Raw genomic sequence first — 115343 nt, forward strand, 5'->3', positions numbered from 1 at the left:
GGAGCCCGCATGCAGATGATCGTCGTGATGAAGTTGACCGCGCCCAGGATCGTGCCGAAACCCAAGAACGCCAGACCCATGATCCACATGTCCGCGCCGATACCCGGCGAACGCACCGCGTCCGACAACGGGCTGTACGCGAACCAACCGAAGTCCGCCGCACCCTGCGGCGTGAGGAAACCACCCACCGCGATCAGCGACCCGAACAGGTACAGCCAGTACGCGAACATGTTCAGCCGCGGGAACGCCACATCCGGCGCACCGATCTGCAACGGCATGATCCAGTTCGCGAACCCCGCGAACAACGGGGTGGCGAACATCAGCAGCATCACCGTCCCGTGCATCGTGAACGCCTGGTTGAACTGCTCGTTCGACATCAGCTGGGTGCCGGGACGGGCCAGCTCCGCGCGCATCAGCAGCGCCAGCACACCGCCGAAGCAGAAGAACGCGAACGACGTGACCAGATAGAGCGTGCCGATCGTCTTGTGGTCCGTCGTGATCAGCAGGCGGACGGCGGCGTGGCCCCGGCGCCGGGGTGCGGGCGGCGGCGCGAGGGCCGCGGTGACAGTGTTGCTCTCCATGCCCCGCCTGTGTCCGCGCGCGGCCCCGGGGTCACACTTGGACGCGGCGACAAACGTCACCGCATCCGGGTGTGACGATCGAGGACCTGCCGGACACGTACCGAACATGAGCAACGACGAGATCTTCGCCGCTGCCTATCGCGAGCACTACTGGGCGGTCAGCCGCTACGTTGCACGGCGACTGGACGGCGGGACGAGCGAGGTCGAGGAAGTGGTGGCGGAGGTCTTCACCGTCGCCTGGCGGCGCAGGTCCGACCTGCCCACGCCCCCGCTTCCCTGGCTGTACGGAGTGGCGCGCAACTGCCTCGCCAACGCCGTACGCGGCCACGGTCGCCGCCGGCGGCTCGTCGACCGGCTCGGCCACGACGAGACGGCGCACGGCAGGCAGATCGTGCACAGCCCCGACACCGAGCCGCCCGGCGCGTGGGTGCACGAGGCGCTGGCCCGGCTCTCCCCGGCCGACCAGGAGGTACTGCGGCTCACCAGCTGGGAGGAGCTCGGCGTCGACGAGGTCGCCGTGGCCCTCGGCTGCGGCAGCCGCGCCGCGGCGATGCGCCTGCACAGGGCCCGCCGCCGGCTCAGGGCCGAGATCGACCGCATGCGGACCACCGTGGCCCCCGGCGCCGGCGCGCCCCGCCGCGACACCCCGAAGGAGCAGGGCCATGGCTGACGAACTCGAACTGCTGCGCCGGGCCAACCCGGTGCCGTCCGCCGATCCCCGCTTCCGCGAGGGCCCGCTGCCTCCCGGTGCCGAGCGCCACCTCGACCTGCTCACGCGTCGGGCGGCCCCCGCGCCGAACCGCCCCGCCCGCCGGCCTCACGTTCCGCGCCCGCGGCGTGCGCACCTCGCGTGGGCGGTCGTGACGGCCGCCGTCGTCGCCGTGACGGCCCTGGCCCTCCTGCTCGCGGGGCCGGCCACTCCGTCGGCCGTGGCCGCGCCCCGCCCGCTGACCCCGGTCGCGGGATCGGCTCCCGTCTCCCTGGAGCGGTTGGCCGAGCGGGCGCGGACCGCCGCCGGGGAAGACGCCTCGCCGCGTCTGCGCCAGGGGACCCATGTGCAGTCGTGGAGCCTGAGCATGACCTCAGGACCGGACGCCCGGCGGCCCGTCACCCTCCCCGAGGAACGTGTCGTGCGCTGGCGGCCCGACGGAAGCCGCACCGAGCTCGTCGTCGCGACGGACCCGCGCAGGCCGGGGCAGCCGGTCGTCACCGACCCGGGCGGCGATCCGCGCACCGTGGACGACGGCCACGTCCTCAGCAGGGTCACCCTCCCGCCGAGCTGGAGCGACGCCCCGCCCTGGGCGCGGCCTCCACACGACGCCCGGGGCCTCCGCGCCTACCTCGACGAACTCGACCGTGCCGGTGGTCAGGACACGCCCCGGCTGCTCGACGCCGTGGCCGAACTGCTGGACCACTGGACCCTGGGGGGCCGGGAGTCGGCGGCGCTGGCACAGGTTCTCGCCGACGCCGGAGGACTGCGCCCCGCCGGTGGGGTCACGGACCGTCTCGGGCGCCCCGGGCAGGCGTACACCCACTCGGCTCCCGGCATCCGCCGCATGATCGTCCTCGCCCCCGACACCGGAGCCGTCCTCGGCCTGGAGACCACCTTCACCAAGGACCAGCCGGACCTCGCGGTGAAGGCCGGCGACGTCATGGCCTACCGCGCGTGGATGCGCTGACCGTCCGCCGGACGGCCGTTCCGCGCCGCCGTCCGCGCCCGGTCGGCGTCAGTGCCGGGCGCGCCGACGGTGTTCCCCCGCAAGGCGGTTGACGGTCCCCGACGGCCCCGCTGCCGTACGCGTGAAACGGCGTCCTCGGATGCCGGCGGGGCCGGGGAGCGCGGGGCGTGGGCACCGGGGGACCCGGGTGCGCGGGCCGGGTGTGTGATCCGCCACGTGGGGCGGCGGCGGTCGCCGAGGCGCTTCGGCGCCCGATGTGACTGGCGCCTCCCCCGGGTACGGCCCTCTCCGCTTGCCCTACCCCCAGTAACAAGATCAAAGTGGGAACCGAGCGACTCGGTCACCCATTCGAGCGTTCCTCCCCTTCGTGAGCCGCGCGGCATCCGTGCGGCCCCAGGCTTCCAGGACCAAGCATGCACCCCTCGCCCAATGCCCTCGACCAGGCACGTATGTCCTACGAGAACCATCTGGCCACGTGCCGCCAGTGCGCCGCGGACGGACTTCAGTGCGCCGTGGCGAAACTCCTCAGGCGTGAGTACAACAACCAGAACAGGGCCTCCCTCCGAGGCCTCGCGGACGCTCCCGCCGCCCAGGCCCGCTGACCCGCGGCGCCATGCGCCGCCCCTCTCCGAGCCGTCCTGCGCCCACCCGCCCACCGAGCGGGTGGGCTTCGGCGTTTCCGGGCCACGGCCCCGGACGGGCCGCGGTGTGCCGGACGTCACGTACGCCGCCGAGACCCGCGCGACGCGGACCGGTGCGATGACGCGCCAGGGCCCCGCGCTCCGAGGGGAGCGCGGGGCCCTGGCGCCTCACGTGCGGGCGTGGCGCGGGGAGTCGGTGGCGCCCTCCGGCACCGGGTGCCGGTGCCGGAGGGCTGTGGACCTGTCCTTCGCTCAGCGGTTCCTGCGGGCGGTGGACGCCCCGTTGGGGGTTCCGGAGATGGTGAACTGCGAGCCCGGTTCGATCAGTACGCTCCCTTCGGCCGAGTCGGTGATCGTGACGTCGGTCAGGGTCGCGCTGCCGCGTGCGCCGCTCATCGCGAGGATGCCGGAGCCGTTCCTCGACCCGTCGATGCGCACGCCGGTGATCTTCACTCCCGGCATCGCGCCGCCACCCGTCTTGAACTGGATGCCGTCGTACGTCGAGTCGAAGATCTCGGTGTCCCGGATGGTCACGCCCGGGATGTCCTGGCCCTGGGCGAAGAGGGTGATGGCCCCGAGCTCCTGGTCCTCGTTCCAGAACGCGCCGCCCGTCCGGTGCAGGGCGTTGCCCGCGATCAGGGTCTGCCCGGAGAACGGCAGCGGGTCGTGGTCGGTGGCCAGCATGATGCCGGGGTAGTTCATCGTGTCGGCGATGACGTTGTTCTCGATGGTGTTGCCGTAACCGCCGTACACCGCGATGCCGTTGGCCCGCCACGGCAGCTGGATCGTGTTGTTGCGGAAGTGGTTGTCGTGGCCGACGTCCACCGAGGTGTCCTTGACGTACTTGCTGGCCCAGACGGCGAGGGCGTCGTCACCCGTGTTGCGGAAGGACGAGTTGTAGACGGTGGAGTTGCGGGTGCCGTTGGCGAAGTTGATGCCGTCGGCGTACGTGTTGCGGATCCGTACGCCGCTGAACTCCAGCTCGTCGCCGGGTCCCCAGAGTTCGGGGATGTTGGAGTAGTCGCGGCCGGCCCAGACGCCCACGTTGGCGTGCTCGATCCAGACGTTGGTGATCTTGGTGCCCTTGCCGAAGCGGCCGTTGAGGCCGACGCCGCCCTCGTGGTTGCCGTCACCGCCGCGGATGGTGCCCGAGCCGAAGATGGCGATGTCGGAGATCTGCGTGTTGTGGTCGATGTCGAAGCCGAAGTTGCCCTCGTGCGGGTGGTTGATGCCGCCCGCCTGGTGGGGCGGGGTCAGCGTGTAGAGCTGGGAGTGCCACATGCCGGCGCCCCTGATGGTGACGTCCCGGATGCCGACCTGGTTGAACTGGCCCCGGTTCTGCGGGTCGTCGGTGAGGATCTTCTGCTCCTGGCGCCACTGCCCGGCCGGGATCCACACGCAGGCGATCTGGCCGTTCTGGTCGGCCGTGACCGCGCGCTGGAGGGCGTCGGTGTCGTCGAGTCCGTCGTTGGGGACGGCCCCGTACTCGGTGATCGAGGTGCAGTTCGCCGGCTTGGCGGCGGCGGGCGCCACCTGCTCCAGGTCGACGAGGTCGATGACGTAGAACGCGGCGGTGTCGCCCGCGTCCCGCTGGAGGCGGAACTTGGTGCCCACCGGGTAGGTCCGGGACAGCAGCGCGTGCGACTCGTCGAAGAGCCGCCGGGCGTCGCTGCCGGGCGTGTTGGTCAGGCCCTCGGGGTCGTCGGTGGTCCCGTACAGCCAGCTGTGCTTGGACGACAGGTTCAGCTTCCGCACGAAGGTGTCGTCGGCGTACAGGCTGATCGTGGCCTCCGCTCCGCCGCCGCTCGCGGCGTCCGGGACGGAGTTGCGCACCACGATCGAGTTGGACGGCGTCGTCGAGGTGAACTCGACGAACTGGCCGGTGGAGTTGAGCCTGACGGACTTGCGGCCCGAGGACTCGGTGGCGAAGTTGGTGTGCCCGAAGGTGCGCTTCGCGTCGGCGCTGAGCAGGGTGCCCTGGTAGCGCCCGTCCTCGGCCTCCAGTTCGGTGTAGGGGACGGCGGCGCCCCGGCCGGCGACGAGGGACTTGGTGAGCACGTTGTTGTTCTCGTTGGTCTCACCGACCACGCCGGTGGCGTCGGCGGTCGCGGTGAGGGTGGCCCCGCCGCTGGTGGCCGTCCAGGTCCCGCTGATCGCCACGTTGACCGTGGCGCCGGAGGCGATCTGGCCGGTCGTGCCGTTCAGGGTGGTGGAGCCGACCTGGAGCCTGGTCACGGAGCCGGCCGGGGCCGCGGAGGTTCCCCGGTTGTGCACGGTGACCGTGAAGGAGACGGACGAGCCGACGGCCGGGTTGGCCGGGCTGGTCGCGATGGCCCGCACTTCGAGGTCCGGGCCGGGGGCCTGGCCGACGACCAGCCGGTCGGCCGCCGTACGGCTGTTGTTGGTGTCGTCCAGCTCCGCGACCGTGCCGCGCGGGTCGACGACGGCGGAGACGGCGTAGTTGCCGGCCGGACGGGTGCCCGCGGCCACGGCGACGGTCGCGGAGGCGCCCGGGTCGAGCGCGGGCACGTTGCCGCTGCCGGCGACCGTCCCCTCCAGACTGGCCTCGACGGTAGTCGCCGCGGACCGCGCGGTGCCCGCGTTGCGGACGGTGGCGTTGACGGTCACGGCGTCCCGCTCGGAAGGGGCGGCCGGTGTCCAGGTCAGACCGGTGACGGTCAGGTCGGGTGCGGGTGCCGCGGTCCCGACGACCTGGAACTCGGCGACCTGTCCGCCGGGCGCCCCGGTGTTGGAGAAGAACCGGAGCCGGACGTCCGACCAGCGGCCGGTGACGGGAATGGTCACCGAGTTGTTGTCGCGGGAGGGGCTGAAGGCGTAGTCGGCGCGGTCGCGCAGCGAGGTGAAGCCGCTCGCCGAGCCCTGACGGCCCAGCACCTGGATGCTCTGCGTGCGGGCCGACCACACCTGGTCCGGGTTGAGTTTGACCACGACGGCGTCGATGTCGGCGTCGGCGCCGAGCTTGACCGTGAGGTCGGCGGGGTGGCCGGCCGCCTCCCAGTAGGTGGAGGTGGAGTCGTCGGTGGCGTTGGCCGCCACGAAGTTGTGGACCGACGACGTGGCCTCGACCGGCTTGTTGCGCGCGAGGTTGGTGCCGGTGGGGGGCGGAGTGGTGCCGCCGTCGTCCCCATGCACCTCGAGTTCGGAGAGCTGGGCGGCGTTCCAGCCGGTGTTGCCGGTGATGTGCACGCGGACGTAGCGCGCCTCCGAGGGGGAGGAGAGTTCGACCGGCACGGTGTTGGCCTGCGCGGGGTTGAAGGTCCGTCCGGTGGACGCCGAGAGCGTGCGGAAGGACGAGCCGTCGGTGCTGCCCTGGAGCGACAGGGTCTGGCTGCGGCTCTCCCAGGCGGCGGGCAGTTTGAGCACCACCCGGTCGACCGTGCGGGTCGCGCCCAGGTCGACCTGGACCCACTGCGGGAACGTGCCGGCCGGCCCTTCCCAGTACGACGCCTGGGCGCCGTCGGTGACGTTCCCCGCGGTGTAGGGCCCGTTGGCGCCGCCCGCCGTGGCGGGACGGCCGAGCGCGTGGTTGACGTCGGCGGCCGCGCCCGCCCGGTCGGTCTCCACGGGGGCGGTGGCGGCCCGGGCGGTCGAAGTGAAGGCCAGGGGGATCAGGCCGGTGGTCATGAGCGCGGCTATGACGGCACCGGTCAGTGACCGGCGGCCGAGGGGTCTCCATCTCATGGGGTCCTCTGTTCCGTGGGGGAGGCGGGGAGCGAGGCAGGCAGGCCGGGCACGCCGGGGCAGGCACGGGGGAGTCAGGGGAGGGAAGAGTGTCCGTCGAGGAGTGCACCGGCCTTGCACGCAAATTGAGCTGCTCAGTCGATTCTTTGCGGAAACTACGCCCACAGGTTTCTAGGCCGTCTCCGCTTTGTCAACGGTCCCGGTACTACCGGTAGTTGAGGTGGAAGCGGCTTGCGTCACTTGCGTTCCCACTTGCGTTTTTCGACAGCTCTCACGAAAGCCGCTGGCCCGCCGCCGCAGCAGGTGGGGACGGACCCGGAGTCCCGCGTTTCGGGCATGCTCACGCCATAGACGTACCGTCAGGTGTCTGCAACTCTCTGATCGATCGACGCAAAAGAGAGTGCGCTCCGCCGCACATTGAAGCGCGACGCACCGACCCCCACGGACACCCACCCACACAACCGCCCCGGTGCCGTCCACCTCCGGTCCGGGACGGAGATCGGGGACACATGAGACCGCAACGCCGGGGACGGCGGGGGGCAGCCGCCGTCCTCTCCGTCCTCCTGCTCCTGCTGGGCCTGCCGTCACTGACCGCAGCGTCGGCGGCCGAGGGCCCCAACCTCGCCGCCGGCCGGCCCGCCACCGCGGGCAGCGCCCACACCGAGTACCCCGCACGCAACGTCACCGACGGAAACCAGGGCACCTACTGGCAGAGCGCCGGGAGCAGCTTCCCCCAGTGGGTCCAGACAGACCTGGGCTCCTCGGTGCGGGTCGACGAAGTGGTGCTGAGGCTGCCGGCGGGCTGGGAGAGCCGCAACCAGACGCTGTCCGTGCAGGGCAGCGCCGACGGCACGAGCTTCTCGACGCTCAAGGCCTCCGCCTCCTACGCGTTCAGCCCCGGCAGCGGCAACACCGTCACGGTGGGCTTCCCCGCCACCCAGGCCCGGCACGTGCGGATCGAGATCACCGCCAACACCGGCTGGCAGGCGGCCCAGTTGTCCGAGCTGGAGGTCCGCGGGGCCGGTGAGTCCTCCGTCAACCTGGCCCGCGGCCGCACGCTGACCGCCTCCGGCCACAGCGAGTCCTACGTGCCGGCCAACGCCGCCGACGGCAACAAGGCCAGCTACTGGGAGAGCCGGAACAACGACCTGCCGCAGTGGATCCAGGCCGACCTCGGGTCCTCCGTGCGCGTCGACCGGGTGGTGCTGCGCCTGCCCGACGGATGGGGGGCCCGCACCCAGACCCTCAAGATCCAGGGAAGCGCCAACGGCACCGACTTCTCCGACCTGACCGCCTCCCGGGCCCACGCGTTCGCCCCGGCCGACGGCAACTCGGTGACGATCGCCTTCGACGCGACCACCACCCGGTACGTACGGGTCCTGATCACCGCCAACACCGGCCAACCGGCGGGCCAGTTGTCCGAGCTGGAGGTCTACGGCCCGGCGACCGGGGACACCCGGGCACCGAGCGCCCCCACGGACCTGGCGTTCACCGAGCCCGCCACCGGCCAGATCAGGCTCACCTGGAAGGCGTCCGACGACGACACCGGTGTGACCGGCTACGACGTCTACGCGGACAACGAACTGCTCACCACCGTCGCGGGCTCCGTCACCACCTACACGGACAACCGCCCCGCCGGTGCCACCGTCTCCTACTTCGTACGGGCCAGGGACGCGGCCGGAAACGTCTCCGGCGACAGCAACACCGTCACCCGCCGCGGCGAGAGCGGCGACACCCAGGCGCCCACGGCACCCGCGAACCTTGCGCTCACCGAACCGGCCGCCGGGCAGATCAGGCTCTCCTGGAACGCCTCGACGGACAACACCGGCGTCACCGGCTACCAGGTGTACGCCAACAACGTCCTGCTCACCACGGTCGCGGGCTCGGTCACCACCTATACCGACAACCGTTCCGCCGGTGCCACCGTCTCCTACTTCGTACGGGCCAGGGACGCGGCCGGAAACGTCTCCGGCGACAGCAACACCGTCACCCGCAACGGCAGTTCGGGACCGGGCTCCAACCTCGCGGTCGGCCGGCCCATCACCGCCTCCTCGACCGTGCACACCTTCGCCGCCGAGAACGCCAACGACAAGGGCACGTCCACCTACTGGGAGGGCTCCGGCCACCCGGCCACCCTCACCGTGAAGCTCGGAGCCAACGCCGACGTCACCTCGCTCGTCCTCAGACTGAACCCGGACAGCTCGTGGGGCGCCCGGACCCAGAACATCCAGGTCCTCGGCCGCGAACAGGACGCCACGGCGCACACCAGCCTCGTCGCCGCGAAGGACTACGCCTTCAGCCCGACGAGCGGCAACACCGTGACCGTGCCCGTCACCGCGCGCGTCGCCGACGTGCAGTTGCGCTTCACCTCCAACACCGGTGCACCGGCAGGCCAGTTGGCCGAGTTCCAGGTGATCGGGACCGCCGCGCCCAACCCCGACCTGGAAGTCACCGCACTGACCGCCTCGCCGGCCTCACCGGTCGAGTCCGACGAGATCACCCTCACCGCCACCGTCCGCAACGGCGGCGAGAGCGCCGCACCGGCCAGCAGCCTCGCACTGCGCCTGGGCGGCACCAAGGTCGCCACCGCGGCCGTCGGCTCCCTCGCCCCCGGGGCGCAGCGCACCGTCAGCGCCTCCGTCGGCGCCCGGGACGCCGGCACCTACCAGCTCAGCGCCGTCGCCGACGAGGCCGGCGAGGTCATCGAGCAGAACGAGACCAACAACACCTACACCAACCCCACTTCACTGGTCGTGCGACCGGTCAGCAGCTCGGATCTCGTACCGGTGCTCACCACCTCCCCGTCGGGACCGGCGGACGGCGACACGGTCACCTTCAAGGTCGCCGTGCGCAACCAGGGCTCCACCGCCTCGGCGGGCGGCGCGCACGGCATCACCGTCGCGCTGGTCGACTCCAAGGGCGCCACCGTGCGGACGCTGACCGGTTCGTACGAGGGCACGATCGCGGCCGGCGCCACGAGCGGGGCCGTCACGCTCGGCACCTGGACCGCCGCCAACGGCTCGTACACGGTCCGGACCACCGTCGCCGCCGACGCCGACGAACTCCCGGGCAAGCGGGAGAACAACACCGCGAGCCAGGCCCTGTTCGTCGGACGCGGCGCCAACATGCCCTACGACATGTACGAGGCGGAGGACGCCGCCACCGGCGGAGGTGCCGAGACCGTCGGGCCCAATCGGACCGTCGGCGACCTCGCGGGAGAGGCCTCGGGCCGCAAGGCCGTCACGCTCGACAGCACCGGCGAGTACGTCGAGTTCACCACCAAGGCGGCCACCAATACCCTGGTGACCCGCTTCTCCATCCCGGACTCCGCGGGCGGCGGCGGGATCGACGCCACCCTCAACGTCTACGTCGACGGCGCCTTCCGCAAGGCGCTGCCGCTCACCTCGAAGTACGCCTGGCTGTACGGGGCGGAAGCGGGCCCGGGGAACTCCCCGTCGGCCGGCGCTCCGCGCCACATCTACGACGAGGCGCACCTGATGCTGGGCGGGACCGTCCCGGCCGGCGCGAAGATCCGGTTGCAGAAGGACACGGCCAACACCTCCCGGTACGCGATCGACTTCGTCAGCCTCGAACAGGTCGCGCCGATCGCCAACCCCGACCCCGCCGCCTACGCCGTGCCCGCGGGCTTCGGCCACCAGGACGTGCAGAACGCCCTGGACCGGGTGCGCATGGACACCACCGGCAAGCTCACCGGCGTCTACCTGCCGCCGGGCGACTACCAGACGTCGAGCAAGTTCCAGGTGTACGGCAAGGCCGTGCAGGTGGTCGGAGCCGGGCCCTGGTACACGCAGTTCCACGCCCCGGCCGGCCAGGACAACACCGATGTCGGCTTCCGCGCCGAGAACTCCGCGAAGGGGTCCTCGTTCCGCAACTTCGCCTACTTCGGCAACTACACCTCCCGCATCGACGGGCCGGGCAAGGTGTTCGACTTCGCGAACGTGTCGGACATCGTCATCGACAACACCTGGACCGAACACATGGTGTGCCTCTACTGGGGCGCCAACACGGACCGGGTCACGATCAGCAACGCGCGCATCCGCAACACGTTCGCCGACGCCGTCAACATGACCAACGGCTCGACGGACAACCACGTGGTGAACAACGAGTCCCGGGCCTCCGGCGACGACAGCTTCGCGCTGTTCTCCGCGATCGACGCGGGCGGCGCCGACATGAAGGACAACGTCTACGAGAACCTGACCTCGATCCTCACCTGGCGGGCGGCCGGCATCGCCGTCTACGGCGGCTACGACAACACCTTCCGCAACATCCACATCGCGGACACCCTGGTCTACTCGGGCATCACGATCAGCTCGCTGGACTTCGGCTACCCGATGAACGGGTTCGGCACCGAACCGACGACCGTGGAGAACGTGTCGGTCGTCCGCTCCGGCGGCCACTTCTGGGGCGGTCAGACCTTCCCCGGAATCTGGCTGTTCTCCGCCTCGAAGGTGTTCCAGGGCATCCGCGTCAACGACGTGGACATCGTGGACCCGACCTACAGCGGGATCATGTTCCAGACCCAGTACGTGGGCGGGCAGCCGGTGAACCCGATCAAGGACACGGTCCTGACGGACATCTCGATCTCGGGAGCCCGCAGGAGCGGGGACGCCCACGACGCGAAGTCCGGCTTCGGACTGTGGGCCAACGAGCTTCCGGAACCCGGTCAGGGCCCGGCGGTCGGCGAGGTCACCTTCAACGGACTGCGCTTCGACGGCAACGCCGTCAACGTCCGCAACACCACCTCCACCTTCAAGATCAACATCAATCCCTGACCCGTACGCCGTAAGACACCCATCGGTTCCTGACGGATGACGAACGGAGGCACCAAGGCTGGCGCAAGCCGTTTGCACGGCTTGCGCTAGCCTTGCGCTCATGACGCGACGACTTGCTCAGGTAGCCAAGAAGGTAGGGGTCAGCGAGGCCACGGTCAGCCGGGTCCTCAACGGCAAGCCCGGAGTCTCGGACGCCACCCGGCAGTCCGTACTCACCGCGCTGGACGTCCTCGGCTACGAGCGTCCCACCCAGCTGCGCGGCGAGCGCGCGCGTCTGGTCGGCCTGGTCCTGCCCGAACTGCAGAACCCGATCTTCCCCCTGTTCGCCGAGGTCATCGGCGGAGCGCTGGCCCAGCAGGGGCTGACCCCGGTGCTGTGCACGCAGACCAAGGGCGGCGTGTCCGAGGCGGACTACGTCGAGCTGCTGCTCCAGCAGCACGTCTCCGGCGTCGTGTTCGCCGGCGGCCTGTTCGCCCAGGCCGACGCGCCGCACGACCACTACCGGCAGCTCGCCGAACGGCGCATCCCGGTCGTGCTGATCAACGCGCCCATCGCCGAGCTGGACTTCCCGTGCGTCTCCTGCGACGACGCCGTCGCGGTCGAGCAGGCGTGGCGCCACCTCACCCTCCTGGGACACGAGCGCATCGGCGTCGTCCTCGGCCCCGCCGACCACATCCCCTCCCGGCGCAAGCTGGCCGCCGCCCGGGCGGCGGCCGAGGCGGCGGGCGGGTCCCTGCCCGACGAGTACGTGGAGCGGTCGATGTTCTCCCTGGAGGGCGGCCAGGCGGCGACCACCCGGCTGCTGGCGCGCGGGGTCACCGGCATCATCTGCGCCAGCGACCCGCTCGCCCTCGGGGCCATCCGCTCGGCCCGCCGGCGCGGCCTCGCGGTCCCCGAGCAGGTCTCGGTCGTCGGCTTCGACGACTCGGCCTTCATGAACTGCACCGAACCCCCGCTGACCACGGTGCGCCAGCCCATCGAGGCCATGGGCAGGGCCGCCGTGGACCTGCTCTGCGCCCAGATCCAGGGCGCCGAAGTGCAGCCCGGAGAGCTTCTGTTCGAGCCGGAGCTGGTGGTCCGCGGCTCGACGACGCAGGCGCCCCGCGGCTAGCACGCGACGACCGGGGCGCCCCGGGACCCGTGCCCGGCGGTCCGGGCGCCCCGAACCCCCCTCCGGGCGCCCGCACTTGCCCGCGTCCCGGGGTACTCGCGCAGGTACCTCCCCGTGCCCGTCCGGGCCGCTGCGCGGCCCCTCACGGCACCCGCGCGGCCGTACCCCCGCCCCGGGAGTCCGTGTCCGCCGTCGGGTACCGGCGTGCGCGCATCCGGCGGACCCGCCGCGGGCCGGACGTCGTCGTCGGCGCGGACGCTTGCGCCGTCCCACCTCTCCGGACCCACTTGTATACGCCGGACTGTCAAACTTTTACGAAAGCTGCGCGAGATATTGCGGTGACTTGTTGGCGGTGGTTGAGTGTGCGGCGCCCCACATCGCACCGGCGATGAGGGCGCCTTCCACGTTCATGCCCGAAGGGGACCACCCATGAGAAGAGCTCGGTTCCGCCGTACCCGCCGCGCCGGCGCGGTCACCCTCGCCTCCGCGCTCACGCTGACGGCACTCGCCGCCTGCGGCACGAGCAGCAGCAGCGACGACGGCGACAACGGCTCCGGCAACAGCGCGAAAGCCGACCCCGCCGCACCGCTGGACCCGAAGACCAAGGTGTCCATCACCATCGACTGCATGCCCCCCGCGGCGAAGGCGGCCGAGCTCAAGCAGTGGAACGAGGACGTCAAGGAGTTCAACAAGAAGTACCCCAACGTCACCATCGACGGCCGCTCCACGCCCGGGCAGTGCCTCGAGCCCCCGCGCTTCACCGCGATGCTCAAGGCGAAGTCCCAACCCGACGTGTTCTACACGTACTTCACCGACCTGCCGCAGGTCCTCGACAACGACGGCGCCCAGGACATCACCGCGTACGTCAACGACAAGAGCGTCCCGCTGCTCAAGGACATCGACCCCGACGTCCTCGGCTCGCTGAAGAAGGACGGCAAGCTGTACGGCCTGCCCACCAGCAACTACCGCATGGGCCTGCTGATCAACCGCAAGCTCTTCACCGAGGCCGGACTCGACCCGGACGCTCCGCCGGAGACCTGGGAGGAGGTCCGTACTGCGGCCAAGAAGATCGCGGGCCTCGGGGGCGGCGTCGCCGGATTCGGCGAGTACAGCGCCGCCAACACGGGTGGCTGGCACTTCACCGCCCAGATGTACAGCCTCGGCGGTGACGTCGTCGACGCCTCCGGCAAGAAGGCCGCCTTCAACGACGAGACCGGCCGGAAGCTCGCCGAGAACCTGCACGCCATGCGCTGGGACGACGACTCCATGGGCAAGACCCAGCTCCTCAAGTGGGGCGACCTCCAGAAGCAGATCGCCACCGACAAGCTGGGCATGTTCCTCGCCGCGCCCGACGACGTCACGTACATGGTCCAGCAACTCGGCGCCAAGTACGAGAACTTCGGCATGGGCCCGATACCGGGCGGCCAGAACACCCTCGCCGGCGGCAACAACTACATGATCAAGCAGGGTATTTCGGCCGACAAGGTCAAGGCGGCCGTCGCCTGGCTGAACTTCAAGTTCACCACCGTCGGCAAGGGCCACTACGACTGGAAGCGCTCCAAGGCCGACGGACTGCCCGTCGGGCTGCCGCAGCCGAACCTGTGGCTGAACGGCTCCAAGACCGAGGACGACGCGGCCCGCAAGGAGTTCGCCACCATGCCGGTCGAGAACTTCAAGGCCTTCATGGACAACCCCGTCCCGGGCAAGGCCGAGCCGCCGAAGGCCCAGGAGATCTACAAGGTCCTCGACAACGTCATGTCCGGCATCCTCACCAACAAGGACGCCGACATCGACAAGCTCCTGTCCACCGCCGAGTCCCAGGTCAACAAGGTGCTCGCCAACCAGTGACCACGCGGGGGGCCGGGCGGCGTCACGACCGCCCGGCCCGCCCGCACGCCGCGCACCCGCACCCGGGGGTCCCGTACCCCCGAGCCGGTACACGCGGCGCGGACGAGAGCCAGACCTCCCACGGCATGTGCCCGGACCCGACGCGTCCGCCGGCACCGCAGCACGTCAAGGAGCGACGATGTCGGCCCCCACCCTCACCAAGGACAGGACGGTCAAGGACCGCCGTCCCCGCAGACCCCGTACCGGGCCCCCGCACCTTCACGACGGCGGGCTCGGCACCACCCTGCGGCGCAACATCACCGCCCACGGCTTCCTCATCGGCGCGGTGCTCTGCTTCGCCTTCTTCTCCTGGTACCCGATCGTCCGGGAGTTCCTCCTCGCCTTCCAGAAGACCGAGGACGGCCGTGTCAGTTGGGTGGGCTGGGAGAACTTCGTCACCGTCTGGAACGACCCGGCCTTCGGCCAGGCCTGGCGCAACACCCTGTGGTTCACCGTGCTCGCGCTGCTCCTCGGCTTCGTCGTCCCGTTCGTGGCCGCCCTCGTCATCAACGAGTTCCGGCACGGCCAGGGCTATCTGAGGCTGCTCGTCTATCTGCCCGTGATGCTCCCGCCGACCGCGTCGGTCCTGCTCTTCAAGTACCTGTACGACCCCGGGTACGGCATGTTCAACGAGATACTCGGCGTCTTCGGCGTCCCGGCCCAGCAGTGGCTCCAGGACCCGGACACCGCGATGCTCTCCGTGGTCGTCGCCTCCACCTGGATGAACATGGGGGGCGCCACTCTGATCTACCTCGCCGCCCTGCAGAGCGTGCCGGGGGAACTGTACGAGGCCGCGGAACTCGACGGCGCCGGGCTGCTCCGCAAGGTCTGGCACGTCACCGTGCCGCAGACCCGGCTCATCCTCCTGCTGATGCTCCTCATGCAGATCATCGCCACCATGCAGGTCTTCATCGAGCCGTTCCTGCTCACCGGCGGCGCGGGGCCCGAGGGGTCCACCACCACTGTCGTCTACCTGATCTACCAGTACGCCTTCAACTTCAACAACTACGGTGCCGCGGCGGCGCTCGGCCTGCTCCTGCTCGTGCTGCTGGCCGGCTTCTCGGCCGCGTACACCAGGCTCAACCGCGCCGAGCAGGACTAGGACCGGGGGAGACACGGACATGTCCACTCGCACGCTCATCTCACCCGCCCAACTGGCCCGCCCACGCGGCAAGGCCCTCTACTGGGTGTGCTTCGCGCTCGTCGTCGTCCTGTTCACGCTGGCCTTCCTCGGCCCGCTGTACTGGATGGTGTCCAGCGGGCTCAAGACCACCCAGGAAGCCGTCCAGACGCCGCCCACCTGGGTGCCCGGCTCCGTCCATCCGGAGAACTATCAGCGCGCCTGGGAGGTCATGGACCTCGCCAGACTCCTGCTCAACACCCTCTACTACGCGTTCGGCGCCCTCGCACTCCAACTCGTCCTGGACGTCGCGGCCGCCTACTCGCTGTCCAAACTGAGGCCCGTCCTCGGCAAGTTGATCCTCGGCATGATGCTCGCCACCCTGATGATCCCGGCGACCGTGCTCGTCGTACCGCAGTACCTCACCGCGCTCGACGTACCCATCGTCGAACGCAACCTGCTCAACTCGCCCTGGGCGATCTGGCTTCCGTCGGTCACCAACGCCTTCAACATCTTCCTGCTCAAGCGGTTCTTCGACTCGATACCCAGAGAACTCCTCGACGCGGCGTCGATGGACGGGGCCGGCCCCCTGCGCGTCCTGTGGTCCATCGTGCTGCCGGTCTCGCGGCCCATCCTCGGCGTGGTGTCCATCTTCGCCGTCGTCGGGGTCTGGAAGGACTTCCTCTGGCCGATGCTCGTCCTGCCCGACCCGCAGCAGCAGACCCTCGCCGTCGGCATCTACTCGCTCGCCACCAGCGTGCCCGAGAACGTACTGATCGCCGCGCTGTCCATCGCGTCCCTGCCCACGCTCCTCCTCTTCCTGCTCTTCCAGCGCAACATCATGAGCGGACTGACGGCGGGCGGCCTCAAGGGCTGACCCAGCACACGCCGTCCGGGCACCACCCGCAGCGAACACCACGCGGTGCCCCCACCGATCCTCCGCCGCCGCCCCGTTCCCGACGCCTCGCTGTCCGGGGCGGCGGCGGAGAACCACCCCTGCCCCGAAAGGACCGACACGTGGCAGCCCCTCAGCCCGGACCCACCCCCGGCCACACCGACGACTGGTGGCGCGGTGCCGCCATCTACCAGGTGTACCCGCGCAGCTTCGCCGACGGCGACGGCGACGGCACAGGGGACCTCGCGGGCGTACGGTCGAGATTGCCCTACCTCGCCGACCTGGGGGTTGACGCGATCTGGTTCACCCCCTGGTACCTGTCCCCGCTCGCCGACGGCGGCTACGACGTCGCCGACTACCGCGCCATCGACCCCGCCTTCGGCGACCTGCACGAGGCCGAGCGGCTCATCGCCGAGGCACGCGAACTCGGAATCCGCACCATCGTGGACATCGTCCCCAACCATGTCTCCGACCAGCACCGGTGGTTCCGGGCGGCGCTCGCCGCAGGACCCGGCAGCCCGGAGCGCAAGCTCTTCCACTTCCGCCCCGGCCGCGGCGAACACGGCGAACTCCCGCCCAACGACTGGCCGTCGCAGTTCTCCGGGCAGACCTGGACCCGCGTCGAGGACGGCGAGTGGTACCTGCACCTGTTCACCCCGCAGCAGCCGGACCTCAACTGGGCCCACCCCGCGGTGCGCGAGGAGCACGAGGAGGTGCTGCGGTTCTGGTTCGAGCGCGGAGTCGCGGGTGTACGGATCGACTCGGCGGCCCTGCCCGCCAAGGACCCCGACCTGCCCGACTTCGTCGAGGACCGCGACCCGCACCCGTACATCGACCGCGACGACCTGCACGAGATCTACCGCTCCTGGCGGCGGATCGCCGACGCGTACGACGCCATCTTCGTCGGCGAGGTGTGGCTGCCGGACTCCGAGCGCTTCGCCCGCTACCTGCGCCCCGACGAACTGCACACCGCGTTCAACTTCTCGTTCCTGTCGTGCCCCTGGGACGCCGACCGGCTGCGCGCCGCCATCGACGACACGCTCGCCGAGCACGCCCCGGTCGGCGCGCCGGCCACCTGGGTGCTGTGCAACCACGACGTCACCCGCACGGTCACCCGCTACGGACGCCAGGACACGGCCTTCGACTTCGCCACCAAGGCCTTCGGCACCCCCGCCGACCTGCGGCTCGGCACCCGCCGGGCCCGCGCCGCCGCCCTGCTCGCCCTCGCGCTGCCCGGCTCCGTCTACATCTACCAGGGCGAGGAACTCGGCCTGCCCGAGGCGGAGATCCCCCGGGACCGCATCCAGGACCCGATGCACTTCCGCTCCGGCGGCACCGATCCCGGCCGCGACGGCTGCCGCGTCCCGCTGCCGTGGACGGCCGACGCCCCGTACGCGGGCTTCGGCTCACGCACCGAACCCTGGCTGCCCCAGCCCGAGGGCTGGCCCGACTACGCCGCCGACCGCCAGGCCGCCGACCCCGACTCCATGCTGAACCTCTACCGCGCCGCACTGGGACTGCGCCGCGCCGACCCCGCCCTCGGTGACGGCCCCCTGCGGTGGCTGCCCTCCGCCGACGGCGTCCTCACCTTCCACCGCTCCCCGGACCTGGTCTGCGTGGCGAACCTCGCGGAGACCCCGGCCACCCTGCCCGACCACACGGAGATCCTGCTCTCCAGCGGACCGCTGGACGCCGACGGCAGGCTGCCCTCCGACACGGCGGTGTGGCTGCGGACCTGAGGCCGCGAGAGGGCCGGCCCCGCTCGGCGCACCGTCCGGACCCGGGCGCGCCGCCGAGCGGGGCCCGGCGACGGCCGCGGGGCGTGGCCGGCGCCACCGGACGCACGTCAGAAATGGGTGGCCACGCCGAAGGCCCGCCGCAGCCGCGCCATGTCGTGGCGGTCGTGTTCGGCGGGTTCGTACCCCTGGTGGAAGAAGACCTGCTGCTCGACCGACAGGCACGGGACAGGCGCACCCCCGATCGTGCCGTCGACGAAGCACGTCGCGGGATAGGGGAACGGGCGGTGCGGGTCCGGGGAGGCCTGCACCGCCGACCCGTCCGCCGCGAAGACCAGCGGATGCAGGTCGATCTCGCGTCCGCGCGCGTCCGCGACCACGAACCGTACGGGGCGCAGGTCGAGCGTCTCGGCGAACCCGGCACCGGCGAGCGCCGCGAGGACTGCCGGCTCCTGCTCCTGCCGGTGCATCAGGTCCAGGTCACGGTGGGGGCGTGTCTGCTCCCCGACCAGGGCGTCGACCCCCCACCCGCCGCCCACCCACACCTCGGTCCCGGCTCCCCGCAGCACGGCGAGGACGGTCAGCACGTCGTCGGCGGTCATCACGGTGGCACGGTAGCGGCGGGCCGACCGGGAGGGCGAGTGGATTCACCCCACCCGACCGCCCCGGTCACTCGACGACGGTGACGCCGTAGTGGCGGGCGAGCGCGTCGAGGCTGTGGTCGTAGCCCTGGCCGACCGCGCGCAGCCGCCAGAGCGGTCCGCGGCGGTACAACTCGGCAAGGAGCATGGTGCGTTCGGACGTGGCGGCGTCGAGGGTGGACTGGACGAGCGGCGCCGCGCCGGTGCCCGGTCCGGCGGCGATGTGGATCGCGCCGATGTCCCCGAAGGTGGGACTGCCGTCGATGGCCGCCGCGACCACGACCTTGCGGGCCGACGGCGGCAGCGAGGCGAGCCGCGTGGCGATCGTCTGCTCGCTGGGTCCGTCGCTGAGCAGGCGTACGGCCTCGCTCGGGTTCTCCGGAGCCCCGTAGAAGACGAAGTCCTCGTCGCACGCGACCTGTTCGTCCTCGTCCACGACGAAGGCCACCACGTCCACCTCGCACGCCGTGTTCTGCGCCCAGGCCGCGGTGACCGTCCAGGAGACGTCCTGAGCGGGGGAGTCGGGCAGCGGAAGGTCCACGACGCCGCCGCGGGGCAGCACGTTCACGACCGCGCGCCGGTCGCCGGAGGCCCGGGACCCGGTCACGTGGGGCGCGTCGAGCCAGGCGGGCGGGTGCGTGGGGACCTCGAGGGAGGTGATTCGGCTCATCCGGCGATCGGTCTCGCCGCCGTCGAGGAGTACGACATCGGTGACGCTCGCGGACAGGTTGATGGCCGCGGCCGCACCGAGGTCGACGATCCGCGCACGGGTCGCCGCGGCCCGGGGGTGCGTACCGCCGAGGACGAGCACGCGCCGCCCGGACAGGGGCCCGCGAGGAGAACGGCGCCGCCCGGCGGATGGCGCCCTGGTCCCCTGTCCGACGGGCTCGGTCCGGGCCGCGGGGACCGCCGCCGGTGTACCGGGTGCGCCGGGACCGAAGGACTCCGGTGTGTCCGGTGCCGTGACGTTGGTCCCGGACAGCTCCGGCTCGGCGGGCTCGGCCGGCACGGGAGCCGACGGCGGACGGGCCACGGGTGCCGCGGCGGGCGGTACGGCAGCGTCGGCGGCGGAGATGTCGTGCGGCACTCCGGCCCGCACATCGCCCAGCAGGCGCAGGAAGGTCCGCTCGTCGACGACAGGTACGCCCTCGGCCCGCGCGCGCCGCGCCTTGGCGGACCCGGAGCCGCCGTCGTCGGTGACCAGCACGCTGGTGTGGCGGCTGACGGAACTCATGACGTTCAGGCCCGCGGCGACGGCGCGTGCCACCAGCTCGGCGCGCGGGGTACGGGTCTCCCCGGTGACGGCGATCTTCATGCCCTGCCGCAGCGGTCCGCCGGGCGCCGGGCGGCCCGGGTTGCGGAAGGCGCAGGGGGTCTTCGCCGACCGGGGCGTGAACCGCGGGTCCTGCCGGGGCGGGCACGGAACGAGGGGCAGAGGCAGGTCGAGGAGGGCGGCTTCCCGTAGCGAGGAGCGCAGGATTCCGGCCAGGACCCGGGTGTCGTCGAGGGCGTCGTGCGCGTTCACCTGGGGGACGCCGTAGTGGGCGGCGAGCGTGCCCAGCCTGAGGTCGCTGGTCGGCGGGTCCACACGCCGGTTCAGTGCCAGCGTGCACAGCCGTCTGCCCACGGGCAGCGACTGCCCGGCGCGAGCGAACTCGTGCGCCAGGAAGTCGTAGTCGAACTGCGCGTTGTGCGCGACCATCACCCGGTCCTGGAGCATCGCGCCGATCCGCCCGGCCACCTGCGCGAACGTCGGAGCGCCGCGCAGCCGTTCCCTGGTCAGCCCGTGGACGTGGACCGGACCCGGATCGCAGCCGGGATCGAGCAGGGTCGAGAACTCGCCGGTCTGCCGGCCGTCGGGGCCGAGTGTCACGACGGCCACCGAGAGCACGCGATCGCGACGGGCCACCAGCCCGGAGGTCTCCACGTCCACCAGCGCCCAGTCGAAGGCGTAGTCACGCAGGTGGGACAGGTCGGCCAGGTCGGGAGCGGGATGCGCGAGGGGCATGAGGGCAACGATCGGCCGCCTGACCGGTGTCCTTCAAGCCGGATGCCGGTTGATCCGCATATGCCCTCACCGCAGGGTGGGACGGCTCCGACGGATGTGCGATTCCGAAGGGTTCCGGGGGACGAGCGGGTCCTGTTCACTGGGCCGACACTGCCCCCGCGGCCCGCAGCCGGGTCACCGCCTCCGCACGGCACCCGCGCCCCCGCCGAAGGACGAGCGGGGCCGCGGGGTGACGCGCGAGGCACGGAGAGGACGGAGGGGCGTACGGGGGCTGCGGGGGCCGCGGGGCGGACCCTACTTGCCGAGGGCCGCGACGCCCGCCCGGGCGTACTTCTCGTCGAGGTCGCCGGAGGGCGCGCCCGCCACGCCGATGCCCGCGACGGGCGCGTTCTTGGCGGTGACCGGCGCCCCGCCCGCGAGGAACAGGGTGCCGGGGATGTCCTTGAGGTTCGGCGCCTGCTTCAGGCGCTCGGCCAGCTCGGAGGTGGGCGCGTTCCACGACACCGCCGTGTACGCCTTCTTCTCGGCCGACTCGTACGACTGCGGGCCCGCGCCGTCACCGCGAAGGGTGACGATGGTGTTGCCGTTGCGGTCGACGACCGCGACGGTGACACGCTGGTTGTCCTTCCGCGCGGCGTCGAGCGCGGCCTGCGCGGCGCGGCCGGCCGCGTCCACGGTGAGGTGGGTGGACTGCGTCAGGTCCTTGTTCGAGGCGTCGGCCGCGACCGCCGCCCGGGCGGCGGGTGCCGGGGAGGAGGCGTTCGCCGAGTAGGCGCCGAAGCCGCCGAGGGCGACGGCGGCGACGAGGGCGCCACCGGTGACGGCACGGGTACGACGGGAGACCTTCTTGACGTGCTTCATGGCTGCCCATTCCTGGATGTCTGCGGATGGTGGTGGCGGGCTCCGGCCCCGGGGGCCTCCCGCTCTGCACTCCATCCTGGGTCCGCGACCGGTACCCGGCCGTCGGCGTTCCGGCTGGACGCGGCGCGCCGGACGGCCGACACGGGCATCAACCGATCGGTTGACCCACACGTGCCGGCCGCCGGGCAACAATGGAGGTGTCTGCCCAGTTCGAAGCCGGTTCGGGGCCCGGAACCATCGCCCGGTCCACGGCCGGTACCGGAGCAGGCTCCCGGCCCGGACGGAAGGCAGGGACCGAACCCGGACCGCTCCGGACGACTCCGCGCGGCTCTACGGCAGGAGGCACACGTGCGGCCCGATCCCAGCGGTTCGCCCCCGGAGGACACCGCGTCCGCCGCCGATCCGGACGAGCGCAGGCTCGCGACGGTCATGCACGTCGTCTTCTACGTACTGCTGGCCACCTGCCTCGTCCGGTTCCTCCAGCGCCACGCGGAGGAGCCCCGCGCGCCCTGGGTGATCGCCCTGACCCTCGTACTCGCCCTCCTCTACGCGATCGGCGGCGTTCCGAACGCCCGACCGCGCCCGGAGCGGGTGCGCGACACCTGGCCGCCGGCCCCGCGCCTGGCCCGCCTGGGTGCCGTCGTCGTCACCTGGGCGGTCCTCGTCGTGGTCGCGCCGAGCTTCGCGTGGGTTGCGGTGCCGCTGCTGTACGCCGCCCTCCGCACACTCCCGACAGCCGCCGCGTACGCCCTCGTCGCCTTTCTCACGCTGCTCGTCGTCCTCGCCCAACTCGCCCTGGCACCGCGGTTCAGCCTCGACCTGGTGATCGGCCCGGCGGCCGTCGCCACCCTCGCCACCGCGGTGTTCACGCACGCGCGACGGCAGGCGGACCGTCAGCGCGCACTCATCGACGACCTGATCCGCACCCGCAGGGAACTGGCCGCGACCGAGCGCCGCGAGGGCGTCCTCGCCGAGCGCCAGCGGCTGTCCATGGAGATCCACGACACCCTCGCCCAGGGGCTGTCCAGCCAGCAGATGCTGCTCCAGGCGGCGTTGAGGACCTGGGAGAACGATCCGGCCACGGCACGCGGGCACGTGCGTACCGCCACGTCCGTCACCGAGCACAACCTCGCCGAGGCCCGTCGCTTCGTGCACGACCTCGCACCCGCCGACCTCGCCAGGGGCGGCGGGCTCGAAGCGGCGCTCCGGCTGCTCGCGGCCCGCGAGTCCGGGGCCGACCTCACCGTCCGGGTCCACATCGACGGCGGCGGACGTACGATCCCGCTGTCCGACCGCGCGCAGTCCGCGCTGCTGCGGATCGCCCAGGGCGCCCTCGCCAACGTACGGGAGCACTCGGGTGCCGGAACCGCCGCGCTCACGCTCACCCGACTCGACGACCAGGTCGTCCTCGACGTCGCCGACGACGGCCGCGGCTTCGACCCCGCGGCCGACACCGGTGCCCCGTCCGACGGCCGCGGACACGGAATCCGGGCGATGCGGGCCCGGATGCGCCAGCTCGGCGGCACGCTGGCCATCGAGTCCGCACCGGGGGAGGGCGCCGTCCTGACCGCCGCCGTACCGGTCACCCAGCACACCGAGGAGACGCCGCGATGACCGACCTGCCCGCCGGACAGGAGCCTGCGCGCCCCGTGCGCCTCCTGGTGTGCGACGACCACGCCGTCGTACGCGCCGGACTGCTCGCCCTGCTCGGCAGTGAGCCCGGCATCGAGGTCGTCGGGCAGGCCGGAACCGGCGAGGAGGCGCTCGCGCTGGCCGCCCGGCTCACGCCCGACGTGGTCCTGATGGACCTCCAACTCGGCGCGGGCATCGACGGGGTGGAGACCACGCGCCGGCTGACGGCGTCCCACGGCGCTCCGCACGTCCTCGTCCTGACCACGTACGACACGGACGCCGACATCACCCGTGCCATCGAGGCCGGAGCGACCGGCTACCTGCTCAAGGCCGAGCGGCCGGAGGAACTGTTCGCCGCGATCCACGCCGCCGCGCAGGGGCGTACGACACTCTCGCCGCCGGTCGCCAGCCGGGTCATGGCCAACCTGCGCGCCCCGCGGCCCACGCTCACCGACCGCGAGCACGACATCCTCGCGCAGCTCGCCCGGGGACTGGGCAACCGCGACATCGCCCGGGCGCTGTTCATCAGCGAGGCGACCGTCAAGACCCACCTGGGCCGGATCTACGACAAGCTCGGCGTGGACACCAGGGCGGGAGCGGTCGCCGTGGCCAAGGAACGGCGGCTGCTGTCCTAGCGGCTGCTGTTCTGGCGGCGGCGGTCCGCGGGTCGCGCGGTTCGATCCGCGAGTCCAGCAGGAATGCCGTGGCGAGGTGGCGGGGCGCGTTGGCAGGATGGGGCCGATGCCCACTCGACCTCCCGACCTCGGCCCTTCCGACCCGCCTCCCGCAGACTCCCCTTCCTCGGACACCTCCTCCGGCGGCTCCCCTTCCTCCGACTCCCTTTCCCTCGACCACCGTTCGGCCGCCCGCGACTCCCTGCGCGGGCTCGCGGTGGGCGACGCCTTCGGCGCCCAGTTCTTCGTGCCGGACAACCTCCCGTGCCTCCGCGAACGCCGGCTGCCCGCCGCTCCGTGGCCGTGGACGGACGACACGGAGATGGCCTGTTCAGTCCTCGACGTACTGCGCGACCGCGGCAGCGTGGACCAGGACGATCTGGCCCAGGGCTTCGCCCGCAGGCACGACTTCGACCGCGGCTACGGTCCGGCGATGAACAGGCTGCTGCGTCTGGTCCGCGAGGGCGGGCGGTGGCGGGAGCTGGCCGCCGGACTGTTCGACGGCCAGGGCTCCTGGGGCAACGGGGCCGCGATGCGGGTGGCGCCCCTGGGTGCCTGGTTCGCCGTGGACCCGGCCGAGGCGGCCGCCCAGGCCGGCAGGTCGGCACGGGTGACGCACACCCACCCCGAGGCGGCGGCCGGGGCCGCCGCCGTTGCGGTGGCCGCCGCGTACGCGGCTCGCCGCGGCGAACAGCCCCTGACCGGGGCCCGGTTGCTGGCCGCAGTGGAAGAACTCACACCGCCGGGACGGGTGCGCTCGGGGGTGGCCGAGGCGCGTCGGCTGCTGGACCAACCGCACGCCGGGTACGCGGCACACCGGCTGGGCAACGGGCGGGAGGTGAGCGCGGTGGACACCGTGCCGTTCGCCCTGTGGTGCGCGGCCAGCCACTTGGACGACTTCGAGCGGGCACTGTGGGAGTGCGCGTCCGCGGGCGGCGACGTGGACACCACCTGCGCGATCGTCGGAGGGATCGTCGCCGCCCGGGTGGGTACGAAGGGCATCCCCGCCGAGTGGCGCGCCGCGTGCGAGCCGCTGCCCGAGTGGGTCGCGGAGGACGTGCCGGGTGAGGACCTCGGCCGCGCCGCACTCGGCCACGAGGTGACGCCGCCGCGGCGCCCGCAGCCCATTCCGCCGCCGGACCTGGAGTGGACCGCCGGCCAGTGGCAGCGCGTCCGGCACGGCATCCGCTCGCGGGACATGGACGAGAAGTGGGAGGCGTACCTGGAGGACGGGCAACTGCACCTGCACCGGAGCCGGTCCGGGTACGGCGTCTACCGGGTGACGGTGGCCGAGGGCCCGAACGGTCCCCGGCCGGTCGCCGCGTACGTCGAGTCCGACCCGGAGCGCCACCGCCGCCGGAGCGACGCGGCGGAGAGCGCATTCCTGGAACTCTTCCTGCGCGCTTGGTACATGGATGACACCCGCCCCGAACTGTGGGACCGCTACACCGAGTTGTGCCGGGCCGAGGAGTAGGGGCCTGTCAGGTCGGAGCGCTGCAGGGCGCCGGGCGGCCCCGGTCGTACGGCTCCTCGCCGCCCCGTGCGCCGAGCGCCGTATGAACCGTACGTCGCACGAACCGCAAGCCATGCGCACCGCGTGCTCGAGACGGTCCGGAGCAACGAATTCCCGTCCGCCACCTGCGCACTTCGAGCCTGCTCGCAGAGCCTGTGGGCGGCACGATCTCGGCTGTCACGATGACGGCGCTGCGGACCGTCATCGGGACGGTCCCGGACCTGGAGGTCTTGATGTACCGAGCCGTCACCACTCTTGTTGCCGGGCTGCTCGTCGTCGGTGGAGCCGCGTTCAACGCCTCACCGGCAGCGGCGGCCATCCCGACATGCAACTCCGCCAAGGCGGTGCCCGGCTACAACAACATCTACATGCGCGTTCCCGTGCACGCGGCGACCGGCTCCACCGTGTGCGCGCTCGCCCAGGGAAATGCGGGGGCTGGAGTACTTGAACTGCAGCGGGCGCTCAACAAGTGCTTCTACCAGGCCTACGGGTCCAGCAGGTCCTACTGGCCGCTCGTCGAGGACGGGGACTTCGGCCCCAACACCAAGAAGGCGCTGACCGAGGCGCAGGACCACCACACCGATGTCCCGGAGGACATCGACGGGGTCTACGGCCCCATCACCCGTGACCTGCTGCTCTGGCGCCTGGCCAGCGGCAACGGCTGCTGGTTCAACTGATCCGCCGTCACCCGCTGCCGCACCGATGAGAACGGACCCCGACTCCTCGTCGGTGCGCGGCCGGGCCCCGTTGCGTGGCGGGGCCCAACCGTCGCCCCATCGTGTGACAAGGTCCGAACGCCGCCCGTCGGACCCGGACAGCCGGGCGCGCCCCCGTCAGACGGTGGTCAGCCAGATCGTCACCCCCGCGGTGGCGACGAGCCCGACGTTGAGTGCGACCTGGCGGTCCTCGCCGGTCAGGTGGACGGCGATCGCGCCGATCTGCAGGAGCACGAACCCGGTGGCCGCGGCCGTCGCCAGCCAGGGGGCGACACCGGTCAGGGGCGGCAGGACCAGCCCGATCGCGCCGAGTACCTCCACCGCTCCCAATGCCCTGACGGCGGACAGGGGCATCCGGTCGACCCAGGCCATCATCGGACGGAGCTCCTCCCGGCTCCGGAAGACCTTCATCGCGCCCGAGTAGAGGTAGAACAAGGCGAGCAGTCCGGCGACGATCCAGTAGGCGATGTGCATGGTTCCCATCCGCGGCCACCGGTCGGGGTGGCCCGTCGATTCCAGGGCGGCCCCCTGGAGAGGGCCCGGGCCACTGCCTGAGTGGCCCGGAGGCTGACGGCCGCGAGCGACCGCCTTGCCGCCCCCGGGACCGCCGGTCACCGGCCACCGGTTCGACGGGGTCGTTGAGGTCGGCGGAGCCGGCCGACGACGTCGGAACTCGCTCGCGCATGCCCCGAGTGCACCGCCCCGGCCCTGCGACTGTCCAAGACCCGTTCCGCCGAACCGATACCTGTTGGGTATCGTCGCAGCGTGGAGCTACGTACCCTGCGCTACTTCGTGACGGTCGCCGAGGAACTCCACTTCGGCCGGGCCGCCACCCGCCTGCACATGAGCCAGCCACCGCTGAGCCGGGCGATCAAGCGGCTGGAGACCGAGGTCGGGGCCCCGCTCCTCGTCCGCTCGCCCGCCGGTGTCACGCTCACACCCGTGGGCGCCGTGCTGCTCGACGAGGCACGGTCACTGCTCGACCGGGCCGACCGCCTCCGCGTGCGGGTGGGCGCGGCGGCCGACGTCGCCACCATCACCGTCGGCATCCTGGGGGACAGCACGGACCGGGGAACGACCAGGCTGGCAGCGGCCTATCGACGGAGCCACCCCGGTGTGGACATCCGGGTCCGCGACACCGACCTCACCGACCCGACCTGCGGTCTGCGCGCCGGCCTGGTCGACGTGGCGCTGACCCGCGCGCCGTTCAACGAGGCCGCGCTGACCGTGCGCGACCTCCGAGCCGACCCGGTGGGCGCGGTCCTGCGCGCCGACGACCCACTGGCCCGCCGCGGACAGCTGTACCTGGCCGACCTGCGCGACCGCCGCTGGTTCCAGTTCCCGCACGGAACCGACCCGCTCTGGCAGGCGTACTGGAACGGCGGCGAGCCCCGCGAGGGCCCGGTGGTGCGCGCCGTCCAGGAGTGCCTGCAGGCCGTGCTGTGGAACGGGACGGTCGGCATGGCCCCGCTCGGGCACGACCTGCCCCCGGAACTGGCCGTGGTGCCGCTGGCCGACATGGCGCCGAGCCGGGTGGTCGTCGCGTGGAACGAGGGGGACGGCAACCCGCTGATCCGATCGTTCATCGAGACCGCGACAGCCGCGTACAGGGAGTGACTGCCCGCAGCGGGGCCACCAGGTGTGACAATTTCGAACATATTGCACAATTTCTTCATGCAAGCGTTGCCGGTCCCCTGCCCCGCCCACCTCGTCCCGGTCGCCAGCGGCACCAACGCCTTCCACAAGGCGTACCGGCAGGCCATGGCACACAAGGCCGTGTTCGTCGCCATCGAGTCCGAGGGCCCGCGGTGGACGGTGAAGGCGGACACGCTCACGGCAGGCCCCGGACACATGGTCGACAACGAGGTGAACGAGGCCCTCCGGAACGCGATCACCCGCCTCGTCGACAACCACGAGGTCGACATCGACGCCTACAGGGGACCGATCTACTTCATGATGCGCACCACGTCGAGCGAGGAGCGCGTCCGTGAGCTCGCCGCCGCGCTGCACGCGGCCCTGTACGGCGACCTGGACCCGCTGGACCGGGCGGTGCCTCCCACACCTTGACCAGGTGTTCTGAGCCCTGGCCGTGACCTGGGTACGGCGGGACCATGTGGGTCGTGGCCTGGGCGGACCCGGCAGCGGGTGGCCGCGAGTCAAACGGGGCGAGCAGGCGGGGTGCCCGGTGTGCGGGCGGGCGCCGGACGTCCTCGCGGACGGTCCGGCGCCGGTCGTGGGCGGAGTCGCCGTGCTTCCCCGCCCACGAGGGTGCCTATCGTCCGGCCTGCAGGGCTGTCCAGGTCTGCGGGCCGACGTCGCCGTCGACGCCGAGGCCGCGGGTGGTCTGGTAGTCGCGCACGGCTTGTTCGGTGTTGGGGCCGAAGTCCCCGTCGATGCCCACGGTGCGGCCGAGTGCCGCGGTCAGTGCCCGCTGCAGTCGGCTGACGTCCGCGCCGGTCGACCCGTTCTGAAGCGCCGGTGTCGAGCCGTACGACAACAGGGCCGTCCAGGTCCTGGGGCCGATGTCACCGTCGGCCGTGAGGCCCCGGGCGGACTGGAAGGCCGTCGTCGCCGATGCGGTGTTGGGCCCGAAGTCGCCGTCCGGTTCTCCCGGATTGTGTCCCGCGGCGATCAGCCGGCATTGCGCCGCCTTGACCAGACTGCTGTTGGAGCCCTGCTGGATGAGGGGGTACGCGGTGAAGTCGAGGTTGACGCCGCTGCAGGTGGGCGGTGGCGTGCCGCCGCAGTTGTTGCTGGTGACGTTCCGCCAGGTCCGGCCGTTGGCCTGGCCGTACTCGACGCCGTTGAACCAGGGGCGGATCCGTTCGGAGGTGGAGTTGCCCCAGGTGGCGGATCCGTTGTTGTCGGCGTCGTAGGCGAGCTCGAAGTGCAGGTGCGGGTGGTCGTTCGAGGTGGGCCCCGTCCTGCCGACCCGGCCGATCAGCTGGCCGCGCTGCACCGTCTGGCCCACGCTGACCTCGCGGCTCTGCAGGTGCAGGTAGGTCGTGAAGTAGCGCTGCCCGTGGTTGATCTGGATCACGTTGCCGGCGTTGGAGTGGTAGAAGGACTGCCGGACCGTGCCGGAGGCCGGAGCCAGCACCGGTGCTCCTTCGGTGCCGGCCTGGTTGGGCTCGCGGACCATGTCGAGCGCGGGTGCGTGCGCCCAACTGTCGAGTCTCCACTGCTGGCCGCAGGTGAACGGCAGTTGGAAGGCGATGGGCGGGGCCGCCGCGGCGGCGGGTGCCGCGGTCTGCCAGGGCAGGACGACGAGGGCGGCGACAACCACGAGCAGTCTGCCGAGCAGCGCCGGGGTGAGGGTGCGGATGAGGGATATCAACGTGCCTCCTTCTTTGGTGCCGGGTTCATGCGTGTCCGGGACGGGTTGTGCGCGCGGCGATGGGACGGCAGTTGCCCTTCCGCTGTGGCTGGGCGCTGCGGGACGGCCGCGTCCGGTCGCGGTGTGTCGCCCGCATGGCGGTCACGATGAGGGCCGAGGTGGCGGCAGCCGTGCACGGCCCTCATCGTGAGCTCGCCGGCGGGGGGAGCGACCGGTGCGCTGAGCGTGCACCGCGTCGGTATAGCGCGGGTATTTCCGCAGGTCACCCGGCCGTCCTGGGCGGTGGTGCCGGCCCCGGACCGCTTGCGGGGGAGCACACCGTGCCGGCGGCGTGCCCGGGTCAGGGCTGCGGGCAGAGCGCGCCGGTGTCCTGGCCGGGGAGGTGGCGGTCGAGTTGCGCCGCGGTGGGCGGGACGGCGGTGGCTCGGCAGATGCGCCGGATGGCTTCGGTCGCGGTCAGCGGCCAGTGGATGATGCGCTGGTCGGCGCCCGCGGACAGCAGGGTTCCGTCCGGGGTGAACGCCAGGCCCTGCACGTCTGCCGAGTGGCCGGTGAGGGTGGCGATGCGCCGGTGGGTCCGTACGTCCCGGACGACGATGGTGTGATCCTCGCCTGCCGAGGCGAGGAGGCGCCCGTCCCTGCTGAAGGCGAGCGTGCCGACCGCCGCGGTGTGGCCGGTCAGGGTGCCCCTGCTTTTCCATGTCCGGGTCGACCACAGGCGCACCGTGTGGTCCGAGCCGGCGGTGGCGATCAGATCGCCCGCCGGAGTGGCCGCGATGTCCTGCGTCGACCCCTGCGTGGCCGGGAAGGCCTTCACCAGCCGGTCGTCGGCGGTGCTCCACGCGGCGATGCCGCCGGCCGGTGTGCTCGCGACGAGGAGGCCGCCCCGGGCGGGGTAGGCCATGGCGGTCGAGGTGCGCGGGCCGGCCGGCGCCGGCAGTCGGCGGGGGTGTGCCGGGTCGCCGACCTTCCACCGGAACGTTCCTCCCAGCGACATCACGGTGACCGTGCTGCCGTCCGGGCTGAAGGCGACGTCCGTGCCGGTGCCTATTCCGGTGAAGGCGATGGTGGTGTGGCGCCGCCCGGTCGACGGGTTCCACAGAGTCAGGGTGTGGTCGCGCGTCACGGCCGCCAGTACCGTGGCGTCCGGGTTGAACGCGACTGCCTTGACATGGTCGGAGTGTCCGCCGAGCAGCCGTTCGGCGGCGCCGGAGGCATTCCAGATCCGTACGGACCTGTCGTCGCCGGCGGAGGCGACGAGCCGGCCGTCGGGGCTGACGTCCACGTCGTTCACGGCGCCGCCGTGACCGCTGAAGGGAAGGGCCGTACGGCGCACCACGATGGTGCGTCCCAGGCCGCCCGAGACCACCGTGCTCGCGTCCGGTGCCAGGTCCAGAGCCATGGTCTCCGAGCGGTAGCGGTCGGCGTGGCGGGCGATCTGCTCGCGGCGCCGGTAGTCCCAGACCGAGATCATGCCCTCTTCGTCGGCGATCGCGATCCGGTCACCGACCGGCGCGGAGATCATCCAGGGGAAGGCCGTCTGCACCGGGAGGTCGGCGAACTGGCGGGCCGAGCGGCCGGTGAGCCGCCAGAACCTGATGCCGTGTTCCTCGGAGGCCGTGGCCAGGACATCGGATGTGGAGCCGAACCGGGCCACTTGGGCGCCTTCGGTGGGCAACTCGAAGCGACGGCGACCGGTCTCGATGTCCCAGACGGCCACCGTCCCGTCGGTACGGGTGACGGCGAGCGAGCGCTGATCGCCGGCCAGGCTGAGTGCCGCGGGCATTCCGGTGGGCAGGAACGCGGCCTTGCCACCGCCCAGCGTGGCCACCCGTGTGCCCTTGCCGGTGCCGTAGGCCACGACCGTGCCGTCGGCGTTGAAGGCCAGACCGTTGCTGAGGTCGCCGGACACGACCTGCTTGAACAGCACCTTCCTCGACCGGACGTCCCGCACGACGACCGAGCCTCCGGTCGGCTGCTTCGGATTGTTCGACCGGGCCAGGGACGCCAGCCGGGTACCGTCGGCGTTGAAGGCCACCCTCAGCGCGAAGAACCCCTGGGGGAGCGGCTTGACGACATGCTCGGTGAAGGAGGCCAGCCTCCTGTGTCGCTTCGGATCCCACAGCTCCACGGTGCCGTCGCTGGTGGCCGCGGCCACCAGCGAGCCGTGAGGGGACAGGGCCAGGCCGAACGACGCGGGCCCGTTCGTGTTGAGTGCGACGCTGGGCTGCGCGGACGCCGACGTACTGATCACCGCGCCCAGGGTGTCGGCGTCGGGATGCAGCCGATGGGCGGCCAGGGCGAGCGCCCGGGCGACGTCCGGGTCGGTGGCGACCAGCGAGCGCGACGTGAGCGCCGCCTGATGGGCCAGGACGGTCAGGTGCTCGCGCTGTGCCACCTGCCGCTGCTGCCAGGCGGCACCGCCCCCGGCCACGGTCGCCACCAGCAGCACCGCCAGCACCATCGCCAGGACCCTCAACCGGCGGACCCGGCGCCGCGACGCAGCGAGTTCGGACTCGGCCAGTTCCTCGCTGGCGTCGAGGAACTCACGCTCCAGTAGGTTCGACTCCGGGCGGTGCGGGCGCGCGTCGGCCAGCCCCGAGCCCCGATAGAGCCCTCCGGTGTCCCGCCCCGACTGCTGCCAGACTCGGGCAGCGGCAGTGAGCCGCTGCCGTACGACCAGGCGCCGGCGGTCCTCGCTGAGCCAGGTCCGCAGCCTGGGCCACGCCACGATGAGCGCCTCATGGGCGATCTCCACCCGGTCCTCGTCCACGACCACCAGGCGCGCCGCCACCAGCTCGTCGACCACATCCGCGAGCGCGGCGACCGGGCCCATCCCGTCGAGTTCGGTTTGCGGGACCCGTCGACGACTGTCCCGCACCCCGTCCTCGTCCAGGCTGATCAACCGCTGCATGAGCCGGCGCACCAGGTCCTGCTCGGCGGGTTCGAACTCGGAGTAGACGTGTTCGGCGGTCTGGGCGATCGCACCGTGCATCCCGCCCCCCGCCTGGTACGCCGCGAGAGTCAGGGTGCGGCCGGCCCGCTTGCGCCAGGTCTCCCGCAGCGCGTGGGACACCAAGGGGAGTGCGGCGGCGGCGCCGGACGCCTCCGCCACCACGGTGGCCAGGAGATCGGCGTCGACCGAGCAGCCCTCAAGATCCGCCGGCCGGACGATCAGCTCCCGCAGCTCCGCGGCCGACGGCGGACCGACCAGCAGCTGCGCCTTGCTCATCAGCGCCGGCGCCAGCTCGCTCAGCCCGGTCATCTGGACGAAGAAGTCCGCACGGACACTGAGTACGACCCTCGTTCCGGCATGGGACGCCGCCAACAGCCCGGCGACGAATTCCTCCCGTACCGCGGGATCGGAGCACAGGGTGAACAGTTCCTCGAACTGATCGACCACCAGCAGCAGTTGACCGGCGGGCCGGTCGTGCTCCGCGAGCGAGGCCGCCAGTTGCTTCACCGGCTGGTCGGTCGGTGTCATCATGACCGGCTGCCATCGAGCGGTCGTGTCCCGCCGGATCCGGCCCAGCAGGCCCGCCGCCAGCAGCGAGGTCTTCCCCGATCCCGACGCGCCGAACACCACGACCACCGGGAAGCGTTCCACGCGCTCCCACAGGAGCCCGCACAGCCGGTCGCGGCCGAAGAACCGGTCGTGATCCGAGGAGGTGAACGCCGGCAGGCCCCGGTAGGGGTTGGCCCCGACCGGCACCAGTGCCGCGACGGGGACCGGAGCGGGCATGAGGTCCTCATCGCCGCGGAGCATCGCCTGGTGCAGGCGCTGCAGCCCCGGGCCGGGCTCGACGCCCAGTTCGGTCCCGTACAGCGCATGGGTCCGCCGGTAGAGCCCGAACGCCTCGGCCTGCCTGCCCGAGCGATACAGGGCCGTCATGAGCTGGCCGCGGAGCGACTCGCGAAAGGGATGCCGGTGCAGCAGCTCCGTCAGCTCCACGACCACCTCGGCATGCCTGCCGAGGGCCAGACCGCAATCGGCCCACCGCTCATGCACGGCGAGACGCAACTCCTCCAGCCGGGCCGCCCGGGTCGCGACGGCTTCGGTGTCCAGGAACTCCGCCAACGCAGGCCCGTTCCAGCACCGCAGCGCCTCACCGTGCAATTCGTGCGCGCCCGCCGTCTCACCCTTGCGCAGGGCCTCCTCCGCCTGGAGGGCCAGCCGTTCGAACCGCGTGGCGTCCAGCGCGTCACCCGCCACCACGCGATAGCCGTCGCCCTGCCGTTCGACGCGTTCCGGGCCCAGTGCCTTGCGCAGTTGATGGACGTACAGCTGCAGGTTCTTGCGCGCCGAGCGCGGCGGTCGCTCGCCCCACAGTGCGCTCATCAGGAGCTCCGAAGGCACGGGCCGGTCGGGCCTGCTCAGCAGGACCGCGAGCAGCAGACGCGCCTTGGGCGATCCGATGTCCACCGGCAAGCCCTCGCGACGGACCGACAGATCCCCCAGAATCCCCAACTCCACTTGGCCGCCCCCAAGGCTGCATGGATCAACGCCGGCGGCCCGAAGGTACACCAGCCTTTCCGACTCGGACCCGCGCCTGCCCGCCCGAGCCACGCATGACGCCTCACTGACGCGGATCAGCGGATTGCCGCGCGGCGCGGCCTCCCGGGCCGGCAACCCCTTGCCGCATGCCCCAAGGTCCGCGACGCGCGGTAGGCGGAAGCCACGCCCGACGACCTCCGCACGCGTTCCCATCAGGACTTATACGGCCCCTATACCGCGTCTCACAACGATCGCTTCCCGTACCCGGCCCACCGCCTCCTCGGCCCTTCCCTTCAAGGAAGGAACGGGTGCGCCCATCCAGAACGACGCCGACCAGTCCAACAGGCGCCCCCGGCCGTGGAGATGACGTCGGAGTCGCGGAGAACGCGAAAGGGCACAGCGTGAAGCTCGGGTTCAGCTCCGGAAGCGATCAGAACACCCATCAGCGAACCACCGGGAAGGCAGGACAGCACATGCGTACAAAGCTCGCGGCAGTCGCAGGAGTGGCCGTCATGACCGCCACGCTCGCACTGGTCGGCGCGTCCCCCTCGGCCGCCGGCCCCAACTGCGGCGAAGGCAACCACTGCGTCTTCTACACCGACATCAACTCCGCACGGCAGTCCTTCTTCAACTCCGATCCGGACTTCTCCAACGACACCTTCGACGAGTACAACGTGAGCGGGAACGGTCTCAACCGCCCGGTCAACAACAACGTGTACTCGGCCAGCAATTCAAGCACCGGGAACTACGAGAGCCACTACTGGGACAACACCAACGGAACGGGCTTCCTGTTCTGCCTGAACCCCGGTCACTACGTCAACTCCGCCTCCACCGTCGACCAGGCGGGCAAGCAGAGCGGCGATCCGCTCCCCTCCGGCCTCCGGGACCGGGCCAGCCGGCTGACGCTCCCGGGCCGGACGTCGACCGACTGCTTCTGACCTCGGCGAACGTGCGGGCCCGGCGCGAACCGGGCCCGCACGTTCCGGACCCCGACAGGATTCACATGGCACTGAGCTTCCACGGCACTCGCCGATACGTCGCCGCCTGCGTCCTGACCGCCACGGTGGGAGCAACGACCTGGGCGCTCGCCGACGCGAGGGCCCGGAACCCCGAACCCCGGCCCCATCGTCCGCCGTCCCCGGCCGCACTGGCCGAACAGGGCCTGCGTCCGCCGATCTACGCCCAGCTCTACGCCTGGACCCGGAGCGGCGAACAGATCGCGACCGCCCAGCAACAGGTTCTCGTCTCCTGCATGGCCGAGCGCGGATTCACCATCGAGCCCGCTCCGGTGGCGAAGGCGGGCGACGCGGCCGTGTCCCGCCCGACGCCGTTCGGTCTCGAGACCCTCGAAGAAATCGGCGCGGACAGTCAGAGGCAGGCCCCACCCGAGCAGCCCCAAGGAGAGGCCTTCAACCGCGCCCTCTACGGCAGACCCGGACACGAGATCTCCGTCAAGGGCAAGCTGCTCAAGGTGAGCATGCCGGCGGGAGGCTGCCAGGCCGAGGCGGAGAAGCACATGCTGGGCGACGGCCGGGTGCGGTGGACGGAACTGCGGATGCAGCTCAACGAAGGGGAGCAGACGGCGTTCAGGTGGCTCAAGCGCGACTCCCACTTCCGCGAGGCGAACGAGGGCTGGCGGCAGTGCATGCTCACCAACCGCGTCCAGGCCAAGGACCCCCTCGACCTGATCAGAGCCTTGCCGCCCGACACGGACATCCGCACCCACCCCGCGACCAAGGCGGACGTCCACTGCAAGCAGGAAACCGGATACCTGCGCACCGCCTACGCCAGACTCGCCGTGATGCAGCAGCGCTGGCTCGACGATCACCCCGACGTGCTCAAGGACCGCACCGCGCTGCGGGACAGGCAGCTGACAATCGCCCGACAGGTCCTCCGGGGACGGATTGGCTGAGCACCCGGCGCACCCGGTCTGCCCCGGCCCGGCTGCACCGGGTGCTCACGGCTGGGTTCGGTAGCGGAGGTAGACCACGCCGCTGGTTAGCCGGCGTTCGTCCAGGAGCTCCAAGTGGAGCCGGGCCCCGTCGGGGAGGAAGGGCTTGCCGCCGCCCATCACGGCGGGGCCGACGAACAGGTGGTACTCGTCCACCAGCCCTGCGGCGATCGCGTCGGCGGCGAGGGCGGCCCCGCCGACGGTGAGGTCGCGTTCGGAAGATGCCTTCAGCCGCCGAACCGCCTCGGGGTCGAAGTCGCCTTCGATCCGGGTCCGGGTGGTGGAGGCCGAGTCCAGCGTCCTGGAGTACACGACCTTGTCGGCCGCCTGCCAGATCTCCGCGAACTCCCGCGCCCCGGGCGACCGGCCCGCGATGGACGGGTCGGTCTCCCAGACGGCCATCATGTCGTACAGCCGGCGCCCGTACAGGTAGGTCCCGACCGGCCGCAGCACGTCGTTGATGAAGGAGTAGTACTCCTCGTCCGGTACCGCCCAGTCGAAATTGCCGTCCGCGTCGGCGATGTAGCCGTCCAAGGACACATTGAACATGTAGATCAACTTGGCCATGCGAGCCTTCTCCCAGGTCGGGGCCACTTGTACGTCCCGCAGCACACTAGCCCGCGCCTGTGACAATGCCCGGCGACCGCACGGCCGTCGCTGCGAAGGGCTGCGTCCGGGACTGCCGCGGCTCCGGCCGTTCCGCCCGGCCCGTTCGCGGACCCGGCCGCGCAGCCGGTGGTGCGGCTCGGTGCCCCACGCGCCGGCGCGCCCGGCGGATCCGCACGGCCCGGACCTCGGGGAAGTCCGCGAGCGGTTCGGCAACGTGAGCCGGGAACCCCGCCTTGCCCCACCGGCCGCGGGGCCCTCTAGGCTGAGCCGTCGTCCGCACTGCCTGGGAGCGTCATGGCCAGTAGGTTCACCGAGTTGGTTGTCGACTGCCACGATCCGGAGCGCCTCGCTCAGTTCTGGTGCGCGGTCCTGGACTTCGAGGTGATCGACCGGGGCGAGGGCAAGGTCGAGATCGGTTCCTGGGAACCGACCGTCGAGGAGGTCCGGGCGCGTCAGATGCCGCCCACAGTGGTGTTCATCCGGGTGCCCGAGGGCAAGACCGCGAAGAATCGGCTCCACCTCGACGTCAGCCCCATCGACCGCGGTACCGACGACGAGGTGGCCAGGCTGCTGAGCCTCGGCGCCACCAGGGTGGACGTGGGGCAGGGGCCAGGCCGGAGTTGGGTGGTCATGGCCGATCCCGAGGGCAACGAGTTCGACGTGCTGCGCAGCCTGGCACCGCACTCCGGGACCGGCCCCACGGGGTGATGCCCGGCCCAACGGGGCGCCGGTGCCGCGGTCTTCCTCGGTGACGAGTGCGGGCGGGAGCCGGCGGGACCCGGACCACCCCCGCCACGACGGCTGGGGGATGGGCGGGTCCCGTCGGCTCCCGGAGTCGCGACCGCGCTAGCCCTTGGCGACCAGGGCCTTGAGGGCGGTGTTCAACTCCAGTACGTTGACGCGGGGTTCGCCCATGAAGCCGAGCATGCGGCCCTCGGTGTGGTCGGCGACCAGTTTCTCGACCTGTCCGACGCCGAGGTCGTTCCGCTCGGCGACGCGGTGGACCTGGAGTTCGGCGTACGCCGGGGAGATGTGCGGGTCGAGGCCGGAGCCCGATGAGGTGACGGCGTCGGCCGGCACGTCCCGCGGCGCGACCTTGTAGGACTTCGTCGTGTTGTCCGCGACGACCGCGGCCTTGGCGTCCTGGACCAGCTTCACCAGGTCCGGGTTGTCGGCGGCCTTGTTGGTGGCTCCCGAGAGGATCAGCGCGTACTGGGTGTTCACGCTGTTGGAGCCGAGACCGTTGGAGGGGCGCGGCTGGAACCACTTGAGGTCCGGCTTCGCGGCCTCGTCAGGGTCGTCGGGGTTCCGCTCGGGGAGGTTGTAGGTCTGCCCGATCAGGGACGAGCCGACGGTCCGGCCGTCTTCGTCCTTGATCTCGGAGCCGTTGGCCCTGGCGGGGAAGACGGCCTGGGCGACGCCGGTGACGGCGAGGGGGTAGAGGACACCGCACAGGACGGTCAGGACGATGAGGGCGCGCAGCCCGGCACCGAGGAGTCGGGCGGTGTTGGACACCGAGTTGTTCATGCGGATCATCCAATGCCGGGGATGAGGGAGATGACGAGGTCGATGAGCTTGATGCCGATGAACGGGGCCACGAGACCGCCGAGTCCGTAGACGGCGAGGTTGCGGCGGAGCATCGTGTCCGCGCTGGTGGGCCTGTACCGGACGCCCTTGAGGGCGAGCGGGACGAGGGCGATGATGACCAGCGCGTTGAAGACGACGGCCGAGAGGATCGCCGACTGCGGGGAGTGCAGGCCCATGATGTTCAGCCTGTCGAGGCCGGGGTGGGCCACGGCGAACATGGCCGGGATGATCGCGAAGTACTTCGCGACGTCGTTGGCGATCGAGAACGTCGTCAACGCTCCCCGGGTGATGAGGAGTTGCTTGCCGATCTCGACGATCTCGATGAGCTTGGTCGGGTTGGAGTCCAGGTCCACCATGTTCCCGGCCTCCTTGGCGGCCGAGGTCCCGGTGTTCATGGCCACGCCCACGTCGGCCTGGGCGAGGGCCGGCGCGTCGTTGGTGCCGTCGCCGGTCATGGCGACGAGCTTGCCGCCCGCCTGCTCCCGCTTGATGAGGGCCATCTTGTCCTCGGGGGTGGCCTCGGCGAGGAAGTCGTCGACACCGGCCTCCTCGGCTATCGCCTTGGCCGTCAGCGGGTTGTCGCCCGTGATCATGACCGTCCTGATGCCCATGCGGCGCAGTTCCTCGAACCGCTCGCGCATGCCGTCCTTGACGACGTCCTTGAGGTGGACGACACCCAGGATCCGTGCGCCCCGGCCGTCCTCGACGGCGACCAGGAGCGGGGTGCCGCCGGCTTCGGAGATGCGGCGCGTGAGGAGTTCCGCGTCCTCGGCGACGTGTCCGCCGCGCTCGCGCACCCAGGCGGTGACCGAACCGGCGGCGCCCTTGCGGGTCTTCCTGCCGTCCACGTCGACGCCCGACATGCGGGTCTGCGCGGTGAAGCCGATCCATTCGGCCTGCGCGAGTTCGCCCTGGTGGCGTTCGCGGAGCCCGTACTTCTCCTTGGCGAGGACCACGATCGAGCGGCCCTCCGGCGTCTCGTCGGCGAGCGACGAGAGCTGTGCGGCGTCGGCCAGTTCGGCCTCGGTGACGCCCTCGGCGGGCACGAACTCGGAGGCCTGGCGGTTGCCGAGGGTGATGGTGCCGGTCTTGTCGAGGAGCAGCGTGGAGACGTCACCCGCGGCCTCCACCGCCCGCCCGGACATGGCCAGTACGTTGCGCTGGACCAGGCGGTCCATGCCGGCGATGCCGATGGCGGAGAGCAGGGCCCCGATGGTGGTCGGGATCAGGCAGACCAGCAGGGCGGCCAGCACGATCATCGACTGCTCGGCGCCGGCGTAGATCGCGAACGGCTGGAGGGTGACCACGGCCAGCAGGAACACGATCGTCAGCGAGGCGAGCAGGATGTTCAGGGCGATCTCGTTGGGCGTCTTCTGCCGGGCCGCGCCCTCCACGAGCGCGATCATGCGGTCGATGAACGTCTCGCCGGGCTTGGTGGTGATCTTCACGACGATCCGGTCGGACAGCACCTTGGTGCCACCGGTGACCGCGCTGCGGTCGCCGCCCGACTCCCGGATGACCGGGGCCGATTCGCCCGTGATGGCGGACTCGTCGACGGAGGCGACGCCCTCGACGACGTCACCGTCGCCGGGGATCACGTCCCCCGCCTCGCAGACCACCAGGTCGCCGATCCTGAGGTCGGTGCCGGGGACCTGCTCCTCGCCGGTGCCGTCCTTGGTGAGGCGGCGGGCGACGGAGTCGGTCTTGGCCTTGCGCAGGGTGTCGGCCTGGGCCTTTCCGCGCCCCTCCGCGACGGCCTCGGCGAGGTTCGCGAAGATCGTCGTCAGCCACAGCCAGGCGGTGATCGCCCAGCCGAACCAGTCCGTCGGGTCCTTCAGTGCCAGCAGCGTCGTGACGACGGATCCGACGAGGACGACGAACATGACCGGGGACTTGACCATGACGCGGGGGTCGAGCTTCCGCAACGCGTCGGGCAGGGACCTGACCAGCGCGCCGGGGTCGAAGAGACCCCCGCCGACACGGTCGGCCGGCTTGTGTCCCGTGGGCAGGTCACCGTGCGGGGCACGGGGTGGGGTGATGGTGCTCATGACGCGAGCCCTTCGGCGAGCGGCCCCAGCGCGAGGGCGGGGAAGTAGGTGAGACCGGTGATGATGACGATCGTGCCGACGAGCAGCCCGGCGTAGAGCGGCTTGTCCGTGCGCAGGGTGCCCGCGGTGGCGGGTACCGGACGCTGTTCGGCGAGCGAGCCGGCGAGCGCGAGGACGAACACGATCGGCAGGAAGCGGCCCAGCAGCATGGCGATGCCGATGGTGCTGTTGAACCACTGGGTGTCCGCGCTCAGACCCGCGAAGGCCGAGCCGTTGTTGTTGGCACCCGAGGTGTACGCGTAGAGGATCTCCGAGAAGCCGTGCGCGCCCGGGTTGGACATCGAGTCGCCCGGTGTGGGCAGGGCCATCGCCGCCGCGGTGAAGCAGAGCACCAGCGCCGGGGTGATCAGGATGTAGCAGGCCGCGAGCTTGATCTCGCGTGTGCCGATCTTCTTGCCCAGGTACTCGGGGGTGCGGCCGACCATCAGACCCGCGATGAACACCGCGATGATCGCCATGATCAGCATGCCGTAGAGGCCGGAGCCGACACCGCCGGGCGCGATCTCGCCGAGCTGCATGCCCAGCAGCGTGATGCCGCCGCCGAGGCCGGTGTACGAGGAGTGGAAGGAGTTCACGGCACCCGTCGACGTGAGGGTGGTCGCCACCGCGAAGATCGACGAACCCGCGATCCCGAAGCGGGTCTCCTTGCCCTCCATGGCGCCACCCGCGGCCTGGAGCGCGGGTCCGTGGTGCGCGAACTCGGTCCACATCATCAGACCGGTGAAGGCGACCCAGATGATGCCCATCGTGGCGAGGATCGCGTAGCCCTGGCGCAGGTTGCCGACCATGCGGCCGAAGGTCCGGGTGAGGGCGAACGGGATGACCAGGATCAGGAAGACCTCGAAGAGGTTCGAGAGCGGGGTGGGGTTCTCGAAGGGGTGCGCGCTGTTGGCGTTGAAGTAGCCGCCGCCGTTCGTGCCCAGCTCCTTGATCGCCTCCTGGGAGGCGACCGCGCCGCCGTTCCACTGCTGGGTGCCGCCCGTGAACTGGCCGACCTCGTGGATGCCGGCGAAGTTCTGGATCGCACCGCACGCGACGAGGACCAGCGCCCCGACCACGGCGATGGGCAGCAGGATGCGTACGGTGCCGCGCACCAGGTCCGACCAGAAGTTGCCCAGTTCACCCGTGCGGGACCGGGCGAAGCCGCGTACGAGCGCCACCGCGACGGCCATGCCCACGGCGGCCGACACGAAGTTCTGCACCGCAAGCCCGCCGGTCTGCACGACGTGGCCCATGGCCTGCTCGCCGTAGTACGACTGCCAGTTGGTGTTCGCCACGAACGACGCGGCCGTGTTGAAGGCCTGGTCGGGGTCGATCGACGCGAAGCCGAGCGAGCCGGGCAGGCTGCCCTGCAGCCGCTGGAGGCCGTAGAGGAACACCACGCCGACCGCGGAGAAGGCGAGGACGCCACGCAGGTAGGCGGGCCAGCGCATCTGCGTCGACGGGTCGGCGCCGATCGCCTTGTAGATCCACTTCTCCGGCTTCCAGTGCTTCTCGGAGGAGTAGACGCGTGCCATGTAGTCGCCCAGCGGGCGGTAGGCGAGCGCGAGCGCAGCCGTCAGGGCGAGGAGCTGGAGTACACCAGCGATCTCGGGGCTCATTTCGGTGCTCAGAACCTCTCCGGATACAGAAGGGCGAGGACGAGATAGCCCAAGAGGGAGACGGCCACGACCAGGCCGACGACGTTTTCGACGGTCACAGCTTGGCCACCCCTCGGGCGACGAGAGCCACCAGCGCGAACACCGCGATCGTGGTGACGACGAAGGCCAGATCGGCCATCGTGAGCTCCTGGATGAAGTGATGAGACGGAATCGGCCGGATGGCCGATGTACAGCAAACCGCCAGGTCGGCACGGTGGTGCGCCCTCTTGACGGGCTCCATACGGGCGCGGTCGCGCTCTTGACGTGTCGCTGACGCCACTGCTGACGGCGACACACCGGTCACGATGAGTCGCCGTGTACGCCCGAGCCGGCGGCCGTGCCGCCCCGGTGGGGCGCCTCCCGTCCGCTGGTCCGCCGGGATGCGGGGGCGTCACGTCCGCGGGTCCCCCCCCATTACCGTCTTCGTAGCCCCGCAACGGGGCGCCCGGCCTTCGGAGTTGGCATGGCTTTCTCCCCCTGTCGATCGCATGTCTTGGGGGGTGGTGTCACCAACTCCGGAGGCATCGACAGACCGCTGATTAGGGGCATGACCACTGGCTTCTTCGCAGGCCGGGAGGCTCTTCGCAATGTGGATGTGGCGATCGGTGCCGTGGGACGGCCGGGCGAGGACGACCGAAGGACGCACGTGATCGACGTCAGTGACATCGGCGCCTTCCTCGGCCTGGACGTCGGCAAGGGCGAACACCACGCCACCGCCGTCACCTCGGTCGGGAAGAAAGCCTTCGACAAACGGCTGCCCAACAGCGAACCCAAGCTCCGCGAAGTGTTCGGCAAACTGCAAGCCAAACACGGGACCGTGCTCGTGGTGGTCGACCAGCCGGCCTCCATCGGGGCCCTGCCGCTGGCGGTGGCCAGGGACATGGGCTGCCCGGTCGCCTATCTGCCCGGCCTGACGATGCGGCGGATCGCCGACCTGTATCCCGGCGAGGCCAAGACCGATGCCCGCGACGCGTTCGTCATCGCGGACGCGGCCCGCGTCATGCCGCACACCCTCCGCTCCGTCGACCTCCAGGACGAGACCATCGCCGAGCTGGAGATGATCGTCGGCTTCGACGACGACCTGGCCGGCGAAGCAACCCGCATCAGCAACCGCCTGCGGGGCCTGCTGACGCAGATCCACCCGTCGCTGGAACGGGTCCTTGGCCCGCGCGTCCAGCACCCGGCCGTGCTCAAGCTTCTCGACCAGTTCGGCTCCCCGGCCCAGATCCGCAAAGCCGGACGCCGGCGGCTCATTGCGTTGATACGTCCGAAGGCACCGCGGATGGCTGAACGGCTCATCGAAGACGTCTTCAGCGCACTGGACGAACAGACCGTCGTCGTCCCGGGCACCGACGCGGCCGCTCTGATCGTCCCCAGCCTCGCGGGCTCCCTCCGAGCGGCGCTCGACCAGCGGAAACTCCTGGCCACCCGGATCGAGGAACTGCTGGAGAACCACCCTCTTTCGAAGGTCCTGACGTCCATGCCGGGGATCGGTGTCAGGACCGGAGCCCGCATCCTCATCGACGTCGGCGACGGCAGTTCGTTCCCGACCGCCGCCCACCTCGCCGCCTACGCCGGCCTCGCCCCCACGACCCGCAGTTCAGGCTCCTCGATCCGCGGCGAACAACCGTCCCGCCGCGGAAACAAGCAGCTCAAACGAGCCTTCTTCCTGTCTGCGTTCGCGGCTCTGGCCGACCCGGTCTCCCGGACCTACTACGACAAGAAGATCAGCCAGGGAAAGCACCACACCCAAGCGCTCCTCTGCCTCGCGAGACGACGAGCGGATGTGCTCTTCGCGATGCTCCGCGACGGCACCTTCTACGAACCCCAGCCCGCCCCATCAGCTTGACGAAACCCATAGGGGCACCCCCCCCGCGTCACGACACCGCGTCCTCCTTGTACTGCCCCAGGTACCGGAACCTTTCGTCGGTGGCCCGGAACACGAACATCGCGTCGTGGTTGTAGCCGAACCCGGTCTCGTACTTGAGCGTGCGGGTGATGCCGGAGTACGTGACCTCGGGCATCCTGCGGGCGATCGCGCCCCGTTCCGCCAACGCGGTGCCGTCCTTGGCGCAGGCCCGGGCCAGGAACATCACGGCGTCGTGGGCCTCGGCCGCGTACCAGCCGGGGGCGGTGCCGAAGCGGGCACGGTAGGCCGTGGTGAACGCGCGGACGGAGGCGCGGCCCGTCGGGTCGGTGAAGCCGGTGACGAAGACCCAGCCCTTCGCGGCGGCGCCCGCCGTGGAGAGGAACCGCGGGTCGAGGGCGCGTTCCGTCGCCATCCGGGTGCCGGTGAACCGCGCGGCGCTCAGGGCCGACGCGAGGCCGGCGGCCCGGGGCGCGTCCCCGGTGAACACGACCGCGTCGGCGCGGGTGGCCCGCACTTCCGCGGTGAGCGACGCGTAGTCGATCCTCCCCGCGGCCACCCGCGTCACGGTGGCCTTCCGGCCGCTGCCCCGCAGCGCCTTCTCGGCCTGGTCGCAGATGGCCCAGGAGAAGTCCTTCTGCGCCCGGTCGTCCACGAGGAGCACACGGCGGGCGTCCACGTGGTTGCCGAGGTAGCGGACGCACGGGGTGGCGAGCAGCTCGTACGTGACCCGCAGCGCCGCATGGCAGTGGAAGACGCTCATGCCGAACGTCGAACTCTGCGTACTGGTGCCCACCGAGACGGACACGAAGGGCATCACCGCCTCGGTGTACGTCCTCTCCGTGGCGCTGAAGCAGGCGTCGCTCGTGGGGCCGAGCACGGCGAGCACCTTCGCGTCCTCGGCCAGCCGGGCGGCCAGTTCGCGGGCGCGCCCGGTGTCGCCGCCGTCGTCGTGCGCCCGCAGCCTCAACCGGAAGGGCCGGTCCTTCCGCGCGTTGAACTGTTCGACCGCCAGCCGGGCCCCGTTGAGCTGGGACCGCCCGATCGCCCTGTCGGCGCCGGTCAGATCGCCGTGGAACGCGACGACCAGTTCGGGGCGCGGACGACCGGTCCCCGGCGGTTTCGGTGTTCCCGGCTCGGTCCGGGTGCTCCACCACCAGGCCCCGCCGCCCGCCGCGAGGAGTCCCGCCGTCGAGCCGAGGCGCAGGAAGCCGCGTCGGGCGAGTGCGCGGGGAACGGAGTCCGCTGCCGTCGTCGCGGCGTCCGACGACACCGTGTTCGCCGCCCTCGACCCACTCGTCGTGCGGGGCGGCGCGGACGGCGTGTCCGCGGGCACCCGGGTCGGCTCGATCGCGCCGATGGACAGCACGGCCGCGGACCTGTCGTTGATCAGCCGGGTGACCGGCGCCGGCAGCCATCCGGAGGGTTCGGCGGGGCCGGCTGCCGCCGTCTCGGCGCTGGCGGAGCCGGCTGCCGCCGCCGTCTCCACGAGCTGGGCGCGCAGTACGGCGGGGCTCGGGCGGCGGGCGGGATCCTTGCGCAGGCACTCGCCGAGCAGGTCTGCCAGCGCGTCCGGGAGCGCCGCCGGATCGGGCTCCTCGTACACCGTGCGCAACAGCACCCCGGCCACGGCGCCGCCGCCGAACGGCCGTACCCCGGTCGCGGCGAACGCCAGCACGCACCCCAGTGAGAACACGTCGCTGGGCGGGCCGGTCCCGCCGCCCCGCGCACGCGCCTGCTCGGGCGACAGGAAGCCGGGCGAACCGACGATCACGCCACTGGAGGTGAGAGCGGTGGCCTCCGAGGAGCGGGCGATGCCGAAGTCGATGAGCCGGGGCCCGTCCGGAGCCAGCAGGACGTTGCCCGGCTTCACGTCGCGGTGCACGAGGCCGGCCCCGTGCACCGCCTCGAGCGCCTCGGCGAGCCGTACGCCCAGCACCCGCACGGAGGCGAGCGACAGCGGCCCGAAGGCGTCCACCGCCTCGCCGAGCGAGGGCCCCGGTACGTACGAGGTCGCCAGCCACGGTGTCCCGGCTTCGGCGTCCGCGTCCAGCAGCGGGACCACCCAGCGGCTGTCGACGTGCCGGGCGGCCTCGACCTCGCGCCGGAACCGGGCCCGGAAGCCGCTCTCGTCGGCGTACGAGGACCGTACGGTCTTCACCGCGGCGATCGCCCCGCCGGGCGCCCGGGCCAGGAAGACCACGCCCATGCCGCCGGCGCCCAGTCGCCGCAGCAGGCGGTAGGGGCCGATACGGGAAGGGTCGCCGACCCGCAGAGGCTCCATCAGACGGTCAGCGGCGCGGGGCCGTCGTACACGAAGCGCCCCTGATCCACGCGCCAGAGGAAGCCGCCGGTGCCGTCGAGGACCATCATCCCGTTCTTCTCGAAGGCGAACGTCTTGGTGATGCCCTCGTACTTCCCCGTCCGTACGGCCGTGAGCAGGCCCTGCCGGGTGCGGCCCTTCGACGGCAGCCCGGCCAGGGCGTCGAGCAGCATCCCGGTCACGTCGTAGGCCTCCGCCGCGTACACGGGCGGCGCCTCCTTGAAGTGCTCGCGGTAGGCGGCGGCGAACTTCCGTGCCTCGGGTTTGCGGGTCGCGTCGACTACCGGGGCCACCATCACCCAGCCCTCGGCGCCCTCCTGGGCGAGCGTCAGGAACTGATCGTCCAGCAGCGCGGGGCCGGAGATCCGTACGCCCTCGAAGGCGCGTTCCCGCAGGGTCGTTGCGATGAGCGCGCCCCGGTCGGGCAGGCCGGCGAAGAACACGGAGTCGGCACCGGCGGAGAGCACCGAGTCCACCGCGCCGCCGAAGTCGCGGCGCATGGCACTGACGACTTCCGGCACCGAGGGGTACTGGACGCTGTTGAGCACGTTGCTGAGGGAACTGGCCAGATTCGTGCCGTAGTTGCCGGCAGGGCGGTCGACGACGATGCCGACCTTGCTCGTCCGCGCGCTGCCGCGCAGGTAGTTGCTCACGTAGATGGGCAGCACCGCGTCGGGCATCCGCGCGAGCAGGAACGAGCGAAACCCCTGGATGGACAGGGCGGTCGTGCCGGGGGACACGCCGACGACCGGCAGCAGTCCGGCGTCGTACGTCGCGAGCGCCGCCTGCCCGGTGTCGTCGGTGGTCGGGCCGACCACGGCCAATACCGCCGGATCGTCGGTGAGTTGCGCCGCGACACGGGCCGAGGCCGCCGGGTCGCCCCCGTCGTCGACGGCCCTGACCTTAACGGTGAAGGGGATGTCCCGACGGGCGTTGAACTCCGCGACGGCGACGCGCAGTCCGCGCTCCTGGGCCCGTCCGATCCGACGCTGCGGGCCGCTGAGGTCTCCGTGCAGGGCGACGGTGTGCACCGGCCGGCGCGAGGACGCCGCGCCTGCGCCCGCGCCCCCCGAGCCGCCGTCGCGGGCCGCCGCCCACCAGGCGCCGCCCCCGCCGGCCGCCAGCGCCACGGCCCCGCCCGCCAGCAGCAGGAAACGGCGCCGGCCGGGCGGCCGGGAGTCCTGCGGCTCGGCCGCCCCGGACGTCTCACGTGTGTCGGGCTCCGCCGGGCCGGATGCGGACGGCGTGTCGGACGGCGCCAGCGTGTGCTCGATGTCCGGCAGGGCGAGCGCGGCGGCCGAGCGTTCGGCGATCAGTCGAGTCACCGGCTCGGGAAGCCACCCGGACGCCTCGTCGTCCCGCGGTGCGGCCGCGTCGGACACCTCGCCGTGGCGGGGTGCGGCCTCAGGCTCCTCGCCGTCCCGATCGCCACCGTCCGCCGTCAGTTCCCGCACCAGCTCAGCGGCGTCCGGCCGCCGGGCGGGATCCTTGTCCAGGCAGCGGTCCAGCAGTTGGAGCAGCCCCGCCGGCACCGCGTCGAGGTCCGCCGGGTCGTGGACGGCCCGGTACAGCAGGGCGTCGACCTCTCCGCCGCCGAACGGTGCCCGTCCCGTCGCCGCGAACGCCAGGACGCAGCCGAGGGAGAACACGTCGCTCGCCGGCCCGATGCCGTCCCCGTCCCGCCCACCGGCCTGCTCGGGGGACAGGTAGCCGGGTGTGCCGACGACCATCCCGGTCGCCGTGAGCGTCAGGTCGTCCGGAGCGCGGGCGATGCCGAAGTCGATGAGCCGCGGACCGTCGTGGGCGATCAGCACATTGCCCGGCTTCAGGTCCCGGTGGACCAGCCCGGCCCGGTGCACCTCGCCCAGCGCCTCGGCCAGCCGGGCGCCGAGCAGCCGTACACCCCGCTCGGACAGCGGCCCGTACGCGGACACGGCCTCGGCCAGCGACGGTCCGGGCACGAACGCCGTCGCCAGCCACGGCGCCCCGGCCTCCGGGTCCGCGTCCACGAGCGCCACCGCCCAGCGGCTGTCGACCCGCCGGGCGACCTCGACCTCGCGGCGGAACCGCTCCCTGAAGTCCGGCTCCTCGGCGTACTCGGAGAGCAGCACCTTCAGCGCCACCAGCGCGCCGCCCGGGGTGCGTGCCAGGTACACCACGCCCATGCCTCCGGCACCGAGCCGCCCCAGCAGGCGATGGTCAGCGATGCGCGCGGGATCCGACGAACGCAGGGGCTCCATCAGCTGTCTCCTCCGAGCTCGGACTGCACGCGGTTGAGCATCGTGACGTTCGCGTGCGACGTGTACTTGTTCAACTCGTCGTCCGAGTAGCCCTTGGCGCCCTTCACCGACACCGCCAGGGTCACCGTGCCGAGCCGTGTGACGTACCAGCGGTAGGCCCGCTCGCTCCCCCCGGTGAGGTACTTGCCCATCTCCACCACCTGGTCGTCGGCGAAGGTGTTGTTGCCCTGGCCGTAAGGAGTGGCCACCGACATGAGCTCGGTGATCCGCTCGTCTGCACGGACCTGCTGCCGGCGGCAGCGCAACGGCTCCTCCAGGGTGGCGGCCAGCCGCTCGTCGGCGTCGCGCACCGTCGCGTGCACGGTGACCGAGGCGGTCACCTTGAGTTCGCCCCTGCCGTCGGCCGCGGGGATCTCGTTGTAGCGGGACGCGGAGGCCAGCACGCCCCGGGGGAGCGGCCGCCGCTCCCACCGGCACCGCTCGTTCAGCACCGCGACGGTGCCCGGGGTGCTCGCGGCCGGCCGCTGCGCCCGGAAGTCGGGCCCCCACCCTCTCGGTCTCAGCACGACGGCGGTTGCGAGCGCCTCGGCCCGGCTCCTGGTCGTCGGCACCTTGGCGGGGTCCGGCCGGAACGGCGTCAGCGGCGACGCGTCACCGCTCGGCGCGGACGGGGACGCCTCGGCCGCGGACCTCGAAGGTGCCGAGGGGCTCGGCGCGGCCGCCTTGCCGTCGCCCCCGGAACCGCAGCCGCCGAGCACGACGGCCGCCGCACCGACCGACGCGGCGAGCCGCCATGGCCAAGTACGCACGCGCACAACGACGTTGTCCCCGTCCATCCCCGCCCCCCTCGCTCCGTGAGACCCCGCTCACGTGCGGTGATCGTACCGACGGGCACGGGGAGTGGGCGGGTGATTACGTGAAGAGGCCATGGGCGCCGACGAGGCGGGTGGCGGATCGACGAGACCCGCGTGCTGCGGCGGGAGGTCGCGCGGGCCTGATCTCCAGTCAGAGTTCGTAGGGGTAGAGAGCGATCCTGTCGCACCGGACGAGGATCTCGACCCATGTGCCGTCGACGCCGTCGGGCAGCGGTTCGGCGAAATCCAGCAGGACGGTCACGTCGTGCAGGTCCAGCAGGCCGACGCCGTCTTCCTCCAGGCGCAGACGTCCCCGCAGGACAGAGCGGTGCCCGCTGCGGCGGATCCCGTGCCCGTGCGCGGTTGCCGGCCCGGCGTTCCGTCCCCACGTGATGTCATCGTCGACCGTCCACTCGACGTGGTACTCGCCCGGCTCGGCGGCCGGGTCCCCGCACCAGCGCACCGAGGTGTCGCCGATGCGCGTTCTCACCCGAGCGAGCAGTGGGCCCCCGGGGAGTTTCGCGATGTTCACCACCTCGACCAGCATCGTCCGATCATGCATCAGGGCGGGCATTCTGGTCGATGCGCTTCTGCGGCCCCGACGACGCGAGGAGGGGCGGTCAGCATCTGACGGCCTGATCGCCGGCGGTCATCGGTGGGGCCTGCGATGCGTTCTGGTCCGCTCAACCGGTGTGGAGGGTTGTCGGGGGTGCGGCGGTCGCCGTATGCCCGCGCGTCAGCTCGCCGGATTCCCTCCCGTCGATGCCGCCCCTTGTCCTGCGGACGGGTCCAACGGGGCAAGGCCGTCCCGGGGAGGGGATGTCTTGCCCGACCCCACTTGCCGGCCAGCGCGCTGCCGAGCCCGTCCGCCCGACATGGGACCGGTCTGCTCGTGCACGGCGAAGCAGCACCATGAGTGGCCGCCCAGTGCTGCTTCCGCCGGGCCCTCGGGTGGCCGGGACCTGGTCGGCGAAGTGGTTCCGTCCAGCGGGCGAACTCGGCGGAAGCCGGGATGCGGCGGTCGCTGTGAGCAACGACAGTGGCCTCATGGCGATCGTTGTGATGCGCGAGCTGCGCGAGGAACTCTCCGAAGACTCCGGCCAGGGCGATGCGGCGTCGCGTATCAAGGCGGTGCATGCGGCACCGACCGATTCCGGCCCCCACGCGCTTCCGGGAGAGCAGACGTTCTGCGGCCGGCCGACGGACGACATGGAGCGGATGGACTACGAGCCCTCGGGACCGCAGGAGTGGGTGCCGCCCGACATGGAGAGCTGGGCCTGCTCCGAGTGCGCCACCGCGATCCGATCGGCCTAGCGCTCCGACGAGGCCACCGGCCGAGCGGCGTGCGGGGGACTGCTTCACGCATTCGGGTTGTCGTCGTCGCGTCCGGGACCGGTGCTCGCGGTCGGCGCCGCGGCCTCGTCGACCGGGATGCCTCCGGTGGGGTCCGGTCCGCCGTAGGTTGGTGTCGTGGCGGGTGACTGGAGGACGGACCGGATCGGCAGTGCTCTCCGAGGTGAGAACCCGACCGTGCTGCGGCGCCTGGAGTCGGGGTTCGCGGTGATCGGCGACGTTCAGTTCCTGCCGGGCTACTCGGTCCTCCTCGTGGACGAACCAGGTGTTCAGCGGCTGTCCGATCTGCCGAGGGCGAGGCGGCTGTCGTTCCTGTCCGACATGGACCGGCTGGGAGAAGCCGTTGAGCGTGCCTGCCGACGCGCGGACCCCGCGTTCCGCCGGGTGAACCTGGAGATCCTGGGGAACACCGACCCGTTCCTGCACGCCCACGTCTGGCCACGGTTCGAGTGGGAGCCGGCCGGGCTGGTGGGCAGGCCCGTGTGGCTGTACCCGGCCGACCGGTGGAGTGACGAGGGGTCCGTGCTGGGGCCGCAGCACGACGTGCTGAGGAACGGGATCGCGAGCGAACTGGATCGGCTGCGTCCGTTGGGCTGACGGCATGAGCCGGTCGGCCGTCGGTCCGGAGGGCTCGGTGACAACTGACGGTCAAGGGGGGCCACCCGGTCCGTCGCAGCGGAACGAACGGGACGGACTGGGAGACAGGCCGGTTCTGGCACCATCAGTGCTCCGCCCGGCCCGCACTCCCGGGGCCACGACCTTCCTCGTGTCCTCGCCGCGCGCCGTGCGTGGAGTGGGAGGACGAAGAGACATGGACGTGTACGAAGCCGTGGACAGTCGCCGGGCCGTGCGGGCGTTCAGTGACCGGCCGGTCCCCAGAAGCGTGCTCGAACGGGTGCTGACAGCGGCGACGCGCGCTCCGTCGAGCGGGAACCTCCAGCCGTGGCGTGTGTACGTCGTGACCGGTGAGCCCTTGGCCGGGCTGAAGGGCCGTGCCACGGCCAGAGCCCTGGCGGGAGACCCGGGTGACCGGCGGGAGTATCCGATGTACCCGGCCGAACTGGGCCCGCCGTATCGGGAGCGCTTCTCCGCCGCGGCGGCCCAGCGCTACGAGGCCCTGGGAATCGACCGGGACGACCCGCACCGGCCCACGAGGATCGCCGCCCTCAACTCCGGGGCGTTCGGGGCGCCGGTCGTACTGTTCTGCTACCTCGACCGGACGATGGGGCCAGGGCAGTGGGCCGACGCGGGGATGTACCTGCAGACGGTCATGCTGCTGCTGAGGGCGGAAGGGCTGCACAGCTGCCCCCAGGTGATGTGGACGATGTTCCGCAGGACCGTCAGCGAGACAGTGGGAGCCGATGAAGGGCTGACACTGTTCTGCGGTGTCTCGGTGGGATTCGAGGCGGAAGACACGCCCCGACTGCGCACCGGGCGGGCCGACATGACGGAGACCGTGAGCTTCATCGGGGTGTGATGTGCCTGCCGGTGGCGGACACAAGAACACATCGTCCGTGGGGCCGAACAGTGTGCAATGACCTCCCTGGGCACCTGTGTACCGTGCAGGAGTTGCTGCGCGGCCTTCCGCCACTCACCGAACGGTGGGCCACTCGCCGTGTTCCGGCTCTCGCCGAGGACCTGGTGGCCGGGATCGACGCAGATCTCGATATTGGCGCACCACCGCCGCGTACTCGCGGGCGACCCGAACCGCGGTCGATCACGAAGTCCGCGCCCGGGTGAGCGGGGACCGCATGCCGAGCCACTGCTCGGCCCCCCAGGCCTCGAACCGCTCCACCTCGGAGAAGCCCAGCCTCGCCGCGAGGCGCATCGAGCGGACGTTGGCGCTCTGGGTGGTGAGCACCACCGGCTCGCCGGGAAGCGCGCCGAAGAGCCAGCCGAGTGCCGCCGCGCACGCTTCGGCGGCGTACCCGGATCCCCACGCCCGGGGCATGAACAGGTAGCCGAGATCGAGCTTCCCCACGGCAACCGGGCGGCTGTGCCCGGTTGCTCGTCTGAGCAGGACTTGGCCGATCATCGACCCGTCGAGATCGACGGCGAAGCTCCCGGGCCACCGCTCGGGCGCGGCGGACAGCCCGCGCTCGAGTTCGTCACGCGGTCGGGGACCGCCCAGATAGGTGTGCACCTCGGGCGAGGCGAGCAATTCGATGAACGCCGCACGATCCCGGGGCTCGGGCTCACGGAGCACGAGCCGCCCGGTTCTGATCGGGTCTGGTGGCCAGGCGACGTCTCCGAGATCGGTCATACCGGCCAGCCAATCAGCGGGCTCCGCAGCGATCAAGGTCCGCGGGCAACTCCTCGAGTCCGCCACCACCGCTCCACCGTGGTGCGGCAGCCGCGGACGGAACTTCACTCGCACCTCTGCCCCGCTGGTCACCGGGTCTCCGGGGCGGGGAAACCGCGTGGCCTGCGAGTCCGCGGTGCCGGTATCGTCCGGGCTCCCGGCCCGCCGTACCAGCGGGCCACGCGGAGAGAGCCATGCGGATGACCAGCCGGCAGACAACGACGACCCTGTGGCGCCCGACCGGCCCCAAGGAGCTCGATCTGGTGAGGGAGTCGAACTGGCGTGCCTGGCCGCCCCGCCTGCCCGAGCAGCCGATCTTCTACCCGGTCATGAACGAGGACTACGCGATCAGGATCGCCCGGGACTGGAACGTGAAGCACGTGCGCCACGAGGCGCTGCATAACCGAGTGGGGGTGTAAGACCCCCGCCTTCCGGCGGTCGCAGCCGACCGGAAGAAGCTGAGGACAGTCCGAACCGGGGAACGCCGGCAAGGGCAGGAGCAGTCCTGACAAAGCCCGGACGCGCCAGAACTACCAGATGGTGCGGGTCGGGCAAGCGAGGTCAGAAGGTGTAACGAGAGTGAACCGGCATTCGAAGCCCCGTAACAGTTCCAGCGGCTCAAATCTGGTGGATATGGGCCGTGATGCAGTGCGTGCCACCTCTTTGTTTTCGGAGGGGGCAACTCTGAAGCCGACTGTGTTTATCGGCGAGGAGGCCGTGCCGAATGTCTGCGGCGTAGGTACGGCGATGCTGCCGGGGTATAGCCGGACGCCTAACTGGCCAATCGGTTATGTGGTGAACGTGGGAACCACCTGCGGCTACCCTCTGCTCCGGGCATCCATCCCGGATGGCGGGAAGGTCCGTTGCCGACTGACGGCCGCAGTGTGGGACGGAGGCCCCGTAGTAGTCCGAGCGTGCGAGAGGCACGTGCATGGCGAAGGGGGCCAGCAAGTCAGCAGTAAGGATGCTGGAATGCCAGGAGGACGACGGTGAATACCGACGAACTGGAATGGGCGGTCACCAAGGCCGAACGCCGGGTACTGGAGATCCAGGCCAAGCTGCACTGTTGGGCAAACGACGATCAACATCGCAGGTTCGACGACCTGTTCAACCTCGTGGCTGATCCTGCCTTCCTTTTGGTGGCGTGGTATCGGGTACGAGGAAACAAGGGGGCGCGCACGGCCGGAGTGGACGGAAAGACGGTCCGCTCCATCGAGGCCGGACAGGGCGTCGAGGGGTTCCTCGACAAACTGCGCTCTCAACTCAGAGAGCTGACGTTCCGGCCGGTTCCGGTGCGGGAAAGGATGATCCCCAAGGCGGGCGGAAAGCAGCGCCGCCTGGGCATCCCTACCGTGGCGGACCGGGTGGTTCAGGCTTCTTTGAAGCTGGTGCTGGAGCCGATCTTCGAGGCGGATTTCCTCCCGTGTTCCTACGGGTTCCGCCCCAATCGCCGGGCCCACGACGCAATCGCCGAGACTCGCCTGATGACATCCAAGAATTATGAGTGGGTGGTAGAGGGCGACATCAAGGCATGCTTTGACGAGATCTCGCACCCGGCCCTGATGGGCCGAGTGCGGGGCAGGATCAAGGACAGGCGCGTCCTGGACCTGGTGAAGGCATTCCTCAAGTCAGGCATCCTTTCCAAGGACGGCCAGGCACGGGAAACCCACACCGGCACCCCGCAAGGAGGAATCCTTTCACCGTTGTTGGCGAACATCGCCCTCTCCGTGCTGGACGAGTACGTGGCCAGTATGGACGGTGGGCCGAACTCGACCTCCTACGCGCGCAGAAAGCGCAGGCGCCAGGGACTCGGAAACTACCGGCTCGTCCGGTATGCGGACGACTTCCTGATTCTTGTGTGGGGCACCCGCGACGACGCGGGGGCCGTGCGCGATGAGGTCGCCTCGGTGCTCGCACCGATGGGGCTCACCCTGTCGGAGGAGAAGACGTTCATCACGCACATCGATGAAGGGTTTGACTTCCTCGGATGGCACATCCAGCGCCATCTCAAGCGGGGCACGGACAGGCGGTATGTCTACAACTACCCCTCCAAGAAGGCGCTCAACGCCGTCAAGGAGAAGGTGAAGAAGATCTGCCGGAGCAGTACGAACCTTCCCTTCACCGCCCTGTTGCACCAGCTCAACCCGGCGCTCTTCGGGTGGTGTAACTACTTCCGCCCCGGAGTGTCCAAGGTGACGTTCCAGTACCTCAACCACTACACGTGGAAGAGGGTGTTCATCTGGGCGTGCCGTAAACACAAAGGAATGCGGCTGAGTGGATTCCGCCGAGTTTATTGCGACGGCGGATGGGAGCCCGTCACGGAGAGCGGAAAGCTGTTCCAGCCGGGTCGGATGTCTACTACCCGATACCGGTTCCGTGGATACAGCATCCCTACACCGTGGACGGTGACTGCATGAGATCACAGAATGCCCGAACGGGACTTGTGGAGAGCCCGGTGCTCGGAGACGGGCACGCCGGGTTCGGAAGGCGGTCCGGGGAAACCCACCAGCGGCAACGCTGGCAGGGCGCCCCGGGCCGACCTTACGACGGCGCCGGTTTCGTCACCCGTTTCGAGGTGGAGTCGGAGTTCCTGAGCCGCTATCCCGTCCAGCAGGCCGGCGGGCGGACGATCCTGGAGCTCTGGGTTCCGGCCGAGGACCTCGACGACTTCAACGCCCACATCGTCGGCGAGATCCAGGTGGTCCACGAGTTCCGCTGAGGCGGGTCCGCCATGCGGTACGTGCGGGTGGCTGCCCCTGGCGGACCCACAGGCCGTGCCCGTGCCGGTGTCAGGGCGGCGCAATGATCCGTCCCCGCGGCGCAAGCGGTGCGTCAAGGGGACGGTGCCGGTCCTGCCCCGTGCGCTTCGCTGGCCGCCCGTGCCCGTGCCTGGGCGCGGACGGACCGCGAGGAGTGAGTCACCGATGGACATGGGCGAGCGGCGGGTCATCGCCGGAGTGAGCGGGTCGCCGGGGAGTCTGGCGGCTCTGCGCCGGGCCGCGCTGGAGGCCCGCGACACGGATGCCGAGTTGATCGCCGTACTCGCCTGGGAACCGCCGGGCGGTGAACTCGCCCACCGCGGTGCGCTGTTCCCGCTCGCAGACGCCGAGTTGCGCAAGTACGCGGCCCTGCGACTGCTCAGCACCCTCGGGACGGCCTTCGGAACCGCGGGGCCGGGGGTGTCCTGGCAGGGCCTCATCGTGCGGGGCACTCCGGGGAGGGCGCTGGTGGAGACCGCCGACCGTCCCGACGACATCCTGGTCGTCGGTACGGCGTGCGGTTCGAGTCTGCGGCGCGCCCTGTTCCCGTCGGTCGCCCGCTACTGCCTCGCGCACGCCGCCTGCCCGGTGCTGGCGGTACCGCCCTCGCCCCTGCGCGGCGAACTCGCCGAGGTCCGCCGCCGGATCCGCCTGGGGCTGCCGCTCGACGCGCGGGAACTCACGGAGGGCGGGGGCTGAAGTGTGCCCCGGCACCGCCTCATGACGCCGCGGGCCCCGGGACCGGCGGGCGAGGCATCCCGGGTCCGGCAGTCCAGGTGCCCACCCGGCGTCAGGGCGGCGTCATGGCTCCCGGCCTCCGCGTCAAGCAACCGTCAGCGGGCGGCCGGCTCCGGCGGCGGCGGGCATAGCGTCGGGGAGCGCCCTGCCGAACCGGCGGGGCCACCTCCTTCGACCACCAGGAGCGACCTGATGTCTGCGACCCATGGTTCCGAGGACGAACCGGAACCTCCCGATCCCTATCCCGCCCCCGCCGGCGCCGATCCCTCCGACGCCGATCCCCCTGAGCACGGCCCCTCGGGTCCGGAGCCCTCCGCCCCCGGTGCCGCCGAGTCACTTCCGGTCGGGCTTCTCCACGTCCCGGTCAGGACGGGTCCGGCCGGCGGGCGTACGGTCCGCTTCTTCCGGACCCCGCTCGGGGACCGCACCGCCGTCGGATTCACCTCGCCCGCCGGGCTCGCCGGGACCCTGGGCGCGTACCAGGAGAGCGTTCGGCTGTCCGAACCCGCGCTGCGCGCCCTCGCCGGACCGCTGGGTGTGCGCTCCCTGATCGTCGACCCGCGCTTCTCCGCCCCTCCGGCCCGCCTGCGGGGGAGCGGTCGCGTCGCCCCCGCCGACGCACGCGGCGCCCACCCGGCCGCCGACGACGCACGCAGAGCCTGCCCGGCCGCCGCCGACGCACGCGGCGCCCACCCGGCCGCCGACGGCCGCACCGGCACGGACACCGGTCACGAGCCTCGTGCACGCACCGCCGCGGGCGTCGAGCACGAGCCCCCTGCGCGAAGTGCCGCGGACACAGGGCACGAGCCCCGTACGCGAACCGCCGGTGTCCCCGCGAGCCCGGAAGCGGCGGTGGCCCCCGGAGCTCCCGGTACCGCCGCCGCGGTCGCGCACCCGAACCCGACGATCGGCTGAGGAGACATCGCCATGACCCTTTCCCCCGCGCCCGCGTTCCCTCCGGCCGCGCCGCGCGTCCCCTCCCCGGATGCCCGGCGTCCGGCCCAACTCCCCGCCGAGCAGGACCTGTCGGTGTGGCCCCGGTCCGCCCGGCCGGAGCCGGACGGTGACGTCACCGTCGGCGGAGTCTCCCTCGCCGAGGCCGCCGACCGCTTCGGCACCCCGGTGTACGTGCTCGACGAGCAGGAGGTCCGCGACCGCTGCCGGGCCTATCGCGACGCGTTCCCCGAGGCCGACATCGTCTACGCGGCCAAGGCGTTCCTGTGCCGTGCCGTCGCGCACTGGGTGCGGGAGGAGGGACTCGGCCTCGACGTCTGCTCCGCCGGTGAACTGGCCCTCGCCGTGACCACCGGCTTCCCTCCCGAGAGGATCGTGCTGCACGGCAACGCCAAGAGCCCCGAGGACCTGAGTACCGCGCTGCGCCTGCGGGTCGGAAGGGTCGTCGTCGACAGTGCTTCGGAGATCGCGCGGCTGGCCGCCCTCGCTCCGACGGACGCCAGGCAACGGGTCATGGTCCGGGTCGTGCCGGGCATCGCGGCAGGCGGGCACCTCAAAGTGCGCACGGGCACCGACGACCAGAAGTTCGGCCTGTCGATCACGGACGGTTCCGCACAGCACGCGGTGGCCCGGCTGCTGGACCAACCGCACCTCGAACTCGTGGGCCTGCACTGCCACATAGGCTCGCAGATCGACTCCGTGAAGCCGTACGTGGCCGCGGTGCGTCGCACGGTGGGCCTGATGGCCCGCATCCGGGACCAGCACGGCATCGTGCTCCCCGAGTTGAACATCGGGGGAGGGCACGCCATCGCCTGCCGTCCCGGTGAACGCAGCCTCGATCCGGGCGTGCTGGCCGTCAGGGTCCGCGCCGAACTGGCGGAGGGCTGCCCCCGGGCGGGTCTGCCCGTGCCCCGGCTGACCCTCGAACCGGGCCGCGCGATCGTCGGACCCGCCGGGGTCGCCGTCTACCGGGTGCTGGCCGTCAAGGAGACCGCGGGGCGCACGTTCGTCGCCGTGGACGGCGGCATGAGCGACAACCCCAGGCCCGCGCTGTACGGCGTGCGGTACGCGCCCCGGCTCATCGGCCGGCCCGCGACGGCGGCGCCCCGCCGGGTCACCGTGGTCGGACGGCACTGCGAGGCGGGCGACATCATCGCGGACGGGGTGGCCCTGCCGGGGGACGTACGACCCGGAGACCTCCTCGCCGTCCCGGCCTCCGGCGCCTACCACCTGTCCATGGCCTCCGGCTACAACCTGGTCGGCCGTCCACCCGTCGTCGCGGTCGCGGACGGCGGCGCGCGCGTCCTCGTACGGCGTGAGTCACTGGACGACATGAACCGACGGGACGTCGGTCTGTAGACACGCGGGCTGCGGGAGTCACGGTCCCGCAGCCCGCAGCCCGCAGCCCGCAGCCCGCAGCCCGCAGCCCGCAGCCCGCAGTCGTACCCGGCCGTCCCGTCGTTCCGAGGGCGCGTGCGGCCCCGGCGGTGCCGTCACACGGTCGCGAGGGCGATCTCGGTCGACTTGATCAGCGCCACGACGGGGGTACCGGCGGCCAGTGCGAGGTCGCTGACGGCGTCGGCGGTGATCGCCGCCGTCAACTCGCCCCCGGCGACGGTGACTTTGACGGACGCCATCGCGGCACCCGCGGTGACGTCCGCGACCGTTCCGGGGAGCTGGTTGCGGATCGACACGCCCTCGACCGCGGCGGTGGCGAGCGAGACCTCCGTGGACTTGACCAGTGCGCGCACCGGAGTGCCCACGGCCAGGCCGAGTTCCTCGACCGACTCCCGTGTGATCGCCGCGGTGACGACCTGGCCGCCGTCGAGGCGGACCCCGACGGTCGCCATCGCGGTGCCGCCGGTGACGGCGGTGACAGTGCCGGGGAGTCGGTTGCGGATGCTCAGGCTCATGACGGAACGCCTCACAGTACGAAGGGTGCGGTTTGCGGCTGTTCGACCGGTTCTCAGTCGTGGACTCCACCGTAGTGAGGGCGGCTGCCGCCGGTCGGCGACCCGCCGTGTCCCGTCCCCTCCGGACATCCACGGCTTCCGCCCGACCTCCGCCGTCCCGCCGGGGCGGACGGTTGCGCCCGCGTCACATCCCGGCGGGGATGTCGTCGGTGCGGGCGACGAAGCGTGGCGCCCCCCGTTCCATCCGGAACAGGAACGTGCCGCCGTCCTCGTTGGTCTGGAGGAACTGCGAGGTCGGCTCGTAGCTGAACCGGCGGGTGATGCCACGCCAGGGGCGGCGCAGCAACTCGGAGCGGAGGGTGGACCGGCCGTCGTCGCCCGCGGCGGACAGGCCCTGGGCCGCGTACCGTACGGCGTCGTACGCCTCGGCGGACCAGAACCCCGGGGCATCGCCGTACCGGGCGCGGTGGGCCGCGGCGAATGCCCTGGTACGGGAGTCGGCGTTCGGGTCGGTGTGTCCGGTGCCGACCATCCAGTCCGTGCCGTCGGTCAGGAACCGTCCGCCCAGCACGTGTTCACCGGCGACCCGCGGGCCCCGGTGCCCCGCTTCCCGCAGGGCGCGGGCGCAGGCGGCGGCGCGGGAGGGCGTGACGCCCCCGAACAAGACCGCGTCCTCGGGCCGCGCGCCGACGCGCCGGGCGAGCTGCGCGAAGTCCCCGTCGGACGCGACCTCCTCGACGACGGTGCCACCGTCGAGATGGCCGTGGACCGTGGTGATGCGCACGGTCTGCAGGCTCTCCACCGCGTCGGCGAGGTCGTGCACGACCACGGTGCGCTCGGGCTTCGCGACCCGGTTCAGATAGCGGATTCCGGCGATCGGCCCGAGGGTGAGGGTGGGGCGCAGGACCAGCGTGGTGGTCGTGTTGACGTTGTCGACGGCCGCGCTGTCGGCACGGGTGATCAACAGGGTCAACCGGCCCTCGTCGCAAGGGGACATGGCGGCAGGGGCGGTCCGGCTGGGGCCGGCGGCGATCAGTACGGACACGTCGGGGTCGGCGGCCAGCCGCTCCGCCGCCCCGGCGGCTCCGGCGGCCGTGCCCCGGTCGTGGGCGACCCGCAGGACGAGGTCGACGGTCCGCCGGGCGTCACGGTTGTGCCGCGTGACGGCGAGGCGCGCGCCGCGTTCCTGGGCGGTGAAGGCGGCGTCCTTCTCGTCCCCGAGCAGGGCGACCACATGCCGGGGCCGCCGTGCGGACTCCGCCCGCGCGGAGGTGTCGGGCCGTCCCCACAGCCACCAGCCGCCCGCGCCGGCCGCGGAGACGCCGAGCGCCGCCCCCGCGGAGAGCAGTCGGCGCCGGGCGGGCCCGGGTGACGCGTCCCGCACGGGCTCGGCGGAGGGTACGGCGACGACGGTGGGTTCGGGCACCGGCAGGTCGAGAACGCGCCCCGCACGGGCGGCGACCAGGGCGGGGAGCCCTTCGGGAAGCCATCCGTCCGCGTCGAACGCACCGAATTCGGAACGCAGTTCACGGACCGTCGGGCGCTCACGCGGGTCCTTGGCCAGACAACGCCGCACGATTCCGGCGAGGTTGTCCGGCAGCCCGGTCAGGTCCGGCTCCTCGTGCACGGTCCTGTACAGCACCCCCGCGGCGCCGCCCCGCCCGAACACCGGCCGGCCCAGGGCCACATGGGCGAGGACGCAGCCGAGGGAGAAGACGTCGGACGGCGGGCCCACACTGTGTCCGCGGGCCTGCTCGGGCGAGAGGTAGCCGGGCGAGCCCACGACGGACCCGTCCGCGGTGAGCGCGGTCGCCCCGACCGCCCGGGCGATCCCGAAGTCGATCAGGCGCGGCCCGTCGGCGGCCAGGAGGACGTTGGCGGGCTTGACGTCCCGGTGGACGAGCCCGGCCGTGTGCACCTCGTCCAGCGCCTCGGCCAGGGCCGCGGTCAGCGATCCGATCCGGTCCGGCGGCCAGGGGCCGTGCAGTTCGACGGCCTCGGCGAGCGAGGGTCCGGGAACGTACGCCGTCGCGAGCCAGGGCGAGCGGGCCTCGGCGTCGGCCGCGACGACCGGCACGGTCCACCGCCCCGTGAGGCGTGCGGCGAGGTCCGCCTCGCGGTGGAAACGGGCGCGGAAGCCGGGGTCGGCCGCGTACTCGGCGCGGATCACCTTCAGCGCGCACCAGGCGCCGTGCGGCGAGCGGGCCAGGTAGACGACGCCCATGCCGCCCTCGCCGAGCCGCCCGGCGAGACGGTGGCCGCCGATCAGGGACGGATCGGCGGGCCGTAGCCGTTCCACGTCGGTCAGTCCCCGCCCTGCTCGCCCCGCCCGGCACGCTCCAGTCCGCTGAGCGTGCCGAGTTGCCGGAACCGCCCGTCGCGGACCTCGTGCACGTACGTGGCGTCGGCCCAGCCGCGGGAGGACGCGTCGTAACCGTGGTACTGGCCGAAGGCGTAGGTCCGGCCGATGCCCTTGTACTCGGCCTTGGCCAGGCGAGTCGCGAGCGCGCCCCGGGCCGGTCGCCCGCGCGCCCCCGCCGGGACCGTGCGGGCGAACTCCGCAAGGAGCATGCGCACGGTGTCGTAGGCCTCGGCGGCGTAGGGCTCCGGGGCCGTGCCGTACCGGTCGCGCCACGCGCGCGTGAAGTCCTTGGCCGGCTTCGTGTCCATCGCGGCGGCGTCGACGGCGGCCGTCACCGCGTACCACCCCTCGCCCGCGGCGCCCGCCCGGCGCGGGAAGTCCGAGCCGTACAGCTGATGCGACATCCAGCGCGGTCCGGTGAAGCCGGCCTCGGCCAGGTCGCGGGCCGCGCGGACCGTCGCGTCCAACGGGCCCAGGTAGGCGAAGGAGTCGACGCCGTCGGCGAGCAGGGAGCGCACCGCGGCCCGGCCGTCGTCGGTGCCCTCCGCGACGACACGGGGTACGACCTCGCCGCCGAGGGTGTCGCGCCACTGGGCGACCAGCAGACTGCCCTGGTCCTGGACCGGTGTCCTCCCCGCCCGGTCGATGACGACGCCGATACGGCCCAGCCTCTTGGTGACCTGGGCGTGCAGCCCTATGTAGCCGCCCAGGGCCAGGTGGGGGGAGGCCGTCTGGAACGAGGACTTCGGCGACAGCACGAAGTAGTCGTTCTGCCCCGTGGTGCTGGACACGTGGGTCAGCCCGGCCTCCCCGTACACGACCGAGGCCGTCCGCATCGGGATCTCGCCGACCGGACCGAGTACGGCGACCACGTCCCGGTCGGCGGTGAGGCTCCGGGCCGCCTCGCGGGCCGCCTCGGCCTCGCCCCGGTCGTCGACGACCCGGACCTTCAGGTCGTAGGCGCGGCGCCGGTCGGCGTTGTGCTCGGCGATGGCGAGGGCGGCCGCGCGCTCGCAGACCCGGCCGAACCGGGCGTCGTCCCCGGTGCGCGTGGTGTGCACCCCCAGGACGTGGACGGGGCGTTCGCCGCCCGCGTCGTCCTTCCCGCCGTCGCCCCTCGCCCAGACGGCGGCTCCGGTGCCGCCGGCGGCCAGCAGCAGCGCCCCGCCGGCCAGCAGCAGCCGGCGCCTCCCCGGGCGCGGTCCCGTGTCGTCCTCGGCGGCGGGCCCGCTCACGGCGGTCGGCTCGATGTCGGGCAGGGCGAGGCTCTCCGCGGAACGTGCGGCGATCATGCGCGCGACGGGGTCGGGCAGCCAGTCCGCGGCGGACCCGGGCACGTCCTCGGCCAGCAGGTCCCTGACCTCCCCGGTGGTGGGCCGCGCCGCGGGATCCTTGGCCAGACAGCGGGCCACCACGGGCCGCAGGTCGTCGTCCACCGCGTCGAGAGCGGGCTCGTCGTGCACCGTGCGGTACAGCAGCGCGTCCGGGGCGCCGGTTCCGAAGGGCGGGCGGCCGGTGAGCGCGTGGGCGAGGACGCAGCCGAGCGCGAAGACGTCGCTCGCGGACGACGCCGGTTCGCCCCGGGCCTGCTCCGGGGCGAGGAAGCCGGGCGTGCCGACCACCAGCCCCGACGCGGTGAGAGCCGTGTCGTCGGCGTCCCGGGCGATCCCGAAGTCGATCAGGCGCGGCCCGTCCAGGGCCAGGAGTACGTTGCCCGGCTTGACGTCCCGATGGACGAGCCCGGCCTCGTGCACGCTCTCCAGCGCGGCGGCCAGCAGCCCGCCGAGGACACGGACGGCACGCGCGGGCAGCGCGCCGTGCGCGGCCACCGCCTCGGCGATCGAGGGTCCGGGGACGAACGAGGTGGCCAGCCACGGTTCGCGCGCCTCGGCGTCCGAGTCCAGGACGGGCACCACCCAGGGGCCGTCGACGCGGCGCGCCAGTTCCGCCTCGCGGGCGAAACGGGCCCGGAAGCCCTCCTCCGCCGCGCTCTCGGCCCGGATCACCTTGACGGCCGCGAGACCTCCGGAGTCCGAGCGTCCCAGGTAGACGACACCCATGCCTCCGGCGCCGAGCCGTCGCAGCAGACGGAAGCCCGCGATCCGGGACGGGTCCGAGGACTCCAGCGGCTCGCTCATCGCCCTGCCCCCGTCGGACGGGCGGCGGCGCTGGCGCCAGGGGGCCCGGAGGCCGGGGCGAAGGAGGCTCCTGTGGTCCCGCCGGCGCCACCGGTACCAGCGGTCCCGGCAGTCCCGGTCGAAAGGGCGGTGCGGCCCGTGCTGTCGGTGCGGCCGGCCCGATTCCCCTGTTCCGTCGGCTCGTTCCCCTCCGCCTGGTCCTTCCCTTCCGCGTCGGCGTCGGACTCGCCGCTGCGGTCGACCTCCGCGGAGACGAAGCTGACCCCCTTGGCCACGTCGAGCGTCACGTCGTTCTCCTCCGCCTCACTGCGGCCTCCACCGAGGCGCGCGGTCGCGGCGACGGTGACCGGCCCGACGCGCTCCTTGAACCAGTTGAAGGTGCGGGCCTTCTTCGACCCGTCGACGAGGTACTCCCCGAGCTCGATCAGGTCGTCCTCGGACACGACGGACCGCTGTTCCGTGTACGGGTCGGCCCGGGAGGTCAGTCCGCGCACCCGCTCCGTGGCGCTCAGGCGCTGGTCGGGGCAGCGCAGCGCCTCCTCCAGCGACACGGCCATGTCGCGGCGGGCCTCGGTCGCCGAGGCGTGCACGGTCACCGTCACGGAGACGCGCACCGCGCCCCTGCCGTCCGACGCGGGCAGCACGAGGCGCCGGGTGAGGCTTGCCAGCACGGACTTCGGCAGCGGCTCGCGCTGCCAGACGCAGTCCTCGTCCAGCACCGCCCAGCCCCCGGGATCGGTCTCGTACGGGACGCGCTTGCGGTAGCCGGCGCCGAAGTGGTCGGGCCGTACGGGCAGTTCGCGCACGAACGCGACGGCTTCGGCCCGCGTCCGCGGCGCCCGGTCCTCGGCGAGCGTGTAGGGCTCCCCGACGCCCGGCGCGGAGGCCGAGGGCGAGCCGCTCGGAGCCGGCCCGCCGCCCTCACCCGCCCGCTTCGACGGCGGCCTCTCGGTCCCGGTCGCCGGTCCGTCGTCCGTACCGCCGGTGCACCCCGCCAGAAGCAGCGCGCAGGATGCCGCGGACAGTGCTGGTCTCCACCCGGTCATACGGCGAATGCTAGTGCCTCGGAGGGCTCAACTCCTCATGTGCAGAAGGGTACTTGGCGAATTCTCAACAACTCGCGGTCCGTCGCGGCGATTCGCCGGGGTACGCGGCCGCGAAGCGAGGGTCGCCGCGGCCGACGGCCTACTGGTACGCGTCCCACCGGGGGGCCGTACGAGCCCAATCGGCGTGCCACCGCGCGAGGTTGCGCCGTTCGAGGCAGCGGCCCGCGTACCGGTACACCGCGGCGGCGACGAGGGGGACGGCCAGCGCGGCGGCGAGTGCGGTGCCCATCGTGCGGCTGCGGATCTGGTCGCCGTTCATGGGCGGATCGGTGAGGCGCCCGTCCGCTCCGGTCCAGACGGACACGGTGCTGCCGGCGGGCAGACCGGGCAGGACGTCCGCACGGCCGGTGCGGGTGCGGTCCTGAGCGTCGCTGTAGCGGACGTCGACCGGATAGCGGGTCTGCCGCGCCTCCTCCGAGCCGGGTTCGGGATGGCGGGGCGCGTCGTGGACGAGGACGGCCGTGGTGGAGTGGCGGGTGGCCGCCTCGTGGCGTGCGGTCCGCAGATGGTGGCGGTAGGCGGCGTCACCGGCCAGGAACATGGCGGCCGGCACCGCCGCGAGCACCGCCAGGAACAGTCCGAGAGCGATCCATGCCTGCACGAGGTCGGAGCGGCGGCGCAGGGGATTGCGCCGCCAGCGCCACAGGAGCAGGCGGGGGAGGTCGTCGGGCGGTGGCTGAGCCGGGTGGGTCCCCGGGTCCACGGTGTCTCCTTCCTTGCGGACCCGCCCCTGGACGGGTCCCTCCGTGCCGGACGTGCCCTGGCGCGATCGGGGCTGACGCGGCTGTCGGCGGCCGTCGTCCGGCGGGGTTCCCGAACCGCGCGGGTGCCCACGGCGGGCGTGCGCACCGACGGCGGGGCGCCCCCCGGGTTGTTCGGGTGTGGCGCCCGGCTTCGGTCCTGTGCTTCGGCCGACGTGCGCTGCACCGGGTGGCGGCCGCCGGGTGTCGTACGCCGGGTCGGGATGCGGTGCCGGTCGCCGGGCGGCACCCGGCACCCCCTACCCGCCAGGCACCCGCGGCCGCCCGCCGACACGCACCCGGAGGGCCACGGACGGCGGGCGACGGGTGCCGCACGCAGGTCGCAGGTCTCCGGGCTCGGTGGCCCGACTCGGCCGCCCGGCTCGCGCGGGTGGTTTCGGTCCGCCGGGCCCGCACGGCCCGCTCAGTGCGCGTGGGCCGATTCGGCGGTCCCGGCGTGCGACGGATGGGTGTGCGCGGCCTCCAGCAGCAGCGCCGCACCGCGCACGGCGGCGAGATGCGGCGCGGGAGCGGGCCGTACGGGGGAGTCCAGCCGCCCCGCGAGGGGATAGGTGATGTCGGGACGCAGCGCGCCTCCGCCGGCCAGCAGCACCCCCCGGCGCAGCGCGTCGACTGTCTGGACGGTGCGGTCCTGCTCCAGGATCGCCGTGACCATGGTGACGATCGCGTCGGTGATCCGTACGGGCGGCGTGTCGCCGTCCAGGTCGCCGGTGCCCAGAGCGGTCCGGCGGGCATCGGTGACGGTGCCGTCGGCCAGCAGCACGACCTCGGTGATGTGGGCACCGATGTCCACCACGAGCAGCGGCGCGACCGGGTCGGCGTCGGCCGCCGCCGCGACGGCCCGCGCGGCCGGCACCGTCAGCACCGCGCTCGGCATCAGGGACTCGACGGCGACGCGGGCCTCGGCACGGAAGGCGACCCCGCCCAGCACCGGCGCCGTGAGGATCAGCAGGGGCCGGCTGTGACGGGGCACGCGGGGACCGAGCAGCCGCTCGACCATCCGCGCGGTGCCCGGCGTGTCGACGATGGTGCCGCGCTGGACGGGGTGGACCGGGTGCACGGTGCCGTCGCCGGGGAAGGTCGCCGTCGGCACGTCGAAGATCACGCCTCGGCCGGACATCCAGGCCCTGGTACGGGAGCTGCCCAGGTCCAGGGCGATGCCGCAGCACCTGCGGCACCAGGGCCACGGCCGGTGCCGGACGGGAGGCCGGATCGGGTCCGCGGTCATCGTCCGGCCTCCCTGACCTGCTGGCAGCGCCCGCAGTACCGCGCCTGCGGCACGATCGTCAGCCGCTCCCGGTCGATGGGCCTGCGGCACAACTGGCAGGCGCCGTAACGGCCCTCGTCCATCCGGGCGAGAGCCGCCTCCACGTCGGCGAGGACCATGCGCGCGGAAGCGGCGAGCTTGACGCAGACCTCCGTCCGGGAGGCGGTCTGCCGGTCGAGCAGTGACTCGCCACGGGTCGTGACGGCGGCCGCTGTCTGCTGCAACTGCTCCTGACGGAACAGCCGCTGCTCGTGCAGGCTCTCGCGCAGGGCGGCGAGGTCCTCGGCGGACAGGGTCGTACGGCGGTCGCCGATGATCTGATCATTCACCACTTCACCCCTCGGGCAGGGCGGGAATCCGACGGAGAGGGAGGTATCAGACGGCGTCGCGCAGGCAGGGGACGCAGAACCGCGTGTAGGGCAGGATCTCCAGGCGCTCGACCGGGATCGGCTTGGGACAGCCCTGGCACACGCCGTAGGTGCCGTCCTCGATCCGGCCGAAGGCGGCGTCGATCTCGGTGAGCACCCGCCTGATCGTGTCTTTCTGCGCCGCCATCACCTGCTGCTCGGCGTTCTGTCCGCCCTCCTCGACCGCGTGCAGCTGCGTGAGCCGGGAGTTGCGCTCGTGCTCGAGGCGCTGCCTGGCCTCGTGGGGTGTCAGAAGTTCGGAACGGCGGGGCTCCGTCCGGGGAGTGTCGAGCGACATGGCGAGTCCTTCCTTCGGCACGGCGGTGCCCGCGGCACGGCCGTGACAAGGGCGGTGCACCCGTGCCGGGCGAGGTGCCTGGCAGCGGGTGAGTGTGTGATGCCTCCACCGTGGACGATGCGCGAGGGGAATCCCATCGGGCGCAATACCCATCTGTGTCGGCCCGGGGCCGTCACGGCGTGGCCCGCCCCGCGGCGGGGAAATGGGCACTGGACCCCATCGACGGGCGATGCCCGTCCGGGCAGGCTGGAGGGCAGCCGGCCGGCCGGAGCAGAGGGCCGCGGCTCAAGCTGTGGGTGCGCGGCGACCGACAGTGGAGGGAAGGCCGTGTCACATGAGGAAGGCTTCGTCCCTTGACCCTGTTCTGGCGGATCTTCGCGCTGAACGCGGTGGTGCTGGGAAGCGCCACCGCGCTGCTGCTGTGGGCTCCGGTGACGGTGTCGGTCCCCGTGGTGCTGACCGAGGCGGTGATCCTCGTGGGCGGCCTGGCCGTGATGCTGGTCGCCAACGCGGCCCTGCTGCGCATCGGTCTGGCACCCCTGGACCGGCTGACGAGGCTGATGACCACGGTGGACCTGCTGCGCCCCGGCCAGCGGCTGACCGAGTCCGGACGCGGCGAGGTCGCCGACCTGGTCCGCACGTTCAACGCCATGCTCGAACGGCTGGAGCACGAACGCGCCGCGAGCAGCGGCCGTGTCCTGCTCGCCCAGGAGGCCGAACGGCGCCGTATCGCCCAGGAGCTGCACGACGAGGTCGGCCAGACCATGACCGCGGTCCTGCTGTCCCTGAAACGGGCGGCGGACGAGGCGGGCGAACCACTGCGCGGCGAACTGCAGCACGCCCAGGAGATCACACGGGGGAGCCTGGACGAGGTGCGCCGCCTGGTGCGGCGCCTGCGACCCGGCGTGCTGGAGGACCTCGGCCTGGTCAGCGCCCTGACGTCCTTGACCACCGAGTTCGCCACCCACACGGGGCTGCGGGTGCAGCGCCGTTTCGACACGGGCCTGCCCCCACTGGACCAGCAGACCGAACTGGTCCTCTACCGCGTGGTCCAGGAGGCGCTGACCAACGCCGCCCGGCACGCCGAGGCCGGCCGGGTCGAGGTGAGCCTCGACCGCGGCGAGGGCGAGGTGGTGCTCGCGGTCACGGACGACGGCCGCGGGTCCGGCATCGCCCGGGAGGGCGCCGGAATCCGCGGGATGCGCGAACGCGCCCTGCTCATCGGCGCCACCCTCGACATCCGTTCCTCGCAGTCCGGTACCCAGGTCCGGCTGACCGTGCCCGACTCCGTGCCCGACGCCAGGAAGCAGTCATGACGACGCCCGACAGCCCGGTGATCCGCATCCTCCTCGCCGACGACCACGCGCTGGTGAGGCGCGGGGTGCGGCTCATCCTCGACCAGGAGCCGGACCTGGAGGTCGTCGCCGAGGCCGGGGACGGCGCCGAGGCCATCGCCCTGGCCCGCAGCCACGAGGTCGACCTGGTCGTGCTGGACATCGCCATGCCCCGCATGACCGGTCTGCAGGCGGCCCGCGAACTCCTCGTGCTGAAGCCGGGCGTACGGGTCCTGATGCTGACGATGCACGACAACGAGCAGTACTTCTTCCAGGCGCTGAAGGCCGGTGCCAGCGGATACGTGCTCAAGTCCGTGGCCGACCGCGACCTGGTGGCCGCGTGCCGCGCGGCCATGCGGGACGAGCCCTTCCTCTATCCCGGCGCGGTCACGGCCCTGGTCCGCAACTACCTGGACCGCGTCCGGGACGGCGAGGAACCCCCGGAGCGGGTACTGACACCCCGTGAGGAGGAGGTGCTCAAGCTCGTGGCGGAGGGCCACTCCTCGAAGGAGATCGCCGAGATGCTCTTCATCAGCATCAAGACCGTCCACCGGCACCGGGCCAACCTCCTGCAAAAACTCGGTCTGCGCGACCGCCTGGAGCTGACCCGGTACGCCATCCGGGCCGGCCTCATCGAGCCCTGACCGCCCGTTCCCACCGAGCCGGCCGAGGGCCGCCCCTGCCCCTGCCCGCCCCCGCACATGCCGTCGACCACCCCCCCGAAACTCCCCGTCCCCGCCCCGCTCCTGATCACCCCGCCCCGAAGTCCCCCGTCCCCTGAAGTACCCGCCTCCCGGGCGGCACCCGTCCCTCCCGAACCCCCGGGCTCCGGCCGCCCACTCCCCGGCCGGGGCTCCGGGTCGCACCCGGAGCCCACCTCCCGGCCGGGCCGGGAGCCGACCGATCACCGGCCACAGCCGACCAGCCACCGCGACACGACGAAGGGGGCGCCGCATGCCACGCCCGTCCCGCGTCGTCCCACGCGCCGGCACCACCACGCGCCGGTCACCGGTGGTCACCGCCCTGCTGTCCCTCCTGCTGGCCCTCGCCGTCACCTCGGTGGGCCTCCCCGCCGACGCCGCCACGAGCCCCGGCACAGCCGCAACCGCGGGCACGGCCGCGGGCACCGGCCCGGCGACCCCCACCGCCACCGCGACCGCAGCCGACGACGGCCCGTCCGCCGGCAACGCCCTGGTCCGTGGCCCGCGCGACGTGACGGGGGAGCGTCCGACCCCGCCGTCCGCCGCGCCGGCCTCCCCGGACCGCCGTGCGGCGCAACCGCCGCGCGGCGCCACCGTGCTGCCCCGGCCGGCCTCGCCTCCCGCCCCCACCGGGGCGGCGGACTGCCGCAGGGAGAGAGCCCCGCCTCCGGCCCGGAGCGCCCCGGACACCCCCGCGACCCCGCCCCTCACCGGGCGTCCGGCCGGACGTGACCGCGCCGCTCCCCGCCCCGCCTCGTCGCCCACCACCCCCTTCTCGCCTTTCCGCTCATTCCGTTGACCGCGGTCGATCCACCGGCCGCCGTCCGTCGGCCGGAGGCCCGCCTTGACCCGCGCCATGCGCATCCGAGGGCTGCTCGCGCTCGCCGCAGTCGCCCTGTCGCTCTACATCGCCGTGACCGTGCCCCTCCAACTCGGACTCGATCTGCGCGGCGGCACGCAGATCGTGCTGGAGACCCGCCCCGCCTCACCCGCAGACGACGCCGGGGACGCGGTGGACCGCACCGTTGAGGTCCTCCGCGGGCGTGTCGACGCGCTCGGCGTCGCCGAACCCACCATCGCCCGCTCGGGCGACGACCGGATCGTGGTCGAACTCCCTGGCGTCCAGGACCCCGCCGAGGCGGCGGCCGTCCTCGGCCGCACCGCCCAGCTCACCATCCACCCGGTGCTCGGTACCGCGTCGGGAGCCGACGACACGGCTCCGGCACTGCCGAAGCGGCCCCGGCAGGTCGTACTGCCCGACGAGTCCGGCCAGTACCTGCGCCTGGAGGCCGCGGAGCTGACCGGAGAGGACGTCGACGAGGCCGCGGCACGCCTCGACCAACAGGGCGGCGCCGGATGGCACGTGACCGTCGACTTCAAGGGCTCGGGCCGTGACGGATGGGCCCGCCTCACCGGCGAGGCGGCCTGCCACCCGGCCGGGGACCCGTCCCGCCGGGTCGCCGTCGTCCTGGACGACACGATCATCTCGTCACCGCAGGTCGACCCCTCCGTCGCCTGCGGCGCGGGAATCACCGGCGGCTCCACCATGATCACCGGATCGTTCACCGACGACGAGGCCCGAGAGCTGGCGCTGCTGATCAACGGCGGGGCCCTGCCCGTACCGGTCGAGACCGTCGAACAGCGCGTCGTCGGCCCCACCCTCGGAGCGGACGCGATCAGGGCAAGCGCCCTGGCCGCGGGCATCGGCACGGCCCTCACGGCGCTCTTCGTCATCGCCGTCTACCGGCTGATGGGCGCCGTGGCCACCCTGGCGCTCGCCTGCTACGGCCTGATGTCCTACGCGGCCCTGGCCGCCGTCGGCGCCACCCTCACGCTTCCCGGACTCGCCGGCTTCGTCCTGGCCATCGGCATGGCGGTCGACGCCAATGTGCTGGTCTTCGAACGCGCCCGCGAGGAGTACGCCTCGAGGCTGCGCCCCACCCCGCGCTCGTCGCTGACCGCGGGCTTCCGCGGTGCCATCAGCGCGATCGCCGACTCCAACATCACCACGCTCATCGCGGCCGGCCTGCTCTTCTTCCTCGCCTCCGGGCCCGTACGCGGCTTCGGCGTGACGCTGGGCATCGGAGTGCTGGCCTCCATGGTCAGCGCGCTGCTCATCACCCGTGTGCTCGCGGACCACGTGGCCGCGCTGCCACGGGTACGGCGACGCCCCCGGATCACCGGCATCGCCCACACCGGCGGGGTCCGCGACCGCCTCACCCGCCGGAACCCCGACCTGATGCGGGCACCCCGCCGCTGGCTGGCGGCCTCCGCCGCGGTCCTCGTCCTGGCGGGCTCCGGCATCGCGGTGCGCGGCCTCGACCTGGGCGTCGAGTTCACGGGAGGCCGCCTCATCGAGTACGCCACCTCCACGGCCGTCGACCCGGACCGGGCACGCGCCGCCCTCGCCGACGCGGGGTTCCCGCGTGCCGTCGTGCAGACCTCGGGCGAGGACCGGCTCACGGTCCGTACCGACCGGCTGACCAACGCCGAGGCGGCGACGATCACCGAGGCGGTGGGCGCTCTGACCCCGCGGGCGGACACGCTGCGCGACGAGACCATCGGCCCCAGCCTGGGCAAGGAGCTGCGCCAGGGTGCTCTGATCGCCCTCGGGGTCGCCCTCGGCGCCCAGCTCCTCTATCTGGCCGCACGCTTCCGATGGCTGCTGGGCACCGCGGCGGTGGTGGCTCTGGCCCATGACGTGGTGATCGTCGTCGGTGTCTTCGCCTGGCTCGGCAAACCGATCGACGGCGTCTTCGTCGCCGCCCTCCTCACCGTGGTCGGCTACTCCGTCAACGACTCGGTGGTCGTGTTCGACCGGGTCAGGGAACTCCACCGGCTCGACCGCGCGGGTCCCTTCCCGCGCACGGCGAACCGGGCCCTCCTGCAGACCCTGCCGCGCACCGTCAACACCGGCCTGGGCGCGGCCTTCATCCTGACCGCGCTCGCGGTGTTCGGCGGCGACACCCTCGCCGACTTCGCCCTCGCCCTGCTCGTCGGACTCGTGGTCGGCACGTACTCCTCGATGTTCACCGCGACACCTCTGGCCATCGAACTGGACAGGCGTGTCGGCCCCGCGCCCCGGCGGTTCCGTACCCCGGACCCGGCCCGGGCCGGCTGACGGACCGACCGGCTGACCGGCCGACGGAAGGGACCGTACGGATCGCCTCGCACGGGCCGTGCCAAGAGGAAGGAGGGCCGGCCCCGGGAGGCGGTCCGTGCGGGTTCCCCCTGCGTTTGCGGACGCGTGTACGGCGCGTTTCAGTGGGAGGAACCCTCCGGTATCAGGAGCTTCCCATGTCGATGGCGTACGGTTCCCCGTTCGGTTCGTCCGATCCCTTCAGCGACCTGCTGAACAGATTCTTCGGAATGTCGCCGGGATCGTCGCCACCGGCCGTGCAGCGCGTACCGATCGGGCGGCTGCTCACCGAGCCGTCGCACGAGCTCCTCAACACGGCCGCGCGCCGGGCCGCGGAGGACGGGACGGCCGACCTCGACACCGAGCACCTCCTGTGGGCGGCGACCCAGGTCGAACCGACGCGCCGGGTGCTCGCGCAGGCCGGGGTCGACCCCGAGGCGCTCGGGGCCCGGATCGGCGGGGTGCTGCCGCGGGAGTCCGTCCAGCCGTCGGCGGAACCCGGACTCACCCCGGCGGCCAAGCGCACGCTGGCCGCCGCCTACGCCCGCTCGCAGGAGGCGGGGGTGTCGTACATCGGCCCCGAGCACATCCTCGAAGCGCTCCTCGGCGACTCCGACTCGGGCGCCGGGCGGTTCCTGCGCGCCGAGGACGTCGACCAGCAGAAGCTGCGCGGCCTCACGGACCGGCCGTCGGGCGCGGAGGCCGGCGGCGCGACGGGCCGACAGCAGCAGCCCGCGACGACCCTGGACGAGTTCGGCAGGGACCTGACCGAGGAGGCCAGGGCGGGCAGGCTGGACCCCGTGGTCGGCCGGTCCGAGGAGATCGAGCAGACCGTCGAGATCCTCTCGCGGCGGTCCAAGAACAACCCCGTACTGATCGGTGAGCCCGGAGTCGGCAAGACGGCCATCGTCGAGGGGCTGGCCCAGCGCATCGTGGCGGGCGAGGTGCCCGACACGCTGAAGGGCAAGAGGGTCGTCTCGCTGGACCTGTCCGGGATGGTGGCCGGCGCGCAGTACCGAGGGCAGTTCGAGGAACGCCTGAAGAAGGTCATCGAGGACGTCCAGGCGGCCGAGGGCGACATCGTCCTGTTCATCGACGAACTGCACACGGTCGTCGGCGCGGGCGCGACGGGCGAGGGCTCGATGGACGCGGGCAACATGCTCAAGCCCGCGCTGGCCCGCGGCGAGCTGCACGTGGTGGGCGCGACGACCATCGACGAGTACCGGCGGCACATCGAGAAGGACGCCGCCCTCGAACGCCGCTTCCAGCCCGTCCTGATCCCGGAGCCGACGGTCGAGCAGACCGTGCTGATCCTGGAGGGACTGCGCGACGCGTACGAGGCGCACCACCAGGTCCGCTTCGACGACGGGGCCCTGGCGGCGGCGGCCGAGCTGTCCGACCGGTACGTCAGCGACCGGTTCCTGCCCGACAAGGCCATCGACCTGATGGACCAGGCCGGTGCCCGGGTGCGGCTGCGCAGCGCGATTCGCTCCACCGAGGTCGTCAGCCGGGAGGACCGCCTCGCGAAGCTGCGGCGCGAGAAGGACCAGGCCGTCGCGGGCGAGGAGTTCGAGCGGGCGTCGGGCCTGAAGTCCGAGATCGCCGGGGTGGAGGCCGAACTCGCGGGCATCGAGGAGCGGCGCGAAGGAGTCGTCTCGGTGACGGCGTCCGACATCGCCGACATCGTCTCCCGCCGCACGGGCATCCCGGTGTCCCAGCTGACGGAGAGCGAGAAGGAGAGGCTCCTCAAGCTGGAGGAGGAGATGCACGACCGGATCGTCGGTCAGGACGAGGCGGTCACGGCGGTCTCCCAGGCCGTGCGCCGCAACCGTGCCGGCATGGGCGACCCGAACCGCCCGGTCGGGTCGTTCCTGTTCCTCGGGCCCACGGGCGTCGGCAAGACGGAACTCGCCAAGACGCTCGCCGAGCTGCTGTTCGGCGACGAGAGCCGCATGATCCGCTTCGACATGAGCGAGTTCCAGGAGAAGCACACGGTGGCCCGGCTCGTCGGCGCGCCCCCCGGATACGTCGGCTACGAGGAGGCCGGCCAGCTCACCGAGAAGGTCCGCCGCCAGCCGTACAGCGTCGTCCTCTTCGACGAGGTCGAGAAGGCCCACCCCGACGTCTTCAACACGCTGCTCCAGATCCTCGACGACGGCCGTCTCACGGACGGACAGGGCCGCACGGTCGACTTCCGGCACTGCGTCGTCATCATGACGTCCAACATCGGCGCCCATCGCATCCTCGCCCACGAGGGCGACGCGGCCGAGCTGAAGGACGAGTTGATGGGGGATCTGCGGGGCCGGTTCCTGCCCGAGTTCCTGAACCGCATCGACGACATCATCGTCTTCCACAGCCTCACCGAGGCCGACCTGTCGGACATCGTCGAGCACCTGCTGGACCGCAGCAAGCACCGGGTCGCGGCGCAGGGGATGCGGCTGGAGGTCACCGAGGCGGCGAAGAGACTGCTGGTCGCGCACGGCTACCAGCCGGAGTTCGGGGCCCGCCCGCTGCGCCGCACGATCCAGACGGAACTCGACAACCGGGTCGCCTCGCTGCTGCTCGGCGGCGAGGCCGGGCCGGGGGACACGATCGTGGCCGATGTGGAGAAGGACTCGCTCCACTGCTCGGTCCGCGCAGGGGTTCCGGGCGCCGACGCGGAACCGGCCGACGCGCCCTCGTAACCCGCCGGCCGCTCTCCTGCGGGGTGCCGGCCGCGCAGTACGCGCGGCCGGCACNNNCCCCACTTCCGTGCTCCGGGCTCCGGTGGCCCGGTTCATCCGCGGTCCTGGGCCCGGCGGAGCCTCAGGCGGCGGGACCGATGGTGACCTTGACGTGCTTCATGATCGGCTGGTCGCTCTGGGTGCTGTAGTCGCCGAGCGCGCACAGCACGTTCATCTCGGGCATGTACCCGGCCGCGCAGCCGCGCGGGATGTCGTACGGGACGGCCACGTACCCCTTGACCGAACGCGTGCTGCCGTCCTTCGCGGTGCTCGTGATGTCGACGTGCCCGAGGTCGGCGATACCGCGTTCGCGCATGTCGGCCCGGTTCATGAAGACGAGCGTGCGCAGGTTCTTGATGCCCCGGTAGCGGTCGTTGTCGGAGTAGATGGTGGTGTTCCACTGGTCGTGGGACCGCATCGTGCCGAGGGCCAGGGTGCCGGGGGCCGGGACGACGTCGGGCAGGGCGGCCGAGGAGAACTCGGCGCGTCCCGTGGGGGTCAGGAAGACCAGTTCACGGGCGGGCTGCTTGATGCGGAAGCCCAGGGGCAGCCGCACCCGGCGGTTGAAGTCCTCGAACCCGTCCAGGGCCTGCGCCATGGTGTCGCGGATCCGGTCGTAGTCCTCGATGTACCACTCCCAGGGCGTGGAGCTGTCGGGCAGCGCCGCGCGGGCCATTCCGGCGACGATGGCCGGCTCGGACAGCAGGTCCCCCGAGGCGGGCCGCTTCATGCCGACCGACAGGTGGACCATGCTCATCGAGTCCTCGACGGACGTGCTCTGGACGCCCCGGCGCTGGTGGTCCTTCTCGGTCCGGCCGAGGCACGGCAGGATCAGGGCCCGGCGGCCGTGGACGACATGACTGCGGTTCAGCTTCGTGCTCACCTGGACGGTGAGGTCGCACCGGCGCAGCGCGTCACAGGTGTACGGGGTGTCCGGCGCGGCGAGGGCGAAGTTGCCGCCCATGGCGATGAAGACCTCGATGTCGCCGCTGTGCATCGCCTTGATCGTGCCGACCGTGTCCAGGCCGTGCTCGCGCGGCGGTTCGATCCCGCACGCCTGCTCCAGCCGGTCGAGGAACTCGTCGGTGGGGCGGTGGTCGATGCCGCAGGTGCGGTTGCCCTGCACGTTGCTGTGCCCGCGCACGGGCGAGGGCCCCGCTCCCTCCCGGCCCAGGTTGCCGCGGAGCAGCAGCAGGTTGACGATCTCGCGGACGGTGTCGACGCCGTGCTCGTGCTGGGTGAGCCCCAGACACCAGCTGACGATGCTGCGGTCGGCCTCGGCGTAGACGCGCGCCGCCTCCAGGACGTCGGCGCGGCTCAGTCCGGACTGGTGCTCGATCTCCTCCCACGGCGTGGCCTCGCACAGCGCGCGGTACTCCTCGAAGCCGGCGGTGTGCCGCTCGATGAACTCCCGGTCGAGTGCCTTGGGGTCGGACGCGGACCGCTCCAGGATCGCCTTCGACATGCCGCGCAGGAGCGCCATGTCGCCGCCGATCCGGGGCTGCAGGTTCAGGGTGCTGGTCCGGGTCGACTTGAACAGGGCCATGTCCATGAAGTCGTGCGGGACGATGGTCCGGGTGGCGGCCGCCTCGACGAGCGGGTTGACGTGCACGATCTGTGCGCCGCGGTGGTAGGCCTCGGCGAGCGCGGTGAGCATCCGGGGCGCGTTCGAGGCGGCGTTGACCCCGAGGATGAAGAGCGCGTCGGCGGAGTCCCAGTCCTGGAGGTCGACGGTCCCCTTGCCCGTGCCCAGGGACGCCTGGAGGGCCCGGCCGCTCGCCTCGTGGCACATGTTGGAGCAGTCGGGCAGGTTGTTCGTGCCCAGCTCGCGGGCCATCAGCTGGTAGAGGAACGTGGCCTCGTTGCCCAGCCGGCCGGAGGTGTAGTACGAGGCCCGGTTCGGGTCGTCCAGCGCGCGCAGGGTGCTCCCGACCAGCTCGAACGCGTCCTTCCAGGTGATCGGGACGTAGTGGTCCGTGTCCGGGTCGTAGACCATCGGCTCGGTCAGCCGGCCCTGGTTCTCCAGGTCGTAGTCGCTCCACCCGGCCAGCTCGGTCACCGAGTGGGCGGCGAAGAACTCGCGCCCCACCCGTTTGCGGGTCATCTCCCAGGTGACGTGCTTGATCCCGTTCTCGCAGATGTCGAGGTGCAGCCCTTTGGTGTCGTCGGGCCACGCGCATCCGGGGCAGTCGAACCCGGTGTTCTCGTGGTTCATCCGCATGATCGCCCGCGGCCCGTCGACCAGCGCGCGCTCGCGCACCAGGAAGCCGGTGACGCTCTTGGCCGCACCCCAGCCGGCGGCCGGGTGGTGGTACGGGTGGAACTCGGGCGGCGCGTCGGGGGCGGGCCCCGCGGCGGGCTCCCGGGGCTCCTGCTCGTCAGTGTTGGCGCTCACGGTTCTCAACCTTCCACCACAGGGTGACAAATCGGCCTTGATAGGTGCTTTCGGGCAGGCTATGCCGGGCGGTACCCGCCTGCCATTCCGCCCCGGACGGGCCGCCCGGCCGCGCGAGGGGCGCCACGGCCTCCGCTCCCGGCCCGGCCGAGGCCGCGCGCTCCCGCGTGGGCCGGGCCGCCGAGCGACCGGCTCGCGCGGCTGCGTCGGTATCCGCGCACGGATACGCTTGCTTAGTCCTAATTATGACGATTGATGCTGAATGCTGAACCCATTCGTCAAGCTTCGACGGGAGTCGCATGGCCGAGCCCCAGTCCGTCGTCATCCCGCCCTCCAGAGCGGCGGTCTTCCTGGTGGCCACCATGTCCCCCGGGGGCGAGGACACCGTCCGCGAGACGCTCCAGGACCTGGCGGGGCTGACCCGCTCGGTGTCCTTCCGCTCCCCCGAGGACCGGCTCACCTGCGTCGCCGGCATCGGCTCCGAGGCCTGGGACCGGCTCGCCGGCGGACCCAGGCCCCGCGACCTGCACCCCTTCCGGCCCCTTGAGGGCCCCCGGCACCGGGCCCCGGCCACACCGGGCGATCTCCTCGTCCACCTGCGCGCCCGCACCATGGACCTGTGCTTCGAACTGGCCAGGCTGATCGTCGACCGGCTGGGCGACGCCGTGACGGTCGTCGACGAGGTGCACGGCTTCAAGTACTTCGACGAGCGCGACCTGCTCGGGTTCGTCGACGGCAGCGAGAACCCCGAGGGCCGGCCGGCGGCCGAGGCCGTGTTCATCGGCGACGAGGACCCGGACTTCCGCGACGGCAGCTACGTGATCGTGCAGAAGTACGTGCACGACATGGCGGCCTGGACGAGCCTGACCGTCGAACAGCAGGAACGGGTCATCGGACGCTCCAAGGCGGCCAACGTCGAGATGCCCGACGACGTCAAGCCCGCGGACTCGCACGTCGCGCTCAACACGATCGAGGACGACGGCGTCGAACGGAAGATCGTGCGCGAGAACATGCCGTTCGGCCGGGTCGGCAGCGGAGAGTTCGGCACCTACTTCATCGGCTACGCGCGCACCCCCGACGTGACCGAGCGGATGCTGCGCAACATGTTCATCGGCGATCCGCCCGGCACCACGGACCGCATCCTCGACTTCTCCACGGCGGTGACCGGCGGCCTCTTCTTCGTGCCGAGCGCCGACCTCCTCGACGACTTCCCCGCCCCCTCGGACACCGGTGCCGCCGCCCGCGGAGGCGACCTCCCGGCCCCGCACCCCGACGCCGCCCGCCTCGGGGACTCCCTGGGCATCGGCAGCCTGAAAGGAGCCCGACAGCCATGACGACCCCAGCGGTGAACAACCTGCACCGCGAACTCGCCCCGATCACCCCCGCAGCCTGGGCCGAGATCGAGGAGGAGGCCCGCCGCACCTTCCGGCGCCATGTCGCGGGACGCCGTGTCGTCGACGTGCCCGACCCCGCCGGGCCGCAGCTCGCGGCCGTCGACACCGGGCACCTCTCCTCGATCACGCCCTCCGCGCCGGGCGTCACGGCACGCCTGCGCGAGGCGAGGCCGATCGTCGAACTCCGGGTGCCGTTCACCGTCGACAGGGCCGCCGTCGACGACGTCGAACGCGGCTCCAAGGACTCCGACTGGCAACCGGTGAAGGACGCGGCGCGCACCATCGCGTACGCCGAGGACCGGATGATCTTCGACGGGTACGCGGCCGCCGGCGTCGACGGCCTGCGTACGCGCTCCTCGAACCCGGTGCTCGCCCTGCCCGCCGAACCGCGCGACTACCCCGACGCCGTCAGCCGGGCACTGACCGCGCTGCGCCTGGCGGGCGTCGACGGCCCGTACGCGCTGCTGCTCGGAGCCGAGGAGTACCGGGCGGTCAGCGAGACCTCCGACCACGGCTATCCGATCGCGGCCCACCTGGGCCGGATGCTGGACGCGGACCCGATCTGGGCGCCCGCCCTCAGCGGCGGCTTCGTGCTCTCCACCCGCGGCGGCGACTTCGAACTGGTCCTCGGCCAGGACGTGGCGATCGGCTACACGACCCACGACGAGACCAGCGTCGAGCTGTACTTCCAGGAGACGCTGACCTTCCTCGCCTACACGGACGAGGCCGTGGTCGTCCTGGAGACGTGAGCCCTTCTCCCAGCGAACGAGGCGGTTGCCCGTGAAGCCCATGAACACGTGGCTGGTGCCCGCCGTGCCCCGGCTCGCCACCGCGGCCGCGGCCGGCGCGGCGATCGGCGCGCTCGTCGCCGTGCTGACCAACACCCCGCTCGGAGTCCTCTCCGGAATCGCCGCCGCGCTGACACTCTTCGTCGTCGCGGGCTGGATCGTCCTGTGGCCGATGGACGCCGAAGCCACCCACCACAACGCCCGCCGCGAGGAGTTCAGGCCCGTCGCCGAGGAACTCGTCGTCGTCGCGGCCGCCCTGTGCGGACTGGTCGGCATCGTCGTGCTGCTCCTGATCGGAGACTCGGACCTGAGCCACGCGGCGGCAGCCACGGCGCTCTGCGGTGTCTTCATGGCCTGGGCGGCACTCCACCTGATGTACGCCGCCCGGTACGCGTACATCTACTACCAGCCGCCCGAGGGCGGCATCGACTTCAACTCCGACGACCACCCCAGGTACAGCGACTTCCTGTACTTCAGCTACAACCTCGGGATGACCTACCAGGTCTCCGACACCGACGTCTCCAGCTCCACCGTCCGCGCCATCGCGCTGCGGCACTGCCTGCTCTCGTACCTCTTCGGCGTCAGCATCCTGGCCACCACCATCAACCTCGTCACCGGCATCGTCACCGGGTGACCGGGCGGCGTCCCGCGGGACGCCGCCCGGTGCCGGGAACGCCCGGTCAGACGAACCGCCACAGGTGGTCGTCGGTGCCGTTGTCCTCGAACTGGACGACGTGGGCGCTGTTCTGGGTGGACATGCCGTCCACCCCGAGCACCTTGCCGCTGTGCCGGTTGCGGATCAGGAACCAGCCGTCCGCCGCGTCGACGAACTGCCACAGGTGGTCGTCGGTGCCGTTGTCCTCGAACTGGACGACGTGGGCGCTGTTCTGGGTGGACATGCCGTCCACCCCGAGCACCTTGCCGCTGTGCCCGTTGCGGATCAGCGACCAGCCCTCGCCCCGGTCCACCACCTGCCAGGCGTGGTCCCCGGTCCCCGAGTTGTCGAACTGCACCACGTGCGCGCTGTTCTGGGTGGACATCCCGTCGACGGCGAGCACCTTGCCGCTGTGCTTGTTCCGGATGCGCCGGTACGGCGGCTCGGGCTCCCAGGGCGTGCCGTCCGGCGAGGCGGTCGGGAAGGAGGCGATGCGCAGTCTGGCCGCGCCCATCGGGATCAGGGTGACCTGCTCCACCGCACCCGACGAGCGGGCCGGGCTCCGCTGCAGAGGGGCGACGACGTGCTCGTCGTCCGCGACCCACTCCGGGAGCCGGCGCGCCTGCGCGGTGATCGAGACCGGCGCCGTCGCCTGCGTGAACGGGTTGGCGGCCACCGGCCCGGCGGCCCGGCGCACGTCCAGCCGCCCGCCGGGCACCAGCCCGTAGTTCCAGGGACTCGTGGCGTGCACCTCGTACTCGGGGAACACGGAGTCGCCGCCGTAGCGGACGTACCGCTCGCCGATCCGCAGCGCGTACCGGAGGGGGCCGTGGCTCACACTCACCGAGTCCCCGTTCCCCGACCAGGTGCGCACGTCCGTGCGCTGGGGCAGGCGCAGGCTGACCCGGTCGCCGTCGGACCAGGTCCGGTCCACCCGGACGAAGGCCGGTCCGCCGCTCGCGGCCGTGGCACGCCCGTTGACCTGGAGCCGTGGCGCCGCGCACCAGCCGGGGACCCTCAGCAGCAGCGGGAAGCGCACGGGCCGGGGTACGGAGACGACGAGCTCGACGCTCTCGCCGAACGGGTAGTCCGTCTCCTCGGTGACGGTGACGGTGGTACCGCCCGCCACCTGCGCCGTGACCTGGCTGGGCGCGTACATCGCCGCCGCCAGGCCGCCGTCCGGTGTCCCGAGCCACAGCTCCTCGGCGAAGTAGGGCCAGCCCATGCCGTAGTTGTGCGGACAGCAGCGGTACTGGTCGATGCCGGGCTGGAACGACTGCATGGCGAAGCCGTTCTGGAACTGCCCCTGTGTCTTGCGGGCGTTGTCGAGGTCGACACTGTTGGCGCTCGTCACGTAGTGCACGGCTCTGCCGTCCGGGTCCAGCGAGGCGGGCAGCATGTTGAACGCCAGGTCCTCGCAGCGGTCGGCCCACACGGGATCGCCGGTGACGCGGGTGAGCAGCTCGTGGCTGGCCATGAACTCGACGACACCGCAGGTCTCGAAGCCCTGCCGGGGATCGCCGAAACCGGGCCGGATGTTCTCGTCGCCCGCGAAGCCGCCACCGGGGAACTGGCCGTAGGCCTCCAGGAGTTCGGAGTACGTGCGGTAGCTGGCGCGTGTGTGGTCGGCCGAGCCGGAGAGTTGGGCGTACTGGGCGGGCTCGCGGAAACCCTGCGCGATGTTGACGTTGTGGGCGTTGGGCAGCGCCCCGGTCCAGTCGGCGCCCCAGGCGTGCATCTTGTCGACGAGGTCCAGGAGGAAGGGCTCCGGGGTCCGCCGGTACAGCCACACGGCGACGTCCATGCAGTCGCCCCACCGCTGCGACACCCAACTGGTGTCGAAGGCGCCCTTGCCCTGCGCGTTCATGTAGCGCAGGAACCGGGTGAGGAAGGGCACGATCCGGGTGTCGCCGGTGAACTCCTCGAAGGTGCGCAGTGCTTGGAGGAGGGGGAGGAAGGGCCAGAAGTCGGGACCCCCGTTGAGCGCGGTGCGCAGGGCGCGCGGGCCGAAGAAGCCGTCGCCCTGCTGGGTGGCGAGGACGGCGTCGATCCAGCGCCGGGCCCGGTCGAGCGCCGCGGCGTCCCGCGTGGCGACGGCCAGCGGCACGTAACCCCGCAGCCAGTAGGGCAGTTCCTCCCACGCGCTGTTCTCGGGGTGGACCCAGCCGCTCGTGGCGAAGTCCAGGAAGTGGGACTTCTCCGTGAGGCGGCCGCACAGCCCGTCGAGCTGCAGTCGCAGCTGACCGGCGAGCCAGCCGCGCGGGACGATGCTTCCGGGCTTCAGGCGGAGGAGGGCGTCGGCGGCCGGCTGGGCAGCCGACGCCGCGGCCGCGGCGGGTCCGGCGTTCACCAGGGGCACGCCGGCGCCCAGTACGAGGCCGCTGGTCTGCAGCAGGTGGCGTCTGTTGATCGGCATCTCACTGCTTCCTGTCGGGGGAGGAAGTGACCGCCGACGGCTGCCGTGGAGGGGGTCCGGCGGCTGCCGTGCGCGGCGGAGGGGAGGCGATTCTTACAACGTTGGAAATTCGGCTTGCGGCATCACAGCACGACGTACGGCGGCTGTCCAGAGAAATGACAAGGACATGCCCGCTCCGCCCTGCGGGGAGGCCCCGGACGTCGTATGGTTGACGCGCCTGTTGTGACGTGTGGACTGCGGTCTCGGCAGCGCCGAGCCTCCTGCCACCGGCCGACCGATATCCCCGGGAGAGTCCATGGGTAGCCAGTTCGAGGCGACAGTCGACATCGACCGTCCGATCGGAGAGGTCTTCGCCTTTCTGTCGGACGGCACGAACGACCCGAAGTTCAGTCCGCGTGTGCAGCGGATCGACAAGAAGCCCGACGGGCCGACAGCCGTCGGCACCGTCTTCAACAGCACGGTCAAGGACGCCGGCATGACCACCCGGCGCGAGTTCGAGATCACCGAACTCGTCTCGCCCAGCCGCATCCGCTGGAGCGAGCGGTCGAAGAACCTGGTCACCGCCGCCGAGGGCGGCTACGACCTGGAGCCCACCGCGAGCGGCGGCACGCGCGTCCGCATCCACAACGTCCTGGAGGGCCACGGCATCGGCAAGCTGCTGCTGCCCATCGCGGGCAGCGCGGCGCGCAAGGACGCCCCCGCCTTCGGGCAGCGCATCAAGGCGGCCGTGGAGGCTTCCTGACCTGAGCCGGCCGGTGCCGTTCGCGCCGTCGGGGAGGCGTGTTCCCCGGCGGCCGAGGGTGCGGGCGGCGGTGCTCGTTCGCCGCCGCCGTACGCCTGCCGGTCCGTCGCGGGGCCGTCGCCGGGGCGGGGGCGGGTTCCGCGCCGCCCCGCGCTTCAACCCCGGTCGGTGGGGGCGCCCGCGTACGTGTCCGTGTCGGGGAACCGGGTGCGCCGCCCCAGGTAGGTCTTCAGCGGGATCAGCCCGAGCCAGGCCCACATGACCCCGGGCCCGAACACCAGCGCCGCCGGGACGCTGAGCAGGAAGACGACCGCCGTGCTGCCCAGGTCGGCGGCGAACCACACGCCCTCGGGCATGGGTTCCTCGGTGCGCAGCCAGGGCCGCCTCCGCAGTACGACGAGCAGTCCCAGGTGCGCCGTGCTCAGGGCCGCGACGGCCGCGGAGTAGATGGCCACGGAGGCGGGGTCGCGGCCGTACTCGGAGACCAGCGTGGTGGGGAACGGCAGCAGCGCCGTGACCCCCAGGCCGAACATGCACAGCGTGACCACCGTCGAGTCGATCTGCCGGACGATGCGGAAGATCCGGTGGTGGTCCCGCCAGAAGCCCACGAGGACCACGAAACTGAGTGCGTACGCGCCCAGATTGGGCACGAGCCCGCGCAGCGCCGTGTGGAACCCCGCGTCGTCCAGGTCCGGGGGGACCGAGACGTCGAGCACGAGCAGGGTCATCGCGATGGCGTACACGCCGTCGGAGAACGTCGTGAGGCGTTCGGGACCGCCGGCCGGTCTGGGTCTGCGCATCCCGCCACGGTAGGCAGCGCGCGCCGTCCCCGCGGGACCACACGCCTGGCCTCCCCGCGGCACGGGTCGGCCGCGCGGCCGGACGGGGGAACGCGGATGGGGCACGAGACGCACGTGGTCCCGGCATCATTTCCGTTGTGCAAGAGGACGAGAAGGGACTCGGAAGCGCGCTCTACGCGCTGACCGAGACGGAGCACGGTCATGTCTGGGGCGTCTGCGCCGAAGTGGAGGGGCTGTTCGGAGAGCCCCGGCGCGGTACGTACGAGCTGTTCGGCTGGGTTCCGGAGGGATCCGGGGTGCCCGCCTGGGCCGGCAGCAGGGTGTGGCTGGTGCCTGAGGAAGAGGCGTTCGAGGCCTGGCTGCTGGAGGACGCGGAGAGTTTGGGGCAGCCCTCCGGGACGGACAGTCTGGTGCTCACCGGCCTGGACGACCACGAGGGTCCGCCCGAGGGGTACCGAGGCCCCGTTCGCGTGCACGACGGGCATCGCCGGCTGGGCTCCTGCCGGGAATTCACCCGCATCCTGCCGCCTGACCGGATGCCTGCACCCATCGTCCTGCGAGGGCTCGCGCAGAGTGATCAGCTCAGAGCGGCCTTGGCGGAGGGCACCCGGCGGGCGCTGGACCTGGACGAGGCCGCGCTGGAGATACGGGACGGCCGGGGCGAACCGCTCACCGATCGGCTGCTGCAGGCCACGATCAGCGGCTGGCGCCCATCCTCCTACGGGGCGGACCTGATCGACCTTGAGCTCGACGGAGGCCGCTTCACACCGGTCCCCGAATACGCTCGGCCGATCTGGGAGAGGTGGCTCGCCGGGCCACCGACCGCCGTGAACGCCTGGGCCGACCTCGACACCCGCCGCCGCGGGGCCTGGCACGACCTTGTGAGAGACCGGGCCTTTCGGCGAACCCGCCGTGACCGGCCGGCCGGCCACGTCCACGAACTCGACGGCCGGTACATCACCGACGAACCGGCTCTCCATCTGGCGATCGGCGAGGCGGTCAACGGACCCGGCGGCTACTTCGGCGGCTGCCTCTCCGCCGTCACCGACTGCCTGCGGGGCAACTTCGGCTACACCGCCCCCGGCGCCCTTTTCTGGCGGGACGCCGCGACCGCGCGCGAGCACCTGTCCCGCACCCTTACTCCGGACGGCCGGCCCTACGACCTGTTCACCGCAGTCCTTGAAACCCTGGCCGAGGGTGGCATGGACGTCACCCTGGCATGAGCCGCTGTCCGATCGGTACCTTCGCCCTGCCCTTCCCCTACGCCCCCTGGGGCCTGTTCCGCGAAGGCCGCCGGTTCGCGGACTCCGTGGTGCCCAACTGGGCGCAGAGCGCGGCTCAGTCGGCCCGGAGTTCATCTCCGACTGCCTGGATCCACGGATCAGGCGCGGTCGCGCGTCATGCCGAAGCGAAATGCGCAGGCGGCGACTGAGTGCTCCAGTTGGCGAACGGCGCCAACTGGAGCGCTCGGTCGCATCCGAAATGGCGCGCCGCCGATCGCCGCACCGCAGTGCCCGATGACCGCGACCGACCGCTCCCTCAGGGGCCCGCCGTGCAGAAGACCGTCCTCGTTCCCTACGCCCACCTGACCCAAGAGCACCACGACCGCCACGTCCTGACCAGTACCGTCGATGTCTTCGGCGCCGCCCACTGGCTGCCTGCCGAACGCGCTCCCCGGTCCGGCGGCCGTATCCGGGTGGGGCACATCGACGAGCACCCGGTGGGAATCCGCTGCTGGAGCGGATTCCCAGCGTTGGAAGGCTTCACGGCGGCTCGGGCATCGATCGGCTGGAGATCCGCGAGCCCGCAGCAACCGGCTTCGCCCGCTTCGGAGTGGAGCCGTCGGATGGCGGACACGGCCGCGGTGACGCTTGCGGTGAGGCCGAGCGGCTTCGGCATCGGTCATGCCCTTGACCGTGGTGAACGCCGGCCGGACTCCAGCCCCGTTCGGTCGCTGCCGGGACGGTCGGGGCGCTTGGGACGGTACGGGGGGACGGGTGTCCGCGGCGGTGCCGGGCGTAGGCTCCTTCCGTACGTACCCGTGCAGCCCGCGGTCGCCCCCCGCGGCAGGCCTTGGAGTCGAGAAGTGCCCATGTCCAGGCGGCCCGTGGCCGTGTCCGCGCCGGCGCTCGCGGCGTGCTCCCGCCGGTCCCACGAGGGCCCGGCATCCGCACCGGCGGAACAGGCGGTGGGGGCGTGACGGCCGGGACGCGGACCCGGACCCGGCACCGTGTCCTCGCGGTCCGCAACGCCGCGCGCAGCGGGCCCGGCCGCCTGCCCGCGTGGCTCGGGGCCGAGGGCATCGACGTGCTGGAGGTCGCGGGAGCCGACGCGCCGGACCGCGCGGACGGCTTCGCCGGGGTGCTCCTCCTCGGCGGCGGGCTCCTCCCGGACGACGACACCAGTGCCCCCTGGCTGCCGTCCCAGCGGGCCCTGGCTCTGCGGGCCGTCGAGGACGCCGTACCGCTGCTCGGCATCTGCCTGGGCGCGCAGGTGCTGGCGCTCGCGGCAGGCGGCTCGGTACGGGGTGCCCACGGAGAGCCCGAGCGGGGCAGTTGCACGGTAGACCTGCGGGCCGAGGCCGCGACCGACCCTCTCTTCCGGGACCTGCCCAGCCGCTTTCCCGTGATCCAGAACCACCGGGACCAGATCACGGCGCTGCCGCCCGGCGCCGTCCATCTGGCGGGGAGCGACGCGTGCCCCGTCCAGGCGTTCCGGCTGGGCGCCCGTGCCTGGGGCGTCCAGTTCCACCCCGAGGCGGGTGCGGAACGGCTGAGCCGCTGGGACGAGGCCGCTCTCGCAGACGAGGGCGTCGACCTGGCGGGGCTCAGGGCCCGCGCCGAGGCCGTGGAGCCCGAGTCGGCCCGCGCCGCCCGGCGCCTGGTGGCGGGGTTCGCCGCGGTGGTCCGCGAGCGTGCCGCATCCCGCGCGGTGCCCGCCGTGCGCCCCTGACCCGCATACCGGCCCGGGTGCCGACCGCCGACGATGCCGGGCCGCCCGTCGTCCCGCGCCCACGCGGACCGCGCGGCGACCGTCGCGTCGCGCCGGCGGACGGCAGGGGTGCGCCGGGTGGTCCGGCAGCCAGGCCGGCTCCCGACGCCGACCGGGGGCGACACGGTGAGGCGGCCCGATGGGGACGCCGTGAGGCGCGTTCGAAACGCGGTGGAGTCGGGCCCGCCCGGCTGGTTATGGTCGCCGGATGAGCACTCGTACCTTCCGTATCACCGTCCGTGGTGTCTTCCACGGCCTCGGTGCCGATCAGCGGGCCGCGCTGCTGGCCGACGCCGCCGAGCACGACGTCCTGCGCGCCGCCTTCACGCCCGAGGGGCACCTCAGCTACGACATCGCGGCACGGCCCGCCTTCACCTTCCGGTTCCTGGACTCCGGGGACGCGGAGGAGGACATCCTCGACGCCGCCGAGCGCGCCGAGGAGGCGGCCAGGGCCTGGCTGACGGAGCGCGGGTACGGCTTCAAGAACCTCCGGTCCACGGCGGAGGACCTCTCGCAGGCGCCCCTGGGCAAGCGCGGGCGGCGCGAGGCGGCCCGGAAGTTCGACTGACGGGCCGCGCGGCCGGCTCCGGCCCGGTTCAGCAGGGCTGCCTGCCGAGCGTGCGCGCGAGTTCCGTCGTGGCGTGCGCGATCTCGGTGTCGTCCTCCGACATCAGGACGTCGATCGCGTCCTGGCGGGCGTGGACGGCCTCGCGGGCCGCGCGCTCCCAGGCGGCGGGGTTCTCACGGTGGTTGAGCAGCTTCGGGTACGCGTCCGCGATGCTCTCCCACTGCCGGGTGTCGGCGATGTTCTTGAGCAGCAGCAGGATCTGCGGACGGCAGGTCACCTGGGGCAGCTGCGCCAGCTCCCAGAGGAACGGGACCGTGGCGGCGGTCGCCTGCTCCACGACGAAGCCGTACTGGCAGATACGTTCACGCAGGTCCTTCAGAGCCGTCGCCGCCGTCTCCGCGCTGCCCCAGGCCACGCTGCTCAGAAGCAGCGGGATGGCGGTCGCGGAACCGGTGGAGTCGCGCATCTCGCTCCAGGAGACACGGCCCATCGCGGTGAGCGGCGTGATCGTCGCCATCCCCGTCGAGGGCTCCTGACGCCCTCGGTGCCCGGCCCTCGGCTGTTCCGGCGGAACGCTATGCATGGCGTGATGCCCTTCCGGCGTGTCGTATCGGTTGGACGGCGGGACCGCCCCGGTGGTCCGCGTGGTCGTCCCCTCCCGTGCGTCCGGTCCGGCTCGCACCGGACGGATCATGTGCGGACGGATCGCGGCGTGCCGGAGGCGACGAGGCCGGAAGCGACCGGACCGTGCCGGTCCGGGCCGCGATGCCGGTGAAGCCGTCCCGGTCACCCTTCGGCGGTGCCGCTGCCCGCGGCGAGGAGAGTTCCGGACGCGCAGGTGACAACACGTCATCTCCCTGATGTGGCGTCAGGACGCGATGCCCTGGCTGGGGTTGTCGGCGCTGGAGTTAGTATCCACGCTGAACGCCGCCGCGTGCAATTGCACGGGAAATTGCGTGAAGTTTGGCTGAAGCGGGTAGGGCGGACACAGCGTCGCGAGTCTGCGCGGCACCGAGTTCACGGTGCGGCGCACGGTGAGGACGGGAACAGTGAGGAGAACGCGGTGCCACAGGTGGAGAACGGGATCCAGGCCAGTTCGCTGCGCGCCAGCTGGATCAAGAGCAGGCACAGCACGGCCGAGGGGAACTGTGTGGAGGTCGCCCGGATCGCCGGCGGCATAGCCGTGCGCAACTCCCGCGACCCGGAGGGGCCGGCGCTCGTCTACACGTCCGCGGAGCTGGCGGCGTTCCTGGCGGGGGCGAAGGACGGTGAGTTCGACCACCTGCTGTGACGTGGGGCCCAACTCCCCATCCACAGAGGGGGGATGCGGTGCGGCGCTGTCCGGTGCGATACTGTTGCCGTCCTTGTGCCGGACCGCGGGGGAGTCGAAGATGGTCGCCGAGTCGCCTCGCGTCGCACGGCTCGAATCCTATCTGGAGCGGTCCGAGCCGGCCCCGACCCTGCTGAAGATGCTGGTCGGCGTCCAGCTGTCGGGGTTCCGCGAGGACGCCGGCCTCTCCCAGGACCAGGCCGCGCGCTCGCTCGGGTTCAGCGGCGCCAAGCTGTCGCGCATCGAGTCGGGCAAGGGCCGCAAGCCTCCGACCGAGACCGACGTACGCGCGCTGCTGGAGCTGTACGACACCGACGCGTACGAGGGCTCGGTGCTCCTCAAACTCCTCCAGCGGGCCAACGAGCCAGGCTGGTGGCAGCGTTACGACAAGCGCCTGATGCCCGAGTGGTTCGAGCGGCTGGTCGGACTCCAGGAAGCGGCCGCCGCGATCCGGACCTTCGAGATCCAGTACGTGCCGGGTCTCCTGCAGACGGCTGCCTACACCAGGGCCGTCGTGGAGCGCGGCCTGCCGAACGCGCCGTCCAACGAGGTGCAGCGCCGGGTTGAACTACGGCTGCGCCGAGCCCAGTTGCTGAACCGGGCGGACTCCCCGCAACTGTGGGCCGTCATCGACGAGTCCGTCCTGCTGAGGGTGCTGGGCAGCAAGGAGGCGATGCGCGAACAGCTCGCCCACCTGGTCGACATGGCCGAGCGGCCGCACGTGATCCTCCAGATCGTGCCCCTGGACGTCACCAACGCCTCGGCGCCCGCCATACCGATCACGTATCTGCGCTTCGGCGGACTCGACCTCCCGGACATCGTCTACCTGGAGCACATCAGGAGCGCCCACTTCCTGGAGGACCGCGACGAGACCGAGGAGTACCGGCACACACTCGACCGGCTGGCCGACGAGGCCCTCAAGCCGCGTGACTCCCTGGAACTCCTGCGGAGCACGATGGAGCAGCGTTACCCGGCCGTGTGATCACGCGACGCGGTCGTGATCTCCGCGGGGTGCGCAACGAACACGCTCAGCCGGCGGACGGTCGGGTGCGACAGGCGTCCGCAGAACGTGTCGATCCGGACAAGCTCCTTGTCGTACGGCTCGTTCCCGGCGCGCAGGTCGCGGAGGCGGGCGTGGAACTCCGACTCGTCGCGAGTCTCGAACACCACTGCCCAATAACCCTTGTCCGGAGCGGTGCGAGCGGCAGCGCGCGCCCGTGCGTCCCGCTGCTTGCGCTTCCTCTTCCCCTGTCCCGGCATCGGACCAGCATCACCGTCCCGACCTGCCGGGGCAAGGCCGTATCTCCCGGTCGGTGGACTCGGGAGACGCTCGCCTGACGGACGGGCCCGGACGGGGTGCCGCCCGGACCGACGGCACACTGTCGAGCCCGCGCCCGACAGTGGCGACCGATCTCAGCGAAGCCGGCCGAGACCGCCGAACTCGATCCACTCCTGGGTGAGTTGGCGGGTGTGGACCTCGGTGTCGGGGCGCCAGGTGGAGACCTCCACCAGTCCCGGCTCGATGATCTCCATACCGGCGAACAGCTCCGCGACGTCCTTCTCCTGCCGCACACGGCCCCAGTGCCCCTGGGTCGCCCGGTCCATGAAGTCGGTGACGAACTCACGGACTTCGGGGTCCTCGCTGACCAGTTGGCAGATCACCATGAAGCTGCCGGGCGCGAGCCGCTCGGACACGCGCCGGATCACGGCCTGCGGGCCGTCGGTCTCGCTGTCGGGGATGCAGTGGAAGACCGAGTTGAAGAGGGCGGCGACCGGCTGCGAGAAGTCGATCAGGCGCTCGGTGTCGGGGTGGGAGAAGATCGCGTCGGTGTCCCGCAGATCCGCGTGGATGACCGCCGTACGCTCGTTCTGTTCGAGCAGTGCCCGGCCGTGGACCAGCACCATGGGGTCGTTGTCGGCGTAGATGACGCGCGAGTCGGGGTCGATGGCCTGGGCGACCTGGTGCACGTTGTTCTGTGTCGGCAGGCCGGATCCGTGGTCGAGGAACTGCCGGATGCCGTAGTCCGTCGCCAGGGTCCCGACGACCCGCTGGAGGAAGCGCCGGTTGTTGAGCGCCAGGCGGCGGGTGCTCGGGACGACCTTGTCGAGCTCCTCGCAGGCCGCACGGTCCGCCGCGTAGTTGTCCTTGCCGCCGAGGTAGTGGTCGTACATGCGGGCGGCGGTCGGCACGGTGGCGTCGATCTTCTTGGACAGAGGCCTGTCGGTGTGCATGGTTCCCCCAGCTCGATCGGCGCCTACTGCGTGCTTAACGGGAACTACATCTTAGGGAGTTGGCGTTTGCGCCTGCCAGCCCGTCAGGAAACCGGCCCTTTCGAATGAACCGGAGGACCCCCCGACCGGACCCGCGTCCGGGAGGGCCCGCGGCTCCGGGTGCCGCGGGGGCCGCAGGGTCCTTCGGGTCCCGGCACCCGTGATCCGGCCGTCCGGGACCGCATCCGGACCGCCCTGACGGCATCGCCCGGTCCCGCCCGGTGGGGCGCCGGGCGGAAAACTGGTTCGACACGGGTCGAACGTAGCGTAGAGTTCGGACTACCGACGCGGGGTGGAGCAGCTCGGTAGCTCGCTGGGCTCATAACCCAGAGGTCGTAGGTTCAAATCCTGCCCCCGCTACTCGAAGGAACATCGGGCCCGGCGCCATCGCGCCGGGCCCGGTGCCGTTCCGTGGGGCCGCCGCTCCCGGCGCGGTCCCCGCACGGCTCCCGGTCCCGCCCGCCCGGCCCCGGTCGGATCTCCCCGTCGCACCCCGTCCCGGTCCGGCCGGCCCGCGCTCCGGGGCGACCGGAATCGGGCGAACGAAACCGGCCGAGACCGGACGCAATCCGACCGGACGGGTGGGCTCAGACGAGGGGGCGAGCAGCCGGGTCTCCCTCCGGCCCGCGGGTGCCCGGGGCGCTGGTTCCGGCCGCGTGGAGACTCGCCTCCAGGTCGTCCAGGGACCGCCTCACCACGGCGATCCGGGCCCTCAGGTCCTGCTGCCCGGGATCGGCCGACGGTTCCCCCGGACCCGGCGGGGCCAGTTGCGCGGACTGCTCGCGTTCCAGTTCGCGCGCCTCGTCGAGCGAGCTGATCACGACGCCGATCAGCACGTTGACCAGTACGAACGAGGCGAAGAGGACGTACGAGGCGTAGTAGACGATGCTCCAGCGGGAGATCTCCAGGCCCGCGCGCACCGCGTCGCCGAGGCCGTCCAGGGTCATCAGCAGGAACAGGGTGAGCACGGCGCGGCCGAGCGAGCCGAAGTGCTCGGGGTCCGCCTCGGCGAAGAAGACCCAGCCGACCATGGCGTACACGTACAGCAGGAGCGCCCCGACGACCAGGAAGCTGAAGGTGCCGGGAAGGCTGCGGCCCACGGCGACCATGAAGACGCGGAGCTGGGGGAGGAAGCGGGCGGTCCGCAGCACGCGGGCCAGCCGCAGCAGGCGCAGGACCGTGCCGTTCTCACGGACGACGGGAAGGAACGCCGACAGCACGACCGCCAGGTCGAACAGGTTCCAGGGGTCGCGGAAGAAGTCGCGCGGCCGGTCCGCGTGCGCGCAGGCACGCAGGAGTATCTCGGCCGTGAAGGCGGCGAGGCACAGGTGTTCGGCGAGGCGCAGCTGCTCGCGCCAGCCCTCGGCCGCGGTGGTGTACGTCTCCAGGCCCAGGAGCGCCGCGTTCGTGAGGATGAGGACGAACACGGTGACGGCGAACCAGCGGGCCTCCGTGAGGGCGCGGGCGCGCTCGGCCAGCACTTGGCGTGCGGGCTGCCGTGCCGTCTCCGTACGGTCGTGGGGGTCGATCATCGTGCCCTACCTGCTCCTTCGCGCAGCGTGATGCTTCCGGCCGACCGGGTCGGAGGGCCGTCTTGTCGGACGATCATGCTCAGGACAGACTTCTACAGCACTGTCGATTCGGGCTCGGAGGCGGTCACCGTACGAGACTGCCCGCGGGGCAACTCGCTGACGCTTCCGCCCAGTCGGCTGTGCGCGGACGCCCGAGGACGCGGGCCGGATCGACGGGCGCGGCGGCGACCGGGCGGCGGCCGTGCCCCGCCGGAACGGGCCCTACGGACGTCCCGCGCCCGAATCCCCTCAGCGGCCGGTGTGGATGAACGGCGCCCAGCTCCCACCCGCGTCCGGTGCCGGTTCCCGGCCCTGGTGCGCAGCGCGACTCCGGACACGCCCGACTGCCGTACGTGCGGGGGCTGTTGTCCGGCGGAGGGCCGTGCGCGTGATATCGCGGTGCGTCCCGGGGCAGGGGCGTGGGAGTCTGTGGCCGTGCTGCTGAACGACCACGAGAGCCGTGTCGAACTCCGTCCCGTCCGCTATCAGTTCGCCGGGACCCGAGGGTGCGTGTACGACGACAACTGGCTGGTCGTCGCGGGCGAGGTGACGACCCCGGAGGGCAGTTGGTCCTTCACCGATCCCTGCCTCATGGTCGACGAGGCCGGTCAGGTGGCCGACTGGCTGCGCGGAGCCGCCGACGGGACGGTCGACGTGCGGGGGCCCGACCCCGAGGACGGATGGATGGACCCGGACACGTGGTTCGTGGAACCGGTCCTGGCCTTCAGCCTCGCCGGGCGGCATGAGGACGGGGTGGCGGTCCGGGTCCACTTCTCCCTGGAGGCGGCACCTCCGTGGGCACGGGCCGGCCGGACGGATGAGGCGGGCGGGCCCGCGGAGGGCGAGGGGACGGACGGAACGACCAGGACCGGCATCTACCAGTTCTTCGTCACCGTACGGGTCGCCACGAGCGCCCTGCTCGACGCGGCGGAACAGTGGGAACTGGCCATGACCGCCTTCCCGCGCCGCTGACGGGACCGCGCGGCCCCCTACCTCCGGAGGGCTCAGCGGGGCAGGTCGAAGCGGAACGCCGACTGAGGGCTGCCCAGTTGCAGCCACACGTGCTCGGGCTGCCGTACGAGCCGCAGGGCGACGGCGTCGCAGCCGGGGCAGCGGCCCGTCAGCCCGGGGTCCGTCCCGTACACGTGCAACTCGGCCATCGGCGTGACCAGTCGGCATGCCGAGCATCGGCGCCAGGCGGTGGTCGGTTCGAGGGCGAGGACGTCCGCCAGCGGCCCGGCGAGACTGTTGCCGTCACGATGAGTGTGGGTGGACATGAGACCTCCGGGCTGCCTGGCGATGGTGGTGCCGCACCTAGCCGAAGCGCTCGGTGCGGATGAGTTCCGGCGGATACCCCGCGGTGACCAGCAGATTGCCGACGTGCTCGACGAACCCGGTGGGACCGCAGACGTAGCACTGGGTGCCGAGATCCGCTTCCTTCCCTTCGCGCGACGGGAAGGAGGACGGAGGGCCCGACGACGGGACCGTCCCGGGCGCCGCGTCGGACGGCGCGGCGGGCGCAGTCCCGGAAGGCGGCGAAGTCGGTGGCGGTGGCGGCGGCGGAAGATCGGAGGCCCGGACGCGGCCGGGGAGCCGGGGCGTGTGCGGCGGCGCGTTCCGCGAGTACAGCGTGTCCACTCTCAACGAGGCGTCCGGAGCCGCGAGTTCGTCCTGGTACCAGACCCTGTCCGGATCGCGGACCGAGTAGAGGAGATGGAACGGCGCGGTGGAGCCGGCCTCCCGCCGCGCGCGGACCATCGCGATGACGGGCACGATGCCCGCGCCGCCCGCCATGAGCAGGACCGGCCCCCGGCGCTCGGGGTGCCAGACGAACCAACCGCCGAGCGGTCCCGTCACCTCCACGTCGGCTCCCACGGGCAGGGTGTCGGCCAGGTACGGGGAGACCTCGCCGCCCAGGGCGGGCTCGATGCCCAGCTCGATGCGCCCGCCGTCCGCGGGCGCGGCCAGCGAGTAGCTGCGGACCGCCTGGTATCCGTCCTCGGCGGTGAGCCGGACGTCGACATGCTGGCCCGGCAGGTGGCCGGGCCAACTCGGCGCCTCCAGCAGGAGCGTGCGGGCCGTCGCGTTCTCCGGTCGGCGTGCGACGAGGCGCGCGGAACGCCATGAGCCGGGCACGGTCAGTCGCTCCAGCCGCGCTGCTCGCGCCACGGGTCCCCGTAGTTGTGGTACCCCACCGACTCCCAGAACCCCGGGTCGTCGTCGGGCATCATCCGGATCCGCCGCACCCACTTCGCGGACTTCCAGAAGTAGAGGTGCGGTACGAGCAGGCGTGCGGGGCCGCCGTGTTCGGGCGACAGCGGGTATCCGTCGTAGGTGTGGACGAGCCAGGCCTTGCCGTCCTGGAGGTCCTCGAGCGGGAGGTTGGTGGTGTATCCGCCGTAGCTCTCCGCCATGACGAAGTCCGCCGCCGTCTCCACGTCGTCCAGGAACGCGTCGAACGGGACGCCCTGCCAGCGGGTCCCGAACTTCGACCAGCGGGTCACGCAGTGGATGTCGACCTCCGGCTCCTCCTGGGGCAGGGCTTTCATCTGCTCCCAGTTCCAGTCGCGGGCCGTCCCGTCCTCCGTGACGACCGAGAAGGTCCAGCTGTCGGTGGGCACGTTCGGCGTGGGCCCGGCGGAGAGGACGGGGAAGTCCTCGGTGGGGTACTGGCCCGGGGGCAGCCGTCCTTCGAAGCGGTGGGTGCGCCCCTGGAATCCCGGAGAGAACGTGTTCATGTGGTCGCCCGTCCGATCTCGTACGGCTGCCGCCGCCGACCCCGCGTCTCCCGGCGCCCAGCGGATGCGGTCACGCGCCGACCCGGCTGTCCTGCCCGGGGCGGGCGGACCGGTCCCGGCATCCCGTTCGGCGGGATGCGGGTGGACCCGTTCCCAACCGGCCCTCGTGGCAGGGGAGTCGGGACCACGCGCCCGAACGCGGCGACCGGATTCCGCGGCACGAACCGCGGGCCGGGCGTCACGCCCGGCAGGCGACCGCACGGTGACGGCGATATGCGACCAATCTACCCGAATGCCCGGACGGGGCGCGATCGGAACAGGGGCTGAGCCGACGGCTCCGATCGGGAAGGGGACATGCCGGGGGACGGGACGAGGAGGGGGTGCCGAGACCGCTCGGCGCGCCGGGACGCGGCCCCTGGACTAGGGTGATCCGGACGACGTGCCCCGTGCGATCGGCCTTCGCTGCCGGCCCTGCCGTCGTCTCCGCACGCCTGGTGCGCCCCTTCCCGGTTCGGCATCGCAGGCCGTGCCGCGGGCACTGAACTCCACCGGACACGGGGAGTTCCGGAACAGTACGAGAGGGACATGACATGCCCTTTGCCGCTGCCAAGGACGGCACCCAGATCTTCTTCAAGGACTGGGGGTCGGGACAGCCCGTGGTCTTCTCCCACGGCTGGCCGCTGACCGCCGACGCCTGGGACCCGCAGCTCAAACTGATGGCGGACAACGGCTTCCGGGCCATCGCCCACGACCGGCGCGGCGGCGGGCGCTCCGGCCAGAGCTGGGACGGGAACGACCTCGACACGTACGCCGACGACCTGGCCGCGGTCATCGAGAGCCTCGACCTCCGGGACGCCATCCTGGTCGGGCACTCGACGGGCGGCGGCGAAGTCACCCGCTACATGGGCCGGCACGGTACGGGCCGCGTCGCCAAGGCGGTTCTGGTGGGGGCCATTCCGCCCCTGATGCTGAAGACGGAGGCCAATCCGGAGGGCCTGCCGATCGACGTGTTCGACGAGATCCGCGAAGGTGTCGCGTCGGACCGGTCCCAGTTCTACAAGGACCTCAGCGCCCCGTTCTACGGCGCCAACCGTGACGGGTCGACCGTCACACAGGGGACGCGGGACGAGTTCTGGCTCTGGAGCATGACGGTGGGCATCAAGGGTGCCTACGACTGCGTCAAGGCGTTCTCCGAGACCGACCTGACCGAGGACCTCAAGAAGATCGACGTCCCGACGCTGATCGTGCACGGCGACGACGACCAGATCGTCCCCATCGTCGCCGCGGGCGACAAGTCGTCGAAGCTGGTCGAGAACGTGGTCTACAAGGTCTACCCGGGCGCCCCGCACGGCCTCGCGATGGTGCCCAGGTTCGCGGAGCGGTTCAACGCGGACCTTCTGGAGTTCGCCCGCGGGTGAACCGGCGGGCCGCACGCGGCCGACCCGCACGTGGTCGACCCGCGCTCGGACGGCCCCGCGTCGGCGTCGCGCGGCAACCGGCCGCGAGTAGCGACTCCGCCGCGAGCGGCGACTCCGCCGCGAGCGGCGACTCCCCGCGCCCCCGGCCCATCACGGCCGGGGGCGCGGGGGATCTCGTGACGTCTCAGGGTGCGAGGGCCTGACCCAGAGTGGGATGGCAGTCGATGACGGTGTCGATTCCGACGAGTTGGATCGTGCGCAGCACGGGCGGAGTGGGCGCGGCCAGGCGGAGCCAGCCGCCCGACCCGGTGAGCGTGCGGTGCGCGGAGACGAGGATGTTGACGCCGGTGGAGTCCATGAAGGTGACCCGGCCCAGGTCGACGACGATCCGCGCGGGCGTGCCGTCGGGGACCTCCAGCGCCTGGGCGAGCAGGCCGCCGGTGTGATGGTCGATCTCTCCCGTGAGGGTGACGACGAGAACGCCGTCGGCGGCTTCGGACCCGACCGAGAGTCCTCGGGGCTGCTCGGCCTGACTGGTGTCCGCCATTTTCTCCTCATCCGTGGGAAGCGCACTCGCTCAGCGGGGTCTTCGCCAGGAGTGCTGCCCCCGCATCGTAGGGGTGATGCCTTTGAGTGGCCGAGACAACAGAAGGTGGGGGGAATGAGTGGCCGGAACAGGGGTAAGCGCGCATGGCGAACAGGGCGGTGAAAGCGATATTTGGGGAACCGGGCCCGTGGGGTGAGGACGGCGGGGCTCCGCACGCCCGGGTGCCGCGGGCGACCGTGGCGCTGGACGGGAACGGCTCGTGCATCGCCGAAGCCCGTCACCTGGCGGCCGAGTTCCTGGCCCGCGTGGAGTCCGAGGCCGGGACGGCCGTGTCCGCCCGTGCCATGGACCTCACGCAGCTGGTGGTCAGCGAGCTGGTCACCAATGCCCTGAAGTACGCGCCCGGTCCCGTACTCATGGACCTGCGCATCGCCGACGGCACGGTCGTGGTGGTGGTGTGGGACTCCGATCCGGTGCTGCCGGTCGCCCGCGCCGCCGACGCGGGCCGGGTGGGCCAGCACGGGCTCGAGATCGTGATGGCGGTGGCCGAGGAATTCGAGGCGCGGCGCGAGCCCGTGGGCAAGCGCATCACCGCCCGCATCGCCCTGGCGGACGCCTCGGGGGACCGCGGTCTCGTCAACGGTCCCCAGTAGTGGGCGAGTCGGCCCGCCCGCCGGCCCACGACGACCAGGGCCCGCGGCCGGGCAGGACGGCCGGGGCAGCACGGGTGACCGGGTCCGGGCGCGGCCGGCCGCGCTCCGACCCGGTCCGGAGTCGGCCGCCGCCGTACCCCACCCGCGATGCCCCCTCCCGACCCGGCGTGCGATGTCGGCCCCCGGACCCGGCCCGCGATGCCCGTCCCGGCCCGAAATACCCGGGCCGACCAGTGATCATCATTGATACGGTCCAGCCATGCCCGGACCACACGAAGCCCGCGAACCCGTCACGGCGACCGACGTCGAGCACACCGTCAGGCTGGCGGTGGCGGCGCTGCGCTCGGCCCGGGGCGCCGACTGGGGGGCCGGGGCCGGCTCCCTGGAGTGGGACTGCTGGGAGACCGTCGAGCACCTCGCCGACGACCTGTTCTCCTACGCCGCCCAACTGGGCCCGCAGGCACCTCCGTCGGACACGCATGTGCCGTTCGCCTGGAGCCGGCGGAGGCCGGGCGGTCCGGCGAACGTCGTCTTCGCCGACCGCGAGGGCGGCCCCGCCGGCCTCCTGATGGTGCTGGAGGCGTGCGGCGCGCTGCTGACGGCCGTCGTGCGCACCACACCGTCGACGGTGCGCTCGCACCACGTCTTCGGAGTGGCGGACCCTGAGGGGTTCGCCGCGATGGGCGTGGTGGAGACGCTGGTCCATACGTACGACGTCGCCCAGGGCCTCGGGATCGACTGGGCGCCGGACGCGGACCTGTGCGCCCGGGTGCTGGCGCGGCTCTTCCCCGACGTACCGGCGGACACGGACCCGTGGCCCACCCTGCTGTGGGCCACCGGGCGCGGGGACATCCCGGGGCGGCCGCGCAGGACGGAATGGCGCTGGTACGGCGCGCCCCTGTCCGACGGCGCTCGGGCCGGCTCGGGGACGGACGCCTCGGGCTGACGGGCGGAGGCCTCCGCCCGGCGCCGGGACGGACGCCCACGGCCGACGCGGCGGACGCCCGCCGCCCCGACCCGGTTCGGAGCCGGACCCGGTCCGGCCGCCCCGACCCGGAGCCGGACGCCCCGGACACGCGGTCAGACGGCCCCGGCCCCGAGGGTCCGGCGCAGCGCGGCCAGGCCGTCGCTGTAGATGCCGTGGAAGAGGGCCTCGGCCTCCTCGTCGGTGACGCCGTGCGGCGTGAACGTCCCCGACCACTGGACGCGGGAGGCGTCCTCGCCGGGCAGGGCGTGCACGGTGAGCGTGGACAGGTAGCCGGTGACGGGGAACGGGGCCCGCAGGATCGAGTAGCTGTAGGTGCGCGCAGCGTCGTCGAACGCCACCAGGCGTTCCACGATCGCTCCGCCGTCCTCACTGGTGAGGGTGCGTACTCGCCCTCCCTCGCTCAGCTCGCTGGTCGGGATGTAGGGCAGCCAGTCGGGAAGCGAGTCGAAGCCGCCGATGAGCCGCCAGACGCGGTCGGCCGGCACGGCGATGTCGATGGACGCGGTGGTGCTGGTCACGGGTGTCCTCCTGGACGTTGTGTGTGGGGGATGGCCCGGAGGGGGCTTTCGGGGGTGCGGGGGCGGGGAAGCGCCCGGTGGGGTCAGGCGGAGGGAGCGGGCACGGGCGCCGCCTCGGAGACGAGCCCCTCCTCGCGCAGGTCGGTCCAGAAGGCGGCGGGAATCGTCTCGTGCAGGGCCGCGACGTCCTCGGCGATGCGGCTCGGCCTGGTGGCTCCCGGGATGGCCGCGACCGTGGCCGGATGGGCGAGCGCGAACTGGAGCGCGGCTGCCTTCACGCCGACCCCGTGCCGGCCCGCGACCGCCTTGATGCGCTCCACGGTCCCGACGACGGCCGCGGGCGCCTTCTGGTACTCGAAGTGCGTGCCGCCCGCGAGGATTCCCGAGCTGTACGGGCCGCCGACGACGATGTCCACGCCCTGCGCGGCGGCGCTCGGCAGCAGCCGCTCCAGCGCCCTGCCGTGGTCGAGGAGCGTGTAGCGCCCCGCGAGGAGGAAGGCGTCGGGCTTCGGCTCGTCGAGGTCGAGGGTCAGCTCCAGCGGCTCCACGCGGTTGACGCCCAGGCCCCAGGCCTTGATGACACCCTCCTCGCGCAGCTTCTGGAGGACGCGGAAGGCGCCGGTGCGGGCACTCTCGTACGCCGCCAGCCACTCGTCGCCGTAGAAGTCCTGTGCCACGTCGTGCACCCAGACGATGTCGAGCCGGTCCGTCCCGAGGCGCTTGAGGCTGTCCTCGATGGATCGCAGCGTGGCGTCGGCGGTGTAGTCGTTGATCATCCTGTTCGGGCGGCCGTGCTCGAACAGCCCGCCCTTCTCGCCGAGGTCGCGGGCGGCGGGGTCCTCGATCTCGTCGAGGACGACTCGGCCGACCTTCGTGCTGAGGACGAACTCGTCGCGCGGGTGGCCGGCCAGTACCTCGCCGAGCCGGATCTCGGAGAGGCCCGCTCCGTAGAAGGGCGCCGTGTCGAAGTAGCGGATGCCCTGGTCCCACGCGGCTTCGACGGTGGCCGCCGCCTCCTCGTCGGGGATGGCGCGGAACATGTTGCCGAGGGGGGCGGTGCCGAAGCCGAGGGCGCCGGGGAGAAGGGGCTTGATGGTCATGGCGGGTTCCTTGCGAAGCGAAGTGGTGGGTCGGTGGCACGAGCCGACGCGTGAACCGTCCGTACGGGCGGATGCTCCGGCGTACGGGCGGACCTGCCCGAGCGGGTGGTCCGCCCGTACGCCGGACCTGCCCGGACGGGAGATCCGTCCGTACGGCTGGTCCGTCGGCCTCGTGGGATCGAGGCTAGGATCTCCACATGAGACTGTCCAAGACTTACTTCGACTCACTTGAGTCTTCCGAGGTCCGACATGCTTGACCTGCGACAACTCCGCTACTTCGAGGCCGTCGCCGAGACGGAGCACGTCGGAAGGGCCGCCGAGCGCCTCCGTATCTCCCAGTCGCCCCTCAGCAGGCAGATCGCGCAGCTGGAGAAGAGCCTCGGCCTGACGCTCTTCGAGCGCAGCCAGCAGCGCATCCGGCTCACCGCCGACGGCCGCGTCTTCCTGACGGAGACCAGGGCCCTGCTGCGCCACGCTGACCGGCTGGCGAACCTCGGCCGGCGACTCGGCCGGGGCGAGGAGGGCGGCCTCTGTATCGGGTACATGGCCGACGCCATGCACACCGGGATCCTGCCCGCCGCCCTGCGCGCCCTGCGCGAGGAGAGCCCCGACATCCACGTCGCGCTCTACGACCAGCCCTCCGACGCGCAGTTCGAGGGCCTGCGCCAGCGCAGCCTGGACATCGCCCTCGTCCGCACGCCGCCACCCGCGGGCGATCCCGACCTCGACGCTGCACCGCTCCTGCGGGACCCCCTGCTGCTCGCTGTGCCCGAGAGCCACCCCCTGGCCGACCGGTCGGAGGTGCCCGCGGAGGCGCTCGACGGACAGCCGTGGATCGCCGTCGGCGACCCGCAGGACCCCGGCTGGCGCGACCGGTTCGTCGCCTCCTGCGTCGCGTCCGGGTTCACCCCGGACATCCGGCTCGACGCCTCCGACCCGCTCACGGCGCTGGGACTGGTCGCCTCGGGCCTCGGCCTGGCGCTCGTCCAGCGGAGCATGGTCCGCGGCGCCACCGAGGGCACGGTGGTCCGCGAACTCCCCTGGTACGAGGAGTCCGTGCGGCTGTGGGCCGCCTGGCACCGCGTCGACCTGCGCCCCGTCGTGGCATCGTTCCGGGCGACTGTCCTCGCGGAGGCGGAGCCGGCCTGAGCTGGGGGTCCGACAGCAGCTCCGCGCGGCGTCCCGGGGCGTGTGCGTCGGGACGCTCGATCCTGGAGGAGGACGCGGCGCGGGCCCCAGGCGTGGACGGCGCCCGCGATCAGGCGCCGACGCCTCGACCCGCCGGAGGACGCCGGGCTGATCGCCCGGACCATGACGCGGCCGACCGCCGCCGGGACCACGTGCGAGTGCGGCTCACGCCGGGGGGAGGCGACGCCTTCGAACGGCATGCGGTGTCCGAGCGGCGCGGTGCGAGCGCGCCGCTCTCAGCGCCGACCGAAGCAGGGAGACGGACGCCCGGCGACCCGCCGAGGCAACCGGTCGGGGCCGCGCGGGCCGGGCGGGACGCGTCCCCACCGAGAAGCTCCAGGACAGCCGCGAGGTGACCTGGATTCTCGGTATCCGCCCGCCTACGCCTCTTCGTCCCATGCCTGCAGCACTGTCTGGTCGACGATCTTGCCGTCACGCAGCGACATCATCGAGTTGGCGAGCACCTTGACGCCGTCGGAGTACTGGCAGGACTCCGTGAACGCCACCTGGTCGCCCTGGACGACGCAGTTCTCCAGCTTGTGGGTCATGTCCCGGCTGTAGACGTCGTCGAGCATCGTGCGGATCTGCTCGCGGCCGTGCATGACCATCGGATGGCTGGGCTGGGTGTTGCGGTCGACGACGCGCATCTCCGCGTCGTCGGCGTACAACGACAGGAGTGCTGACGCGTCCTGGCCTTCGATGCCCCGGCGCAGCGTTTCGGTGTCGAAGGCGGGGCCTGCCGCGGTGCCCATGATGGACCTCCTTGTGGACCACTGGCGAAGGCCGCGGCCCGCCGGTGCGCAGCGGGCCGGCGCGGTCCTCTCCCTTCGAGCGTCCTCCGGCCCGCGGGACACGGCAAGCGCAGACGGTCCGATGCGCCTCACGGGTGAGCGGAGGGACGGGGCCGTGTCCACGAGCGGCCCGGCCGCGTTGCTGAAAGCATGATCTCAACACGACGTATGGTCGCCGCCGTTGGTCTCGCCGTCGGCGTCGCGGGCCTCGCGGTCCCCTCCGCCGGTGCCACCACCCCGGAGACGGGAAAGCTCAACCCCATCGCGGAACTGGACTCGCTCGCCGTGAGCGACATCCCGGTGGAGCACAGGGGCCAGATCCCCAAGGTCTCCGACCAGCTCGCCGGAGTGAACAAGCTGAACGACCTCCAGCAGCTGCAGCAGTTGCACCAGGTGACGGACCTCGCCGCTCCGGTCGCCGGCCTGCTGCCCGCTGTCGGCTACTGAGCCCTCCGCGCGTCGGAGACCTTCGGCGTGCGCCGCCCCCGTTCCACCGGGGGCGGCGCACGCCTTCGTCGTTCGACCGCCCAGGTCCGCCCGGGCGACTTGGATGTGCGGCGGCACGGTCAGCCGCGGTCTAGCAGATGCTCTGGCTGCTGTTGACGAGCGTGTTGTTGCGGAACGTCGTATTGGTTCCGCAAGGGCTCTCCCTGATCGCGGAGTTGGTCACCGTCAGGTTCTGGATGAGGATGTCGGAGTTGTTGGGGAACTCCGAACGGGCGGCCAGGCGGATCTCGCCGCCGCCGGTGACGCTCCCGCCCTGCGCGGCGAGGTTCACGTTGGAGCAGTTCTCGATCAGGACCGCGTTGTTGCCGGTGTTGGTGAGCGTGACCCGGTCGATGGTCGCGCCGCCGCTCTCGGAGACGCAGAAGACACCCCGGCCGCCGCCGCGTGCGACGACCTCGCCCACCCGGATGTTCGTCGGGTAGCCGCTGCCGATCCGGCCGTTGCGGTTGGCCATGCGGAACGCCGCGTACCCCGTGCCCGTCCCCGCACCGTCCGCGTCGACCTTGGTCACCGTGGCGTTGACCGTCTGGTTGAGCAGGAGCCCGGACTCGCCCACGTTGCGTGCCGTGACCGTGCCGACGGTGAGGCCGTCGACGCCGTACGTCTCCACCGCGTGGCTGCTCGCCCCGGACACGTACACGGAGTCGATGCGGACGTTCCGTGTCCACTGGCTGGTGTCGCCGCGGTTGTCGATGCGTACGCCGAGCCCCGCCGACAGGCGCATGTCGATCTGGCCGAGCACGACGTCGGTGACGTTGCGCATGAAGATCCCGTAGAGCGGGGCGCCGGTCACGTTGAGGTGCTGGACCTCGATGTCGCGTACGCCGCGTGCGTAGACCGGGGCCTGGTCGCCGCTCCCGGAGCCGGTCACGTTGATCGTGCCGCACACGTCGAGCACGGTGTGGCTCGGCAGGGAGACACGGGCCCCGGCGCCGATCGTGCCGGAGCCCCGCACGACGACCCGTTCCTTGGACGTGCGGCCCGAGGTGAGGCTGCCGATCGCCGCCTGCATCGCGGCCCGCATGTCGGTGCCGGTGTGGACGACGACGCTGCCCCTGCGTGCGGTCCAGGTTCCGCCGCTGAGCGTGGCCTCGGCCTGGTACGTGCCCTCGCCGCAGGCCGCCGTCCGCTGCGCCACCGTGTTCGCGGGTGCGGTGAGCACGGCCGCCCCGGTGAGCAGGGCGACGGCGCACGCGGCGCCGGCGACGGCCCGCCCGCCACGGGCCCGTACGGTCGTGGGGGAGACCAGGGAAGCGAGCCCGGCCCTCAGGGCGCCCGAGACCCCCGACGGCCCGAACGCCCGTGGCAGCCCCGGGGCCGGTAACGGCTCCGAAGCACCCGGCGGCCCGGAGGCGCCCCGGGCCCTTGCCGCTTCCGGGTCGCCCCCGGTTCCTGCGGCCCTCGCCGGCTCCGCGGACCGCGCGGCCCCTTCGAGCCCGGTGCTCCCCGAGCGCACCGTGCTCGACCTGCTCACCGCGTTGTCGGTGCTCGTGGCCTCCTCCGAAGTGGTCGCGCCGTGTCGATCAGGTTCGGGTGCGGCTCTGCGTCCCATCTCTTCTCCTGTGTGGGGTCCGTCGCTCGCGCGATCGCGTGGCAGCAAGCGTTTTCCAACCGCGGGCCGGAGTGTGGCAAGGGCTTTCTATGTCGTCAAGGGGCGTGTGGGGCGCGAGGGCCGGTCACCGGTCGCGGTGCACCAGGAACGACAGCAGCGCACGCAGGTCGGCGGCCGTCCGCGGTGCAGGAGCGGCTTCCTCGAGACATGCGTCGACGACGGCCAGATGCCTACGGGCCTCCGCCAGCGCGGCCGCCCGCCCGCCCGCCTCCTCGACGGCGGTGGCGGCTCGCCGCGCGCCCGCCTCGTCGAGGTCCTCGGCGCCCGACAGGAGGCGGCCGAGCGACGCGCCGGCGGAGGTGCCGAGGGCCGACAGGACGGGGAACGTCTTCTTGCGCCTGCGCAGGTCCGAGTGGACCGGCTTGCCCGTGACGGCAGGGTCGCCCCAGACGCCGAGGACGTCGTCGGCCACCTGGAAGGCCACACCGAGATGCCGGCCGGCCCGGTCCAGCGAGGCGACGGTCGTCGCCGGAGCCCCGGCGAGCACGGCTCCCAGGGAGGTGGCGCAGCCCAGCAGGGCGCCGGTCTTCCGCTCGGCCATCGTGCGGTACTCGCCCGGACCGACGGCGTCCGGGCCCGTCCAGGGGCGGGTCTCGAAGAGCAGGTCGTCCGCCTGGCCGAGGACCAGGTCGTGGAGCGCTGCGGACAAGTGGCGTACGGCTGCCGGGACATGAGGGCCCGGTGCGCCGGCCACGGTCTCCACCGCGAGGGCGAGCAGCGCGTCGCCCGCGAGGACGGCCGCGCCCGTCCCGTACGCCTTCCACGCCGTGGGCCGGCCCCGCCTGGTCGCGTCGCCGTCCATGATGTCGTCGTGGAGCAGGGAGAAGGTGTGCACCAGTTCCACCGCGACCGCGGCGGTGACCCCGGCGCCGCGGGGAGCCCCGGCCGCCCGCGCGCCCAGCACGGCGAGGGCCTGCCGGAGGCCCTTGCCTCCGCCGGTGTCGGAGGGGGCGCCGCCCGCCTCGCACCAGCCGAGGGAGTAAGCGGCCATCTCGCCCACCCACGGGTGCAGCCGGCCGACCGCCGCGGCCAGCGCCGGCCGTACCGACGACCTGCATTCCGACAGCAGTCGGGGGCCGTCGGGGGAGGTCTCGTACGCGATCGGGAGGGGCGGGGCCGGAGTGGGGGTCGAGGTCATCGCCGTGCCTCCGTGCGGGCGGCGGCCAGGGGCGAGGCGTCCGCGTCCGCCCGTGCGGCGGCGTCGCGGCGCGCGTCCGAGCGGACGGGTGCGGAGGCGTCGACAGTGCCGGCGCCGTCCTCGTCCGCGGTGATGCCGAGTTCCGCCCGTGCCCGCGCCACCATCCGCCGGGCGTGCCGCAGCCCGATCCGTTCCAATGCCCGCGCGAGACCGGTCAGTTCGGCCGCCGTCTCGTCGACGGGCCGGCCCAGGCGGGCGTGTGCCTTCGCGAGCCCGAGCCGGGACAGCGCCTCGCCGCGCGGTTCGCCCATCTCGCGGAACTCCGCCAGGGACTGCTCGTAGACCGCGCGGGCCTCGGCGTAACGGCCCGCGCGGTACAGGACGTTGCCGCGCATCTTGTGGTTGTAGGCGAGCGCGCTCGACAGGCTCATCGCACGGCAGATGGCCTCCGCCTCGGCGAGCAGCCCGAGTGCGCGCTCGGCGTCCCCGTCGCGTTCGGACACGATGTCGGCGAGCCCGCGCAGCGCCCAGGCGTGGCCGCGCCGGTCGCCGGCCCGGCCGGCGATCCCGGCGGCCTCCTCGAACATCGCGTACGCCGTGTCGTGGGAGCCGGAGTTGCGGTGCATCTGGGCGATGCCCTCCAGGGCCCACACCGTGTGCCGGGCCTCGCCGCGCGCGCGGGCCTCGGCGAGGAGCTGCTCGTGGAGGGCCGTGACGGCCGCGTAGTCGCCCTGGATGCGTCCGGTCTCCGCCAGTCCGGCGAGCGAGTAGCCGCGTACGACGATGTCGCCGCCGCGCTCCCCGAGTTCGGCCGCGTGGCCGAGCAGCCGCCGGGCCAGGGCGAACGAGCCGCACTGGCGGGCGAGCGTGCCGCCGCTCCACAGCGCCCAGGCCATCAGAGCGGTGTCCCCGGCCTCGCGGGCGGCACGGTAACTCGCCTTCCACGCCCGGTCGGCGTCGTCCACCTGCCCGAGCCGCCTATGCGCCTCCGCGACGGCGAGCCCCGAACTGGCCGCCTCCTTGCGCCGCCCCGCCCGCTCCGCCGCGCGCAGGTGCTCCGTTCCGGCGGCCAGGACGTCGACCAGGGAGGAGTTGACGGAGAGCTCGGTGAGCGAGCCCCGGTACTCGGGCGCGAATGCCTTGCCGTACATGGGTGCCTTTCGGTCCGCGAATGCTGTTCGGGCGCGGCGGACCTGTATATACGCGGCATGTATACATTGCATGTATACGCACTGTGTATAGTGCCCCGCCCCTCAGGCCTGGACAGCTCTTCGGGGAGTACGGGTCACCGGCGCCGCCGCGCCACCTCGTTGCGGACCAAGACGTGGGAGCCGGCCGCCGGGTTGCCTCCGCGTCGCAGATCACACCCGCGGGTGCCGGGCCGGGCGCCGGCCCGAGGCGCTCAGCGGCGCGACAGGACCCCTCGAACGAACGCCGCCTGGCCCACGTGCTGGAGGCTGTCCGAGACCACGCTGACCAGGCGCACGCCGAGGGTCACCGGAGGGGACCAGTTCTCGTCGACGACGCGGTCCAGATCTTCGGCGCGCAGGCCGTGCAGGCAGGTCAGCGACCGCTCGTGCACGGCGTCGTAGTGGTCGAGCAGCAGGTCGCCCCCGTCCACCCGGACCTCGGCGACCTGTCGGGGAGTGTGCGCGTACCCCGTGTCCTCGACGGCGAGGTCCAGGGCGAAGCGGTCGGCCCAACCCTCCGACGTCCAGAGCTGATCGAGCCCGAACGCGCCGGCCACGTGATCGTCCTGGATCCGCGTGAGGTGCCAGACGAGCCAGCTGATCGAGTTCGACCGGTCGTCGAGGCGGGCGTTGAGATCGCCGGGCGGCAGGCCCTCCACGACGGCGTGGACCTCCTCACGGACACGACCGAGCGAGTCGACGAGAACGTCCTTGGCGCGCATGGGCTCCTCCACGGTCTTCGCGGGCACCTGTACCTGCCAGTGTCCCCCGCGGAGCGGCCCGGCGCCTCAGTGCCAGCCGGCGGAGAACGGCTCCTCGCACAGCCTGAACACCGGCTCGCGGCGCACGGGGTCGGACGCCGTGGCGAGTTCGACGCGGTCGCCGGTGCGAATGGCGATGAGCGGCCCGGAGACGCGGCCCCGCAGGGTGAATCCCTCGGCCATCTCGACGAGCGACACATTGCGGGCGCCCGGTGTGTTGCGGTGGATCACGGTCGTGTGGCGGATGACGCCCAGGCCCGCGCTGCGCTCCGTTCGCAGATCGCTTCCCGCGCAGACGGGGCAGAGCAGCCGGTGGAACGTGGCGGTCCCGCACCAGCGGCAGCGCTGGTAGAGGAGTCCTTGCTCGGTCTGACCGGTGGCGGCCGCCGCCTCCGGGTCGAGTACGTCGGTCGTGGTCCCGCTTCCTTGGTGGAACACGATGTCATCTCCCTGCGCCGGGCCGGAATCCGATGTGCGCGGAGCACCGCGCACGCGCCATACGGTATGGCACGCAGTGCCACACGTAAAGGCACTCAGTACCCTCAATCAGTCGGATGTACGGCCCAGCGCCGTCTCGATCTCCTGGACGACCCGCCACATGGGCGCGCCGCGCCGGGACACGACCACCACGACGTCCTCCTCCGTGTCCCCCGCCGCGGGGGCCGGGGCCGCGGGCGGGTCCGGCGCGAAGACCAGCCGCACATGGGCGAGCGCGTGGTCCACGGCGGCTCCCGCGTCCTCCTGCCCGTCCGAACGGAGCCAGGAGCGCAGCCCGTTGTTGTGCGCGGCGACCACGGCCGCCGCGACGACGTCGGCCCGCAGGGTCCCGTCGGGGCGCCCGGCGAAGCGGCCGCGCAGGTACTCGGCCAGCGCGCGCTCGTAGCGCCACACCACCGACAGCTCGTACGCCCGCAGACCCGGTACCTGCCGGGTGAGGCGGTAGCGCTGGACGGAGAACGTCGGATTCTCGGCGTACATGCCGAGCACGAGGCGCGCGGCGTCGCAGACCCGGGCCACGGGGTCGGCCGCGTCGTCCCCGTCGCCCAGGAACGCGGTCATCTCGGCGAGGCAGCGCTCGTGGTCCGGGAAGACCACGTCCTCCTTGGACGGGAAGTACCGGAAGAAGGACCGCCGTCCGACGCCCGCGAGGGCCACGATGTCGTCGACGGTGGTCTGTTCGTACCCCCGCTCCAAAAACAGCCGGAACGCCGCCGCCACGAGGGAGTCCCGCATCGGTGGTTTCGGCGGTGTCGCATCGGCCGACCGGTCGGGACGTGCTGCCTCGCTCATGCTGGGGAACCTAGCACCGCGCGGCCCGCCCGATGGCACTCAGTGTGCTCCGAACGGGGAACTGAGTGCCATCTTGATCGACGGGGGTGCTTGCAGGGAGGGCGCGGCTCCCGGGATAGGGTCCCGGCCTGTGGCCGGCCACGGGGCCGGAACGGACACGTACGCCGGTGTGACGGGGGTCGGGAACGGTGCGGCGCTGGATCAAGGTCTCGGTGGCGGCTGCGATGGTGCTCGGGGTGGCCGGCTACGCGGCCGAGCCCTCCGTACGGGACTGGATGCTCGCCGGCAGCGCGTGCGGCGGGGCCCTGCCCCGGGACGTCGTGGAGCGGCTCACCCCCGACGGCGCGCATCTGGAGAGTGAGGAGTCGCGGCGGACGGAGGCACTCGGATCGTACGAGTGCGTCCTCTCCGTCGGGGGCGACGAGGTGCGGGACTCCCGGCTCCTGGAGATGGAGGCCCACACCCGGCGCGACGACCGGGACCGTGAGCTGTTCAGCGCCTTCCCGCAGGACGGCTTCTCCGCCCAGTACCCCCTTCCCGGCGGACTGCCCGGATTCGTCGACCAGTACGGCGGGATCGACCTCCTGCTGCCCTGCCCGGGACTCGGCGAGGACGACGAGGGGCGGCGCGCCGAACTGCTGGTGCGCACGTGGATGGGCCGCGACACGCTGTCCGGTGTCCCGGGAGCCGCCTACCGGGCGGTGGTCGCGCTGGCCAACTCGGCCTCGGACGAACTGGGATGCGAGGGCGAGCCGCTCGCGGAGTACGAGGGGGACGCCGTTCCGCCCCGGCCCGGCGACGAACCGCGGACCGTTCCGGTCGCACGCGCCAAGGGCACGACGTGCGCGTGGGCGGCCGGGGCCGGGCTGCCGGACAGCGGCGGCTGGCGGCTCGCGGCGGGCATGAACGACGCCGCGCCCACGGGGCGTTGCACCCTGCGGGGCCCGGCGGCCGGGACCGGCTCCGGGAGCGACTCCGTGCTGACGTTCGTCGCCTGGTACGGGGACTGGAGCAACCGCCTCGTCTTCGAGGACAGCGCAGGCGGGTTCAGGTCCATGACGGCCACCGCGCGCTGCGACGGCCAAGCCGCCAACTTCGCCCTCGGGGGCTCGGGAGACGTTCCGGGCGTCGGTGCGGCCGACAGGCGCCGCATGCTCAAGAGGTTCGCGCAGGACCAGGTCGACCGCCGGGACTGCTCGGACCTGCGCTTCCGCTTCTGACCGCGCCCCGTCCGCCGCCCCCGTCCGGCCGGGCCCGAGGCCCTTGTCGCCCCGCCGGGGGGCCCGGGCGGGGCGGGCGATCAGGCCCTGTTCACCTCAGCCACAGCGCGCGTACGTACCAGTTGTCGAGCAACTGCCGCATCGCGCCCAGTCGTTCGTCCGGCACGTCGCGGTGGCCCGCCCACTCGTCGAGCGCCTCGGTCAACTGGTGGCGGCCGTCCAGCAGGTCGCCGCGGACCGGGCCCGCGGTCGGCCGGTCCGCGATGTCACCCATCGGCGGCCGGGAACGGAGCTGCCGGGCGGCCGGGCGGAACGCGCCGCGCGTGTGTGCCCGGACCGCCTTGTCGAAGGCGGCGGGATCCGCGATCGTGCCGTCCCGGATGTGCCGGGCACGGAACTTCATGAGCGTGCCCACACGGCCCGCGATGTCGTGGAGGTCGTGATCCGGCCAGTCCTGCGGGGTCGTCGTGAAGCGCTTGTCGGCGGACGGCCGGAAGTCCGGGTCGCCGCCCCGGTCCGTCAGTCGCTCCAGGTAGTACGCGAGGTGCGCGCGTTCGGCGTCGTAGAGGATCGCGAAGGCCTCCGGGTCCTCGGCGAGTTCGGCGACGAGGCCCTCGATGTCCGCCTCCGCCTCCGCGACCGCGTCGGCGTGCCCGAAGACGGCATGCGCCTCGCCCGGTGCCAGGAACCGGCCCAGAGGGGAGTATCCGTCCTCGTCGGGTGCCGCCTCCTCGGCCGGGAGCGCGGGGCGGTTCACCCCGTCGTCGCGCAGCCGGTCGTCCCGCCCCGCGTCGACCACGTACTCGGCCAGCATGCGTGCCACCCCCGGTGCGAGACCGGCGGGTATCTCGACGCCGTGCAGCGCGGCGGCCACCCCGTACGCGGCGCGCGCCTGGGCGAGCGTGTGCGGGGTGCCCGTACGTCCCGCTTCCGACCCGGTGGCCGCGGCCACGAGGCGGCCCAGCGCGCGGGCGCCGTCGCCGCACACCTTCTCGTGGGCGAGCAGCTTGCGGACCGTACCGAGCCGCTGGAGGTCCTCGCCCGGATCGAGTGCCCGGGTGGCCGCCGCGGTGTCGTCGGCGAGCGCCCGCCGTCCGGTGGTCAGGGTCCAACAGGGCTTGTCCGAGGAGGAGTCGGCGAGGGCCAGTGGAAGGGAGATGCCGGCTGCGACGGCCGCGGTCAGGGCCGCCGCGGCGAGTCCCCGGTGCCGGCGCACGCGTCGGGCCAGTGCGCCCGCGAGGCCGCCGGGACGGCCGGACCGCTCGTCGGTGGCACCGCCGCCGCTGTCATGGCCGTGTCCGTCTCCCCCATTACGCATCCCGGCAGGGTAGCGAGCGTGATCGTCCGGGCCGCCGTCGGGTCCGGGAGGCGGGCGGTCAGTGGCCCTGGCGCGCGTTCTGGCTCTCCACCAGGGCCTGCGTGACGACCCTGACGCCCCGGGCGATGTGGTTGAGCTGGGCCATCTCCGCCGCGTACAGCTTGATCGTGTGCTCGATGACCGACTCGGGCATCCCCATCGCGGGCAGCTCGGCCCGGGCGCTGTGGAGCGCGGTCCGCACGACGCGTATCTCCAGTTGGAGCTGGATCTGCGCGTGGCGCGCGAGCAGCACGGGCTGGCGGACCAGCAGCGGGTAGCTGCCGTAGCGGGACGGGACCAGTTCGCGCAGCCACTTGGTGGCCGATCGTTCCCAGTCACGGCTGCCGGGCGTCTTGACCTGACAGGGCCAGTCCGTGCTGATGGGCGAGTACGTCAGGGACATGATCATCGCTTCCGAGGTGGCCGGCAGGTGGTTCGGTCGTTCTTGGCGGCCCCGGCCTAGGGGATGACCGGGGCCGCCACGGGCGCGCGAGCGGTGCCCGTCGTGCACCCGGGGCCGATGCGAGAAGGGAGCGCCGTACCCGGGCCGACCAGGACCCCACCGGATCCCGATCAGCGAGAAGTATTCATATATACCGTGCGGTACGCAAGGGTATGAAAAAATTCATGTTCGAGACGGCTGAATCTTGTCTTGTGGACGCCGTTCGTCGTATGCAGGCACGGGCCGAACCCGTGACATCAGTCCTTGACGAAGAAGGCGTGCTCGTCGGCGACCTGCTCGTAGTCCTCCAGGCGCGCCTGGGTGCGCTCGGGGTCCGCGTCCGTCATGGCCTGCAGCAGGGCGGCCGACAGCACCGCGGGCGCCGCGTACGAGTCGAAGACGAGGCGTGAGCCGGTGCCTGTCGCGAAGACGACGTCCGCCTCGTCGGCCAGCGGCCCCAGCCCCAGGTCCGTGATCAGCGCGACCCGCAGACCGGCCCGGCGGGCGACCCGCACCGCCGTCAGCGTCTCGTGCGCGTGCCGGGGCATCGTGAACGCGAGCACCCAGGTGCCCCCGGCCTCGCGCGACTGGAGCAGCGCGTCGTACGCGACGCTGCCGCCCCGCGTCACCAGGCGGACGTCCGGGTGGATACGGCGTGCGGCGTAGGCGAAGTACTCGGCCAGCGAGCCGGAGATCCGCAGGCCGAGAACCGTGAGCGGGGCCGACCGCGACAGCGCGCGACCGGTCTCGATGACCTGCTCGGGATCGGCGAAGTCGCGGCGGAGGTTCTCCAGGTTGTCGATCTCCGCGTCGACGGCCGCCTGCAGCTCGTTCGGGCGGGCCTCCTCGGCGGCCTCGGGAGAACCGGCCAGCTTGCTGAGCGCGATCGACTGGAGGCGCTCGCGCAGCGCCGGGTAGCCGCTGAAGCCGACCGCCGTCGCGAAACGCGTCACCGACGGCTGGCTGACACCGACCCGCTCGGCGAGATCCGTGATCGACAGGAACGCCGCCTCGGAGAGGTGCTCGATCAGGTACTGGGCGATACGGCGCTGCCCGGGAGAGAGACGGGGGCCGTCGAAGAGGTCCCGCAGCCGGGTCGTGGGAGCGGCCTCCTCCTCCGGGACCGGTCTCCCCGAGCTGATCGCTGACGCCTGCGCGCGTGCCTGCTGCGGCGATGGCACCGGTGCGCCTCCTTCGTGTCCCACTGACGTTCAACATAACGCACGGGCCGGGTCGTCCGGCGGGCAGTCGCGCGGTGCCCGGACGGCCGTCCGGAGGGGTCGCGCGGCGAGTGTGCTTCGATGCCGGGATGAAGATCGAGACGATCGGCGCCCGGGGCCGCGGTGCCGTCCGGCCGCGCGCGGACCGCGACTTGGCGGCGTGCGTCCGCGTGCTCGCCGAGGTCCACGCGCACGACGGCTACCCGGTGAACTGGCCCGATCGGCCGGGCGAATGGCTGTCCCGGCCCGGCGGCCTGGGCGCCTGGGTCGCGGAACTGGACGGCGGGATCGTCGGTCACGTCGGCCTGTCCCGCGCCGAACCGGACGACGTGGCCCCCGCCCTGTGGCGCGCTCGGCACGGCGGGGACGGCGATGCCGCCGCGGTGGTCAGCCGCCTCTTCGTCGCACCGCACGGGCGCGGCCACGGCTTCGGCGCCCGGCTCATGGCGTGTGCGACCCGGGAGGCGGAGCGCCGCGGGCTGCGCCCCGTACTGGACGTCGTCGCGACCGACGCCGCGGCGGTCGCGCTGTACGAGCGGCTCGGCTGGGAACCACTGGGCACGTCGGAGCAGCGCTGGGGCCCGGACCGCACGGTGTCCGTCCGTTCCTACGCGGCCGCCGACACGTCCTCCGAGCGCACCGTCGGTACGGGCGGGGACGCGGGCGGCGCGCCCACCGGGGGGACCGTGTGAGCGGCGGCACCCGGCCCGTCCGGGGCCCCGTGGAGGTCCGGCCCTGTCAGCCGTGACGGGGCGATGAACCCGGCACCCCCGCGCCCTGGCATGATCGGGCGCATGGCTGAACGCGTAATCGCCGCGTGTGACGGGGCGTCGAAAGGAAACCCCGGGCCCGCCGGCTGGGCCTGGGTCATCGCGGACGGGACGGGCACGCCCGCACAGTGGGAGGCCGGACCGCTCGGGACGGCGACCAACAACGTCGCCGAACTGACCGCGCTGGAACGGCTGCTCGCGACCGTGGACCCGAGCGTGCCGCTGGAGATCCGGATGGACTCCCAGTACGCCATGAAGGCCGTCACGACCTGGCTCCCCGGATGGAAGCGCAAGGGCTGGAAGACCGCGGCGGGCAAGCCCGTGGCCAACCAGGGCCTGGTCGTGCGCATCGACGAACTGCTCGACGGCCGCTCGGTGGAGTTCCGGTACGTTCCCGCGCACCAGGTCGACGGCGACGTCCTCAACGACTTCGCGGACCGCGCGGCCAGCCAGGCCGCCGTCGTGCAGCAGCCCGCGGGCAGCGAACAGGGCTCGCCCGAGCCCCCCAAGTCCTCGGC

The 115343-nt window shown here is 72.2% G+C and carries 98 protein-coding genes, 1 tRNA gene and 4 pseudogenes (1 of these 103 running past the window's edge); 51 read left to right on the plus strand and 52 right to left on the minus strand.

Annotated features, from left to right (window positions below):
• Positions 1-581: cbb3-type cytochrome c oxidase subunit I (locus IE265_RS11815; RefSeq protein ID WP_190035430.1), on the minus strand; the 581-nt coding region annotated here is incomplete at its 3' end.
• 106 nt (positions 582-687) lie between these two features.
• Here IE265_RS11815 and IE265_RS11820 point away from each other — a divergent pair.
• The 3 genes from IE265_RS11820 to IE265_RS11830 all read left to right on the plus strand — a co-directional run bounded on the left by IE265_RS11820 (position 688) and on the right by IE265_RS11830 (position 2862).
• Complete coding sequence (locus IE265_RS11820) at positions 688-1251, plus strand: RNA polymerase sigma factor (protein ID WP_190035431.1); 564 nt, start codon at positions 688-690, stop codon at positions 1249-1251.
• Entirely contained in the window at positions 1244-2260 is a 1017-nt protein-coding gene (locus IE265_RS11825; protein ID WP_190035432.1) for a CU044_5270 family protein, read from the plus strand. The genes IE265_RS11820 and IE265_RS11825 overlap by 8 nt, the downstream gene beginning before the upstream one ends.
• Before the next feature lie 413 nt (positions 2261-2673).
• On the plus strand, positions 2674-2862 hold the full coding sequence (locus tag IE265_RS11830) for a hypothetical protein (RefSeq protein ID WP_190035433.1): 189 nt from the start codon (positions 2674-2676) through the stop codon (positions 2860-2862).
• A 291-nt stretch (positions 2863-3153) separates the two neighbouring features.
• On the opposite strand, the gene IE265_RS11835 is transcribed toward IE265_RS11830, so the two are convergent.
• Entirely contained in the window at positions 3154-6603 is a 3450-nt protein-coding gene (locus tag IE265_RS11835; protein WP_190035434.1) for a CARDB domain-containing protein, read from the minus strand.
• 509 nt (positions 6604-7112) lie between these two features.
• Between IE265_RS11835 and IE265_RS11840 the strand changes: the two genes are divergently transcribed.
• From IE265_RS11840 to IE265_RS11865, 6 genes are all read left to right on the plus strand, one after another.
• Entirely contained in the window at positions 7113-11396 is a 4284-nt protein-coding gene (locus IE265_RS11840; RefSeq protein ID WP_190035435.1) for a discoidin domain-containing protein, read from the plus strand.
• Between the two features lie 100 nt (positions 11397-11496).
• Positions 11497-12507, plus strand: a complete 1011-nt coding sequence (locus IE265_RS11845; RefSeq protein ID WP_190035436.1) for a LacI family DNA-binding transcriptional regulator — start codon at positions 11497-11499, stop codon at positions 12505-12507.
• 429 nt (positions 12508-12936) lie between these two features.
• A complete protein-coding gene (locus IE265_RS11850; protein WP_190035437.1) occupies positions 12937-14355 on the plus strand; it encodes an ABC transporter substrate-binding protein in 1419 nt (472 codons plus the stop codon).
• 178 nt (positions 14356-14533) lie between these two features.
• On the plus strand, positions 14534-15496 hold the full coding sequence (locus IE265_RS11855) for a carbohydrate ABC transporter permease (protein WP_190035438.1): 963 nt from the start codon (positions 14534-14536) through the stop codon (positions 15494-15496).
• Between the two features lie 19 nt (positions 15497-15515).
• Entirely contained in the window at positions 15516-16391 is an 876-nt protein-coding gene (locus IE265_RS11860) for a carbohydrate ABC transporter permease (protein ID WP_190035439.1), read from the plus strand.
• Positions 16392-16531: 140 nt separating this feature from the next.
• The gene (locus IE265_RS11865) at positions 16532-18148 is read left to right on the plus strand and encodes a glycoside hydrolase family 13 protein (RefSeq protein WP_190035440.1); all 1617 of its coding nucleotides are present in this window, start codon (positions 16532-16534) and stop codon (positions 18146-18148) included.
• Positions 18149-18255: 107 nt separating this feature from the next.
• Here the strand turns inward: IE265_RS11865 and IE265_RS11870 are convergent, their stop codons facing one another.
• The 3 genes from IE265_RS11870 to IE265_RS11880 form a co-directional block, all read right to left on the minus strand.
• Positions 18256-18747: a nucleotidyltransferase domain-containing protein gene (locus tag IE265_RS11870; protein ID WP_190035682.1), complete on the minus strand. Its 492-nt coding sequence runs from the start codon at positions 18745-18747 to the stop codon at positions 18256-18258.
• A 67-nt stretch (positions 18748-18814) separates the two neighbouring features.
• Entirely contained in the window at positions 18815-20794 is a 1980-nt protein-coding gene (locus IE265_RS11875; RefSeq protein ID WP_190035441.1) for a TerD family protein, read from the minus strand.
• 294 nt (positions 20795-21088) lie between these two features.
• Positions 21089-21655, minus strand: coding sequence for a GlcG/HbpS family heme-binding protein (locus tag IE265_RS11880; RefSeq protein WP_190035442.1), 567 nt, complete (start codon positions 21653-21655; stop codon positions 21089-21091).
• A gap of 348 nt (positions 21656-22003) precedes the next feature.
• Between IE265_RS11880 and IE265_RS11885 the strand changes: the two genes are divergently transcribed.
• The 4 genes and pseudogenes from IE265_RS11885 (at position 22004) to IE265_RS11900 (ending at position 26151) form a co-directional block, all read left to right on the plus strand.
• Positions 22004-23269: a sensor histidine kinase gene (locus IE265_RS11885; RefSeq protein ID WP_373302934.1), complete on the plus strand. Its 1266-nt coding sequence runs from the start codon at positions 22004-22006 to the stop codon at positions 23267-23269.
• The gene (locus tag IE265_RS11890; protein ID WP_190035443.1) at positions 23266-23922 is read left to right on the plus strand and encodes a response regulator; all 657 of its coding nucleotides are present in this window, start codon (positions 23266-23268) and stop codon (positions 23920-23922) included. The genes IE265_RS11885 and IE265_RS11890 overlap by 4 nt, the downstream gene beginning before the upstream one ends.
• Before the next feature lie 106 nt (positions 23923-24028).
• A pseudogene (locus IE265_RS38295) lies at positions 24029-25009 on the plus strand (ADP-ribosylglycohydrolase family protein); the annotation flags it as partial.
• 647 nt (positions 25010-25656) lie between these two features.
• Positions 25657-26151 (plus strand): peptidoglycan-binding domain-containing protein, encoded by a 495-nt coding sequence (locus IE265_RS11900; protein ID WP_190035445.1) that lies wholly within the window; start codon positions 25657-25659, stop codon positions 26149-26151.
• Positions 26152-26307: 156 nt separating this feature from the next.
• Here the strand turns inward: IE265_RS11900 and IE265_RS11905 are convergent, their stop codons facing one another.
• Positions 26308-26664 carry a DoxX family protein gene (locus tag IE265_RS11905; protein WP_190035684.1) on the minus strand — a complete coding sequence of 119 codons (357 nt, stop codon included), beginning with the start codon at positions 26662-26664 and terminating at the stop codon, positions 26308-26310.
• A gap of 291 nt (positions 26665-26955) precedes the next feature.
• Here IE265_RS11905 and IE265_RS11910 point away from each other — a divergent pair, with 291 nt between their 5' ends.
• Both IE265_RS11910 and IE265_RS11915 read left to right on the plus strand, forming a co-directional pair.
• Complete coding sequence (locus tag IE265_RS11910; protein WP_229916134.1) at positions 26956-27807, plus strand: LysR family transcriptional regulator; 852 nt, start codon at positions 26956-26958, stop codon at positions 27805-27807.
• A 57-nt stretch (positions 27808-27864) separates the two neighbouring features.
• Entirely contained in the window at positions 27865-28257 is a 393-nt protein-coding gene (locus IE265_RS11915) for a hypothetical protein (RefSeq protein WP_190035446.1), read from the plus strand.
• A gap of 205 nt (positions 28258-28462) precedes the next feature.
• On the opposite strand, the pseudogene IE265_RS38300 reads toward IE265_RS11915, so the two are convergent.
• The 3 genes and pseudogenes from IE265_RS38300 to IE265_RS11925 form a co-directional block, all read right to left on the minus strand.
• Positions 28463-28930 (minus strand): annotated as a pseudogene (locus IE265_RS38300) (peptidoglycan-binding domain-containing protein); the annotation flags it as partial.
• 141 nt (positions 28931-29071) lie between these two features.
• A pseudogene (locus tag IE265_RS38305) lies at positions 29072-29332 on the minus strand (M23 family metallopeptidase); the annotation flags it as partial.
• Positions 29333-29867: 535 nt separating this feature from the next.
• Entirely contained in the window at positions 29868-33950 is a 4083-nt protein-coding gene (locus IE265_RS11925) for an nSTAND1 domain-containing NTPase (protein WP_190035448.1), read from the minus strand.
• A gap of 584 nt (positions 33951-34534) precedes the next feature.
• Here IE265_RS11925 and IE265_RS11930 point away from each other — a divergent pair.
• Both IE265_RS11930 and IE265_RS11935 read left to right on the plus strand, forming a co-directional pair.
• The gene (locus IE265_RS11930) at positions 34535-34960 is read left to right on the plus strand and encodes a hypothetical protein (RefSeq protein ID WP_190035449.1); all 426 of its coding nucleotides are present in this window, start codon (positions 34535-34537) and stop codon (positions 34958-34960) included.
• A gap of 65 nt (positions 34961-35025) precedes the next feature.
• Positions 35026-35934 (plus strand): hypothetical protein, encoded by a 909-nt coding sequence (locus tag IE265_RS11935; protein WP_190035450.1) that lies wholly within the window; start codon positions 35026-35028, stop codon positions 35932-35934.
• 45 nt (positions 35935-35979) lie between these two features.
• On the opposite strand, the gene IE265_RS11940 is transcribed toward IE265_RS11935, so the two are convergent.
• Entirely contained in the window at positions 35980-36540 is a 561-nt protein-coding gene (locus IE265_RS11940; RefSeq protein WP_190035451.1) for a dihydrofolate reductase family protein, read from the minus strand.
• Positions 36541-36876: 336 nt separating this feature from the next.
• Here IE265_RS11940 and IE265_RS11945 point away from each other — a divergent pair, with 336 nt between their 5' ends.
• On the plus strand, positions 36877-37290 hold the full coding sequence (locus IE265_RS11945) for a VOC family protein (protein ID WP_190035452.1): 414 nt from the start codon (positions 36877-36879) through the stop codon (positions 37288-37290).
• 138 nt (positions 37291-37428) lie between these two features.
• Here the strand turns inward: IE265_RS11945 and IE265_RS11950 are convergent, their stop codons facing one another.
• The 5 genes from IE265_RS11950 to IE265_RS11970 are packed head-to-tail and all read right to left on the minus strand — an operon-like array spanning position 37429 to position 42158.
• Positions 37429-38109 (minus strand): potassium-transporting ATPase subunit C, encoded by a 681-nt coding sequence (locus IE265_RS11950; protein ID WP_190035453.1) that lies wholly within the window; start codon positions 38107-38109, stop codon positions 37429-37431.
• A 5-nt stretch (positions 38110-38114) separates the two neighbouring features.
• Positions 38115-40217, minus strand: coding sequence for a potassium-transporting ATPase subunit KdpB (gene kdpB, locus IE265_RS11955; protein WP_190035454.1), 2103 nt, complete (start codon positions 40215-40217; stop codon positions 38115-38117).
• A complete protein-coding gene (gene kdpA, locus IE265_RS11960; protein WP_190035455.1) occupies positions 40214-41878 on the minus strand; it encodes a potassium-transporting ATPase subunit KdpA in 1665 nt (554 codons plus the stop codon). Before kdpA ends, kdpB begins: the two co-directional genes overlap by 4 nt.
• Before the next feature lie 8 nt (positions 41879-41886).
• Positions 41887-41976: a K(+)-transporting ATPase subunit F gene (kdpF, locus tag IE265_RS11965; RefSeq protein WP_190035456.1), complete on the minus strand. Its 90-nt coding sequence runs from the start codon at positions 41974-41976 to the stop codon at positions 41887-41889.
• Positions 41973-42158 carry a hypothetical protein gene (locus tag IE265_RS11970; protein WP_190035457.1) on the minus strand — a complete coding sequence of 62 codons (186 nt, stop codon included), beginning with the start codon at positions 42156-42158 and terminating at the stop codon, positions 41973-41975. The genes kdpF and IE265_RS11970 overlap by 4 nt, the downstream gene beginning before the upstream one ends.
• A 405-nt stretch (positions 42159-42563) precedes the next feature.
• Here IE265_RS11970 and IE265_RS11975 point away from each other — a divergent pair, with 405 nt between their 5' ends.
• Positions 42564-43766 (plus strand): IS110 family RNA-guided transposase, encoded by a 1203-nt coding sequence (locus IE265_RS11975; RefSeq protein WP_190035458.1) that lies wholly within the window; start codon positions 42564-42566, stop codon positions 43764-43766.
• A 28-nt stretch (positions 43767-43794) separates the two neighbouring features.
• On the opposite strand, the gene IE265_RS11980 is transcribed toward IE265_RS11975, so the two are convergent.
• From IE265_RS11980 to IE265_RS11995, 4 genes are all read right to left on the minus strand, one after another.
• Entirely contained in the window at positions 43795-46068 is a 2274-nt protein-coding gene (locus IE265_RS11980; RefSeq protein WP_190035459.1) for a bifunctional serine/threonine-protein kinase/ABC transporter substrate-binding protein, read from the minus strand.
• Positions 46068-48347, minus strand: a complete 2280-nt coding sequence (locus tag IE265_RS11985) for a bifunctional serine/threonine-protein kinase/ABC transporter substrate-binding protein (RefSeq protein ID WP_190035460.1) — start codon at positions 48345-48347, stop codon at positions 46068-46070. The genes IE265_RS11980 and IE265_RS11985 overlap by 1 nt, the downstream gene beginning before the upstream one ends.
• Positions 48347-49156: a hypothetical protein gene (locus IE265_RS11990; protein WP_229916135.1), complete on the minus strand. Its 810-nt coding sequence runs from the start codon at positions 49154-49156 to the stop codon at positions 48347-48349. Before IE265_RS11990 ends, IE265_RS11985 begins: the two co-directional genes overlap by 1 nt.
• Positions 49157-49352: 196 nt before the next feature.
• Positions 49353-49763 (minus strand): hypothetical protein, encoded by a 411-nt coding sequence (locus IE265_RS11995; RefSeq protein WP_190035462.1) that lies wholly within the window; start codon positions 49761-49763, stop codon positions 49353-49355.
• A gap of 485 nt (positions 49764-50248) precedes the next feature.
• On the opposite strand from IE265_RS11995, the gene IE265_RS12000 reads away from it, so the two are divergent.
• The 3 genes from IE265_RS12000 to IE265_RS12010 all read left to right on the plus strand — a co-directional run bounded on the left by IE265_RS12000 (position 50249) and on the right by IE265_RS12010 (position 52031).
• The gene (locus tag IE265_RS12000) at positions 50249-50515 is read left to right on the plus strand and encodes a hypothetical protein (protein WP_190035463.1); all 267 of its coding nucleotides are present in this window, start codon (positions 50249-50251) and stop codon (positions 50513-50515) included.
• Between the two features lie 156 nt (positions 50516-50671).
• Complete coding sequence (locus IE265_RS12005; RefSeq protein ID WP_190035464.1) at positions 50672-51151, plus strand: HIT family protein; 480 nt, start codon at positions 50672-50674, stop codon at positions 51149-51151.
• 214 nt (positions 51152-51365) lie between these two features.
• Positions 51366-52031 carry a nitroreductase gene (locus tag IE265_RS12010; RefSeq protein ID WP_190035465.1) on the plus strand — a complete coding sequence of 222 codons (666 nt, stop codon included), beginning with the start codon at positions 51366-51368 and terminating at the stop codon, positions 52029-52031.
• Positions 52032-52271: 240 nt separating this feature from the next.
• On the opposite strand, the gene IE265_RS12015 is transcribed toward IE265_RS12010, so the two are convergent.
• Positions 52272-52817: a GNAT family N-acetyltransferase gene (locus tag IE265_RS12015; protein WP_190035466.1), complete on the minus strand. Its 546-nt coding sequence runs from the start codon at positions 52815-52817 to the stop codon at positions 52272-52274.
• Positions 52818-53050: 233 nt separating this feature from the next.
• Between IE265_RS12015 and IE265_RS12020 the strand changes: the two are divergent.
• From IE265_RS12020 to lysA, 6 genes and pseudogenes are all read left to right on the plus strand, one after another.
• Positions 53051-53236: pseudogene (locus tag IE265_RS12020) on the plus strand (hypothetical protein); the annotation flags it as partial.
• A gap of 609 nt (positions 53237-53845) precedes the next feature.
• On the plus strand, positions 53846-55273 hold the full coding sequence (ltrA, locus tag IE265_RS12025; protein ID WP_190035467.1) for a group II intron reverse transcriptase/maturase: 1428 nt from the start codon (positions 53846-53848) through the stop codon (positions 55271-55273).
• A gap of 158 nt (positions 55274-55431) precedes the next feature.
• The gene (locus IE265_RS12030; RefSeq protein ID WP_190035721.1) at positions 55432-55575 is read left to right on the plus strand and encodes a hypothetical protein; all 144 of its coding nucleotides are present in this window, start codon (positions 55432-55434) and stop codon (positions 55573-55575) included.
• A 205-nt stretch (positions 55576-55780) separates the two neighbouring features.
• Positions 55781-56314, plus strand: a complete 534-nt coding sequence (locus IE265_RS12035) for a universal stress protein (protein WP_190035468.1) — start codon at positions 55781-55783, stop codon at positions 56312-56314.
• Between the two features lie 231 nt (positions 56315-56545).
• A complete protein-coding gene (locus tag IE265_RS38310) occupies positions 56546-57268 on the plus strand; it encodes an SAV_915 family protein (RefSeq protein WP_229916136.1) in 723 nt (240 codons plus the stop codon).
• Positions 57269-57280: 12 nt separating this feature from the next.
• Positions 57281-58666 (plus strand): diaminopimelate decarboxylase, encoded by a 1386-nt coding sequence (gene lysA / locus IE265_RS12045; RefSeq protein ID WP_190035469.1) that lies wholly within the window; start codon positions 57281-57283, stop codon positions 58664-58666.
• 134 nt (positions 58667-58800) lie between these two features.
• Here the strand turns inward: lysA and IE265_RS12050 are convergent, their stop codons facing one another.
• The 8 genes from IE265_RS12050 to IE265_RS12085 form a co-directional block, all read right to left on the minus strand.
• Entirely contained in the window at positions 58801-59220 is a 420-nt protein-coding gene (locus tag IE265_RS12050) for a TOBE domain-containing protein (RefSeq protein ID WP_190035470.1), read from the minus strand.
• Positions 59221-59404: 184 nt separating this feature from the next.
• On the minus strand, positions 59405-61519 hold the full coding sequence (locus IE265_RS12055; protein ID WP_190035471.1) for a bifunctional serine/threonine-protein kinase/ABC transporter substrate-binding protein: 2115 nt from the start codon (positions 61517-61519) through the stop codon (positions 59405-59407).
• A 5-nt stretch (positions 61520-61524) separates the two neighbouring features.
• Entirely contained in the window at positions 61525-63720 is a 2196-nt protein-coding gene (locus tag IE265_RS12060) for a bifunctional serine/threonine-protein kinase/ABC transporter substrate-binding protein (protein ID WP_190035472.1), read from the minus strand.
• Complete coding sequence (locus tag IE265_RS12065) at positions 63717-64766, minus strand: hypothetical protein (protein ID WP_190035473.1); 1050 nt, start codon at positions 64764-64766, stop codon at positions 63717-63719. The genes IE265_RS12060 and IE265_RS12065 overlap by 4 nt, the downstream gene beginning before the upstream one ends.
• 139 nt (positions 64767-64905) lie before the next feature.
• Complete coding sequence (locus IE265_RS12070) at positions 64906-65529, minus strand: Rv1733c family protein (RefSeq protein ID WP_190035474.1); 624 nt, start codon at positions 65527-65529, stop codon at positions 64906-64908.
• 461 nt (positions 65530-65990) lie between these two features.
• The gene (locus IE265_RS12075; protein WP_190035475.1) at positions 65991-66815 is read right to left on the minus strand and encodes an acetate and sugar kinases/Hsc70/actin family protein; all 825 of its coding nucleotides are present in this window, start codon (positions 66813-66815) and stop codon (positions 65991-65993) included.
• Positions 66812-67186: a TraR/DksA family transcriptional regulator gene (locus tag IE265_RS12080; protein ID WP_190035476.1), complete on the minus strand. Its 375-nt coding sequence runs from the start codon at positions 67184-67186 to the stop codon at positions 66812-66814. The genes IE265_RS12075 and IE265_RS12080 overlap by 4 nt, the downstream gene beginning before the upstream one ends.
• Positions 67187-67229: 43 nt before the next feature.
• Positions 67230-67559: a TraR/DksA family transcriptional regulator gene (locus IE265_RS12085; RefSeq protein ID WP_190035477.1), complete on the minus strand. Its 330-nt coding sequence runs from the start codon at positions 67557-67559 to the stop codon at positions 67230-67232.
• Between the two features lie 353 nt (positions 67560-67912).
• Here IE265_RS12085 and IE265_RS12090 point away from each other — a divergent pair, with 353 nt between their 5' ends.
• The 4 genes from IE265_RS12090 (at position 67913) to IE265_RS12105 (ending at position 75417) form a co-directional block, all read left to right on the plus strand.
• Complete coding sequence (locus IE265_RS12090) at positions 67913-68875, plus strand: HAMP domain-containing sensor histidine kinase (RefSeq protein ID WP_190035478.1); 963 nt, start codon at positions 67913-67915, stop codon at positions 68873-68875.
• The gene (locus IE265_RS12095; RefSeq protein ID WP_190035479.1) at positions 68872-69537 is read left to right on the plus strand and encodes a response regulator; all 666 of its coding nucleotides are present in this window, start codon (positions 68872-68874) and stop codon (positions 69535-69537) included. The genes IE265_RS12090 and IE265_RS12095 overlap by 4 nt, the downstream gene beginning before the upstream one ends.
• A 913-nt stretch (positions 69538-70450) precedes the next feature.
• Positions 70451-72715 (plus strand): protein translocase subunit SecD, encoded by a 2265-nt coding sequence (gene secD, locus IE265_RS12100; RefSeq protein WP_229916137.1) that lies wholly within the window; start codon positions 70451-70453, stop codon positions 72713-72715.
• Positions 72716-72891: 176 nt separating this feature from the next.
• Positions 72892-75417 carry an ATP-dependent Clp protease ATP-binding subunit gene (locus IE265_RS12105; protein WP_190035481.1) on the plus strand — a complete coding sequence of 842 codons (2526 nt, stop codon included), beginning with the start codon at positions 72892-72894 and terminating at the stop codon, positions 75415-75417.
• Positions 75418-75538: 121 nt separating this feature from the next.
• Here the strand turns inward: IE265_RS12105 and IE265_RS12110 are convergent, their stop codons facing one another.
• Positions 75539-77851 carry an FdhF/YdeP family oxidoreductase gene (locus IE265_RS12110; RefSeq protein WP_190035482.1) on the minus strand — a complete coding sequence of 771 codons (2313 nt, stop codon included), beginning with the start codon at positions 77849-77851 and terminating at the stop codon, positions 75539-75541.
• A gap of 299 nt (positions 77852-78150) precedes the next feature.
• Between IE265_RS12110 and IE265_RS12115 the strand changes: the two genes are divergently transcribed.
• The 3 genes from IE265_RS12115 to IE265_RS12125 are packed head-to-tail and all read left to right on the plus strand — an operon-like array spanning position 78151 to position 80667.
• The gene (locus IE265_RS12115) at positions 78151-79185 is read left to right on the plus strand and encodes a Dyp-type peroxidase (protein WP_190035483.1); all 1035 of its coding nucleotides are present in this window, start codon (positions 78151-78153) and stop codon (positions 79183-79185) included.
• Positions 79182-79994 carry a family 1 encapsulin nanocompartment shell protein gene (locus IE265_RS12120; RefSeq protein WP_190035484.1) on the plus strand — a complete coding sequence of 271 codons (813 nt, stop codon included), beginning with the start codon at positions 79182-79184 and terminating at the stop codon, positions 79992-79994. The genes IE265_RS12115 and IE265_RS12120 overlap by 4 nt, the downstream gene beginning before the upstream one ends.
• A 40-nt stretch (positions 79995-80034) precedes the next feature.
• Positions 80035-80667, plus strand: coding sequence for a DUF1345 domain-containing protein (locus IE265_RS12125; protein WP_190035686.1), 633 nt, complete (start codon positions 80035-80037; stop codon positions 80665-80667).
• Positions 80668-80713: 46 nt separating this feature from the next.
• Here IE265_RS12125 and IE265_RS12130 read toward each other — a convergent pair whose 3' ends face one another.
• Positions 80714-83104: an RICIN domain-containing protein gene (locus IE265_RS12130; RefSeq protein ID WP_190035485.1), complete on the minus strand. Its 2391-nt coding sequence runs from the start codon at positions 83102-83104 to the stop codon at positions 80714-80716.
• Positions 83105-83399: 295 nt separating this feature from the next.
• Between IE265_RS12130 and IE265_RS12135 the strand changes: the two genes are divergently transcribed.
• A complete protein-coding gene (locus IE265_RS12135; protein ID WP_190035486.1) occupies positions 83400-83846 on the plus strand; it encodes an SRPBCC family protein in 447 nt (148 codons plus the stop codon).
• 155 nt (positions 83847-84001) lie between these two features.
• Here IE265_RS12135 and IE265_RS12140 read toward each other — a convergent pair whose 3' ends face one another.
• Entirely contained in the window at positions 84002-84646 is a 645-nt protein-coding gene (locus tag IE265_RS12140) for a TMEM175 family protein (RefSeq protein ID WP_190035487.1), read from the minus strand.
• 137 nt (positions 84647-84783) lie between these two features.
• On the opposite strand from IE265_RS12140, the gene IE265_RS12145 reads away from it, so the two are divergent.
• On the plus strand, positions 84784-85869 hold the full coding sequence (locus IE265_RS12145) for a barstar family protein (protein ID WP_229916138.1): 1086 nt from the start codon (positions 84784-84786) through the stop codon (positions 85867-85869).
• Positions 85870-86027: 158 nt separating this feature from the next.
• Here IE265_RS12145 and IE265_RS12150 read toward each other — a convergent pair whose 3' ends face one another.
• Positions 86028-86363 carry a hypothetical protein gene (locus IE265_RS12150; RefSeq protein WP_190035488.1) on the minus strand — a complete coding sequence of 112 codons (336 nt, stop codon included), beginning with the start codon at positions 86361-86363 and terminating at the stop codon, positions 86028-86030.
• 479 nt (positions 86364-86842) lie between these two features.
• On the opposite strand from IE265_RS12150, the gene IE265_RS12155 reads away from it, so the two are divergent.
• A complete protein-coding gene (locus IE265_RS12155; RefSeq protein WP_190035489.1) occupies positions 86843-87598 on the plus strand; it encodes a type 1 glutamine amidotransferase in 756 nt (251 codons plus the stop codon).
• A gap of 247 nt (positions 87599-87845) precedes the next feature.
• A complete protein-coding gene (locus IE265_RS12160; protein WP_190035490.1) occupies positions 87846-88205 on the plus strand; it encodes a DUF6204 family protein in 360 nt (119 codons plus the stop codon).
• A 28-nt stretch (positions 88206-88233) separates the two neighbouring features.
• Here the strand turns inward: IE265_RS12160 and IE265_RS12165 are convergent, their stop codons facing one another.
• Positions 88234-88788 carry a hypothetical protein gene (locus IE265_RS12165; protein WP_190035491.1) on the minus strand — a complete coding sequence of 185 codons (555 nt, stop codon included), beginning with the start codon at positions 88786-88788 and terminating at the stop codon, positions 88234-88236.
• 480 nt (positions 88789-89268) lie between these two features.
• Between IE265_RS12165 and IE265_RS12170 the strand changes: the two genes are divergently transcribed.
• Positions 89269-89496: a DUF397 domain-containing protein gene (locus IE265_RS12170; RefSeq protein ID WP_190035492.1), complete on the plus strand. Its 228-nt coding sequence runs from the start codon at positions 89269-89271 to the stop codon at positions 89494-89496.
• A gap of 100 nt (positions 89497-89596) precedes the next feature.
• A complete protein-coding gene (locus tag IE265_RS12175) occupies positions 89597-90517 on the plus strand; it encodes a helix-turn-helix domain-containing protein (protein WP_190035493.1) in 921 nt (306 codons plus the stop codon).
• On the opposite strand, the gene IE265_RS12180 is transcribed toward IE265_RS12175, so the two are convergent.
• A complete protein-coding gene (locus IE265_RS12180) occupies positions 90502-90705 on the minus strand; it encodes a hypothetical protein (protein ID WP_229916139.1) in 204 nt (67 codons plus the stop codon). The genes IE265_RS12175 and IE265_RS12180 overlap by 16 nt on opposite strands.
• A 243-nt stretch (positions 90706-90948) precedes the next feature.
• Positions 90949-91767, minus strand: coding sequence for an SAM-dependent methyltransferase (locus IE265_RS12185; RefSeq protein WP_190035495.1), 819 nt, complete (start codon positions 91765-91767; stop codon positions 90949-90951).
• 325 nt (positions 91768-92092) lie between these two features.
• Here IE265_RS12185 and IE265_RS12190 point away from each other — a divergent pair.
• A tRNA-Met gene (locus IE265_RS12190) sits at positions 92093-92166 on the plus strand.
• Between the two features lie 227 nt (positions 92167-92393).
• On the opposite strand, the gene IE265_RS12195 is transcribed toward IE265_RS12190, so the two are convergent.
• On the minus strand, positions 92394-93338 hold the full coding sequence (locus tag IE265_RS12195) for an ion transporter (RefSeq protein WP_190035496.1): 945 nt from the start codon (positions 93336-93338) through the stop codon (positions 92394-92396).
• 474 nt (positions 93339-93812) lie between these two features.
• Between IE265_RS12195 and IE265_RS12200 the strand changes: the two genes are divergently transcribed.
• On the plus strand, positions 93813-94349 hold the full coding sequence (locus IE265_RS12200) for a WapI family immunity protein (RefSeq protein ID WP_190035497.1): 537 nt from the start codon (positions 93813-93815) through the stop codon (positions 94347-94349).
• A 32-nt stretch (positions 94350-94381) separates the two neighbouring features.
• On the opposite strand, the gene IE265_RS12205 is transcribed toward IE265_RS12200, so the two are convergent.
• From IE265_RS12205 to IE265_RS12215, 3 genes are read right to left on the minus strand one after another with little or no spacing between them, the layout of a single operon-like run.
• Positions 94382-94654, minus strand: a complete 273-nt coding sequence (locus IE265_RS12205) for a DUF6510 family protein (RefSeq protein ID WP_190035498.1) — start codon at positions 94652-94654, stop codon at positions 94382-94384.
• 37 nt (positions 94655-94691) lie between these two features.
• The gene (locus IE265_RS12210; RefSeq protein ID WP_444545245.1) at positions 94692-95519 is read right to left on the minus strand and encodes an FAD-binding oxidoreductase; all 828 of its coding nucleotides are present in this window, start codon (positions 95517-95519) and stop codon (positions 94692-94694) included.
• Entirely contained in the window at positions 95516-96115 is a 600-nt protein-coding gene (locus IE265_RS12215) for a molybdopterin-dependent oxidoreductase (protein ID WP_190035499.1), read from the minus strand. The genes IE265_RS12210 and IE265_RS12215 overlap by 4 nt, the downstream gene beginning before the upstream one ends.
• 590 nt (positions 96116-96705) lie before the next feature.
• Between IE265_RS12215 and IE265_RS12220 the strand changes: the two genes are divergently transcribed.
• Entirely contained in the window at positions 96706-97533 is an 828-nt protein-coding gene (locus IE265_RS12220; protein ID WP_190035500.1) for an alpha/beta fold hydrolase, read from the plus strand.
• 184 nt (positions 97534-97717) lie between these two features.
• On the opposite strand, the gene IE265_RS12225 is transcribed toward IE265_RS12220, so the two are convergent.
• A complete protein-coding gene (locus IE265_RS12225) occupies positions 97718-98080 on the minus strand; it encodes an STAS domain-containing protein (RefSeq protein ID WP_190035501.1) in 363 nt (120 codons plus the stop codon).
• Between the two features lie 143 nt (positions 98081-98223).
• Here IE265_RS12225 and IE265_RS12230 point away from each other — a divergent pair, with 143 nt between their 5' ends.
• Positions 98224-98733, plus strand: coding sequence for an ATP-binding protein (locus IE265_RS12230; RefSeq protein ID WP_190035502.1), 510 nt, complete (start codon positions 98224-98226; stop codon positions 98731-98733).
• 259 nt (positions 98734-98992) lie between these two features.
• A complete protein-coding gene (locus tag IE265_RS12235; RefSeq protein WP_190035503.1) occupies positions 98993-99679 on the plus strand; it encodes a hypothetical protein in 687 nt (228 codons plus the stop codon).
• A gap of 134 nt (positions 99680-99813) precedes the next feature.
• On the opposite strand, the gene IE265_RS12240 is transcribed toward IE265_RS12235, so the two are convergent.
• Together IE265_RS12240 and IE265_RS12245 are read right to left on the minus strand one after the other, a co-directional pair.
• Positions 99814-100239, minus strand: a complete 426-nt coding sequence (locus IE265_RS12240) for an SRPBCC family protein (protein WP_190035504.1) — start codon at positions 100237-100239, stop codon at positions 99814-99816.
• Positions 100240-100322: 83 nt separating this feature from the next.
• Positions 100323-101339, minus strand: a complete 1017-nt coding sequence (locus IE265_RS12245) for an aldo/keto reductase (RefSeq protein ID WP_190035505.1) — start codon at positions 101337-101339, stop codon at positions 100323-100325.
• 249 nt (positions 101340-101588) lie between these two features.
• On the opposite strand from IE265_RS12245, the gene IE265_RS12250 reads away from it, so the two are divergent.
• A complete protein-coding gene (locus IE265_RS12250; RefSeq protein ID WP_190035506.1) occupies positions 101589-102488 on the plus strand; it encodes a LysR substrate-binding domain-containing protein in 900 nt (299 codons plus the stop codon).
• Between the two features lie 419 nt (positions 102489-102907).
• On the opposite strand, the gene IE265_RS12255 is transcribed toward IE265_RS12250, so the two are convergent.
• Positions 102908-103279 (minus strand): nuclear transport factor 2 family protein, encoded by a 372-nt coding sequence (locus IE265_RS12255; protein ID WP_190035507.1) that lies wholly within the window; start codon positions 103277-103279, stop codon positions 102908-102910.
• A 189-nt stretch (positions 103280-103468) separates the two neighbouring features.
• Between IE265_RS12255 and IE265_RS12260 the strand changes: the two genes are divergently transcribed.
• A complete protein-coding gene (locus IE265_RS12260; RefSeq protein ID WP_190035508.1) occupies positions 103469-103765 on the plus strand; it encodes a hypothetical protein in 297 nt (98 codons plus the stop codon).
• Between the two features lie 130 nt (positions 103766-103895).
• Here IE265_RS12260 and IE265_RS12265 read toward each other — a convergent pair whose 3' ends face one another.
• The 6 genes from IE265_RS12265 to IE265_RS12290 all read right to left on the minus strand — a co-directional run bounded on the left by IE265_RS12265 (position 103896) and on the right by IE265_RS12290 (position 109816).
• On the minus strand, positions 103896-105074 hold the full coding sequence (locus tag IE265_RS12265) for a hypothetical protein (RefSeq protein WP_190035689.1): 1179 nt from the start codon (positions 105072-105074) through the stop codon (positions 103896-103898).
• Positions 105075-105501: 427 nt separating this feature from the next.
• Complete coding sequence (locus IE265_RS12270; RefSeq protein WP_190035509.1) at positions 105502-106575, minus strand: polyprenyl synthetase family protein; 1074 nt, start codon at positions 106573-106575, stop codon at positions 105502-105504.
• Positions 106572-107726, minus strand: a complete 1155-nt coding sequence (locus IE265_RS12275; RefSeq protein ID WP_190035510.1) for a tetratricopeptide repeat protein — start codon at positions 107724-107726, stop codon at positions 106572-106574. Before IE265_RS12275 ends, IE265_RS12270 begins: the two co-directional genes overlap by 4 nt.
• A gap of 251 nt (positions 107727-107977) precedes the next feature.
• On the minus strand, positions 107978-108487 hold the full coding sequence (locus IE265_RS12280; protein WP_190035511.1) for a mycothiol transferase: 510 nt from the start codon (positions 108485-108487) through the stop codon (positions 107978-107980).
• Between the two features lie 66 nt (positions 108488-108553).
• Positions 108554-108964: a Zn-ribbon domain-containing OB-fold protein gene (locus IE265_RS12285; RefSeq protein WP_229916140.1), complete on the minus strand. Its 411-nt coding sequence runs from the start codon at positions 108962-108964 to the stop codon at positions 108554-108556.
• A 108-nt stretch (positions 108965-109072) separates the two neighbouring features.
• Positions 109073-109816, minus strand: coding sequence for a TetR family transcriptional regulator (locus IE265_RS12290; RefSeq protein ID WP_373302938.1), 744 nt, complete (start codon positions 109814-109816; stop codon positions 109073-109075).
• A 188-nt stretch (positions 109817-110004) separates the two neighbouring features.
• Between IE265_RS12290 and IE265_RS12295 the strand changes: the two genes are divergently transcribed.
• Positions 110005-111036: a hypothetical protein gene (locus IE265_RS12295; RefSeq protein ID WP_190035512.1), complete on the plus strand. Its 1032-nt coding sequence runs from the start codon at positions 110005-110007 to the stop codon at positions 111034-111036.
• A 91-nt stretch (positions 111037-111127) separates the two neighbouring features.
• Here IE265_RS12295 and IE265_RS12300 read toward each other — a convergent pair whose 3' ends face one another.
• The 3 genes from IE265_RS12300 to IE265_RS12310 form a co-directional block, all read right to left on the minus strand.
• A complete protein-coding gene (locus IE265_RS12300) occupies positions 111128-112354 on the minus strand; it encodes a hypothetical protein (RefSeq protein ID WP_190035513.1) in 1227 nt (408 codons plus the stop codon).
• Between the two features lie 58 nt (positions 112355-112412).
• Positions 112413-112802 (minus strand): hypothetical protein, encoded by a 390-nt coding sequence (locus tag IE265_RS12305; RefSeq protein ID WP_190035514.1) that lies wholly within the window; start codon positions 112800-112802, stop codon positions 112413-112415.
• A gap of 290 nt (positions 112803-113092) precedes the next feature.
• Complete coding sequence (locus tag IE265_RS12310) at positions 113093-114016, minus strand: MurR/RpiR family transcriptional regulator (RefSeq protein WP_190035515.1); 924 nt, start codon at positions 114014-114016, stop codon at positions 113093-113095.
• Positions 114017-114144: 128 nt separating this feature from the next.
• Here IE265_RS12310 and IE265_RS12315 point away from each other — a divergent pair, with 128 nt between their 5' ends.
• A complete protein-coding gene (locus IE265_RS12315) occupies positions 114145-114747 on the plus strand; it encodes a GNAT family N-acetyltransferase (RefSeq protein WP_190035516.1) in 603 nt (200 codons plus the stop codon).
• A 90-nt stretch (positions 114748-114837) separates the two neighbouring features.
• Positions 114838-115343 carry the 5' portion of a ribonuclease H family protein gene (locus IE265_RS12320; protein WP_190035692.1) on the plus strand. 226 nt of this gene lie beyond the right edge of the window, so only the first 506 of its 732 coding nucleotides appear in the window; the start codon lies at positions 114838-114840; its stop codon lies beyond the right edge, outside the window.

The sequence above is a fragment of the Streptomyces fructofermentans genome, assembly GCF_014651055.1.
GTDB classification, from domain to species: domain Bacteria; phylum Actinomycetota; class Actinomycetes; order Streptomycetales; family Streptomycetaceae; genus Streptomyces; species Streptomyces fructofermentans.

Coding starts and splice junctions, on each gene's coding strand:
- IE265_RS11820 (WP_190035431.1), top strand. CDS start 688: ATGAGCAACGACGAGATCTTCGCCGCTGCCTATCGCGAGCACTACTGG.
- IE265_RS11825 (WP_190035432.1), top strand. CDS start 1,244: ATGGCTGACGAACTCGAACTGCTGCGCCGGGCCAACCCGGTGCCGTCC.
- IE265_RS11830 (WP_190035433.1), top strand. CDS start 2,674: ATGCACCCCTCGCCCAATGCCCTCGACCAGGCACGTATGTCCTACGAG.
- IE265_RS11835 (WP_190035434.1), bottom strand. CDS start 6,603: ATGAGATGGAGACCCCTCGGCCGCCGGTCACTGACCGGTGCCGTCATA.
- IE265_RS11840 (WP_190035435.1), top strand. CDS start 7,113: ATGAGACCGCAACGCCGGGGACGGCGGGGGGCAGCCGCCGTCCTCTCC.
- IE265_RS11845 (WP_190035436.1), top strand. CDS start 11,497: ATGACGCGACGACTTGCTCAGGTAGCCAAGAAGGTAGGGGTCAGCGAG.
- IE265_RS11850 (WP_190035437.1), top strand. CDS start 12,937: ATGAGAAGAGCTCGGTTCCGCCGTACCCGCCGCGCCGGCGCGGTCACC.
- IE265_RS11855 (WP_190035438.1), top strand. CDS start 14,534: ATGTCGGCCCCCACCCTCACCAAGGACAGGACGGTCAAGGACCGCCGT.
- IE265_RS11860 (WP_190035439.1), top strand. CDS start 15,516: ATGTCCACTCGCACGCTCATCTCACCCGCCCAACTGGCCCGCCCACGC.
- IE265_RS11870 (WP_190035682.1), bottom strand. CDS start 18,747: ATGACCGCCGACGACGTGCTGACCGTCCTCGCCGTGCTGCGGGGAGCC.
- IE265_RS11875 (WP_190035441.1), bottom strand. CDS start 20,794: ATGCCCCTCGCGCATCCCGCTCCCGACCTGGCCGACCTGTCCCACCTG.
- IE265_RS11880 (WP_190035442.1), bottom strand. CDS start 21,655: ATGAAGCACGTCAAGAAGGTCTCCCGTCGTACCCGTGCCGTCACCGGT.
- IE265_RS11890 (WP_190035443.1), top strand. CDS start 23,266: ATGACCGACCTGCCCGCCGGACAGGAGCCTGCGCGCCCCGTGCGCCTC.
- IE265_RS11900 (WP_190035445.1), top strand. CDS start 25,657: ATGACGGCGCTGCGGACCGTCATCGGGACGGTCCCGGACCTGGAGGTC.
- IE265_RS11905 (WP_190035684.1), bottom strand. CDS start 26,664: ATGCACATCGCCTACTGGATCGTCGCCGGACTGCTCGCCTTGTTCTAC.
- IE265_RS11915 (WP_190035446.1), top strand. CDS start 27,865: ATGCAAGCGTTGCCGGTCCCCTGCCCCGCCCACCTCGTCCCGGTCGCC.
- IE265_RS11930 (WP_190035449.1), top strand. CDS start 34,535: ATGACCGCCACGCTCGCACTGGTCGGCGCGTCCCCCTCGGCCGCCGGC.
- IE265_RS11935 (WP_190035450.1), top strand. CDS start 35,026: ATGGCACTGAGCTTCCACGGCACTCGCCGATACGTCGCCGCCTGCGTC.
- IE265_RS11940 (WP_190035451.1), bottom strand. CDS start 36,540: ATGGCCAAGTTGATCTACATGTTCAATGTGTCCTTGGACGGCTACATC.
- IE265_RS11945 (WP_190035452.1), top strand. CDS start 36,877: ATGGCCAGTAGGTTCACCGAGTTGGTTGTCGACTGCCACGATCCGGAG.
- IE265_RS11950 (WP_190035453.1), bottom strand. CDS start 38,109: ATGAACAACTCGGTGTCCAACACCGCCCGACTCCTCGGTGCCGGGCTG.
- kdpB (WP_190035454.1), bottom strand. CDS start 40,217: ATGAGCACCATCACCCCACCCCGTGCCCCGCACGGTGACCTGCCCACG.
- kdpA (WP_190035455.1), bottom strand. CDS start 41,878: ATGAGCCCCGAGATCGCTGGTGTACTCCAGCTCCTCGCCCTGACGGCT.
- IE265_RS11970 (WP_190035457.1), bottom strand. CDS start 42,158: ATGGAGCCCGTCAAGAGGGCGCACCACCGTGCCGACCTGGCGGTTTGC.
- IE265_RS11980 (WP_190035459.1), bottom strand. CDS start 46,068: ATGGAGCCTCTGCGGGTCGGCGACCCTTCCCGTATCGGCCCCTACCGC.
- IE265_RS11985 (WP_190035460.1), bottom strand. CDS start 48,347: ATGGAGCCCCTGCGTTCGTCGGATCCCGCGCGCATCGCTGACCATCGC.
- IE265_RS11995 (WP_190035462.1), bottom strand. CDS start 49,763: ATGCATGATCGGACGATGCTGGTCGAGGTGGTGAACATCGCGAAACTC.
- IE265_RS12000 (WP_190035463.1), top strand. CDS start 50,249: ATGGCGATCGTTGTGATGCGCGAGCTGCGCGAGGAACTCTCCGAAGAC.
- IE265_RS12010 (WP_190035465.1), top strand. CDS start 51,366: ATGGACGTGTACGAAGCCGTGGACAGTCGCCGGGCCGTGCGGGCGTTC.
- IE265_RS12015 (WP_190035466.1), bottom strand. CDS start 52,817: ATGACCGATCTCGGAGACGTCGCCTGGCCACCAGACCCGATCAGAACC.
- IE265_RS12035 (WP_190035468.1), top strand. CDS start 55,781: ATGGACATGGGCGAGCGGCGGGTCATCGCCGGAGTGAGCGGGTCGCCG.
- IE265_RS38310 (WP_229916136.1), top strand. CDS start 56,546: ATGTCTGCGACCCATGGTTCCGAGGACGAACCGGAACCTCCCGATCCC.
- lysA (WP_190035469.1), top strand. CDS start 57,281: ATGACCCTTTCCCCCGCGCCCGCGTTCCCTCCGGCCGCGCCGCGCGTC.
- IE265_RS12050 (WP_190035470.1), bottom strand. CDS start 59,220: ATGAGCCTGAGCATCCGCAACCGACTCCCCGGCACTGTCACCGCCGTC.
- IE265_RS12060 (WP_190035472.1), bottom strand. CDS start 63,720: ATGAGCGAGCCGCTGGAGTCCTCGGACCCGTCCCGGATCGCGGGCTTC.
- IE265_RS12065 (WP_190035473.1), bottom strand. CDS start 64,766: ATGACCGGGTGGAGACCAGCACTGTCCGCGGCATCCTGCGCGCTGCTT.
- IE265_RS12075 (WP_190035475.1), bottom strand. CDS start 66,815: ATGACCGCGGACCCGATCCGGCCTCCCGTCCGGCACCGGCCGTGGCCC.
- IE265_RS12085 (WP_190035477.1), bottom strand. CDS start 67,559: ATGTCGCTCGACACTCCCCGGACGGAGCCCCGCCGTTCCGAACTTCTG.
- IE265_RS12095 (WP_190035479.1), top strand. CDS start 68,872: ATGACGACGCCCGACAGCCCGGTGATCCGCATCCTCCTCGCCGACGAC.
- secD (WP_229916137.1), top strand. CDS start 70,451: ATGCGCATCCGAGGGCTGCTCGCGCTCGCCGCAGTCGCCCTGTCGCTC.
- IE265_RS12105 (WP_190035481.1), top strand. CDS start 72,892: ATGTCGATGGCGTACGGTTCCCCGTTCGGTTCGTCCGATCCCTTCAGC.
- IE265_RS12115 (WP_190035483.1), top strand. CDS start 78,151: ATGGCCGAGCCCCAGTCCGTCGTCATCCCGCCCTCCAGAGCGGCGGTC.
- IE265_RS12120 (WP_190035484.1), top strand. CDS start 79,182: ATGACGACCCCAGCGGTGAACAACCTGCACCGCGAACTCGCCCCGATC.
- IE265_RS12125 (WP_190035686.1), top strand. CDS start 80,035: ATGAACACGTGGCTGGTGCCCGCCGTGCCCCGGCTCGCCACCGCGGCC.
- IE265_RS12130 (WP_190035485.1), bottom strand. CDS start 83,104: ATGCCGATCAACAGACGCCACCTGCTGCAGACCAGCGGCCTCGTACTG.
- IE265_RS12135 (WP_190035486.1), top strand. CDS start 83,400: ATGGGTAGCCAGTTCGAGGCGACAGTCGACATCGACCGTCCGATCGGA.
- IE265_RS12140 (WP_190035487.1), bottom strand. CDS start 84,646: ATGCGCAGACCCAGACCGGCCGGCGGTCCCGAACGCCTCACGACGTTC.
- IE265_RS12160 (WP_190035490.1), top strand. CDS start 87,846: ATGAGCACTCGTACCTTCCGTATCACCGTCCGTGGTGTCTTCCACGGC.
- IE265_RS12165 (WP_190035491.1), bottom strand. CDS start 88,788: ATGCATAGCGTTCCGCCGGAACAGCCGAGGGCCGGGCACCGAGGGCGT.
- IE265_RS12175 (WP_190035493.1), top strand. CDS start 89,597: ATGGTCGCCGAGTCGCCTCGCGTCGCACGGCTCGAATCCTATCTGGAG.
- IE265_RS12185 (WP_190035495.1), bottom strand. CDS start 91,767: ATGCACACCGACAGGCCTCTGTCCAAGAAGATCGACGCCACCGTGCCG.
- IE265_RS12195 (WP_190035496.1), bottom strand. CDS start 93,338: ATGATCGACCCCCACGACCGTACGGAGACGGCACGGCAGCCCGCACGC.
- IE265_RS12205 (WP_190035498.1), bottom strand. CDS start 94,654: ATGTCCACCCACACTCATCGTGACGGCAACAGTCTCGCCGGGCCGCTG.
- IE265_RS12215 (WP_190035499.1), bottom strand. CDS start 96,115: ATGAACACGTTCTCTCCGGGATTCCAGGGGCGCACCCACCGCTTCGAA.
- IE265_RS12220 (WP_190035500.1), top strand. CDS start 96,706: ATGCCCTTTGCCGCTGCCAAGGACGGCACCCAGATCTTCTTCAAGGAC.
- IE265_RS12225 (WP_190035501.1), bottom strand. CDS start 98,080: ATGGCGGACACCAGTCAGGCCGAGCAGCCCCGAGGACTCTCGGTCGGG.
- IE265_RS12230 (WP_190035502.1), top strand. CDS start 98,224: ATGGCGAACAGGGCGGTGAAAGCGATATTTGGGGAACCGGGCCCGTGG.
- IE265_RS12235 (WP_190035503.1), top strand. CDS start 98,993: ATGCCCGGACCACACGAAGCCCGCGAACCCGTCACGGCGACCGACGTC.
- IE265_RS12245 (WP_190035505.1), bottom strand. CDS start 101,339: ATGACCATCAAGCCCCTTCTCCCCGGCGCCCTCGGCTTCGGCACCGCC.
- IE265_RS12250 (WP_190035506.1), top strand. CDS start 101,589: ATGCTTGACCTGCGACAACTCCGCTACTTCGAGGCCGTCGCCGAGACG.
- IE265_RS12255 (WP_190035507.1), bottom strand. CDS start 103,279: ATGGGCACCGCGGCAGGCCCCGCCTTCGACACCGAAACGCTGCGCCGG.
- IE265_RS12260 (WP_190035508.1), top strand. CDS start 103,469: ATGATCTCAACACGACGTATGGTCGCCGCCGTTGGTCTCGCCGTCGGC.
- IE265_RS12270 (WP_190035509.1), bottom strand. CDS start 106,575: ATGACCTCGACCCCCACTCCGGCCCCGCCCCTCCCGATCGCGTACGAG.
- IE265_RS12275 (WP_190035510.1), bottom strand. CDS start 107,726: ATGTACGGCAAGGCATTCGCGCCCGAGTACCGGGGCTCGCTCACCGAG.
- IE265_RS12280 (WP_190035511.1), bottom strand. CDS start 108,487: ATGCGCGCCAAGGACGTTCTCGTCGACTCGCTCGGTCGTGTCCGTGAG.
- IE265_RS12290 (WP_373302938.1), bottom strand. CDS start 109,816: ATGAGCGAGGCAGCACGTCCCGACCGGTCGGCCGATGCGACACCGCCG.
- IE265_RS12300 (WP_190035513.1), bottom strand. CDS start 112,354: ATGCGTAATGGGGGAGACGGACACGGCCATGACAGCGGCGGCGGTGCC.
- IE265_RS12305 (WP_190035514.1), bottom strand. CDS start 112,802: ATGATCATGTCCCTGACGTACTCGCCCATCAGCACGGACTGGCCCTGT.
- IE265_RS12315 (WP_190035516.1), top strand. CDS start 114,145: ATGAAGATCGAGACGATCGGCGCCCGGGGCCGCGGTGCCGTCCGGCCG.